The 115,343-nt window shown below is 65.0% G+C and carries 95 protein-coding genes and 1 pseudogene (1 of these 96 running past the window's edge); 39 read left to right on the top strand and 57 right to left on the bottom strand.

Annotated features, from left to right (window positions below; genetic code table 11):
- Window positions 1–754, bottom strand: partial view of an ABC transporter substrate-binding protein gene (locus P3T42_RS22175; protein WP_253190161.1) — the 5' portion only. Its footprint begins 149 nt before the window's first position; the window shows 754 of its 903 coding nt (coding positions 1–754); its start codon is at window positions 752–754; the stop codon falls past the left edge of the window.
- 408 nt (window positions 755–1,162) lie between these two features.
- Between P3T42_RS22175 and P3T42_RS22170 the strand changes: the two genes are divergently transcribed.
- The gene (locus P3T42_RS22170) at window positions 1,163–2,074 is read left to right on the top strand and encodes a LysR substrate-binding domain-containing protein (protein ID WP_429307257.1); all 912 of its coding nucleotides are present in this window, start codon (window positions 1,163–1,165) and stop codon (window positions 2,072–2,074) included.
- Between the two features lie 39 nt (window positions 2,075–2,113).
- Here P3T42_RS22170 and P3T42_RS22165 read toward each other — a convergent pair whose 3' ends face one another.
- The 4 genes from P3T42_RS22165 to P3T42_RS22150 form a co-directional block, all read right to left on the bottom strand.
- On the bottom strand, window positions 2,114–3,715 hold the full coding sequence (locus P3T42_RS22165; RefSeq protein ID WP_429307256.1) for a rhodanese-related sulfurtransferase: 1,602 nt from the start codon (window positions 3,713–3,715) through the stop codon (window positions 2,114–2,116).
- Window positions 3,712–4,320, bottom strand: a complete 609-nt coding sequence (locus tag P3T42_RS22160) for a cysteine dioxygenase (protein ID WP_429307255.1) — start codon at window positions 4,318–4,320, stop codon at window positions 3,712–3,714. The genes P3T42_RS22165 and P3T42_RS22160 overlap by 4 nt, the downstream gene beginning before the upstream one ends.
- 165 nt (window positions 4,321–4,485) lie before the next feature.
- Window positions 4,486–5,349, bottom strand: coding sequence for a class II aldolase/adducin family protein (locus P3T42_RS22155; RefSeq protein ID WP_429307254.1), 864 nt, complete (start codon window positions 5,347–5,349; stop codon window positions 4,486–4,488).
- Between the two features lie 11 nt (window positions 5,350–5,360).
- A complete protein-coding gene (locus tag P3T42_RS22150; RefSeq protein ID WP_074298024.1) occupies window positions 5,361–6,440 on the bottom strand; it encodes an LLM class flavin-dependent oxidoreductase in 1,080 nt (359 codons plus the stop codon).
- Between the two features lie 261 nt (window positions 6,441–6,701).
- On the opposite strand from P3T42_RS22150, the gene P3T42_RS22145 reads away from it, so the two are divergent.
- A complete protein-coding gene (locus P3T42_RS22145) occupies window positions 6,702–7,670 on the top strand; it encodes an ABC transporter substrate-binding protein (RefSeq protein ID WP_429307253.1) in 969 nt (322 codons plus the stop codon).
- A 5-nt stretch (window positions 7,671–7,675) separates the two neighbouring features.
- On the opposite strand, the gene P3T42_RS22140 is transcribed toward P3T42_RS22145, so the two are convergent.
- The 5 genes from P3T42_RS22140 to hpnI form a co-directional block, all read right to left on the bottom strand.
- On the bottom strand, window positions 7,676–8,419 hold the full coding sequence (locus P3T42_RS22140) for an SGNH/GDSL hydrolase family protein (RefSeq protein ID WP_429307252.1): 744 nt from the start codon (window positions 8,417–8,419) through the stop codon (window positions 7,676–7,678).
- 460 nt (window positions 8,420–8,879) lie between these two features.
- Window positions 8,880–9,938, bottom strand: a complete 1,059-nt coding sequence (locus P3T42_RS22135; RefSeq protein WP_429307251.1) for a lysylphosphatidylglycerol synthase domain-containing protein — start codon at window positions 9,936–9,938, stop codon at window positions 8,880–8,882.
- The gene (gene hpnK / locus P3T42_RS22130; protein ID WP_429307250.1) at window positions 9,935–10,798 is read right to left on the bottom strand and encodes a hopanoid biosynthesis-associated protein HpnK; all 864 of its coding nucleotides are present in this window, start codon (window positions 10,796–10,798) and stop codon (window positions 9,935–9,937) included. Before hpnK ends, P3T42_RS22135 begins: the two co-directional genes overlap by 4 nt.
- Window positions 10,798–12,219, bottom strand: coding sequence for a hopanoid biosynthesis associated radical SAM protein HpnJ (hpnJ, locus tag P3T42_RS22125; RefSeq protein ID WP_429307249.1), 1,422 nt, complete (start codon window positions 12,217–12,219; stop codon window positions 10,798–10,800). Before hpnJ ends, hpnK begins: the two co-directional genes overlap by 1 nt.
- Before the next feature lie 106 nt (window positions 12,220–12,325).
- Window positions 12,326–13,540 (bottom strand): bacteriohopanetetrol glucosamine biosynthesis glycosyltransferase HpnI, encoded by a 1,215-nt coding sequence (gene hpnI / locus P3T42_RS22120; protein ID WP_074298013.1) that lies wholly within the window; start codon window positions 13,538–13,540, stop codon window positions 12,326–12,328.
- Window positions 13,541–14,329: 789 nt separating this feature from the next.
- On the opposite strand from hpnI, the gene P3T42_RS22115 reads away from it, so the two are divergent.
- The 4 genes from P3T42_RS22115 (at window position 14,330) to P3T42_RS22100 (ending at window position 17,340) form a co-directional block, all read left to right on the top strand.
- A complete protein-coding gene (locus P3T42_RS22115; protein WP_429307248.1) occupies window positions 14,330–15,325 on the top strand; it encodes an LLM class flavin-dependent oxidoreductase in 996 nt (331 codons plus the stop codon).
- A gap of 224 nt (window positions 15,326–15,549) precedes the next feature.
- Window positions 15,550–15,999 carry a hypothetical protein gene (locus P3T42_RS22110; protein ID WP_429307247.1) on the top strand — a complete coding sequence of 150 codons (450 nt, stop codon included), beginning with the start codon at window positions 15,550–15,552 and terminating at the stop codon, window positions 15,997–15,999.
- Window positions 16,000–16,052: 53 nt separating this feature from the next.
- On the top strand, window positions 16,053–16,754 hold the full coding sequence (locus tag P3T42_RS22105; protein ID WP_429307246.1) for a hypothetical protein: 702 nt from the start codon (window positions 16,053–16,055) through the stop codon (window positions 16,752–16,754).
- 13 nt (window positions 16,755–16,767) lie between these two features.
- On the top strand, window positions 16,768–17,340 hold the full coding sequence (locus P3T42_RS22100) for a hypothetical protein (protein WP_429307245.1): 573 nt from the start codon (window positions 16,768–16,770) through the stop codon (window positions 17,338–17,340).
- 190 nt (window positions 17,341–17,530) lie between these two features.
- Here the strand turns inward: P3T42_RS22100 and P3T42_RS22095 are convergent, their stop codons facing one another.
- Window positions 17,531–18,610, bottom strand: coding sequence for an alpha/beta fold hydrolase (locus tag P3T42_RS22095; protein WP_429307244.1), 1,080 nt, complete (start codon window positions 18,608–18,610; stop codon window positions 17,531–17,533).
- A 521-nt stretch (window positions 18,611–19,131) separates the two neighbouring features.
- Here P3T42_RS22095 and glgC point away from each other — a divergent pair.
- The 3 genes from glgC (at window position 19,132) to pdxY (ending at window position 23,002) form a co-directional block, all read left to right on the top strand.
- Window positions 19,132–20,403, top strand: a complete 1,272-nt coding sequence (glgC, locus tag P3T42_RS22090; RefSeq protein ID WP_074298003.1) for a glucose-1-phosphate adenylyltransferase — start codon at window positions 19,132–19,134, stop codon at window positions 20,401–20,403.
- A 52-nt stretch (window positions 20,404–20,455) separates the two neighbouring features.
- Window positions 20,456–21,916, top strand: a complete 1,461-nt coding sequence (gene glgA, locus P3T42_RS22085) for a glycogen synthase GlgA (RefSeq protein WP_429307243.1) — start codon at window positions 20,456–20,458, stop codon at window positions 21,914–21,916.
- A 222-nt stretch (window positions 21,917–22,138) separates the two neighbouring features.
- Entirely contained in the window at window positions 22,139–23,002 is an 864-nt protein-coding gene (gene pdxY, locus P3T42_RS22080; protein ID WP_074297999.1) for a pyridoxal kinase PdxY, read from the top strand.
- An 18-nt stretch (window positions 23,003–23,020) separates the two neighbouring features.
- Here pdxY and P3T42_RS22075 read toward each other — a convergent pair whose 3' ends face one another.
- Window positions 23,021–23,215 (bottom strand): hypothetical protein, encoded by a 195-nt coding sequence (locus P3T42_RS22075; RefSeq protein ID WP_429307242.1) that lies wholly within the window; start codon window positions 23,213–23,215, stop codon window positions 23,021–23,023.
- Window positions 23,216–23,498: 283 nt separating this feature from the next.
- Between P3T42_RS22075 and P3T42_RS22070 the strand changes: the two genes are divergently transcribed.
- From P3T42_RS22070 to P3T42_RS22060, 3 genes and pseudogenes are all read left to right on the top strand, one after another.
- Window positions 23,499–23,960, top strand: coding sequence for a hypothetical protein (locus P3T42_RS22070; protein WP_074297995.1), 462 nt, complete (start codon window positions 23,499–23,501; stop codon window positions 23,958–23,960).
- A gap of 609 nt (window positions 23,961–24,569) precedes the next feature.
- Window positions 24,570–25,724, top strand: coding sequence for a branched-chain amino acid ABC transporter substrate-binding protein (locus P3T42_RS22065; protein WP_074301566.1), 1,155 nt, complete (start codon window positions 24,570–24,572; stop codon window positions 25,722–25,724).
- Between the two features lie 175 nt (window positions 25,725–25,899).
- A pseudogene (locus tag P3T42_RS22060) lies at window positions 25,900–26,373 on the top strand (undecaprenyl-diphosphatase); the annotation flags it as partial.
- Here the strand turns inward: P3T42_RS22060 and P3T42_RS22055 are convergent.
- From P3T42_RS22055 to P3T42_RS22045, 3 genes are all read right to left on the bottom strand, one after another.
- Entirely contained in the window at window positions 26,364–28,364 is a 2,001-nt protein-coding gene (locus P3T42_RS22055) for a DUF3857 domain-containing transglutaminase family protein (protein WP_429307274.1), read from the bottom strand. The pseudogene P3T42_RS22060 and the gene P3T42_RS22055 sit on opposite strands and share 10 nt — an antisense overlap.
- Window positions 28,365–28,587: 223 nt before the next feature.
- The gene (locus P3T42_RS22050; protein ID WP_429307241.1) at window positions 28,588–29,976 is read right to left on the bottom strand and encodes an MFS transporter; all 1,389 of its coding nucleotides are present in this window, start codon (window positions 29,974–29,976) and stop codon (window positions 28,588–28,590) included.
- Between the two features lie 150 nt (window positions 29,977–30,126).
- Complete coding sequence (locus P3T42_RS22045; RefSeq protein ID WP_429307240.1) at window positions 30,127–31,338, bottom strand: aminotransferase class I/II-fold pyridoxal phosphate-dependent enzyme; 1,212 nt, start codon at window positions 31,336–31,338, stop codon at window positions 30,127–30,129.
- Between the two features lie 156 nt (window positions 31,339–31,494).
- Between P3T42_RS22045 and P3T42_RS22040 the strand changes: the two genes are divergently transcribed.
- Window positions 31,495–32,349 (top strand): LysR substrate-binding domain-containing protein, encoded by an 855-nt coding sequence (locus tag P3T42_RS22040; RefSeq protein ID WP_429307239.1) that lies wholly within the window; start codon window positions 31,495–31,497, stop codon window positions 32,347–32,349.
- A gap of 294 nt (window positions 32,350–32,643) precedes the next feature.
- Window positions 32,644–33,672, top strand: coding sequence for a D-alanine--D-alanine ligase (locus P3T42_RS22035; RefSeq protein ID WP_074297985.1), 1,029 nt, complete (start codon window positions 32,644–32,646; stop codon window positions 33,670–33,672).
- Window positions 33,673–33,688: 16 nt separating this feature from the next.
- Here the strand turns inward: P3T42_RS22035 and P3T42_RS22030 are convergent, their stop codons facing one another.
- From P3T42_RS22030 to P3T42_RS21990, 9 genes are all read right to left on the bottom strand, one after another.
- Entirely contained in the window at window positions 33,689–34,354 is a 666-nt protein-coding gene (locus P3T42_RS22030) for a hypothetical protein (RefSeq protein ID WP_429307238.1), read from the bottom strand.
- Between the two features lie 528 nt (window positions 34,355–34,882).
- A complete protein-coding gene (gene hutG, locus P3T42_RS22025) occupies window positions 34,883–35,695 on the bottom strand; it encodes an N-formylglutamate deformylase (protein ID WP_429307237.1) in 813 nt (270 codons plus the stop codon).
- Window positions 35,696–35,787: 92 nt separating this feature from the next.
- The gene (locus P3T42_RS22020) at window positions 35,788–37,230 is read right to left on the bottom strand and encodes a formimidoylglutamate deiminase (RefSeq protein ID WP_429307236.1); all 1,443 of its coding nucleotides are present in this window, start codon (window positions 37,228–37,230) and stop codon (window positions 35,788–35,790) included.
- Window positions 37,231–37,308: 78 nt separating this feature from the next.
- Window positions 37,309–38,556 carry an imidazolonepropionase gene (gene hutI, locus P3T42_RS22015; protein ID WP_429307235.1) on the bottom strand — a complete coding sequence of 416 codons (1,248 nt, stop codon included), beginning with the start codon at window positions 38,554–38,556 and terminating at the stop codon, window positions 37,309–37,311.
- A 76-nt stretch (window positions 38,557–38,632) separates the two neighbouring features.
- Window positions 38,633–39,250 carry a HutD/Ves family protein gene (locus P3T42_RS22010; RefSeq protein ID WP_429307273.1) on the bottom strand — a complete coding sequence of 206 codons (618 nt, stop codon included), beginning with the start codon at window positions 39,248–39,250 and terminating at the stop codon, window positions 38,633–38,635.
- A complete protein-coding gene (hutU, locus tag P3T42_RS22005; RefSeq protein WP_429307234.1) occupies window positions 39,250–40,938 on the bottom strand; it encodes a urocanate hydratase in 1,689 nt (562 codons plus the stop codon). Before hutU ends, P3T42_RS22010 begins: the two co-directional genes overlap by 1 nt.
- A gap of 66 nt (window positions 40,939–41,004) precedes the next feature.
- Window positions 41,005–41,700 (bottom strand): histidine utilization repressor, encoded by a 696-nt coding sequence (hutC, locus tag P3T42_RS22000; protein ID WP_074297972.1) that lies wholly within the window; start codon window positions 41,698–41,700, stop codon window positions 41,005–41,007.
- 40 nt (window positions 41,701–41,740) lie between these two features.
- Window positions 41,741–43,264 (bottom strand): histidine ammonia-lyase, encoded by a 1,524-nt coding sequence (hutH, locus tag P3T42_RS21995; RefSeq protein WP_171991678.1) that lies wholly within the window; start codon window positions 43,262–43,264, stop codon window positions 41,741–41,743.
- Window positions 43,265–43,578: 314 nt separating this feature from the next.
- The gene (locus tag P3T42_RS21990) at window positions 43,579–44,466 is read right to left on the bottom strand and encodes a LysR substrate-binding domain-containing protein (protein WP_429307233.1); all 888 of its coding nucleotides are present in this window, start codon (window positions 44,464–44,466) and stop codon (window positions 43,579–43,581) included.
- Between the two features lie 126 nt (window positions 44,467–44,592).
- Here P3T42_RS21990 and P3T42_RS21985 point away from each other — a divergent pair, with 126 nt between their 5' ends.
- Window positions 44,593–45,489, top strand: coding sequence for an NAD-dependent epimerase/dehydratase family protein (locus P3T42_RS21985; RefSeq protein ID WP_429307232.1), 897 nt, complete (start codon window positions 44,593–44,595; stop codon window positions 45,487–45,489).
- A 109-nt stretch (window positions 45,490–45,598) separates the two neighbouring features.
- On the top strand, window positions 45,599–45,781 hold the full coding sequence (locus P3T42_RS21980) for a hypothetical protein (RefSeq protein WP_074297966.1): 183 nt from the start codon (window positions 45,599–45,601) through the stop codon (window positions 45,779–45,781).
- A 73-nt stretch (window positions 45,782–45,854) separates the two neighbouring features.
- Here the strand turns inward: P3T42_RS21980 and P3T42_RS21975 are convergent, their stop codons facing one another.
- Both P3T42_RS21975 and P3T42_RS21970 read right to left on the bottom strand, forming a co-directional pair.
- A complete protein-coding gene (locus tag P3T42_RS21975) occupies window positions 45,855–47,216 on the bottom strand; it encodes an APC family permease (protein WP_074297965.1) in 1,362 nt (453 codons plus the stop codon).
- Between the two features lie 191 nt (window positions 47,217–47,407).
- Window positions 47,408–48,226: a carbon-nitrogen hydrolase family protein gene (locus P3T42_RS21970; RefSeq protein WP_429307231.1), complete on the bottom strand. Its 819-nt coding sequence runs from the start codon at window positions 48,224–48,226 to the stop codon at window positions 47,408–47,410.
- A 190-nt stretch (window positions 48,227–48,416) separates the two neighbouring features.
- Here P3T42_RS21970 and P3T42_RS21965 point away from each other — a divergent pair, with 190 nt between their 5' ends.
- Complete coding sequence (locus P3T42_RS21965; protein ID WP_429307230.1) at window positions 48,417–49,274, top strand: response regulator transcription factor; 858 nt, start codon at window positions 48,417–48,419, stop codon at window positions 49,272–49,274.
- Between the two features lie 11 nt (window positions 49,275–49,285).
- Here P3T42_RS21965 and P3T42_RS21960 read toward each other — a convergent pair whose 3' ends face one another.
- Complete coding sequence (locus tag P3T42_RS21960) at window positions 49,286–50,689, bottom strand: hypothetical protein (RefSeq protein ID WP_429307229.1); 1,404 nt, start codon at window positions 50,687–50,689, stop codon at window positions 49,286–49,288.
- Window positions 50,690–50,908: 219 nt separating this feature from the next.
- Between P3T42_RS21960 and P3T42_RS21955 the strand changes: the two genes are divergently transcribed.
- Complete coding sequence (locus tag P3T42_RS21955) at window positions 50,909–51,973, top strand: glycosyltransferase family 4 protein (RefSeq protein WP_074297958.1); 1,065 nt, start codon at window positions 50,909–50,911, stop codon at window positions 51,971–51,973.
- 13 nt (window positions 51,974–51,986) lie between these two features.
- Here P3T42_RS21955 and P3T42_RS21950 read toward each other — a convergent pair whose 3' ends face one another.
- Window positions 51,987–52,721, bottom strand: coding sequence for a DUF899 domain-containing protein (locus tag P3T42_RS21950; protein ID WP_074297956.1), 735 nt, complete (start codon window positions 52,719–52,721; stop codon window positions 51,987–51,989).
- A 157-nt stretch (window positions 52,722–52,878) separates the two neighbouring features.
- Complete coding sequence (locus tag P3T42_RS21945; protein WP_074297954.1) at window positions 52,879–54,267, bottom strand: NCS2 family permease; 1,389 nt, start codon at window positions 54,265–54,267, stop codon at window positions 52,879–52,881.
- Window positions 54,268–54,855: 588 nt separating this feature from the next.
- Here P3T42_RS21945 and P3T42_RS21940 point away from each other — a divergent pair.
- Both P3T42_RS21940 and P3T42_RS21935 read left to right on the top strand, forming a co-directional pair.
- The gene (locus P3T42_RS21940; RefSeq protein ID WP_429307228.1) at window positions 54,856–55,839 is read left to right on the top strand and encodes a PRC-barrel domain-containing protein; all 984 of its coding nucleotides are present in this window, start codon (window positions 54,856–54,858) and stop codon (window positions 55,837–55,839) included.
- Complete coding sequence (locus tag P3T42_RS21935) at window positions 55,836–57,080, top strand: MFS transporter (RefSeq protein ID WP_429307227.1); 1,245 nt, start codon at window positions 55,836–55,838, stop codon at window positions 57,078–57,080. Before P3T42_RS21940 ends, P3T42_RS21935 begins: the two co-directional genes overlap by 4 nt.
- A 3-nt stretch (window positions 57,081–57,083) precedes the next feature.
- On the opposite strand, the gene P3T42_RS21930 is transcribed toward P3T42_RS21935, so the two are convergent.
- Both P3T42_RS21930 and P3T42_RS21925 read right to left on the bottom strand, forming a co-directional pair.
- The gene (locus P3T42_RS21930) at window positions 57,084–58,427 is read right to left on the bottom strand and encodes an MFS transporter (protein WP_429307226.1); all 1,344 of its coding nucleotides are present in this window, start codon (window positions 58,425–58,427) and stop codon (window positions 57,084–57,086) included.
- Between the two features lie 70 nt (window positions 58,428–58,497).
- Window positions 58,498–59,670 carry a M20 aminoacylase family protein gene (locus P3T42_RS21925; RefSeq protein ID WP_429307225.1) on the bottom strand — a complete coding sequence of 391 codons (1,173 nt, stop codon included), beginning with the start codon at window positions 59,668–59,670 and terminating at the stop codon, window positions 58,498–58,500.
- 127 nt (window positions 59,671–59,797) lie between these two features.
- On the opposite strand from P3T42_RS21925, the gene P3T42_RS21920 reads away from it, so the two are divergent.
- Window positions 59,798–60,748, top strand: a complete 951-nt coding sequence (locus P3T42_RS21920) for a LysR substrate-binding domain-containing protein (RefSeq protein WP_429307224.1) — start codon at window positions 59,798–59,800, stop codon at window positions 60,746–60,748.
- Between the two features lie 76 nt (window positions 60,749–60,824).
- Here P3T42_RS21920 and P3T42_RS21915 read toward each other — a convergent pair whose 3' ends face one another.
- Entirely contained in the window at window positions 60,825–61,085 is a 261-nt protein-coding gene (locus P3T42_RS21915; protein WP_074297941.1) for a DUF4148 domain-containing protein, read from the bottom strand.
- Window positions 61,086–61,347: 262 nt separating this feature from the next.
- Between P3T42_RS21915 and irlR the strand changes: the two genes are divergently transcribed.
- The 6 genes from irlR to P3T42_RS21885 all read left to right on the top strand — a co-directional run bounded on the left by irlR (window position 61,348) and on the right by P3T42_RS21885 (window position 69,184).
- The gene (irlR, locus tag P3T42_RS21910) at window positions 61,348–62,028 is read left to right on the top strand and encodes a heavy metal response regulator transcription factor IrlR (RefSeq protein ID WP_074297939.1); all 681 of its coding nucleotides are present in this window, start codon (window positions 61,348–61,350) and stop codon (window positions 62,026–62,028) included.
- Window positions 62,028–63,479 carry a heavy metal sensor histidine kinase gene (locus P3T42_RS21905; protein WP_074297937.1) on the top strand — a complete coding sequence of 484 codons (1,452 nt, stop codon included), beginning with the start codon at window positions 62,028–62,030 and terminating at the stop codon, window positions 63,477–63,479. Before irlR ends, P3T42_RS21905 begins: the two co-directional genes overlap by 1 nt.
- Before the next feature lie 51 nt (window positions 63,480–63,530).
- The gene (locus P3T42_RS21900; RefSeq protein ID WP_429307223.1) at window positions 63,531–63,857 is read left to right on the top strand and encodes a DUF4148 domain-containing protein; all 327 of its coding nucleotides are present in this window, start codon (window positions 63,531–63,533) and stop codon (window positions 63,855–63,857) included.
- A 74-nt stretch (window positions 63,858–63,931) separates the two neighbouring features.
- Window positions 63,932–64,564: a carbonic anhydrase gene (locus P3T42_RS21895; RefSeq protein ID WP_429307222.1), complete on the top strand. Its 633-nt coding sequence runs from the start codon at window positions 63,932–63,934 to the stop codon at window positions 64,562–64,564.
- A gap of 123 nt (window positions 64,565–64,687) precedes the next feature.
- A complete protein-coding gene (locus tag P3T42_RS21890) occupies window positions 64,688–66,184 on the top strand; it encodes a SulP family inorganic anion transporter (RefSeq protein WP_429307221.1) in 1,497 nt (498 codons plus the stop codon).
- A gap of 300 nt (window positions 66,185–66,484) precedes the next feature.
- Window positions 66,485–69,184 carry a helix-turn-helix domain-containing protein gene (locus tag P3T42_RS21885; RefSeq protein WP_429307220.1) on the top strand — a complete coding sequence of 900 codons (2,700 nt, stop codon included), beginning with the start codon at window positions 66,485–66,487 and terminating at the stop codon, window positions 69,182–69,184.
- 170 nt (window positions 69,185–69,354) lie between these two features.
- On the opposite strand, the gene P3T42_RS21880 is transcribed toward P3T42_RS21885, so the two are convergent.
- Window positions 69,355–70,248, bottom strand: a complete 894-nt coding sequence (locus tag P3T42_RS21880; protein ID WP_429307219.1) for a LysR family transcriptional regulator ArgP — start codon at window positions 70,246–70,248, stop codon at window positions 69,355–69,357.
- Window positions 70,249–70,346: 98 nt separating this feature from the next.
- Between P3T42_RS21880 and P3T42_RS21875 the strand changes: the two genes are divergently transcribed.
- From P3T42_RS21875 to P3T42_RS21860, 4 genes are all read left to right on the top strand, one after another.
- Window positions 70,347–70,994, top strand: a complete 648-nt coding sequence (locus P3T42_RS21875; protein WP_074297927.1) for a LysE/ArgO family amino acid transporter — start codon at window positions 70,347–70,349, stop codon at window positions 70,992–70,994.
- 93 nt (window positions 70,995–71,087) lie between these two features.
- Window positions 71,088–71,996, top strand: a complete 909-nt coding sequence (locus P3T42_RS21870; protein ID WP_429307218.1) for a LysR family transcriptional regulator — start codon at window positions 71,088–71,090, stop codon at window positions 71,994–71,996.
- A gap of 164 nt (window positions 71,997–72,160) precedes the next feature.
- Window positions 72,161–73,351, top strand: a complete 1,191-nt coding sequence (locus P3T42_RS21865; protein WP_429307217.1) for a CaiB/BaiF CoA transferase family protein — start codon at window positions 72,161–72,163, stop codon at window positions 73,349–73,351.
- 26 nt (window positions 73,352–73,377) lie between these two features.
- Window positions 73,378–74,334, top strand: a complete 957-nt coding sequence (locus tag P3T42_RS21860) for a hydroxymethylglutaryl-CoA lyase (protein ID WP_074297920.1) — start codon at window positions 73,378–73,380, stop codon at window positions 74,332–74,334.
- Window positions 74,335–74,421: 87 nt separating this feature from the next.
- Here the strand turns inward: P3T42_RS21860 and P3T42_RS21855 are convergent, their stop codons facing one another.
- The 8 genes from P3T42_RS21855 to P3T42_RS21820 all read right to left on the bottom strand — a co-directional run bounded on the left by P3T42_RS21855 (window position 74,422) and on the right by P3T42_RS21820 (window position 88,207).
- Complete coding sequence (locus tag P3T42_RS21855; RefSeq protein ID WP_429307216.1) at window positions 74,422–75,366, bottom strand: endo alpha-1,4 polygalactosaminidase; 945 nt, start codon at window positions 75,364–75,366, stop codon at window positions 74,422–74,424.
- A 13-nt stretch (window positions 75,367–75,379) separates the two neighbouring features.
- The gene (gene pelG, locus P3T42_RS21850; RefSeq protein WP_074297916.1) at window positions 75,380–76,753 is read right to left on the bottom strand and encodes an exopolysaccharide Pel transporter PelG; all 1,374 of its coding nucleotides are present in this window, start codon (window positions 76,751–76,753) and stop codon (window positions 75,380–75,382) included.
- A complete protein-coding gene (gene pelF / locus P3T42_RS21845; protein ID WP_074297914.1) occupies window positions 76,753–78,381 on the bottom strand; it encodes a GT4 family glycosyltransferase PelF in 1,629 nt (542 codons plus the stop codon). The genes pelG and pelF overlap by 1 nt, the downstream gene beginning before the upstream one ends.
- Complete coding sequence (locus P3T42_RS21840; protein WP_074297912.1) at window positions 78,378–79,391, bottom strand: hypothetical protein; 1,014 nt, start codon at window positions 79,389–79,391, stop codon at window positions 78,378–78,380. The genes pelF and P3T42_RS21840 overlap by 4 nt, the downstream gene beginning before the upstream one ends.
- A complete protein-coding gene (locus P3T42_RS21835; RefSeq protein ID WP_074297910.1) occupies window positions 79,384–80,808 on the bottom strand; it encodes a PelD GGDEF domain-containing protein in 1,425 nt (474 codons plus the stop codon). Before P3T42_RS21835 ends, P3T42_RS21840 begins: the two co-directional genes overlap by 8 nt.
- 111 nt (window positions 80,809–80,919) lie before the next feature.
- Window positions 80,920–81,471: a penicillin-binding protein activator LpoB gene (locus P3T42_RS21830; RefSeq protein WP_429307215.1), complete on the bottom strand. Its 552-nt coding sequence runs from the start codon at window positions 81,469–81,471 to the stop codon at window positions 80,920–80,922.
- An 84-nt stretch (window positions 81,472–81,555) separates the two neighbouring features.
- Window positions 81,556–85,527 carry a tetratricopeptide repeat protein gene (locus P3T42_RS21825; RefSeq protein ID WP_429307214.1) on the bottom strand — a complete coding sequence of 1,324 codons (3,972 nt, stop codon included), beginning with the start codon at window positions 85,525–85,527 and terminating at the stop codon, window positions 81,556–81,558.
- A complete protein-coding gene (locus tag P3T42_RS21820; protein ID WP_429307272.1) occupies window positions 85,517–88,207 on the bottom strand; it encodes a sugar ABC transporter in 2,691 nt (896 codons plus the stop codon). Before P3T42_RS21820 ends, P3T42_RS21825 begins: the two co-directional genes overlap by 11 nt.
- Before the next feature lie 1,093 nt (window positions 88,208–89,300).
- Here P3T42_RS21820 and P3T42_RS21815 point away from each other — a divergent pair.
- Entirely contained in the window at window positions 89,301–90,701 is a 1,401-nt protein-coding gene (locus tag P3T42_RS21815) for a sensor domain-containing diguanylate cyclase (RefSeq protein ID WP_074301562.1), read from the top strand.
- A 61-nt stretch (window positions 90,702–90,762) separates the two neighbouring features.
- On the opposite strand, the gene P3T42_RS21810 is transcribed toward P3T42_RS21815, so the two are convergent.
- Window positions 90,763–92,196 carry a hypothetical protein gene (locus P3T42_RS21810; RefSeq protein ID WP_429307213.1) on the bottom strand — a complete coding sequence of 478 codons (1,434 nt, stop codon included), beginning with the start codon at window positions 92,194–92,196 and terminating at the stop codon, window positions 90,763–90,765.
- Window positions 92,197–92,434: 238 nt separating this feature from the next.
- Between P3T42_RS21810 and P3T42_RS21805 the strand changes: the two genes are divergently transcribed.
- Entirely contained in the window at window positions 92,435–92,596 is a 162-nt protein-coding gene (locus tag P3T42_RS21805) for a DUF1328 family protein (RefSeq protein ID WP_074265082.1), read from the top strand.
- 90 nt (window positions 92,597–92,686) lie between these two features.
- Here the strand turns inward: P3T42_RS21805 and P3T42_RS21800 are convergent, their stop codons facing one another.
- The 3 genes from P3T42_RS21800 to P3T42_RS21790 all read right to left on the bottom strand — a co-directional run bounded on the left by P3T42_RS21800 (window position 92,687) and on the right by P3T42_RS21790 (window position 94,737).
- Window positions 92,687–92,995, bottom strand: a complete 309-nt coding sequence (locus P3T42_RS21800; RefSeq protein WP_253190159.1) for a hypothetical protein — start codon at window positions 92,993–92,995, stop codon at window positions 92,687–92,689.
- A 95-nt stretch (window positions 92,996–93,090) separates the two neighbouring features.
- Window positions 93,091–93,732: a GNAT family N-acetyltransferase gene (locus P3T42_RS21795; RefSeq protein WP_429307212.1), complete on the bottom strand. Its 642-nt coding sequence runs from the start codon at window positions 93,730–93,732 to the stop codon at window positions 93,091–93,093.
- A 99-nt stretch (window positions 93,733–93,831) separates the two neighbouring features.
- Window positions 93,832–94,737 carry a LysR substrate-binding domain-containing protein gene (locus P3T42_RS21790; protein WP_429307211.1) on the bottom strand — a complete coding sequence of 302 codons (906 nt, stop codon included), beginning with the start codon at window positions 94,735–94,737 and terminating at the stop codon, window positions 93,832–93,834.
- A gap of 94 nt (window positions 94,738–94,831) precedes the next feature.
- Here P3T42_RS21790 and P3T42_RS21785 point away from each other — a divergent pair, with 94 nt between their 5' ends.
- Window positions 94,832–95,806, top strand: coding sequence for an EamA family transporter (locus P3T42_RS21785; RefSeq protein WP_429307210.1), 975 nt, complete (start codon window positions 94,832–94,834; stop codon window positions 95,804–95,806).
- Here the strand turns inward: P3T42_RS21785 and P3T42_RS21780 are convergent.
- The 4 genes from P3T42_RS21780 to P3T42_RS21765 form a co-directional block, all read right to left on the bottom strand.
- Window positions 95,769–97,154: a dicarboxylate/amino acid:cation symporter gene (locus P3T42_RS21780; protein WP_429307209.1), complete on the bottom strand. Its 1,386-nt coding sequence runs from the start codon at window positions 97,152–97,154 to the stop codon at window positions 95,769–95,771. The two genes, P3T42_RS21785 and P3T42_RS21780, sit on opposite strands and share 38 nt — an antisense overlap.
- Window positions 97,155–97,294: 140 nt before the next feature.
- Window positions 97,295–97,915, bottom strand: coding sequence for a 3-isopropylmalate dehydratase small subunit (gene leuD / locus P3T42_RS21775; protein ID WP_429307208.1), 621 nt, complete (start codon window positions 97,913–97,915; stop codon window positions 97,295–97,297).
- Window positions 97,908–99,326 carry a 3-isopropylmalate dehydratase large subunit gene (gene leuC / locus P3T42_RS21770; protein ID WP_429307207.1) on the bottom strand — a complete coding sequence of 473 codons (1,419 nt, stop codon included), beginning with the start codon at window positions 99,324–99,326 and terminating at the stop codon, window positions 97,908–97,910. The genes leuD and leuC overlap by 8 nt, the downstream gene beginning before the upstream one ends.
- Window positions 99,327–99,370: 44 nt before the next feature.
- The gene (locus P3T42_RS21765) at window positions 99,371–100,249 is read right to left on the bottom strand and encodes an alpha/beta fold hydrolase (protein ID WP_074297895.1); all 879 of its coding nucleotides are present in this window, start codon (window positions 100,247–100,249) and stop codon (window positions 99,371–99,373) included.
- Between the two features lie 90 nt (window positions 100,250–100,339).
- On the opposite strand from P3T42_RS21765, the gene P3T42_RS21760 reads away from it, so the two are divergent.
- Complete coding sequence (locus tag P3T42_RS21760; protein ID WP_429307206.1) at window positions 100,340–101,236, top strand: LysR family transcriptional regulator; 897 nt, start codon at window positions 100,340–100,342, stop codon at window positions 101,234–101,236.
- Window positions 101,237–101,288: 52 nt separating this feature from the next.
- Here P3T42_RS21760 and rfbC read toward each other — a convergent pair whose 3' ends face one another.
- Both rfbC and P3T42_RS21750 read right to left on the bottom strand, forming a co-directional pair.
- Entirely contained in the window at window positions 101,289–101,840 is a 552-nt protein-coding gene (gene rfbC, locus P3T42_RS21755; protein ID WP_074297891.1) for a dTDP-4-dehydrorhamnose 3,5-epimerase, read from the bottom strand.
- A gap of 196 nt (window positions 101,841–102,036) precedes the next feature.
- Entirely contained in the window at window positions 102,037–103,254 is a 1,218-nt protein-coding gene (locus P3T42_RS21750; protein ID WP_429307205.1) for an oligosaccharide flippase family protein, read from the bottom strand.
- A 164-nt stretch (window positions 103,255–103,418) separates the two neighbouring features.
- Between P3T42_RS21750 and P3T42_RS21745 the strand changes: the two genes are divergently transcribed.
- Window positions 103,419–104,630, top strand: coding sequence for a glycosyltransferase (locus P3T42_RS21745; RefSeq protein WP_429307204.1), 1,212 nt, complete (start codon window positions 103,419–103,421; stop codon window positions 104,628–104,630).
- A 97-nt stretch (window positions 104,631–104,727) separates the two neighbouring features.
- On the opposite strand, the gene P3T42_RS21740 is transcribed toward P3T42_RS21745, so the two are convergent.
- Window positions 104,728–105,861 carry an acyltransferase family protein gene (locus P3T42_RS21740; protein ID WP_074297886.1) on the bottom strand — a complete coding sequence of 378 codons (1,134 nt, stop codon included), beginning with the start codon at window positions 105,859–105,861 and terminating at the stop codon, window positions 104,728–104,730.
- 285 nt (window positions 105,862–106,146) lie between these two features.
- Here P3T42_RS21740 and P3T42_RS21735 point away from each other — a divergent pair, with 285 nt between their 5' ends.
- Both P3T42_RS21735 and P3T42_RS21730 read left to right on the top strand, forming a co-directional pair.
- Window positions 106,147–107,358: an acyltransferase family protein gene (locus P3T42_RS21735; RefSeq protein ID WP_429307203.1), complete on the top strand. Its 1,212-nt coding sequence runs from the start codon at window positions 106,147–106,149 to the stop codon at window positions 107,356–107,358.
- A 67-nt stretch (window positions 107,359–107,425) separates the two neighbouring features.
- Window positions 107,426–108,118 (top strand): class I SAM-dependent methyltransferase, encoded by a 693-nt coding sequence (locus P3T42_RS21730; protein WP_429307202.1) that lies wholly within the window; start codon window positions 107,426–107,428, stop codon window positions 108,116–108,118.
- Window positions 108,119–108,210: 92 nt separating this feature from the next.
- Here P3T42_RS21730 and P3T42_RS21725 read toward each other — a convergent pair whose 3' ends face one another.
- The 4 genes from P3T42_RS21725 to P3T42_RS21710 form a co-directional block, all read right to left on the bottom strand.
- On the bottom strand, window positions 108,211–109,356 hold the full coding sequence (locus tag P3T42_RS21725) for an acyltransferase family protein (protein WP_074297882.1): 1,146 nt from the start codon (window positions 109,354–109,356) through the stop codon (window positions 108,211–108,213).
- Between the two features lie 63 nt (window positions 109,357–109,419).
- Entirely contained in the window at window positions 109,420–110,616 is a 1,197-nt protein-coding gene (locus tag P3T42_RS21720; protein ID WP_074297880.1) for a glycosyltransferase, read from the bottom strand.
- Window positions 110,617–110,621: 5 nt separating this feature from the next.
- The gene (locus tag P3T42_RS21715) at window positions 110,622–112,370 is read right to left on the bottom strand and encodes an FAD-dependent oxidoreductase (protein WP_074297878.1); all 1,749 of its coding nucleotides are present in this window, start codon (window positions 112,368–112,370) and stop codon (window positions 110,622–110,624) included.
- Between the two features lie 121 nt (window positions 112,371–112,491).
- On the bottom strand, window positions 112,492–113,109 hold the full coding sequence (locus tag P3T42_RS21710) for a DapH/DapD/GlmU-related protein (RefSeq protein WP_083640709.1): 618 nt from the start codon (window positions 113,107–113,109) through the stop codon (window positions 112,492–112,494).
- Between the two features lie 286 nt (window positions 113,110–113,395).
- Between P3T42_RS21710 and P3T42_RS21705 the strand changes: the two genes are divergently transcribed.
- Complete coding sequence (locus P3T42_RS21705; RefSeq protein WP_429307201.1) at window positions 113,396–113,806, top strand: hypothetical protein; 411 nt, start codon at window positions 113,396–113,398, stop codon at window positions 113,804–113,806.
- 43 nt (window positions 113,807–113,849) lie between these two features.
- Here the strand turns inward: P3T42_RS21705 and P3T42_RS21700 are convergent, their stop codons facing one another.
- On the bottom strand, window positions 113,850–115,280 hold the full coding sequence (locus tag P3T42_RS21700; RefSeq protein WP_429307200.1) for a glycosyltransferase WbuB: 1,431 nt from the start codon (window positions 115,278–115,280) through the stop codon (window positions 113,850–113,852).
- Window positions 115,281–115,343 lie beyond the last annotated feature (63 nt).

Genomic DNA, 115,343 nt, shown 5'->3' with positions numbered 1-115,343 from the left:
AGACCGTCTTCAGCACATCGGGCGGCAAACCCGTCACGCGCGATTGCATTGCCGCCACTTCATCCGGATGCGACAAGGCCCACTGCTGACCGAGCGCCACCCGCCGCAGAAAATCCGCCAGCACCGCGCGTTTGCCGGCGATCGCGCGATCGGTGGCGACCTGGTAGCTCAGCCCTTCCGACAAACCGACACCATTGGCGAGGATACGGTCGTGATCGCGCGATTCGCCGAGCGCCGTGTACGGATCCCATACCGACCATGCGTCCACGCTGCCGGACGCGAGTGCGGCTTTGGCGTCGGCTGGGGCGAGGAACACCCAGGTGACGTCGGAGAGCGGTATATGGGCTTTGTTCAACGCCGCCAGCGCGAGGAAGTGACCAATCGAACCACGCGTCGTGGCGATGCGCTTGCCCTTCAGGCTCGCCACGTCGGTCAAGGGCGAATGTTCGTTGACGACAATCGCCAGATCGACGGGATGCGAGCGGGTCGCGGCGACGGCGCGTACCTGGGCGCCCGCCGCCAGCGCGAACACCAATGGCGCATCGCCGAGGCCGCCCACATCCACGGCGCCGGCGTTCAGTGCTTCGCCGAGCGGCTGCGCGGCAGGGAAGTTGAACCACTCGATCTTGTACGGCAGGTCTTTCAGTTGGCCCGACGCTTCGAGAATGCCGCGCGTCTGTAGCGACTGATCGCCGACTTTGAGGACTGGCAAGTCGGCGGCGCATGCCGCGTTGCTCCATGACGCGAGGGCCACGGCAGAGAGTGCAAGTACAGCGCCGGCGAATGCTCCGACGAGTACGCGCCGGAGCCCAAACCGAGGCTGCAGACGCGACGGCACCCACGCGCCAGACGCAGGCACTGCAAAAGACACAGGGAACGCTCGCTGTGCGAAGGAGCCTCGTGAGGGAAAACGTGTCGTCGTCATATCGTTCGTTGCGGATCGGTGAGCGCTGCTGCAAGGCTTCGTCTACGTGCCTCGACGCTGCGCATGGCACGCATGAAGCCAGAACCAGCAACGACGATACGGCACACACTTGTATAAGACAAACGCATTATTCTTCTAAGCAAATATGCGGATGTTGGACGCCCAACACCATGCGCGACGCGCATTGCAGGTATCATCGAATGCACGCCTGCCTGCCCTCTTACCTCATCGCTCACCATGAAGATCGACGATATCGAAGCCTACGTCGCCGTCATCCGCGCCCAGTCGCTGCAACAGGCGGCGCAAACCCTCGGTCTCACGCAACCGGCCATCACGCGCCGGCTGCAGAATTTCGAAGAGGCGCTAGGCGTCGAACTGCTCGATCGCAATACCCGGCCGCTAAAAGCCACCGCCACAGGGCGCGTCGTCTACGAGCAATGCCGCGTAATCCAGCGCGAACTCGACGTGCTGCGCGAGCTGGTTGCCAACGACACGCCGCCGGTCGGCGCCCTGCGCCTCGGCGTCGCACAGACGATCGCCGATATCGCCTTGCCCGATGCCATGCGCGAGTTGCGCGCCGCCTATCCCGACCTGCAAGCGAGCGCATCGAGCGGCTGGGGCAGCCAGTTGCTGCAGCGGGTCGAAGCAGGCGAACTCGACGCCGCGGCGATGCTGCTGCCCGCCAACAAGACCTTCGCCGAATCGCTTGCCGCGCGCTCGCTCGGACGCGTCAAGCTGGCGGTCGTCGCGCCCAAGGGTCTGCTGAAAAAGCGCGTGCAGACGCTGGCGGAATGCCAGTCGATCGGCTGGGTGCTGAATCCGGATGGCTGCGGCTTCCGTGAGGGCTTGCAGCGTGCGCTGACCGGCCTCGGTCTCGCGTTGAAGCTGAATCTGGAGACGCTCGGCACGGAGCTGCAACTGCAGCTCGTCGCGGACGGCAACGGCCTCGGCCTCGTGCCGCTGCCCCTGCTGCAGGCAAGCCGTCACGAGGCCGAACTGGACGTGCTCACGCTCAGCGACTTCAAGCCGCTGATCGACATCTGGCTCGTGCATCCACGCGTGCTGGGCAAGCTGCAGCAGCCGGTGGAGCGCTTCGGCGCCGCGGTGGAGCGGCAGTTCAAGGCCGCGCGTTTGCAACGCGCGGCTTGAGGGCGCACAGAGCGCCCCACCCGCGGACGACAACGCCGCTCAGATCACATGAAACCCGTGTGTCCCGTCGCGCGCCAGTTGCGCCACCAGCCCGTACTCCCACTCCAGATACGCGTTCATCGCTTCGCGGGCGTTATCCGTGCCTTCATACGGGCGACGGTAGCGGTCGATGCGCGGCGAAGCAAGGTGCGTCTCGCCGCTTTCGACCGGCAGTCCCGCCGCGATCCAGGCACTGGTGCCCCCGCTCAGCACCTGCACCGGCTTACCGCTCAGCGCGGCCAGTTCCGGCGCCACGAAGCGCGCGAGCGCACTGCTCCCGCAGGTGAGCACATAGCGTTGCGCATCCGGTAGCTTGGGCAGCGCGTCGGCCAGTTGTCCGCGCAGCGCCCACCACGCGCCCGGAATATGCTGCTTCACGTAGTTGGCGCTCGCCGTGAAATCCAGCACCACCGTGCCGGACGATTGCAGCAAGGTCGCCAGCGCCGCAGGCGAAATCTCCTCGACCGCGGGCGGCGGCACCGCATTTCTCACGGCGGGCGCCGCGCCCTCTTCCGTGAAATCGGCGGGCGTCAGGCCGTCGATGACGTACACCTCGACGTTCATCTGCGCGAGCCAGGAAGCGGTCATATTGGCACGCACGCCGTCGCTGTCCGCGAGAATCACGCGGGCGCCGCGCACCGGCGCGAACATATCGGTCTCCTGAACAAGCTGACCGCCCGGTGCGCTGCGAAAACCAGGCACGTGGCTCGCCTGGTACTCCTGCGGCGAGCGCACGTCGAAACGGTAGATGGTGCGCACAGCTTCCTCGGCCCAGCGGCGCGCTTCGTCGCGCGAGGTGCGGCCCACCTCGGCGCGATCGGCCACCGCCCGCGCCGACGCCGCCGCGGCCGCCCGCACCGCATGGTCGGTAACCGGGTCGAAGCGCCGCGTGCTGCCGTGCGCCAGTTCCTGCCCGGCGAGCGTCCAGCCGATCGTGCCGTTACGTAACGCCACGACCGGGTTCGGTACACCCGCATTGATCAGCGATTGCGCGCCGATGATGCTGCGCGTGCGCCCCGCGCAATTGACGACGATCTGCGTCGACGGGTCCGGCGCCAGTTGCCGGGCGCGCAACACCAGCTCCGCGCCCGGCACGCTGACGCTGCCGGGAATGTTCATGGTCTGATACTCGTCGAAGCGGCGGGCGTCGAGCACCACCACGTTCGCCTCGCCGTCGAGCAGCGCCTGCACTTGCGGCGCTTCGAGCGACGGCGTGTGCCGCTCGCTCTCCACCAGTTCGCCGAAGGCCTTGCTCGGCGCGTTGACGTCCTGGAACAGCTCGCCGCCGGCCTCGGCCCAGCCGCGCAAACCGCCGGCGAGCAGCGTGACATCGGTGTAGCCCAGCGCGGCGAAGCGGCTCGCCGCACGCACGGCAAGCCCTTCGCCGTCGTCGAAAACCACAATCGGTACACTGCGGCGCGGCAAACGCAGCGGCGCTTCAAGTTCAAGTTTCGATAACGGCAGATTCGCCGCGAACAACGGATGGCTGCGCGCGTGCGGGTCTTCCTCGCGCACGTCGAGCAGCGCGATTTCGCGGCGCTCGAGCAGTGCACGGCGCACGTCTTCGAATGAACGGGTACGAAATTCAGTTGCAACGGTCATGAGATGGCAATCTCCTTCGATACATTCCAGATATTCGGTAACACGTCGTTCGAGTATCCGGAGATAAACGCCTTGCGGCCGCCGTGCTCGGGATAGACCGAACGCGACACCGCACCGATATTTGCACCATAAACGTGAATGCTGATCGACACACGGTCCTCGTAAGCATTGCTGACACGGTGAATGTCGCCAATGCGCGGCGATACCGCATCGACGGCACCGGTTTCGAGCCGTCTCGCCGTACCGGAAGCAATCAACGTGCCGCGTTCGTCGAGATGGTACGGTTGCGCGATTTCCGCACCGCGTAACACGCCGATCAGTCCCCAGACAGTGTGATCGTGAACCGGCGTCGCCTGCCCCGGCCCCCAGACGAAACTCACCACGGAAAAGCGCTGTCGCGAATCCGCATGCAGCAGGTACTGCTGATAGCGCTCGGGGTCGGGACGCGCCCACGCGTCGGGCAACCAGTCGTCGTGCGCGATCAGCTCGCGCAGCGAGGCGGCGCCCGCGTCGAGCAGATCGGCTTCGGGGGCGGCATCGTCCAGCAGCGCGGCGATCCGGCCGACAAAGGTGCGCAAGCGGTCATGCCGCAAGGGTTGGCTCATGAGGTCGAGAAGGAAGCAAAGGTCAGGGAAAGGCGCGGCGCGCGCGGTTGAAGCGCCCGGAGACGTTCAGGCGGCCGGTGCGGGCGTTGCGTTGCAGGTGTCTACGTTCCAGCGTGGTGCAACGTCCGCGGGCCGGCAAAAAGGCGCGTTTATCGTTTCGTGTGATTAATCGTAGACGTCGGGCTCGGCTTCAACCAGCCCCTCCAGCAGGCTCTGAAACGCAAACAAGGCGCCGCCCGGCCGCCCCACCTGTTCATGCGTCAACGACGCGATCTCATGGTTAATAGGCTGCGGCTTGCCCGCGGCCTCCGCGAGCAATTGCGCGTGGCAGGCGTTATCCAATGCGATATACCACCACGCCGCCGCTTCCACGGTTGGGCCTGCTGTGAGAATGCCGTGATTCTTCAGGATCACGCCTTTATGGTCTCCCAGTGCGGCCGCGATGCGCGCACCTTCGTCGGTGTCGAGCACGACGCCGCGGAAGTCGTCGAATAGTGTGTGGTCCTGATAGAACGCGCACGAGTCCTGGGTGAGCGGATCGAGCGTGCGGCCGAGCGTCGACCACGCCTTGCCGTACAGCGAATGCGTATGCGCGGCGGCCACCACATCGGGCCGCGCTTCGTGAATCGCGGCATGAATCGCGAAGGCCGCCTGATTCACCGGCCCCTCGCCCACCACGATCTCGCCTTGCGCATTCACCAGCAGCAGATCGGAGACGCGAATGCGGCTGAAATGCTTGCCGAACGGATTGACCCAGAAGTGATCGGGCCACTCCGGATCGCGCGCCGTAATATGGCCCGCGAGTCCTTGATCGAAGCCATAACGCGCAAACAGACGAAACGCGACCGCGAGACGCTCCTGGCGATGGCGGCGCTCGTCAGCCACGTTCTCGCGCGGCGGCACTTCGTCGAACCAGAATTTGCGCAGCGGTGCGTGGCGTTGCAACGGCGCATGCGATGGCGGTTGCGACGCCGTTTGCACCGTCGAAGCATCCGCGGGATGGGCAACCGTCAGGGAAAGATCTGTCATCGTGTCTCCGTTCAAGCTGCTGCGCGGGCGCTGAGCGCGATGCGTTCGCGCGTCGCGGGAATCAGCGTGCGGCCATAGTCGAGCGCGTCTTCGAGCGGATCGAAACCGCGAATCAGGAAGGTCGTCACGCCCAGCGCGTAGTACTCGGCCAGCGTATCCGCAACCTGTTCCGGCGTGCCTACCAGCGCGGTCGAATTCGAACGGCCGCCGATCTCCTTCGCCACCGCGGTCCACAAGCGCTCATCCGCGCGGTCCGCCGTGCCGGCCGCCGCCAGCAGCCGGCGCGCGCCTTCGCTCTGCGCCGGTCCGCCGACGCTCAGGCCCTGGGCGGCGCGCAGGCGCTTCGTCTCTTCGAGGATATGCTCGGCGCGTTCCCACGCCGCGGCTTCCGTGGCCGCCAGAATCGGCCGGAACGACACGGAGAAACGCACGGTGCGCCCGTGCCTGGCGGCTTCGGCGCGCACGCGCGTCACCTGTTCGCGCACCTGCTCCTTCGATTCGCCCCACAGCGCGTAGACGTCCGCATGACGGCCCGCGATTTCGAGCGCGGGCGCCGACGCCCCGCCGAAGTACACCGGAATATGCGGCTGCTGCAGCGGCTTTACTTCGGAGAAGCCGCGCTCGAAGCGATAGTACTTACCCTCGTGATCGAACGGCGTGTCCGAGGTCCAGATGCGGCGCAGGATCGACACGTACTCGTCGGTGCGGGCGTAGCGCTCGTCGTGCGAGAGGAAATCGCCGTCGCGGCGCTGCTCGGCGTCGTCGCCGCCCGAAATGATGTGCACCGCGAGGCGGCCGCCCGAGTAGTGATCGAGCGTAGCCAACTGGCGCGCGGCCAGGGTCGGCGCGACGAAACCCGGCCGGTGCGCGAGCATGAAGTGCACGCGCTGCGTGACGCTGGCGGCATGCGCCACGGTCAGAAGCGCATCCGGGCTCGTGGACTGGTGCGGTACGAGCACGCGGTCGAAGCCCGCTTCCTCGTGCGCCCGCGCAAACTGCTCCACGTAACCGATATCTATTGCCGGACCTTGCGGCGCGTGCGTTTCCGAAACCTTGCGGGTCTGGATCATGCCGATGAATTCGACTGCCACGTTGCGTCTCCCTGATGATCGACAGAACGCCGGGGGCACTGGGCACAAGCCGGCGGCGACACCCCGGACAGGGTGTCAAGCGAGCATCAAAGGTAGCACTGCAACATGCGTTCGTTAAATATTGATAGTCGATAAAGATATCGCAATTGCATGTTTGTGACGGCGTGGGCCGGTTGCTAACCTCGCTTCGCGACGACGGACTCCGCCGATGATGCGGAGCGTGCCGCCCGCTTCGATCCCCCTCTTCCTGGAACTACGCCGATGACCGCCTTTCGCTCCGACCGCCGCCGGATCCTGCACATCCTCGCCGCCTGCGGCATCGCGCCTGCTGCCGCGTGGCTCGGTGCGGCGGATGCGCGTGCTGCGGCGCCGGAACTCGTGTTCGGCGATCAGGCCGGCGGGCTGCGCGCGCTGGCTGAAGCGGCGCATGTGCTCGACGGCGCGCCCTATCCGTTTCGCTGGGCCAACTTCCAGGGCGCGGCGCCGCTCTTCGAAGCGCAACGTGCCAATGCCGTGGATCTTGCGCCGGCGGGCGACCTGCCTGTGCTCGCCGCGGCGATCGGCGATCCGTCGTTGAAGATCGTCGCGACCCGGGTGGGAACGCCAAGCTCGCTCGGCATCGTCGTGCAGGCGGATTCGCCGCTGCGGCATGTCGCCGATCTCAAGGGCAAAACCGTGGTGGTGTCGTCGGCACGCGGCAGCATTTCGCAGTACCAGTTGTACGGCGCGCTCGCCGAGGCGGGGCTCACGCGTGACGATGTGAATGTGCGCTTCGTGCTGCCCGTCGATGCATTTGCGGCCTTCGAGTCTCGCCAGCTCGACGTCTGGGCGACCTTCGATCCGTACTACGGCAGCGCCGTGCAACGCGGCGCACGCGTGTTGCGCGACGGCAGCGGCATCAATACCGGACTCGCCTTCATTACCGCGTCCGGTGCCGCGGCGGCGGACCTGGCGAAGCGGCCGGCGCTCATCGATGCGCTACAACGTTTTCAACGCGCCGGCGCGTGGGCAGCGGGACATCCCGAGGCATACGCGCAGGTGTATGCGACGTTGACGCGTCTGCCGATTGAGGCGGCCCGCATCATCACCGTTCGTTCGGCGCTGAAGCAACGCCCGGTGAGCGACGCGGATATCGCCACGCTGCAGCGCGTCGCGGACGAGGCGTTCGAACAGCGGATGTTGCCCGCGAAGGTGGATGTGCGGGCGATCACGTTGCAAGGGATGGGCTAGCGGCTTTATTGCTCGCCGAGAAGCCTCGCGACGATCGGCTCCAGCGACGCGAAATATTGCTGCTGCTTGAACGCATAACCGGCTGCATTCGGATGGATGCAGTCGGAAGCCATCGAGGTAGTCCGCCAGGCCGGTAACTTCAGAAACGCGTCGTATAGAGGCAATACGATCACGTCGTTACGGCTTGCCGTGGCATTTTCTGCCGAAACATATCGCCGTGAATCCGCGATCGAGATCCGAAAGCAGATCGGATTGGGCTCGGCAATCACGGGGATTTTCCCGGAGGCCTGCACGGTGCGAATCCAGCGCTTCAGGTTCGACGAGAACGTTCGCACGGTGTTTCCAGCAAGGGCGTCGTTGATCTGGCTGTTCGTGATCACGATATTCGCATTGCCTTTGGAAAGTTCGGCAGCAAGCGGCAGAGTATTGCCATATTCGGCGGAGAGGCCCGTGCCGCTCAGATCGGTCTCGAGGGTCGATCCGGGGGCGCTGTGATCGACAATCGTCACTTTGCCAGGCCCGAACTTCTCGTTCATGGCGATCTGCATGCGTTGCGCCGGGCTCTGCGGATATCGAGCAGGGGGACCGTCCGATATGACAACCGCGCCCCAAAACGTCGAGTCGCCGCGCCAATCGATCACGACTGTTTTAAGGGTGGCGGCCGCCGCAATCCCGTCATGCTGGCCGAAGCGTTCCCCGAAAGCCAGGGCTGACATCAGGACGACTGACGCAACAAGCCTCCGCTTCATTTCCCCCTCCTTTCGATTTGCCCGGGTTTCTATTAAAGAGGCTGCCGCTTACAACACATGTATCCCTCGGATTTGCTCACGCCCCAAACCATAGCGGGTGGACGACAAAGTCCCGCATATTGCGGGTCGTCAAGAACATAATTCTTCGGGAGGGGAGGCAGTTCGGACTATTGGCCTGGACAGGTTGAGAGGCGGAATCGGCACTAGCGCTCGACGCCTGTTCCGATGTAGGTTTCAGATACTGAGGAGCGCACCCGGCAATGAGCGTAGTGGAAATGCGGATGCATGCTGCGTAACCCATTTGAGCAAATCGCATTTTTTCTCTTCTTCTAAACGAAAGGCATAACGCGGACGAGACATGAAAACAGAAAATGCGCACTTTGTCATCCGCGTCCGGGACCCGCGCGCTGGACTGCCTCGTGCGAGGTAATCTGCGGGAAACGCAAATATCTCCTGTCGTTTAGTGGAGAGAAGCTCCATCTTCGCTTCGAGGATGGGGATGGCCGGGTCGTGCCGGTTGATGGCGAGCGGCGGTGACATCGCCGAACCATCCCCACCGCCTCCCAACCTCCGCTACTTGCCAGGAGAGAAGCGCAGTACACCCAAACAAAATCTCGCGCATGCGTTTGACGAGCGCCAGCGACAAGCCCACCTCCCGATCGACGCCAAACATCTGCGCGAGCAGCACAACCGCCGCATCCTGCACCCCAACCCCAGCGGGTACAAAGAAGGCCGCATGCCGCACCGCTTGCGTCAAACCTTCAATAGCCAACGCCCCAGCCAACGAAACCGGATGCCCGAGCATATCCAAAGCCCACCAGGTCTCAACCGCTCCAAGCAGATAGCCGCTCAACTGCCACACAAAAGCCCGCAACAACAGTCCGGCGCGGGACATGAGCGCATCGAGATCCGCATCGAGCTGGCGCCCATCCATTCCCTGCAGAACGGAACCAGACGGCCCTAACAACTGCCCAGCCCAACGCTCGATCGCATGAAACACCCCACCTCGCCGCACCAAAACCACTGCAATCACAGGCAACGGCAACGACAGCAGCAAAGCCACGCCAACGGTACGCAACACATCCGCCTGATGCGTCGACGCGACGATCAACACCAGACCCAGCGCGGAAAACGCATACTGCACAGCCATCGTCACCATCACTTCGACGATCACCGACGCGCTCACGCCACTCGCATCCGCCACACGCCATCGCGCGAGCCGAATCCCGACGATCTCCCCACCGATGCCCGCCACCGGCAACAGGCGGCTCACGGCCTCGCGAACCGTCGCGACCCACCAGAGAAACACGAGAGACGCGCGCTTACCGAGCAACAAGTGCCATGCATACGCATCGAGCAACAGCGGCAGCGCATGAAACGGCACCAGCCACAGCAACGCAAAACCCGCCTGGCCGATCACCTGCATCAGGTCGCCCACACCCGCGTGCAGTACCAGCCCGATCAGCAGCGCGATACCCAGCGGCAAACCCGCCCATTGCAGCCACTGCAAGCCCTTCATGACGGCTGCACCCCACGGTCATGGGCCTGGCCGAATACGTCGGCAAAGCCACCACGTGTGGCGCCGGCCGCTTCGATCGCGGCTTCCACGCGTGGCGACAACAGCGCGGCCAGTTCGTCCGCGTGCCGATAGCCGCGCATCCCCTGCGTCAACGCGCCCTCCCCCACCACGGCCGGATGGCAATAGATTTCGCCCACACCGTCCGGCAAATGCGCCAACGCCTCGAGCAACACGCCTTCCGTCATCCGCCCGGTGTTCGCAATGCCCACCACGTAATCGTTGTGAGCAATCCCCGCGCGATCGAGCCGGTCCCGCACGAGGCCAATCCACGGCTTCAACCAGAGCGGCTCGCGCGACTCGCACGGCAGACGCATCGCCCGCATGCCGTAGTCGCGGCCAATCTCGACGATCAGCCCGAGCACCGTCGGATGCAGATGGAAGTGTTTGTGGGTGTTGACGTGATCGAGCGGCAATCCGGTCTTCGCGAACGCTTCGAACTGCGCGCGGATCTCCAGCGCCAGCTGTTTGCGTACGTGCGGCAAAAAGAAAAAGCGAAAGCCGTCGCGCACCATGTTGTCGTCGAACCGGCCATCGGCGTCGACCAGCGCCGGAATCGCATCGCGCGGCAGGAACGCCGCGCCGTCAGCCAGCACCAGATGCAGGCCGACGCGCAACTCCGGCAGCCGGTGCGCACGCGCTATGGCGTCGCGTGCGGCAGGCGCCGCCACCATCAGGCTCGCCGCAGTCAGGACACCATGCAGATGCGCGCGCTCGACCGCTTCGTTGACCCGTTCGTGCAGGCCGAAATCGTCTGCCGTGAAGATCAACGTACGTTGCGCAAGCCGAGCCTCGTGCGTCATCACGCTTCGTGAGCGCGCAGGAAGCGGAAGAACTCCACGCCTTCGCGCAGACGCCGCTTCATCATGTCCCAGCTCATGAGCATCTCGCGCACGATCTCCCAGATCTTCGAGGGCCGGAAATAGAAGCGCTTGTAGAAGCTCTCGACGTGGTGATAGATCTCTTCGCGCGACAGATGCGGATAGCCGATCGCCGCCAGTTGCACGCCTTCCTTGCTCACCAGATTGATCACCTTGTTCTCCTGCAACCAGCCGTTCTCCACCGCCTGGTTGTAGAGCGTCGTGCCCGGATACGGCGCCGCCAGCGACACCTGGATCGTGTGCGGGTTGATTTCCTTGGCGTACTCGATCGTCTTTTCGATCGTCTCCTGCGTCTCGCCCGGCAGCCCCAGGATAAACGTGCCGTGAATCTTGATGTCCAGCTTGCGGCAGTCCTCGCTGAAGCGTCGGGCGATGTCCGTGCGTAGACCTTTCTTGATGTTCAGCAGGATCTGGTCGTCGCCCGACTCGTAGCCCACCAGCAGCAGGCGCAGGCCGTTTTCCTTCATGATCTTCAGCGTCGAATACGGCACGTTCGCTTTCGCGTTGCAGGACCACGTCACGCCCAGCTTGCCGAGACCGTGTGCGATTTCTTCGACGCGCGGCTTGAAGTCGGTGAAGGTGTCGTCGTCGAACATGATCTCTTTGACCTCAGGCATGTTGTCGCGGATCCACTTCACTTCTTCCAGTACATTCTCCACCGAGCGCGTGCGGTAGCGGTGCCCGCCTACCGTCTGCGGCCACAGGCAGAACGTGCACTTCGAACGGCAGCCGCGACCCGTGTAGATCGAGACATACGGATGCTTCAGGTAACCGATGAAGTAGTTTTCGATCTTCAGGTCGCGCTTGTAGACCGGTGCGACGAAGGGCAGCTCGTCCATGTTCTCGAGGATCGGGCGCGCCTCGTTGTGTTCGATCGAGCCGTCCGCTGCGCGATAGCTCAAGCCCTGGATCTGCGCGAGCGGTTTGCCCGCGGCCACTTCCTGGCAGGTGAAATCGAACTCTTCACGGCAGACGAAATCGATCGCCTCGCTCGCGGTCAGCGAGTTGTGCGGATCCACGGCGACCTTCGCACCCACCATGCCGATCATCACCGACGGCCTGCGCTGCTTGAGGTCCTGCGCAAACATCGCGTCAGTGGGAAACGACGGCGTGCTGGTGTGGATGATCACAAGCTCATACTGCTGCGCAATCTCGAGCGAAGCCTCAACGGACAAACCATCCGCCGGCGCATCGAGCACGCGGCTATCCGGCACGAGTGCCGCCGGCTGCGCGAGCCAGGTGGGATACCAGAACGAGCGGATCTCGCGCTTCGCCTGATAGCGCGAACCCGCGCCGCCATCGAAACCGTCATACGACGGGGCCTGCAAAAACAGCGTTTTCATGAATGCTCCGACCAGCTTCGTTGATTCTGATGATTGATTGATCCTGCGATCCTGCACCGACGCGCCGGATAAAACCGGGCGCCCATTGTTCGATCCGCGGACGAGCCTATCCGCGATCGGACATCTCCACAATCGACGTGCGCGGTTGCGCGACCCGGTTCACCACCGACATCCGCGCGCCGCGCCACACCACGTGCGAGCCGAATACCGCGCCCAGCCACTGCAGCGCGAGCAGCGTGTCGCGCAACGGCACCAGCGGCAGATCGCGCCAGAACGTGCGCGAAATGCGGGCGCTGCGCGCATGCAACAGCACCCGCGCGACGACACCCGCCGCCGTGCTGACCGAGAACGTCAGCGCCATCAACGGATCCGCGCCGCCCGAGCCGATGCCCCCGTTGTTCAGTCCGGCCGCCAGCAACGCGCCGACCAGCAGCCAGGGCGAGGTAAACGTAATGATGAGCGACGCGAACCCCGACGGATTCACCGAACGGATCGTGCGCAACCAGCGCATCTCGCGCAGCCACAGTGTGACGAAGGTGGGCTCGATCACGTCGGTGGCCACCATCACCGACGACAACACCGTGTTCAGCCCCAGCGTGCGCGCGTGTTCGGCCAGCCAGTAGTCGTCGGCCAGACAGTCCTTGAGCGCCTCGAAGCCGCCGATGTTCTCGAGCGTCGTGCGCCGCAACGCCAGGGTCGCGCCAAAGCCGAAGCGGCGCGAGCCGCCCGCGTGCGCGACACGTACCGACGGCGCGAACCATTCGTTGATAAACAGGGCTCCCACGCGCGGCCAGAAGCCCCCCACGCTCTGCGCGCGATACAGGCAGGTGACGACGCCCGTATCGGCGTCGGCGAGCGGCGCGGTGACCGTGTCGAGATAATCCGGCTCGACGGCAATGTCGCTGTCGGCCAGCACGATCACGTCATGACGCGCACGCTGCGCCATATTGATCAGATTGCTGACCTTCAGGTTGCTGCCATGCACGCGCGAATCGATCACCAGTTCGATGTCGCATTGCGGATACGCGGCCTGCAAACGCCGCACTACGCCAATCGCCGGGTCGACCGGAGACGACACGCCGAACAGCAACTGAAAGCGCGGGTGCGCCTGCTCGCAGAACGTCACGAGGTTTTCGTACAGACGCGGCTCGGTCCCGCACAGGGGCTTGAGCACGCTCACGGAAGTCCAGCCGAGGTGACACCCGGCGGCCCGTTTGCCGAAAAACGGCATGGCGACTGCGGCAACGCCGGCATACACCGTGGCGGCACAGCACAACCCAACCAGCAGCCACTCCAGAACAGATAGCGAATGCACCGTCATTGGCCGCCACTCCGTCTCCCGGTGGCCCGCCTCACGGTGGCAATGGCAGGACTACGCGACAAGACATGCACCCACACACTCGCTCGCACGGTCAGAACTCCTTCTGCTTGCGTCAGAACAATCGGCGTCGAATTGACGCCGCTGCTTTAAGCAAAGCGTGCAAAAGACATTCACCGTAATTTCCCGTAATATTGCGGCGGCTATATGACAGATAATCGAAAGCCAATAGACAGAGATCACCGTGCCATTGCAATGAGCGGCAAGCAGGTTGATCCGACTGCGTTTCTGCCAGTTACCGCAAGGTGCTGAAATTAAACGGTTAAGGCACCACGACCGCTACCGGAGCGGCAAGCGTGGCGCGCCTTTGAATGCCAATTGAATGCCAATCGCACGCGCATTCATGGTGCGAAAATTGTAGCAGCGCTGGCGCAGACTTGCTTGCCGCGTGCAGTCAATTGTTCTGTGAACTATTGATCCAGGCTGCATGTTTTACATTTTTATAACTCTGCGTTGTTAGTCTGACAATAATCATGGCTTTGTGACAATAATGATGTTGCCGGCGTTAATGATCTAATCAATCGGTTGAATCGCGGGGCCCGCTTGCTTGCGCATTCCGCGCAGGCGGCCTGCGGCAACACCCTGCTGCAGGTGTGGACTTGTGCAGCCCGTCAGCGGGAATGAATCCGCTTTGGCACAATCCGGTTTTGCCTTTGCTGTCGACGGCCTTACGGCGTGCGAGCACTTCGCTCCATGCGAGCTGCGCGGCGCAGGGCTTCGGATGAATTTGCCATGATCCCTTTTTCGGTTCTCGACCTCTCCCCCATCACCGCGGGCGCGAGCGCGGCGCAGGCGTTTGCCAACACGCTCGATCTCGCCCAGCACGCCGAAAAGTGGGGATATCACCGCTACTGGCTCGCCGAGCATCACAACATGACCGGCATCGCCAGCGCGGCGACCTCGGTGGTGATCGGCCATGTGGCGGGCGGCACTCGAACCATCCGCGTCGGCTCGGGCGGCGTGATGCTGCCGAATCATGCCCCGCTCGTGATCGCCGAGCAGTTCGGCACGCTTGCCTCGCTCTATCCGGGCCGCATCGATCTGGGCCTCGGCCGCGCCCCCGGCACGGACCAGACCACCGCGCGCGCCTTGCGCCGCGAGCTGCAAGGCAGTGCGGATTCGTTCCCGGACGATGTGGTCGAACTGCAGCGCTATTTCGCCGATCCGGTGCCGGGACAGCGCGTGCGCGCCGTGCCGGGCGCCGGGTTGCACGTGCCGCTGTGGCTGCTCGGCTCCTCGCTCTTCAGCGCGCAACTGGCGGCCGCGCTCGGCCTGCCGTTCGCGTTCGCCTCGCACTTCGCGCCGGACCATATGCTGACCGCGCTGCGTCTGTACCGCGCGCAGTTCCGTCCGTCGGCGGCGCTCGAGAAGCCTTATGCGATGGTCGGCGTGAACCTGTTCGCCGCCGATACCAACGAAGCGGCACGGCGTCTGTTCACGTCGTTGCAGCAGCAGTTCGTCAATCTGCGGCGCGGCACGCCGGGGCAATTGCAGCCGCCGGTGGACCGCGTCGAAGCGGCGGAGATGGAATTGAACAGCGTCGCGCAGTCGCTGGCGTGCTCGGTGGTCGGCGATGCGGAGACCGTGCGGGCTGGGCTGCTCTCCGTGATCGAGCAAACCGGCGCCGACGAGTTGATGCTGACTGCGCTGATCTACGATCACACCGCGCGGCTGCGGTCGTATGAGATTGCGGCGCAAGTGCGCGAGGCGATTGTCGGCGGAAAGTGATGGGGTGGCCGGCGGCGTTCGCGCCGGCCGATGAAGTCCAGCGCAATCTACTCGCAGAAGGCTCGCGCGCTGGCCGGGCGCCTTGCCCGCGGGAAGGCGCTATCGCCCATCTCCCAGCAGATTAGGAGTTATCCGATTCTTCCTCGAATCTCCGCCACGTTAAGGTACCACATGATTTAAACCATGTAGTTACCTAATCAGGATACGGGGCCACTGGGAGGAGAATGATTAACCGACGACGCTTTATCCAGGCTGGAACGCTTTCATCTTTAACCGCGATCTCATCGGTCACGCGGCCGGCGCCAGTAACGCCTCCAGCGAACAACACCCAGCAACACGGCTACGCATTAACGAATGCCGCGACTGCGAGGAAGCGCAAAAACGGGACATGGGTATTCTGGGTTCGTATTGTGAATTTCGACCAACCCGGTGTTGATATATCGGCGAATCTTCAGATCGCTACCGACAGGGGATTCCAGCAGATTATTGACGTCTTGCCGATAACGCTGTCTGCGCCAAAGTCGTTCATCGCGCAAATTCCATATGCTCCGCGCGCAGGCAGTACACAACTTTATTACCGGTATGTCATCGGACAGGATGCGTCAATAGCGCCTGCGGTCAGTGCGGTGGTGAATAGTATTTCGCCTTGGGACAATGAATCGAGAGCGCAATAACTATGGCTCACTCAGAATTTGCGGTTCAGGTGCTGGAAGCAGGATCAAATAACATGAACACCTATCAGACTCTGATGGACGCGGTTCATAGCGGTTCAGATTCACTTTCAATCGTACAGAATACTGTGGGTGTCATCGCAATCGTGACTAACATTGTTCCGATGCTGAAACCCGTAAGAGTTATGGCAAACGGATTGGTAGCCACGACCGCAATGGCGAAGATTGTTGCCGACTGGTCAGATCCGGCGAAACGGGTCCAACCCGGAGACGTGCTAACGCTGGTGTCAGCATCAGGCGCTGTGACAATTCAGTTGCTGGTGTGGGCAGAACTTGGCGAAGGCGTGGCGCTAACGGTGGCAGGGTTGGCGCTCGCTGCAGACGTGCAGTCAGCAGCCCAACCTTACCTGCCTTCTCTGAAAATCTGGCTTGGGAATGTTATTCAAACCATTTTGCCCATCATGGACCCAATATCCACCGACAGTTCGTCGCTTTATTGGGCAAGCATGCCAACGTACAACGGCTACTCACTGGCTACCTACGACGAGATTCTCACGCAGAAAGGCTTGTTCGTCTGTCTGAGCGATCAAGGCACGAGTGGGTTTCTTTCTGTCAATAGCACACCGGTCCCCGGTAGTCTGACCTCTGTCAACGAGGACGCGTATAAGGAAGACTACTGCCGATATTTGAGTGTTGAGCAGGGATGGAGCGATATAGTCAGCGGGATGGATTACTGCAAAAACGTCAAATACAGATAGAAGAATGCGATCGATGCTTATCCGGATCAAACTCGCGCTTTTGGTGTGGCTCATAGCCTCCACATGCGAAATTGGGATTGCCGTTGTCCTGATTCGTTCGCAGTTGCTGCCCTTACCCGGTGTAGCGGCCGTATTGGTGGCAGTCTGCATTCATCCGCTAGTACTTCTGTATTGCCTGAAACGGCGCAGATGGGCTTACGGTACCTTGGTCCTGCTTGCGCCACTGAGCCTGCTCTGGTGGCCCTTGGGTAAGCCTTTTCTCATTCAACTAGGTGGCTGGTCCTTTCTGGTCGCCGGGGGATTTATCGCTCTACGCTTCGGCGCATTGGCGCTCATCCGTGACAGGGCATCAGAAGCCTGGATCGAGTCGCATACATACGGCGCTACATTCTGGTTTGCCCGCAAGCCAACCTTCACGCCAGGTATCCGGGAAAAACTAATCCAACTTGTCGCAGCGATGCTGCTTGGACCCGCGCTAATTGGGTACGTGAGCGGCTGGAATCGGCCCGTCGTCCTTCTGTGTAGCGCAGTGGCAATGTTCCTCGTCGTCTTGTCCATCGTTCTGGCGCGCAAACGGGAATCGTAGAACGGCCACCTGAAGGGCATCGCGCCCCCACGGGCGACCGTCTTCTGTTCATGGCCCGACTACAACCTGTGCGCAAGCGGCCTCGCCCGGAAATCCGCGAAGAACCGCAAAATAGACCCGAGGCAGTCTTCGCCGCCTGGCGGTGAACCACGTAGCAGTACGGTGCCGGCACAGAAAGCCGTTTGAACGCTCACCGATTCCCCGGCCCCGCCGCCAGCCCATCCAGCAACGCCTTGTTAAACGCCTGCGGATCCTGCATCTGCGGCGCGTGGCCCATGTCCGCGAACTCCACCAGCGTCGCATGCGGAATCGTCCGTGCGGCGAGCCGCCCCAACTCCGGATAGTGACCAAGCGTGGCGCGCACCTCAGGCGGCGCGGCGTCCTTGCCGATCGCCGTCGTGTCCTTCTGGCCGATCATCAGCAGCGTCGGCATCTGCAGCTCGCCCAGTTCATAGACCACCGGCTGCGTGTAAATCATGTCGTACAGCAGCGCGGAATTCCACGCCACGATCTGCTTGCCCGGCCCGCGGTACATGCCCGCCAGCATCTGCACCCACGGCTCGTAATCCGCGCGCCACTGACCCGCGTAGTAGGTCGCCTGCTCATAGCGGCGGATGCCGTCGGCGCTCGTCTTCAGCTCTCGCTCATACCATTGATCGACGGACAGCGACGGCACCCCTTTCGCTTTCCAGTCCTCGAGGCCGATCGGATTGACGAGCACCAGTTGCTGTGTGGCTTGCGGATACATCAGCGCATAGCGGATCGCCAGCATGCCGCCGGTCGAATGCCCGATCATCGTGGCGCGGCTCACGCCCAACGATTCGAGCAGCGCATGCGTGTTGCGCGCGAGTTGCTGGAAGCTGTACTGATAGTGCTCGGGCTTGCTCGATTTGCAAAAACCGATCTGATCCGGCGCAATCACCCGATAACCCGCTTCGCTCAGACGCTGGATGGTGGGCTCCCATGTGGCGGCGCAAAAATTCTTGCCGTGCAGCAGCACGGCCGTGCGGCCGTTCGCGTGGGCCGGCTCGATGTCCATATAGGCCATGTGCAGCGCCACGCCCTGCGACGTGAAGTCGAATTGCTCGACCGGCGCCGGGTAGTCGAAACCTTGCAGTTCGGGTCCATAAGCCGGACCGTCGTTGCCCGCTTCGGCGGCGCTCGCCTCGGCGGGGCCGCTGCCGGCGGCATGCGCCGCACCGGACAAGGCAGACGCGGCCAGCGCGCAAGCGCACAACAAGGCAACCAGGGGATGACGGCTGAAATTCATAGGCGAGGGTCCGGCGGAGTCAGTTTCTGCAAGCAATCCCGGCAGGCGGGCGGACAGGCGTCCAGCGCCGACCAGGAGCGGAGCCGCCGATTCTACGTGGACCGCCGCATTCGTGCTCTGAGGCAAGCCTGCCCTCACGCGCCGGGCGCTTCGGACAACGCGAACCGCAAAGCACATCCCCGCCCCACAGGCACGCATATTGCCCTTCGACATTTGCCCAGCTATGCGCCGTGCCGCACGGACGCGCCGCCTGGCGGCTGCGATCTTGCGCAGGACACCGAAAGTTGCGATACCTCGCAATAAGATGGGCCTCCACATAATCCAGACTATTCGCGGATGCCAATTCAGTGCTAAAAATAGCAAAGGATCGTCAAGGCACCGCGACAGAAGGCAGCAACTGGACCAGAATCGACAAGAAAAACGACCAGCATAAGCATCCGGGGCACACCACCAGCAACCACGTTGCATGGGACCGGAGTTAGCACCCAACCGCCAACTCCGCTCCACATAGGAGACACAGCATGGAAACTCCGGCAAGCCTCAACGATCTGCAACGCACCACGCTCGCCATCGTCCTTGCGGGCGGACGCGGCACACGGCTCGGCCCGCTGACCAACAAGCGCGTCAAACCGGCCGTGCACTTTGGCGGCAAATACCGGATCATCGACTTCGCGCTGTCCAATTGTCTGAACTCCGGCATCCGCCGCATCGCGGTCGTCACGCAATACAAGGCGCATTCGCTGATCCGCCATGTGCAGCGCGGCTGGGGTTTCCTGCGCGGCGAGTTCAACGAGTTCATCGACCTGTGGCCCGCGCAGCAACGCGTCGAAGGGGCGCACTGGTATCGCGGCACGGCGGACGCGGTGTTCCAGAACCTCGACATCATCCGCTCCATCCGGCCGAAATACGTCGTGGTGCTGGCCGGCGACCACATCTACAAGATGGACTACACGCGCATGATCGCGGACCACGTCGAAAGCGGCGCGGACTGCACGGTCGGCTGTATCGAGGTGCCGCGCATGGACGCGGTGGCGTTCGGCGTCATGCACGTGGACGCGAGCCGCCGCGTGACCGGCTTCGTCGAAAAACCCGCCGACCCGCCGGCGATGCCGGGCCGCCCGGACATCGCGCTCGCCAGCATGGGCATCTACGTGTTCAACGCGGATTACCTGTACTCGCTGCTCGAAGAGAACATCACCACGGCCGACACCGATCACGACTTCGGCAAGGACATCCTGCCGCGCGTGGTCACGCAAGGCCATGCGATCGCCCATCCATTCAGCATGTCGTGCGTGTCGTCGGACCCGAACGTCGAGCCGTACTGGCGCGATGTCGGCACCATCGACGCCTACTGGGCCGCCAATCTGGATCTCGCCTCGACGATCCCGACGCTCGACCTGTACGCCCCCGACTGGCCGATCTGGACGCAACAGCAGCAGTTGCCCCCCGCCAAGTTCGTGCGCGACATGAACGGGCTGCAGGGCTCGGCCACCAACCTGATCGTATGCGGCGGCTGCGTCATCTCGGGCTCGCAGATTTCGCGCTCGGTGCTGTCGTCGAATGTGCTGGTGAATTCTTTCTGTAACATCAATGAGGCAGTCTTGTTGCCGCAGGTCACCATCGGCGCCAGTTGCCGGTTGCGCCGCGTCGTCATCGACCGCGGCTGCGCGATTCCGGACGGCACGGTGATCGGCGAAGATCCCGTGCAGGACGCCGAACGCTTCTACCGCACCGAAACCGGCGTCGTGCTCGTGACGCCGGAAGCGTTGCGAGGGCAGAAGGCGGACCACTAGCGCGGGGGCCTGCACACTGACACCCATAGCCGTCACCACCGGAAAACTGCCCATGACGATTCGCGCCCTGCACGTCGCAAGCGAGCTGTATCCCCTCCTGAAAACAGGCGGTCTTGCCGACGTGGCGGGCGCCCTTCCCCCCGCGCTGATCGAGCGGGGCGCGGACGTCCGGGTGCTGCTGCCGGGTTTTCCGGCAGTCCTCGGCGGCCTCTCCGACCTGCGCACGGTGGCGCGGATCGGGCGCCGGTTCGACGCACCGCATGTGACGCTGGAACAGGGCACACTGCCCGCGAGCGACCTCGTGGTCTACGTGATCCGCGCCGACAGCCTCTACGACCGCCCCGGCAATCCCTACCTCGACGCCGAGCATGTGCCGTACGGCGACAACGCCCAACGCTTCGCACTGCTCGGCTGGACGGCCGCGCAGCTCGCCCAGCAGCTCGATCCGGCGTGGGCGCCGCAGATCGTCCATGCGCACGACTGGCACGCCGGCCTCGCCCCTGCCTATCTGAAAGCGGCCGAGCGCCAGCATGGCAAGGCCTTCGCCCACAGCGTATTCACGGTGCATAACCTCGCCTACCAGGGCGTGTTCCCGGCGCATCTGTTCGGGCAACTCGGACTGCCGGCCGATTACTTCCATATGCAGGGCATCGAGTTCTACGGACAGTTGTCGTTTCTGAAAGCGGGCCTCTACTACAGCGACCGCATCACCACGGTCAGCCCAACCTACGCCCGCGAAATCCAGACGCTTGCCCAGGGCGGCGGCCTCGACGGCCTCCTGCGCAACCGCACGCACGACCTGTCGGGCATTCTGAATGGCGTCGACTACAGCGTGTGGAACCCGGCCAGCGACGCCCTGCTCCCCGAGCACTACACCGCCTCGCAACTGTCGGGCAAGCACGCCTGCAAGACCGCGCTGCAAAAACGCTTCGGCCTCGCCAGCAAAAGCGACGCCTTGCTGTTCGGCGTCGTGAGCCGCCTCACGGAACAGAAGGGCCTCGACCTGCTGCTCGCGGTGCTGCCTGAAATCATCAAACGCGGCGGCCAACTGGTCGTATTCGGCACGGGCGATGCCGCGCTGGAGAAAGGCTTGCAGCGAGTGGCGCATGCTCACCCGGAGTCGGTGGCGGTCGAACTGGGCTTCGACGAAACGCTCGCGCACGCCATCATCGCCGGCAGCGATGTGGTGGCGGTACCGTCGCGCTTCGAGCCCTGCGGTCTCACGCAGCTTTACGCCCTCGCTTATGGGTCGCTGCCGCTCGTGCATCGGGTGGGCGGCCTCGCGGATACCGTAGTGGACGCCTCGCTGGAGAATCTGGCCGACGATCTCACGACCGGTTTCGTGTTCGAGCGCTTCGAACCGGATGCACTGGGCGCTGCGATCCGCCGCGCTTTCGCGCTGTACGCCCGTCACACCGAGTGGAAAGCCACCCAACGGCGCGCGATGCACCAGGACTTCGGCTGGGGCGCCTCGGCCGAGCGCTATCTCGCGCTGTATCGCGAACTGGCCTGAGCGAGCCGGGCGGCTCGGGCTGGCCTCAGGCCGCGCGCCGCCGCCCCGCTCCGTGACCGTTCAATGATGGCTCGGCGCAACACCACGGGGACGGATCATGCCGGCCCGGCGAAACTCATGTATTGTTGATTAAACAGGTACGCCACGGGCGATTGTTCTCAATCGCCCGTGGCCATAAGCGACCCTTAACGGCGACCAACGGATAGCGCCGGCGAAGACATCATGAAAAACGTCCTGAGCATCCAGTCACATGTCGTCTTCGGGCACGCGGGCAACAGCGCCGCCGTGTTCCCGATGCGTCGCCTCGGCGTGAACGTCTGGCCGCTCAATACCGTGCAGTTCTCCAATCACACGCAATACGGCCACTGGACCGGCAGCGCCATCGACGCTTCGCAGATGCAGGACCTCGTCGAAGGCATCGGCGCCATCGGCGTGCTGCCGCGCTGCGACGCGGTGCTCTCGGGCTACCTCGGCACGCCCGACCAGGCGCAGGCGGTGATCGAGATCGTCAAGGCCGTCAAGGCGGCCAATCCGCGCGCCTGGTATTTCTGCGATCCGGTGATGGGGATGGCCACCGGCTGCAAGGTCGAACCCGGCATCCAGGAGTTTCTCGTGCGCACCATGCCCGAGGTGGCCGACGGCATGGCGCCGAATCACAGCGAATTGCAGCGGCTGGTCGGCCGTGAGATCGAAACCGTGGAAGAAGCGGTCGCCGCCTGCCGCGAGATCATCGGCCGCGGACCGAGGATCGTGCTGGTCAAGCATCTGCTCGACCGCAACAGCCCCGCCGACCACTTCAACATGCTGGTGGTCACGCCGACCGAAGCGTGGATGGGCCAACGCCCGCTCTACCCGTTCGCCCGGCAGCCGGTCGGCGTCGGCGATCTGACGAGCGCGGTGTTCGTCGCCCGCCGGCTGCTCGGGGACCCGATCCGCCACGCCTTCGAACATACGCTCGCCGCTGTGAACGGCGTGGTCAAGGCGACGTGGCAGGCCGGCCGCTACGAGCTGGAACTGGTCGCCGCGCAGGATGAAATTGCACAGCCGCGCGAGTGGTTCGACGCGTGGACGATCGATTCGATCTAGCGCCGGCGCGACGCGCTTTTACAGAGCCGTCTTTGCCCAGCCGACGGGTTGCAGCGGCTGCGCCTGCTGCACACCCAGCGCAGGATGGCCGGCGATCTCCGCCAGCACCTGGGCCTGCGTCAACCCCGCGGCCTGCGCGATCGACGGCGCCACGCTCACCACGCCCGCCGCGCTCAAGACGAGCGCAACCAGCGAAAACCAGACTCCCTTCATCGTGTTTCTCTCCATTAGTCAGACCAATATGCTGTCCGTAGCCGAAGCGGAACAGCCGGCGGCAGTTTAACGATCCGCGCGCGACAACGCATCCCCTCTGGACCGAAAACACTATTCGAGATTCCGTGGACAATCCCGCCGCCGCGCATCGACGCGGGGCGAGCGCCGTTCGCTCAGCCGCGGAGGCCGTCGACGCTCGCTTGTCAGCGGCTCGTCCTATAATGCGTGCCGCGTGGTGCACGCAATCCTTTTCAAGCACCCGCTCCAGGCAAACGAGGCACAGATGGACGGTCATATCCGCAGCGAGCGGGAAGAAATCTTCGAAGAGTTGTGCATCAGCGTCGATGCCGACGAGGCGCACGAACAGGAAGCGATCGAGTACTTCGAGAACCAGTTCGGCGAGGCGGACTTCGATCCGACGCAGTGGCTCGACATCGCGCTCTACTACTCGCCGGCGGTGGCACGCGGCATCATCGAACTCGTCACGGCGGACGACAAGGCTCGCAGCAACATCGCCGAAGTGATCGCGGACAACCTCGACATTTCCTATGGCGAAGACGAGTGCCAGCAGTTCGCGGAGACGATCCAGTTCGCGCTCGCCAACGGCGTGCCGGTGGACCTCGATCTGGTGCTGGACGGCTGCCAGCGCGCCATCGACGATCTCGAGACCTGGGCCGACGACGAGACCAAAGAACCGCTGATGCGTCTGCGCGAAGAAGTGCTGAGGCTGCAGGGCGAGCAGTAAGCGGCGCGGAAGCGGCCTGGGTGTCTCCACGCCCAGACGCTCCCGCAGCTTTCGGGCTTCACCGTCCACCGCATCTTTCCACCGCCCCAACACCGCCACCTCCCGTGTGCCGGCATCCGCACGCGCCGGCCGCCCAAGACACGCCCGCCGCCCGCCCCGTTCGGGGCCTATGCTGAAATCCTCATCCAAAGCGTCGCGAACTGCCAAGACGGCCTCAAATTGGCTTTCTATATTTCGGCCAGATCGATGGACACGTTGAAGCACGCCAAAGCGCGCACGACCGGGGACGCGCGCTTTCCAGCGACGCTTGACGCGCCGCTCACCAGGTCTTCCCCGCAGTAGCGGCGTTACCGTGTTTTCCATCATTGTTTCCGGCGTACGATCCTTCGTACCCTGAAACAGTTCGTTCGGCCCCCTCTGAAGGAGACCACACCGCACGCATCGAGCCGCAAGCCAGTTTCATCGCACAGTCTGACCGCCCGCGCCTTTGCCTTGGCGTTTGCTGCGCGCGGCGCATTGCTTCAGCGTCACAGCCGTACCCGGCCGCAGATGGCCGGCTGCACCTTGACCGATATTCATAATTTGAACCTGTCGATGGAAGGAGAGACCATGAGCTTTCGCAAGACGCTGAAACCCCTCGTCGTGATGCTGGGCGCGCTGCTCGCCGTCGCGCCGCTGTCCGGCTTCGCGGACGACCTGCCGGTGAAGATCGGCTTCGCGGCGCCGCTCACGGGCGTCAACGCCGGCTACGGCAAAGACCTTGAGAACGGCGTACTGCTCGCCATCGAGGAAGCCAACGCGCAGAAGATCAAGATCGGCAACCAGGTCGCCAACTTCCAGCTCGTCGCCGAAGACGATCAGGCCGACCCGCGCGTCGGCGTGCAGGCGGCGCAGAAACTGGTGGACTCCGGCGTATCGGTGGTGGTGGGCCACTTCAACTCGGGTACGACGATTCCCGCCTCGCAGCTCTATGAAACGGCCGGCATTCCGGTCATCGATCCCGCGGCCACCAACCCGATCATCACCGGGCGCGGCTTCGCCAACGCCTTCATGGTGATCTCCACGGACGCACAAAACGCCGGCAACGCAGGCGTCTACGCGGTCGAAGTCACCAAGGCCAAGCGCATCGCGATCCTCGACGACCGCACCGCGTTCGGCCAGGGCGAGGCCGACGAGTTCGAGAAAGCGGTGAAGGCGCACGGCGGCAATATCGTCGCGCACGAATACACCAACAACCAGGCGGTCGACTTCAGCACGCAGCTCACCGCCATCAAGGCCACCAACGCGGATCTGATCTTCTTCGGCGGCCTCGATACGCAGGCAGCCGGCGTCGCCAAACGGATGAAGCAGCTCGGCCTCACGGCGCAACTGGTCGGCGGCGGCGGCGTGATGGACGAGGACTTCATCAAGCTGGCAGGCGACGCGGCAGAAGGCGCGATGGCATGGGAATACGGCCGGCCGCTCTCGCAGTTGCCGGGCGGCAAGGACTTCTCGGCCAAGTTCAAGAAGCGCTTTGGCGTGGATATCCTGTCGTATGCGCCGTTCGGCTACGACGCGGCATGGGCGGCGATCAAGGCCATGCAGCAGGCCAAGTCGACCTCACCGGCGGTGTATCGCCCGGTGTTGAAGGCGATCAGCTTCGACGGCGTGACCGGTCCGATCGCCTTCGATCCGAACGGCTCGCTGAAGAACGCCGGCTCGACGCTGTATCAGGTGAAGAGCGGCGCGTGGGTGCCGATCGTGACCAAGGGCGGCGGCAACTAGGCGGTGCAATGGGCCGGCCGGCGCAGTACGGCCGGCTGAACCCTTCTCGAGGCAGCCGGTCTCACAGACTCGTAGTGGGTTCCGATACGGGTCTCGTGCGCGTCGACGGGACCGTCGCTGCGCACGCCGACACGTCAAGAACCGGCCGCCCTGTCTAGCCGATCGCCCGGATGCAATGGATTACGTCGAACACCTCAATACCACGCTTTTCCTCATGATCAACGCAAGTCTGCCGGCGCGTCCCGCGCTGGTGACGAGCGCGTTCTTTTTCGCCGAGTACCTGATCTGGGCGGTGCCGTGCGGGCTGGTCGCCGCGTGGCTGCTCGGACCGGGACCCTGGCGGCGCGCGGCGTTTCGCGCCGCGCTGGCCGCCATGCTGGCCTTCATCATCAGTTTCGCGATTGGCGTGGTGTGGCCGCATCCACGGCCCTTCGTGCTGGGCCTCGGCAACCAGTTGCTCGAACACGCCGCCGATTCCTCGTTTCCGAGCGACCACCTCACCCTCTGGTGGGCCATCGGCTTCAGCCTGCTCGCCCCACCCCATGGTCAACGCGCTGCGCCGCCGGTCCGGCTCACGGGCCTCCTGGTCGCGCTATTCGGACTGCCGATGGCCTGGGCACGTATCTATCTCGGCGTGCACTATCCGTTGGATATGATCGGCGCCTTGCTGGTTGCGCTGATCGGCGCCACCGGAGTCGCACTCTGCGAAGGACGCGTATTCGACACGGTGTTCGGCGCCAGCGTGCGGCTGTACCGGTTCGCGTTCGCGCCGTTGATCCGGCTCGGCTGCGCGAAGCGGTAGACCCGCGGCGTGGCCCGCACCACGACCTGCGACGAGGTATCGCGCTCGATCTTCACGAGCGACGCCTGCACTTCGTTGAACATATCGGCCGAGCAGACCTGGTGGATGAATTTCGTATGCAGGCGGCGCGTGATCTGCAGGACCCGCGTGTCCGGATCGAACACGTAGTGCGAGGCGTAATCGAAGTAGGTGTCTTCGACGCGCGCGTCGACCGGCAGATCGGTCACGCGCACCGTCGCCGGCAACGCGATCTGCGCGGTTTCGTCGAAGTCGCCGCCCACGCACACCCAGGGCTGCGTGCGTTGCGGCTCGGCCAGCCAGGTCTGCACCTGGCTCGCAATGCCGCCCGCGAAACTCGTGAGCGCGGGCAGCGCGGTGGTGCCGTCGGTCCACGTGAAGTGCTCGAGCGTGCCCTGGATCGTGGTGTCGAACGGTCCTTCGGTGGTCGAAACGTCGCTGGTGCGCAGTTGCGAGCTGCCGTGCAGACCCGTCTGCAATAGCCGGCTCGCCGCGACCTGCTGGGCGCGCTGATGGGTGGCGCGGCGGAACATGTTGCGTTCGAGTTCGGCTGTCGCGCCCGAGTCTTCCACCCGGTACGCGTACGCCGCCGCGCCGCTCTCGGTCACGTCGATCTGCAGCCGCACCGAGCGCGCGCGCGGCTGGACGGCCGGCGTGCGCGAGAGTATGCCCTCGTCGACCAGCAGGACCGGCCGGTCCATCACAACGAGCGGCAGATAGCCGAAGGCGATGCCGCCCGCGGTCGTATCGGCATAAAGCCCAAATTGAGGAATCCAGACGATCGCGTGATTGATCGCGCTGTCGCCGTAACCCGGCACGTCCGGCAACGTGTAGTAAGGCCCGAGGTTGAGCAGCACCGCTTCGCTGCGGATGCCCACCGCGGCCAGCAAGGCGCTGTAAAGCGCGACGTGATCCTTGCAGTCGCCATAGCGGTTGTGCAGGATATCGATGGCCTTGTGCGGCACCGCCGCGGTCTCGCCGAGAAAGAGCGCCACGTAGCGCACATTCAGGCGCACCCAGTCGTACAGGATGCGAGCCTTTTCGCGCGGATCGACGGTGCCGGCCGTGAGCGACTGCGCGAGCCGGACGATGGCCGGGTCGCTCATGGTGGCGTCGGTGGCCGGACCCTTGTAGCGCGCGGCGAAGGTGGCGTAGTCCGGCACCGTCGAGACCATCAGCCGGTCGCCCCACGTCTCGTACCCTACCGCGCCGGACTCGATGGGCGCGTACGGCCCATGCCTGTAGTCGAACTCATAGCGGGTACGTCCCTGCTCCGTGACCGGCGGCACTTCGACGTAACCGCGGGCGTCGGCGTAGAGCGGCACGTCGGCGGGCAGATCGAAGATCAGCCGCTGCAGTTCGACCGGGTCGCGCGTCGGTTCGACGAGGTAGGCGAAGGTGCCGGCCTGCAGCGGCTTCGTGCGCGTCTTGCGAAACGCCAGGTGCACCCGCGAGCCGGGTTCCACGCCTGGGAAGATCACGGTCCGCAACACGCCGTCTTCGAAGGTCGGCGCGCCGGCCGAGCGCGGCTCCTGCACGTCGCGGATGCCGTCCGGGCCGACGGGACGCACGGTGCCATCCGGGTCGATGGTTGCGGCGCTGAGCAACTGCACCTCCTCGATGTCCTTGTTGAACCACACATAGCGCTGCGCGATATCGTCGACGCCGCTCGTCGTGTTCGCGCGCAGGACGGTGTCGTCGCGCTCCTCGACGGAGCCGTCTTTCTGGATCACAAAGTAGTGGACATCGCTTTCGACGGTGGAAGGGGCAAGGTCGTCGTTCGTCGCCGGAGTGGACGCGGCGAATACCGCCGGCCCCATGCACAGGCCGCCGACCACCCATGCCATAGCGGCGCACCGGCGCCGTGTGGAGCGCCTCATGCTGTGCGCGCCCTCACCCGCAGGCGACGCGCATCCGCGTCGTGGGATCGCCCGAACCCGCGCTGTGCGAGCGCCTGCTGCAAGTCTGCGGCGATGTTCCCCACGATGGCACCTCGTCCCGGTCGGTAGTGTGGTTGTAGCACATCGGCGCGCGCTGCGCCTCTCACCGCGCCCGCAGTTCCGCTCCTTCGTCATGGGCGAGCTTCGTAAAGAAGAACAACGAGCAAAACGTCAACACACCGACCACCGCAAACGCGGGCGAGAAATCGCGTGCCGTCAGATGCGCCGCACTGCCGCCATGCAGATGCGCCGTCAACGCCAGCAGCGAGGCGGCGAACGCCACGCCGATGCTGATCGACAGTTGCTGCGCCATGCTCGAGAGTGCCGTGGCCCGGCTCATCATCGGCTTGGGCATATCCGAGTAACCGAGCGTGTTGAGCGTCACCATGCCGAGCGAATTGAACAGGCCGCCAAACAGCAGCACGACGAAGATCAGCAGATGCGGCGTACTCGGCCGGAACAGCCCGTAGCCCGCGTAGAAGCATCCGGTGAGCGAGGTGGCGCCGATCAGCAGCGTGCGAAAGCCGATGCGGCGGATCGCCTGCTGCATCACCGCCCGCACGCTGAGCGAGCCGACCGCCGTCGCCACGCTCAACGAACCCGATTGCAGCGGCGACAAGCCGAAGCCGAGTTGCAGCATCAGGGGCAGCAGAAACGGCGAGGCGCCGATCGCGATACGCAACGGCATGCCGCCCACCACGGCGGTCCGATACGCCTTGTAGCGCAGCAGGCCCGGATCGATGATGGCGTCGTCGTGGCGGCGGCTATAGCGCCAGTAAGCGAGGATCGACAGCAGGCCGAGTCCGGCCAGCGCGAAGGTGACCGTCTGCGGCACCAGCCCGCGGCCCGCCGTATCGAGACCGCCGACCAGCCCGACGAGCCCCGTCGAAAGCAGAATGAAACCGGCGAGATCGAAGCGCTCGTAGACGGGTTCGTGGGTATCGTCGATGAAGCTCATCGCCATCAGGACGCCCAGCACGCCGAAGGGGATGTTTAGCAGGAAGATCCAGCGCCATGAGGTGATCGTCACCACCAGGCCGCCGAGCAGCGGTCCGGCGAGCCGTCCGATGGCCCCCGGCACGGTGAACCAGACCATCGCCGCGACCATCCGCGCGGGCGGCACGCTGCGCAGCAGGATCAGCCGCCCGACCGGCACCATCATCGCGCCGCCCATACCCTGCAAGATGCGGAAGATCACCAGTTGCGGCATGGTTTGAGCGAGACCGCACAGCGCCGAGCCGAGCGAGAACAGCGCGATCGCCGTGCAAAACACCCGGCGGGCGCCGAAGCGGTCGGCCAGCCAGCCGCTCGCCGGCAGGAACACGGCGAGGCTCAGCAGATAGGAGGTGATCGCCAGGTTCAGATGCAGCGTCTGCACCTGCAGCGAGCGGGCAATCGACGGCAACGCCGTCGCCATGATCGACGTGTCGAGGTTTTGCAGGAACAGCGGACAGGCGACGATAAGGGGAATGAGTCGGGAGCGATCGGTCATGCGCTCCCTTTTACCGCAAAACGCGGCGTCCGCAAAACGCGGCGTCCGCACAACGGGAGGCCGGGGACCGGCTCGCGCTAAAGCCGTCATCCGTTGCGCGAGCTCATCCGGCGTCTGTTACCGCGCCGGTTCGTCTACTGCCTCTGCCCTTCAACCCTCCGCGAGCGCACGCCGCAGCGACAGCGCAATCCCTTGCGCGGCAAGCCGCACCTCCTCGAGCGACGGAAAGGTCGGCGCAATCCGCAGATGCCGGTCTTCCGGATCGCGCCCGTACGGATACGCCGCGCCTGCCGGCGTCAGCACAAGCCCTGCTGCTGCGGCCAGCGCCACCGTGCGCTTCGCGTACCCCGGCGGCGTGTAGAGGCTGATGAAGTAGCCGCCGGCCGGCTCGTTCCATGTCACGCCCGGCAGGTCGCCGAGCTGCTCCTTGAACACAGCAGCAACCGCGGCGAATTTCGGACTCACCACCGCCCGATGACGCTCCATCAGCTGCTCGAGCCCGGCGCGGTCGCGCAGAAAGCGCACGTGACGCAACTGGTTCAGCTTGTCCGGGCCGATCGTGCGCACCGAGACGCGCTGCTGCCACGCGTCCACGTTGCGGCGCGAGCCGGCGAGGAACGCCATCGCCCCGCCGCCGATCGTCACCTTCGAGAGCGACGCGAACACCAGCGCGCGGTCCTCGTGTCCGGCAGCAGCGCAGGCTTCGAGCACGTTGAGCGTGCTGTGCCGCTGTTCCGTCAGATGGTGGAAACGGTAAGCGTCGTCCCACATCAGCCGGAAGTCCGGCGCCGCGGCCGGCATCGCCGCCAGACGCCGCACCACCTCGTCCGAGTAGATCGTGCCGCTTGGGTTGCTGTAGAGCGGCACGCACCAGATGCCCTTGATTGCCGGATCGCGCGCCACCTGCGCTTCGACGAAATCCATGTCCGGGCCGTCGTCGTTGATCGGCACATTGATCATGCGGATGCCGAGCGCCTCACAGATCGCGAAGTGCCGGTCGTAACCGGGCACCGGGCACAGAAAGGCGATGTCGTCGCGCTTGCGCCACGGCTCGCCGCCCGGCACGCCGAACAGCATCGCGAAGGCCAGCGTGTCGTGCATCAGTTCGAGGCTCGAATTGCCGGCCGCGACCACCTGGGCCGCCGGCACGTCGAGCAGCGCCGCGCCGAGCTCGCGCGCTTCGGGCAGGCCGAGCACGTGACCGTAGTTGCGGCAGTCGATGCCGTCGCGCGACAGGAAGCCCACCGTTCCCGCCTCGTCGAGCAGTGCGCGCGAGAGGTCGAGTTGTTCGGGCGCGGGCTTGCCGCGCGACATGTCGAGGCGCATGCCCAGTTGCTTGAAGTCGTCGTAGGTCGTCGGCATCGCGATGGTCTCCGGTGTTTGAACGATGTAGGGTTTGAGAAGCGCAGAACGCAGCGATTGTGCGTGATCCGCCCAGCAACGCCGCCAGTATGCCGACCGCCCCGCATTCAGACAAACGCGTTATATTGAACGTTTCGATCAGATTTTCTGATGCCTATGAAAGCCTTGGATCTCGACGTGCTGTCGATGGTCGTCGCCATCGCCGATGCCGGCAGCTTCGTGCGCGGCGCAGCGCTGGTACACCGCTCGCAGTCCGCGCTCAGCATGCAGATCCGCGCGCTGGAAAGCGCGCTCGGCAAGCCGCTCTTCGTGCGCGGCCCGCGCAGCGTCACGCCCACCGCCGACGGCCAGGTGCTGCTCGCCTATGCACGTCGCATGCTGGCGCTGCGCGACGAAGCCTGGGCGTCGATGGTGCATCCCGAGGTCAAAGGACGAGTGGCGATCGGGGTGCCGGACGACTACGCGTCATCGCTGCTGCCCTCGGTGCTGCGCAAGTTTTCGGCGAGTTATCCGAAGGTCGAGATTCAGGTGATCGGCATGCCGAGTCATGCGCTGGCCCCGCTCGTCAAGGACAACAAGATCGACCTCGCCTGCGTGACCCGCATGAGGGGCTTGAGCGGCGACTTCATCCGTTTCGAACCGATGGTGTGGGCCGGCGCCGTGGCGAGCGGCCGCGAAATCTGGAAAGAGCGGCCGCTGCCGGTGGCGCTGTTCGGCGCGGGCAGCGTCGCGCGCGCGAATGCCATACATGCTCTGGAGCGGGCCAGGATTACCTATCGCACGTCGTACGAAAGCCCGAGTCTGATGGGCCTCTTCAGCATGGTCGAAGCCGGACTCGCCGTGGCCCCGCTCGCGCGCTGCGCGGTGCCCGGCCATTTCGTGCAACTGGGGCGGCCGCACGGCCTGCCGGTTCTGCCCGAACTGGAAATCGTGCTGGCCCGCAGCGCCCGTTCGAACCGGCCGCCCTGCGATTTCCTTGCGGAGCAGATTCTCACCGAGCTGCGGTTGTGATGAAGGGGGCCGCGCGTGCGGAGTGGTGCGTGGCAATGCGCGTCCAACCCGGTAATCTGCTGTGATGGCTTTTTTCGAAGCTGCAAACGCTCGTTAGAAATGCGGTGCCCCCTGTAGAATATTTCGCCGTACAGGCTGCGCGGACACGGCGTACATGGCGGCATCCGCTGCATGCGTGGTGAAACGCCGCTGTGAGGCCGCGTCACACCACGTCACACGACGTGCCCCCACGCGACGCGAAGCCAATACCCCGACACCCCCGGCACCAACTCCACGAATTGAAGGCCCGTTGATATGCAAACTAGTCCGCTCAAGATTGCCGTGCTGTTCGGCGGCACCAGCGAGGAACGCGAAGTCTCGATCGCCAGCGGCGCGCAGGTCGTGCTTGCATTGCGCGCGGCGGGACACGACGTGCTCGCCATCGATACGTCGCGCGGGCTGCTGGGCGGCGAAGACGAAGTGCGCTTTCTCAGCTCACGCGTCAATGAAGCGCCGCCCGCCTCCGAGGCGCTGGCGATGATCCGCGCGGGACAGTCCAACGCGCTGCAGGCGGCGACGCTCGCCGGGGTGGATGTCGTATTCGTCGCCTTGCACGGCGGCACCGGCGAAGACGGCACCATCCAGGCCATGCTCGATCTCGCGGCGTTGCCGTACACCGGCAGCGGCCATCTGGGCAGCGCGCTCGCGATGGACAAGGACATGGCCAAGCGGCTCTTCGTGAGCGCCGGCATTCCCACCGCGCGCTGGCTGATGGCGCCGGTCGAGCCCGAGGCCGCGGGCGAGCAACTGGGTTACCCGCTCGTCGTCAAACCGAATAGCCAGGGCTCGACCGTCGGACTTTCGGTGGTGCGCTCCGCGGATCAGCTCGCGGACGCCATCGCGCTCGCCGGCGCTTACGACAGCGAAGTCATGCTGGAGCAGTTCATCGCCGGCCGCGAAATCACGGTGGGCGTACTCGGCGATGAAGCGTTGGCGGTGGGAGAAATCGTCATGGATCCGAACGCGGTGTTCGATTACAAGGCGAAGTACCAACCCGGCGCGGTGCGTGAAATCTTTCCGGCGGACTTGCCGGAAGACATCGCCGAGCAGGCTCGCGCGCTGGCGCTGCGCGCGCATCGCACGCTGAAGCTGGACGGTTATAGCCGCTCCGATTTCCGGCTGGATAGCCACGGGGTGTTGTGGTGTCTGGAAGTCAATACGCTGCCGGGCATGACCGCGACCAGCCTGCTGCCGCAGTCGGCGCAGGCGCGCGGCATCGCCTTCAGCGAACTGTGCGACCGCATCTGCCGGCTGGCAATCGAGCGGCATAGCAAGCGCAAGTGAGCTGACCTTCCTCCCTTCACTCGCTCTCGCCCAGCCTCACCAGCAGCGCCTGCAGTTTCTCCACGTGCCGCATCAGCAGATGCCGGTGCTTTTCGATCTGCTCGAGCCGGCCGGTGAGATCGGCATGATCGGTGTCCTCCAGATCCGAAGCCGCGATCACGTCCTCGACCTTGGCGCGCAACGCGGCCAGTTCGACCGGCGGACTCGCCAGATGCCGCTCGAAACGGCGCACGTCCTGCACCGCCAGATCGCGAACCTTGCGAAAGTGCGCCTGACGCCGATGCGCCTCGACGTCGAAGGTCTCCTCCTCGATGCGGCGCGCGGGCCCCGGCTGACCGAAGATGGGCTCAGGCGGCCGCAGCACCGATTTCTTGCGCGCCGGATGCGCCGTGCCGCGAAAGCGCGCGAGCGGCGTTTCGTTGTCGATCGCCTCGCGGGCGTTGGCGGGAATCTCCTGCTCGTGATGCGGCGTGTTCATCCAGCCGGCCGGCAAGCCGGTGACCGCTTCGACCCCGCGCACGAACTCCTCGTTGAATTCGCGCTGACCCGACAGCATCAGTTTCAGATAGCTTGCGGAGAACGTCATCATCCGCGCGAGACGCGTTGCCGCGCCGACCTCCTGGGTCAGCACCACCAGATTTGCCCGCCAGATCGGAAGCAGGGACTCGTCGGAATCTTCCATTGCTGGGTCTTCCATCTTTTCTCGCCCGATTAGTCTGTTACGTCCGCGCGGGCTCGCTGCCCACGCGCGTCGTGTTCGTCAAAGGGTAGTCGCTTCGCCATGCCGCACGCAACCGGTATGTCCCGGAGAGTGTGACGTAACGTAACTGGCGTAACGGCGATGCAAACAGGGGCCCGTTACGCCCCCCTGGATTGACACGCCGCGGGCGGCCGCGTTCCGGCCTGGCGGCGCGGTCGCATAGCCCATGCATTGATCAGACGTATGCGGCACGAATCGTGCTGCTCAGCAGGCTCTGCCAACCCGTCCCAACAAAGGGAAAATATGATGAAGAAAGCGATCCTTGCCTGCGCCGCAGCGCTGACCACCCTCTGCGTCATGGTGCCGGCGCATGCCGACGACCATCACCATCCGGTGTGCCATAAGGTCCACGTACACGGGCACTGGGAGAAACGCTGCCATTGATGTCAATGGCCGGCCCCCGCCTTGCGCGGGGGCGTCCCTAACGACGGCGCGAGCCGCGCCGCGCCCTCAAGCCGCGGCGACGTGATCCAGTGCTGTCCGCACCAGCGTCTTCAGTAACGGTTCGACCTGTGCCGCGAGCTTTTCGTCGTACGCATACGGCATCTGCTCTTCCATATACGTAATCTGCGTCAATTCGAGCTGCACCGCGTGTACGCCCTCGGCCGGCTGGCCGTACTGACGCGTGATGTAGCCGCCCTTGAAGCGGCCATTGGCGATTGTCGAATAGCGCCCGTGCTGTTCGACCACCGCGGCCAGCGCCTCGGCCAGGCCCGGCGCAGCACTCGCGCCGTTCGACGTGCCGAAGTTGAAGTCCGTCAGCCGTCCTTCGAAGAAACGCGGCACATGCGAGCGGATCGAATGTGCCTCCCACAGCAGCACCTTGCCGTGTTTCGCCTTCAGCGCCGCCAGGTGCGCCACGAGCGCCTCGTGATACGGCTTCCAGTAGCGTTCGCGGCGGCGCGCCACTTCGGCGTCGTCGGGCAAGTGGCCGTCGAGATACAGCGGCTCCTTGTCGAACGTGTCGACGGGCAAAAGGCCTGTCGTGTCCTGGCCCGGGTAGAGATTCGCGCCGTCAGGCGGGCGGTTCAGATCGATCACATAGCGCGCATTGCTTGGCATCAGCATCGACGCGCCCAGCTCGCGTGCAAAGCCGTACAGGCGGTCGAGATGCCAGTCGCAATCTTCGGTGCGCGCGGCGGCGGGCGTCATCGTAGCGGCGATGTCCGCGGGAATATTGGTGCCCACGTGGGGAATCGAAATCAGCAGCGGCAGGCTTCCCTCGTGCAGCGAAAAGACCGGTGGGGTGTTCGAAGCAGTCATGTCAGTCCAGAATCAATGAAATCGGGGCAAGGTTGCAACAGCTTACCCGAGTCGCGCGTTGGCGTATTTCGCCTGATGCATCGCTTGATGGATCACTTGAGCAGCTCGGCGAGCGCAACCCGGTACTGCGCGTACGCGCGCTCTTCATCGCGATGCCGGCGATTCTCGACGACCTTCTCGCCGCCGGCATACACGTCGCGAATCGGCGTCTCGCCATGCTCGCAGAATACAACGCCGGAAAGCCAGGCGTCGGGGGCATGCTCGGCGATGCTGGCATGGTCGCTGTCCAGCGCGAGAAAATCGGCGCGCTGCCCTGCCCGCAAACCGTTGACGGCGCGACCCGTGGCATGCGCACCGCCATCGAGCGCGGCGGCAAAGAGGCGATCGGCGACAAACGGCGCCTCGGCCGAGGCCAGCACGTTGCGCTGCCGGCGCGACAAGCGCTGGCCGTATTCCAGCAGCCGCAGTTCCGCACGCCAGTCCACGCCGATATGGCTATCCGAACCGATGCCGAAGCGCCCCTTCTCTTCCAGATACGCGTGCGCCGGGAAAATGCCGTCGCCGAGATTGGCTTCGGTCGTCAGGCACAGCCCCGCCACCGCGCCGCTTGTGGCCAGCGCGCGCGTTTCGTTCGCATCGACGTGGGTCGCATGCACGAGACACCAACGGGAATCGACATGGAAACGTTCGAGCAGCCATTGCACCGGACGCGCGCCTTCGGTCTCGAGACAGGCGTCGACTTCCGCGGTCTGCTCGGCGATATGGATATGCACCGGCGCACCCGGCAGGTCCGTGTCGAGACCGTCGAGCAGACTGCGCAGCGATTGCTCCGAGACCGCCCGCAACGAATGCGGCGCCACGCCGTAGCGCAGCGCCGCGCTTTCGGGGCGCGCCGCACGCAGCTTGGCCAGCAGATCGAGCAGGCTCTCGGGCGTATTGATAAAACGCTGCTGATCGGCCCGCGGGGCGCGCGCGCCGAAGCCGCTGTACTGGTAGAGCACCGGCAGCATCGTCATGCCGATGCCGCTCGTCTGCGCCGCATCCACCACCCGCTCGGCGAGTTCGGCCGCGTTGACGTAACGGCTGCCCTCCGGCGTGTGATGCACGTAATGGAACTCGCACACCGAGGTATAGCCCGCCTTCAGCATCTCGATGTACAGCCACTGCGCGACAGCGGCCAGTCCTTGCGGCGAGATCTTCGCGGCGAAGCGGTACATCAGGTCGCGCCAGCTCCAGAAGTTGTCGGTGGCGTTTGCACGGTATTCCGTGAGACCCGCCATCGCACGCTGGAACGCATGCGAATGCAGGTTCGGCATGCCGGGCAAGACGGGACCGGCAGCGCGAGCGACGCCGACGGGCGGCGCGCCCGTATCCGGCGTAACGTGGGTGAGCGTGCCGCCCGCGTCCCACTCGAGCAGCACGTTGCGACGCCAGCCGTCCGGCAGATACGCGTGGTCGGCGAACAGCGCGTGACGGGTTGCTTGAGTCGACGCCTCGGTCGATGTAGGTGCCGGCGCTCGATTCGAATCAGTCATCTTCAGACCTTGAGGGGGTTCGACTTGGGGTTCGACTTGGGTTTGGCACGGCGGTTAGCGCCGGCGTTGACACCGCGTTCAGCGCGCAACAGGCGCCGTCACGGCCGCCGTCGCGGGCCGCGTATAGACCGTCTCGCCGGCCCGCACCACACGCGCGCACAGCGGACGCCCGATCCAGTACGCCAGCTCAGCGAGCGTATCGACGGACCACACGGCGAAATCCGCCGCGCGTCCGACCGCCAGCGCGCCGTGCCGATCCGCGGCTCCAAGCGCGCGCGCCGCGTGTTGCGTCACGCCTTGCAGCACTTCGGGCACGGTCATGCGAAACAGCGTGGTCGCCATGTTCATCATCAGCAGCAGCGAGGTGGTGGGCGACGTGCCGGGGTTGCTGTCGGTGGAGATCGCGATGGGCACTTCGTAGCGGCGCAGCAGATCGAGCGGCGGCAACTGCGTCTCGCGGATGAAGTAGTACGCGCCGGGCAGCAGCACGGCGACCGTGCCGCTCGCTTTCACCGCGGCCACGCCTGCTTCGTCGAGAAACTCCAGATGATCCGCGGACAACGCGCGATGACGCGCCGCGAGCGCCGTTCCACCGCTATTGGACAACTGCTCGGCATGCATCTTCACCGGCAGCTTGTAGCGCTCGGCTGCGGCGAAGACACGCTCGCTTTGCGCAAGCGAAAAGCCGATGCGCTCGCAGAACACATCGACCGCATCGACGAGACCCTCGTCGGCCAGCGCAGGCAGCATGCGCTCGCAGACTTCGGCGATGTAGTCGTCGGCTCGCCCGGCGAACTCCGGCGGCAACGCATGCGCGCCGAGAAAGGTCGTGTAGACCGACACCGGATACTGCTCGCCGAGACGGCGCGCGACACGCAGCATCTTGCGCTCGCTCGCCAGGTCGAGGCCATAGCCGGATTTGATCTCGACAGCGGTCACGCCTTCGGCGAGCAGCGGTTCGAGCCGCGCGGCGGACGCGCGGAACAGGCTGGCTTCATCGGCGGCGCGGGTCGCGCGCACCGTCGAAACAATCCCGCCGCCCTGCCGCGCGATCTCTTCGTAGCTCACGCCCGCGAGCCGCTGGGCGAACTCGTCGGCGCGCTGGCCGCCGTACACCAGATGGGTATGGCAATCGACGAGGCCCGGCGTCACCCACGCGCCACCGAGGTCTTCGCGCGGCCACGCGGCGTAGTCAGCCGGCAAATCGCTCGCTGCGCCGAGCCAGGCAATCCGGCCGTCGTGCACGGCGATGGCCGCGTCGGCCAACGTGTGATGAGGATCGCCCTGCGGGCAAAGCTTCAGGTGATGCCAGACGGTTTGCTTCATCGCGTGCTCGTTTGCAGCTAGTTGCGGTTCCGTGAATGCGAGGTCCGATGCGGGACCGGACTCGCCGTATGGGTGTTCACGCGTAATGCAGGCGGATCGCGAGCAACGCACCCTCGCCGCTCAGTTTGCACGCGAGGGCCTCGGGTGCGTCGATCTGCAGCGTGTCGTCCGTCACCAGCGTCAGCGGAGCGGCGTCGCCCAGCGTTACTTCGAGCGAGCCGGCCGCGCAAAACAGCAGCACGACATCAGCGGACAGATGGCGCGTCGATGCGGCGCTCGCGCGATGCTCACCCTCGCCTCGCCATACCTCGACCTCGCCGGTTGCCGCGCCACGCCGCACCATCAGGTTGAAATCGCGCGTGGCCCCGTCGACGAGACGCGCGTCGATCGCGGCCTCGCCGGCAAAACGGGCGATGTCGAGCGCTTGCGTCAGCGCATGGGTCGGCCCTTGCGCTTCATCGAGCAGCATACCCGCGCCCGACAACAACACCAGCGTGCGGTCGATGCCGTCAAAACGCGAGAACGGCCCGGCCTGCGCGACGTCCGCGATGCTCACGCGCCAGACGAACGCGTCGAGCCCCGCACCTGCGGGAAACGCGGCCACCTCACGCGTGACCCCGCCGCCGTTTTTCCAAGGCGCGGCCACGAGATCCACGCCACGCAGCAGCGTCGCAGCAACACGGCGCGTCACGATCAACGGCCCAGCATCGGCAGGTTCAATCCCACCTCGCGCGCCGTCTCCTGCGCGAGTTCGTAGCCGGCATCCGCATGACGCATCACGCCCGTGGCCGGATCGTTGAACAGCACGCGGCCGAGGCGCCTGGCCGCTTCATCCGTGCCGTCGGCCACGATCACCACCCCCGAGTGCTGGCTAAAACCCATGCCCACGCCACCACCGTGATGCAGCGACACCCACGTCGCGCCACCTGCCGTATTCAGCAACGCGTTGAGCAGCGGCCAGTCGCTGACGGCATCCGAGCCGTCCTTCATCGATTCGGTTTCGCGGTTCGGGCTCGCCACCGAACCGGTATCCAGATGGTCGCGCCCGATCACGACCGGCGCCTTCAACTCGCCGTTCTTCACCATCTCGTTGAACGCTTGCCCGAGGCGATAACGATCCTTCACGCCGACCCAGCAGATTCGCGCCGGCAGACCCTGGAACGCAATGCGTTCGCGCGCCATGTCGAGCCAGTTGTGCAGATGCGCGTCGTCGGGAATCAGTTCCTTGACCTTGGCATCGGTCTTGTAGATGTCCTCAGGATCGCCCGACAGCGCGACCCAGCGGAACGGGCCCTTGCCCTCGCAGAACAGCGGGCGGATATACGCCGGCACGAAGCCCGGGAAATCGAAGGCGTTGTCGACGCCCATTTCCAGCGCCATCTGGCGGATGTTGTTGCCGTAGTCGAGCGTGGCGGCGCCGCGTTCCTGCAGCGTCAGCATCGCCTTGACCTGCTCGGCCATCGATTGCCTGGCGGGCTTGACGATGCTGTCCGGCGCCGTCTTCTGACGCTCGCGCCAGTCTTCCACGCTCCAGCCTTGCGGCAGGTAGCCGTTGATCGGATCGTGCGCGCTGGTCTGGTCCGTCACGCAGTCCGGCGTGATGCCGCGTGTGACGCATTCGGCGAACACGTCCGCCGCATTGCCGAGCAAGCCGACCGAAACCGGCTTGCCGGTTTGCTTCGCCTCTTCGACGATCGCCAAGGCTTCGTCAAGCGTCTTCGCCTTGCGGTCCACGTAACGGGTCTTCAGACGGAAGTCGATGCGCGTCTCGTCGCATTCCACCGCGATCATCGAGAAGCCGGCCATGGTCGCCGCGAGCGGCTGCGCGCCGCCCATGCCGCCGAGACCGCCGGTCAGGATCCAGCGGCCCTTCGGATCGCCGTTGAAATGCTGGTTCGCCACCGAGAAGAAAGTCTCGTAGGTGCCCTGAACGATCCCCTGGCTGCCGATGTAGATCCAGCTGCCCGCCGTCATCTGGCCGTACATCATCAGGCCCTTGCGGTCGAGTTCGTGGAAGTGTTCCCACGTCGCCCAGTGCGGCACGAGGTTCGAATTCGCCAGCAGCACGCGCGGCGCGTCGGCATGCGTCCTGAACACGCCGACCGGCTTGCCCGATTGAATCAGCAGCGTCTCGTCGTCGTTGAGGTCCTTCAGCGTGGCGAGAATCTGATCGTAGCAATCCCAGTTACGCGCCGCGCGGCCAATGCCGCCGTACACCACGAGCGCATGCGGATGCTCGGCGACTTCGGCGTCCAGATTGTTCTGGATCATCCGGTAGGCGGCTTCCGTGAGCCAGCTCTTGCAGGTCTTGTCCGCACCGCGCGGGGCGCGGATGCTGCGGGTGGGGTCGAGACGCGGGTCGATGTGCTTGGGGTTGTTCATGGTGGCCCTCGGAGGCTGGAAAGTACTCGGGAATCAGGTCAAAAAACGCAGAGCGGATAAGCGAAATCAGAAGTGTCCGGTGAAGCGGTAACGGCTGCCGGGATGCCAGAGATTGGCCACCGAAGCGACCAGGCTCTGCGACCACGTGCGACGATGCAGCACGAGGCACGGTTCGAGTTCGTCCATGGTCAGCAGTTGCCGGGTATCGGCATCCGCCACGGACGCTTCAATGCGGTATTCGACGCGCTGCAGCGGCGCGACGCGCACCAGGTACTGGTTCGGCGTGGTGTTGGTGAAGTCCTGCAACGCGTACTCGGGCGCGACCGCCGGGTTGACCCAGCGTTCTTCGAGCTGCACCGGCTCGTCGTTTTCGAAATGCAGCACACGCGAGTGAAACACCGGGCTGCCGGCACTCACCTGCATCTCGTCGGCGAGCGCCTCGTCGGCAATCGCCGCGCCGATATGCAGCACCTTCGCCTGATAACGATGACCGCGCGCGACGATCTCGTCGGAAATGCTGCGGATCGCCACCAGCGTCGATTCGTACTTCGGCCGCGCCACGAAGGTGCCCGAACCCTGCACGCGCGTGAGCACCTGCTCGGAGGTGAGCTCGCGCAGCGCGCGGTTGACCGTCATGCGCGCCACGTTGAACTCGCGAGCGAGCTCGTTTTCCGAAGGGACCTGGTCGCCCTCACCCCATTCGCCCGCGTGAATGCGGGCGAGGATGAAGTCCTTGATCCCCTGATAGGCCGGTGCGTTCATGCTCGATGTGCCGTGAGTGCGATGCGTGCCGTTAGCCTGCTTACTGTTCCGACGGGAACGCGAACGGGCTGTGCGCGGCGATCGTGCCGTTCTGCACGAGACGCGTGACCGCGGCGATATCCGGCGCGAAGTAGTGATCGAGTTCGTAATGCGCGACTTCGTGGCGCACCGTGTTCATCACATGCTGCAGGCTCGGACTGGTCTGGTGCGGCGCGCGCAGGTCGACGCCCTGCGCGGCGGCGAGCAGTTCGATCGAGAGAATGTTGGCGGTGTTCTCGGCGATATCGCCGAGCTTGCGCGCCGCAAACGTCGCCATCGACACGTGGTCTTCCTGGTTCGCGGAGGTAGGCAGCGAGTCGACCGAAGCCGGATGCGCGAGCGTCTTGTTCTCCGAGGCGAGCGCCGCCGCCGTGACGTGCGCGATCATGAAGCCGGAGTTCACGCCGCCATCGCGGACGAGAAACGGCGGCAGACCGGACAGCGTCGAATCGATCAGGAGTGCGATGCGGCGTTCGGCGAGCGCGCCGATTTCGGCCGCGGCCAGCGCGAGATTGTCGGCGGCGAACGCTACCGGCTCGGCGTGGAAGTTGCCGCCCGACAGCACTTCGCCGGTATCCGGGAAAATCAGCGGGTTGTCCGACACGGCGTTGGCTTCGATCAGCAGCACGTCGGACGAATGGCGCATCTGGTCGAGGCACGCGCCCATCACCTGCGGCTGGCAGCGCAGGCTGTACGGGTCTTGCACCTTGCCGCAATCGCGGTGCGACAGGTTGATGCCCGAGCCGTCGAGCAGCGACCGGTAGGCCGCCGCCGCTTCGATCTGGCCTTGATGACCGCGCAGGTCGTGGATGCGATGGTCGAACGGCGCGACCGAACCGGCCGCCGCGTCCACCGACAGCGCGCCCGCCACGAGGGCGGTGCGGTACAGGTCTTCGATCGCGAACATGTTGTACAGCGCGAGCGCGGTCGAGGCTTGCGTGCCGTTCAGCAGCGCGAGGCCTTCCTTGGCTTGCAGCGTGAGCGGCTTGAGGCCGGCGAGGCGCAGGCCTTCGGTAGCGGCGATGCGCTCGCCCTTGGCGATCACATCGCCGACGCCCAGCAGCGCGGCCGACATATGCGCGAGCGGCGCGAGGTCGCCCGAGGCGCCCACCGAACCCTTGACCGGAATCACCGGCAGCACGTCGGCGTTGAACAGCGTGATCAGCGCGTCCATCACTTCGCGGCGGATGCCCGAGTGGCCGCGGCCGAGGCTCGACAGCTTGAGCGCGATCAGGAGACGCACGACCGGACGCGACATCGGCTCACCCACGCCGACCGCATGCGAGAGCACCAGATTGCGTTGCAGCAGCTCGAGCTGCTCATGCGGGATGTGCGTGCTGGCGAGACGCCCGAAACCCGTGTTGATGCCGTAAGCGGGCTCACCCTTCGCGGCGATGTCGGCGACGGCCTGCGCGCAGGCGTCGATGGCGGCAAAGCTGGCGGGATCGAGTTGCAGCGTGACCTGTTCACGGGCGATCTGGCGCAGTTGCGGGAGAGTCAGGTGGCCGGGCTTGAGAATCATCATGGAAGAGTCCTGTCTATACAATTTGAGAGAAGTCTAGCGGCGTCAGCTTGTATATACAACTTATTTTTAATGCTCTGGTGTTAGGGGTTTCCCGAGGGGTTCATTGGGTCCCTTCGTGGCTGCTGGCATGGTTTTCGCAGAGATTCCCGGGGGCGGTGCATGACGATGCGCCAAGGGTGGGCATCTGCCCTAAGTCCATCATTTTGCGATGGCTTGTATATACACGTTTGAGGGGATGGGTGGCAAGCGGACAAAAAGAGGGGAACGGGCCCGAGGCGTTGCGCCTCGGCCTGGTGTTCGCCGCGTGGCCCCTGTTAAAGCTGCAACCGCTCCCCGATGAAATCCAGAAACGCCTGCACCCGCCCCGCCAGCGACGCGCTCTGATAAAACACCGCACTGATCGGTTGCCGGTCGTCAACCAGCATGTCTTCGAGAATCCGCACGAGCCGCCCGTCGCGCACGTCCGCGAGCGTCATGAAATCGGACAGGCAGGCGATGCCGCTATCGGCCAGCGCCAACTGGCGGATCGTCTCGCCGCTCGACGCCGTCATGGACGGCGCAATCTTCAGCGCCGCACGCTCGCCATCGCGCAGCGGCCAGCGGTTCAAGTGGTCGGGCGCGGTAAAGCCGATCAGACGATGCGCACGCAACGCCTCGACGGCATCCGGCTCGCCCCACTCCGCCAGATAACCCGGACTCGCCACGATGCGCCGCTTGCTGCTGCCGAGCGAGCGCGCATGCAGCGTCGAATCCTGCAGCACGCCAATCCGGATCGCGATGTCCACCGTCTGCTCGAGCAGGTCGACCACCCGCTCGTTGCTGGTCAGCTCCAGCTGGATCTCCGGATACAGCGCCGAAAACGCCTTCATATGCGGCGCAATGCAATGGAGCATGAAGGGTGACGCCGCATCCACCCGCAGACGTCCGCTCGGCCGCTCGCGCCGCCGGGCGACGGATTGCTCGGCCTCTTCCATCGCATCGAGAATCGTGCGCGCCCGGCCAAGGAACAACACGCCCTCTTCCGTGAGCTGCAGCCGGCGCGTCGTGCGGCGGATCAAGGCGGTATCGAGCTTCTTCTCAAGCCGCGTCAGCGCGCGGCTCACGCCCGACACCGTCTGCTGCAGCTTTTCGGCGGCGGCCGTGATCGAGCCGCTGTCGATCACGGTGACGAAGACCAGCAATTCGTCGGTGGACGTTTTCATTGTTGATTTCAAGTCAAGATTGATTTGAGACTAACACGCTTTTTGCCAGAATCAAGACGGCGGATACTGGCTCCATTGCAGCGGGATCCCAACCGGTCCCGTCCTCTCAGTTACCAGGAGAACCTCTTGAATATTTTCATCACCGGCGCCAGCGGTTTTATCGGCGGCTCGATTGCCGCCGGCTTCGTGCGCGCCGGACACCACGTGCGTGGCCTGATCCGCAACCCTGAACACGCAGCCGAACTCAAGCGCCTCGGCATCGAACCGGTCGTCGGCACGCTCGACGACCGCGCGCTGCTGATCGCCGAAGCCCGCGCCGCGGATGCTGTCGTCAATGCAGCCAGCAGCGATCATCGCGCGGCCGTGGAGGCGCTGATCGAAGGACTCGCCGGCTCCGGCAAGCCGTTTCTGCATACGAGCGGCTCGAGCATCGTCGGCGATGCGTCGGGCGGCGAAGCCGGCGCGGCCGCGATCTTTCATGAGGATGCCTTGCCCGAACCGACCGCCGATAAGGCCGCCCGTGTCGGCATCGACCGTCTGGTGCTCGAAGCGGCGCAGCAGAACATTCGCTCTGCAGTGCTATGCAACACGCTGATCTACGGCCACGGTGCCGTGGCCGGCAGCGCCAGCGTGCAACTGCCGCGTCTCGTGCGCCAGGCGCAGAAAAGCGGTGTCGTGCGGCACGTGGGGAGCGGCGGCAATATCTGGTCGAACGTACATATCGACGATGTGGTCGATCTGTATCGCCTCGCGCTGGAGAAAACGCCCGCCGGCACGTTCTACTTTGTCGAGAGCGGCGAGGCGTCGTTTCGCGACATGAGCGCCGCCGTCGCCCGTGCGATGAAACTCGGCCCGGCGCAAGACTGGCCGCTCGCCGACGCCGAGCAGGAATGGGGTTACGAAATGGCTAACTACGGGCTCGGCTCGAATAGCCGGGTGCGCGGCGAACGTGCGCGCAAGTTGCTGGGATGGCAACCGCGGCGCACCTCGGTGGAGGAATGGATCGAGCGGGAGATGATGTAATCCGTGTAAGCGATTCTGTTGCGAATCCGTAAGCTCAACTCGCTAGAATCCCGCGCAATGAATGGACCGATTCGTCAATGCGAGTCGGTCGCTGAGCCCGGATTCCCCGATGAGCCTCGCGCTAAATTTCGATTGGCTGACCAACCTGCTGGCGATCCTGTTCGTCGTAGCGTGCCTCTATGATGCGCGCTACGACGAGTACGGCACCTTGACGCTGTCGGCGGCGGCGATGGGACTTGTCGTCATGGCAATCGAACTGTTCCTCCGGCCTGCCTTCGAAATGTCCCTGTAGCGCACAGGACGGCGCCGCCCATTCACCCGGGCAGCGCCGCCGGGACCGCCGGCATGCCGGCTTGCCCCGCCCCTCACAAAACCGCGGCCACTTCCGGCGGCGCCCGGCGGAAGCCCCGCGTGAGCCAGCCGAGATAGACCAGTCCCAGCACGAACCAGATCGCGCCCAGCACCAGCGCCGTTTTCTCCAGGCTCACCAGCAACCACAGATCGGCCAGCGCACCCAGCACCGGGAACAACAGGCCGCCGAACACACCGATGGCCCGCGCACCACCTCTCGCGAGAAAGTACTGGCGCACCACGCACAGGTTGACCGCGGTGAACGCGAGAAACGCGCCGAAGTTGATGAACGACGTGGAGGTCGCGACGTCGAGCTTCAGGGCAATCAGGCCAACAGCACCGGCAATCGCGATGTTGATCGCCGGCGTCTTGAACTTCGGATGCACGAAACCGAAGATGCGCCTCGGCAGCACTTCATCGCGACCCATCGCATACAGCAGACGCCCCACGCTCGCCTGAGCCGAAATCCCCGAAGCGAATTGCGCGAGAATCAGCCCGGCCAGGAATACCGTCACGAAGATATCGCCGCCCACTTTGCGCGCCACTTCGAAGGCCGCGGAATCGGGATCCTTGAACACCGCGCCCGGATGCGCAAGCTGCACCGTATAGGCCGCAATCACGAAGATCGCCCCGCCGATCAGCGCAATCAGTACGATCGCACGCGGCATGGTCTTCTCGGGTTCAATGGTTTCTTCGGTCAGCGTCGAGACCGCATCGAAGCCGAGGTACGAATACGCGGCGATCGCGGCGCCGGCCATCGTCGCGGAGAACGGCACGTGCGGCTTGAAGAACGGCTCGGCGGAGATCAGGCCACCCGGTCCCATTGCCGCCGTCACATAGTGGCAGCACAGCACCACGAACAGTGCGACGATCGCCAGTTGCACCACCATCAGCACGATGTTGAAGCGGTTCGCCAGTTCGATACCGAGGATGTTCAGCACGCTCGTCAACACGATGAAGGCCACGATCCAGATCCAGCTCGGCACCTGCGGAAAAGCCGCGTTCAGATAGGCGGCGCCGATCAGCCAGATCACCATCGGCAGGAAGAAATAATCGAGCAGCGTCGCCCAGCCGATCATGAAGCCCAGATGCGCGCTGAAGGTCTTGCGCGTGTACGTGTAGGCCGATCCCGCTACCGGGAAGAGCCGCGCCAGCTTGCCGTAGCTCAACGCAGTGAACACGATGGCGATCAAGGCAATCAGATAAGCGAGCGCCGCCGTGTCGTCGCTCGCGCTGGCGAGCACGCCGTAGGTGCCGTAGACGATCAGCGGCGCCATATAGGCAAGACCGAACAGCAACACCGACGGCAGGCCGAGCGTGCGCTTGAGATGGGTGGTTTGCGTGCCCGCGCGTTCGGCGGGGGATGTAGTGCTCATGCAGTGTCTCCTTCATGATATTCGCCGGCCAGACTGGCCAGACGAACGGCCTGTATTGCGCGTGATAGGGTGTGATACGGACGTGCCGCATCACCCGGTTGGTGAAACAGGTTGAGTGCTGCAACTTCAGGTATTGAAACGCCGCGTCTGACGACAGCGGCTTGCACAAGCGCCGGGTCGGCGCCTGCGCCCTAACGGATCACGCGGGCACGCCGGCCGTCGTCGCCCTCGAGCGTCTTGAGATCCAGTGCGATGCGCGCGTCATGCAGGTAGCGATAATGTTCGCGCGCTCCTTCGAGCCGCGCCGGATCGAGCGTCGCCGGCAGCACCGTCTCCGCGGCACCCGCTTCGCAGACGACGTCGCCGAACGGATCGATCAGTGCCGACTCGCCGGGGAAGACCAGGTTGTCGTCCCCGCTTCCCGTGCGATTGACGAGCGCGGCGAACATCTGGTTTTCCATCGCCCGCGCCACGATCGCGCGGCGATGCACCGGGCCGAACGGATCCATATTGCCGTTGGTCACGAGCAGCAGGTCGGCGTCGAGCGAGGCGAGCGCTCGCGCGGTCTCGGGAAATTCAATGTCGTAGCAGATCAGCATGCCCACCGTCATGCCCTTGAAGCGGCACACTTCGTAGCGGTCGCCCGGTTCGAACACGCCGACATCCGACGCCCACAGGTGCGTCTTGCGATAGCGCAGCGCCAGCTCGCCTCGCTCGTCGATGAGTACTGTCGTGTTGTAGAAGCGGCTGCCGTCGCGCTCCGCGAGCCCTACCGCGACGGCCACACCCGCCGCACGCGCAGCGTTGCGCACGCGGGTCAGGGCGGCGCCGTCGAGCGGCTGCGCGATATCGGCGACCGTGTCGCGAGTCGGGAAGCCCGATAGGGTCGTTTCGGGAAAAACGATCAGATCCGTACCGGCCGCGCGCTTCGCGATCACGTCGAGCACGCGTTGTACATTGGGAGCGATCGCGCCATCCTGAATCGGAATCTGCGCCAGTTCGAGCTGCATTGATGTCTCCTGTGTCGACCCGGGTTAGCGCTTTGGCGTTGACTCGGATCCCATGCGAATTGTTGCGCCTTGCCAGTCCGCTTCATGGACGACGGCAGATTGTTTCGGCCGCCTGTGAAGCTTCGGGCTATTATCACCAGACATATTTATCGGGGAATCACCCGGCTGGGTTACCCTCAACGGAGCAGGCATGGAACTCGAATGGCGCGACCTCGCCTTTCACCGCGAAATTGGCGCAGTCATCGAGGCGCTCGACAGCACGCAGTTCTGGACCCGGCTCACCCGCGCGCTGGAACGCTACGTGCCCTTCGATAATTGGGTGGCACTGCGTTTCGCGCCGGATGAAGCGCCGCTCGTGTGCGCCGAATCGCCCACGCCCGACGGCACCGTCGACGCGATGTTCCAGGACTATCTCGCGGCGCTCTATCAGCTCGATCCGTTTTATATCGACGCCTGCGAGCGGCCCGCATCGGGCTTCGTCACACTCGCCGACGTCGCGCCCGACAACTTCACGATGACCTCGTATTACCAGCGCTACTTCAGGAAGAATATCGTCGGCGACGAGGTGCACTTCAACTATGCGATCGATGCGCGGCACACGCTGGCGTTTTCGCTGGGCGCGACACACCGCTATGGCGAGCGCGATCTCGCCGTGCTGGCGCTGTGCGCACCGTGGGTGATTGCGCTGATGCGCCAGCGTCTGCCGCACGAGACGTTCGAGGCGTCGCATGCGCCGGGTATCGACGATGCCGGCGAGACGATCGAAGGCGGCGCGCCAGGCGCCAGGGCCGGCGTCGATGCGCCGACCTACGCGGAACGCTTTGCGCAGGTGGCACAAGCCGGTGGGCACACGCCGCTGACGGCGCGTGAAGTAGAGGTGGCGATGCTGACGTTGAGCGGCTTCTCGACGCGGGCGATTGCCGAAAAACTATCGATCTCGTTCGAAACCGTGCGCGCCCACAAGAAGCACATCTATACGAAGCTCAACATCAATTCACAGTCCGAACTATTTGCGCTGTTCTACGAGGCGGGACCTCGCGGCGCGTAGCATCGCGCGGCTCAACTAAACCGCCCATCCGTGAGCCGCGGATCCGGACGACGCCCGAACGGCGACGGCAAATCCGCCGCCCTCCCCACCTCGACCACGTGCGCGGCCGGCGCCACGCCAGCGTAGCGCGCCCGCCGGCGGGCCGGCGCCGCCTGCGACAGACGGGCATAGCAGGCCACCAGCAGTCCCAGCCCGAAACCGAACACCAGGCCGGAAAAGCGAGGTCCCAGCGGATTGCCGCCAATCGACATCGCCAGCAGGCTCATGACCATCATCAGCGCGCGGCCCATCACCGGCAGGAACGGCATGTCGGGCGCGACGCGCCGCCAACGCCGATACGCCAGGCTGCCGCGAAACGCCGCATACAGGATCGCCGCGGGCAAGCCGAGGCCGAACAACAGGCCGCCGCTATACAACTGGTAGACCCAGAAGTTATGCCCCGCACCCCAGTCGCGAATCGCGTAGAAATCGGATGCGGTCATCTGGCCGGCCAGCGCCCAGAGATAGGTGGGCGAGTAACGATACCAATGTCCATAGCCCATGCCGACCAGCAGGGAACCAGGCGAGGCCGTGACCTGATCGTACTGGTCGCGCATTTCAGCGAGGCGTGTGACCGTCGTCGGGTCCATGCCGGTCTCCGACGTCTTCGCGGCGTAGACGCGTTGCGTCCAGTGTGCGGCGACCTCTGGAACCAGCGACGCCGCGCCGATCGCGGTGGCCGCGATAATCGCGGCGACCACCGTCGCGCGCATGGCCGAGGTGAACAGACGCCAGGTCGACGACGCGCCCAGCCAGGTCGCATAGATGAACAACAACACGGTGCCGATCGCCAGACTGCGCGTGACGCTGAACAATTCCACCAGCACGGTGCCCGCGAAGACCAGCAGCGCGATTTTGCCGAAGCGCCGCGAAATCACGAACTCGTGCATCAGCATCGCCTGCAGGGCAAGCAGCGTCGGCGACACAATGCGAAAGCGCACTTCCGCGAGATTGGCGCTTTCCATCATGCCGTTGACGAAGCTGAACACCAGCGAGACCGACATGGCGTAGAACAGGATGCGCTCGAACTGGGCGATGCGTTTCGCGTCCCACGCGTGGCAGGCGACCACGTAGCCGAGGTAGAACAGCGCGAACGGCAGCAGCACACGCAGGTAATTGCCGATTTCGTTTTGCTGGAAGAGTTGCGTAATGGCGCTGCCGGCCAGCGTCAGGCACAGCCCCGCGCCGACCAGCTTGCGAAGCCGCGAGTGGCCCGCTATCCGCGGGCCGGTCAGGATCAGCGCGAAGCCGGCCGCGATCGCCGGCGCGGCGAGCAGGATCTGCGCCAGATGGCTGCCGGCTTCGTCGCCCTTGTAGTCGACCGAGAGTGGGCATAGGAACAGCCAGACCCACACAATCAGGAAACGGTTGCGCATGCAATCCCCTTTCTTCTTCACGGCAACGTTCAAACCGGCGCCGGTGGCCGCGTCTGCCTGAATGCAGCGCACGCCGATCCAACGCCTCGCCGGCGTCATGCGGTCAAGGTAACGAAAAACGTTGTCGCGGTGCCGCATAGGGCCGAATTCGGCTAGGAGATGGCGGCCCTGGCATAAGTAGCCGCGCTACCGTCTCGTTACATATGCAAGGAGAAGCGAATGCGTATTCTTCATCTGGTCCTGGCGCCCAGGCTCTCGGGCGCGGAAGTGCTGGCCAAGGATCTCGCCATCCATCAGAAATCGTGTGGCGAAACGGTGGCGATGGCTTCGCTGTTGCCGCAGCACGCCGACTTCGTGGCCCTGCATGGCGATCTGGAAGCGCGCGAGGTGACCTGCATGTTTCCGGAGCGGTCTTACGGACGGCTCGGCAGGCTCTGGTGGCTGCATAGCGTCGTGCGCCGCTTCAAGCCCGATGTGCTGCTCGCCCACTCGACGATCCCCGCGTTTTACGCCCGCGTGTTGCCGCTCGGCGTGCCCGTCATCTACGTGATGCACTCGGCGACGAACGACTTCGTCCATGCGAAGGTGCGCGGCATCGAGCGAATGCTGTCCCGACGCGCGCGCGCTGTGATCGGCGTATCCGAAAACAACGTCAGGGAATACATCGAGGCAATCGGGCGGCATCGGATGATGCAGGTGATTCCGAACGGCGTCGATACCTCGCGCTATTTCTACCCAACCGGCACCGAAGACAGCGGCAGGCCGCCGCAGATCCTGCAGGTCGGCCGCTACAATCCGATCAAGAGCCACCTGCAGACGGTACGCGCCTTCGCCCAGATCTGCCACGCAGTGCCCGATTTGCGGCTAAAGCTGGTCGGCGTGCTCGAAGTTCCATCCTACTTCGCGGCGGTGCAGGATCTGGTGCGGCAGCTCGGACTCGAGCAACGCGTGACGGTAGACGGTCCGCGCTCCAACATTTCGCAGTTGCTGGCCGAAGCGACGGTGTACGCCATGCCGTCGCTGTCCGAAGCGCACAGCATCGCCCTGCTCGAAGCGTTGGCAACCGGCATTCCGGTGGTCGCCAACACCATCTCGGGGTTTGCGTACGCACGCAATTTTCCCTGCGTACAACTGATCGATACGAACGACACCGACGCCTACGCGAAGGCGCTTCTCACCGCATTGCGGCAACCGCGCACCGTGCGTCAACTGGCTGGTCTCACGCTGGGCGACGCCGCCGAGCAGTACCTGGCCATTTCGCGCAAGGTTGCGTTCGCCGCCTGAGGCGGCTAACGGCTCACTTGCCCGCGCACGACGGACACGCTTTCGGCGCGTCCTCGTAGCGGTCGTGATGCTTCACCCATTCGCCGAGGTTCCGGACTTCGTTGCGGCCTTTCGGGGCGATATCCAGGTGCGTGTAAGTGCCGATAAACGGCTCGCCGCCACGCGCATAGCTCGAATAGGTATGGAAAATATCGCCGGCCTCGTCCTTGTAAAACACGCTGTGGCCGGGCGCCTCATCGCCGAAGATTTCCTGCATTTCGAAGTTGTAGAAGCCCGTGCCGCTCGCGACCTCCTCCGGCGTAAACGACACGTGGTAGTCGAAGTTGAAATCGCTGTCATGCGACGACACCCAGCGAAAGCGCCAACCCATGCGCTTTTTGAACGCCTCGATCTTCGTGAGCGGCGCACGCGAAACGGCCATGTAGGAGACGTCGTGATGCTCGAGGTGCGGCAGCAGGCCATCGACACTGTCCGACAGGAACGAGCAGCCGGGACAGCCCTCCTTCCACTCCGGGCCCAGCATGAAGTGATAGACGATCAACTGGCTGCGTCCGTCGAACAGCTCGGCGAGCGTCTTGCGGCCTTGCGGCGTATCGAACGTGTAGGTCTTGTCGACCTTGACCCACGGCAGCGCCAGACGCTTGCGGTTGAGTGCGTCGCGCGCATGCGTGAAGGCCTTTTCTTCCGCCAGCAGCGCACGGCGCGCCGCCAGCCATTCTTCTCGTGAGACAGTGCTATGCGGTTCCATCTGCGTCTCCTTCCTCTGTGGTCAGGTGAAGTGGCGTTCGGGCGTGTCGCTGAACGCTGAATCATGAGTTTAAGCCTGACGACGCAAAAAAATACGCGGCGCATCGCAGATAAAGAAACTGCGACACGCCGCGTCAAGGTTGGAGAATCAATCCCAATCAGATCGCCCAGCCGCCGAGATAAAACGCGGCCAGCACAATGGCGATCGCCACGGTCCCGACGTTCAGCTTGCGATACTCGCCGCTCACAACGCGGCCGATCACCAGCGTGCTGAAACCCAGCATGATGCCCGTCACGATGTTGGCGGTCAGCACGATGAACACCGCGCAGACCAGGCCCGACATCGCGTCGACCATGTCGTTCATATCCAGCTTGCTCACGCTCGAGAGCATCAGCAGGCCGACGTACATCAGCGCCGGCGCCGTCGCATACGAAGGCACCAGACCGGCGAGCGGCGAGAAGAACATCACCACGAGGAACAGCAGACCGACCACGGCCGCCGCCATGCCCGTCTTTGCGCCGGCCGCCACGCCGACGGTCGATTCGATGTACGCCGCCGCCGGCGCGCCGCCGAGGAAGCCCGAGAAAATCGAGCTCAGCGAATCCGCGGTCAGCGCACGGCCGCCGTTGATGATGCGGCCGTTGGCATCGAGTTGACCGGCCTGCCCTGCCACCGCGCGGATCGTGCCGGTCGCGTCGAACACGGCCGTCATCACCAGCGCCAGCACGCTAGGCAGCACCGCCAGCGACAAGGCACCCTTGATGTCCATGGCGCCGATCAGCGACGCATGACCGGGCGCGCTCAGCGACGGCAGCGCGAACACCCCGTGATAGGTCACGGCCGGATCGATCAGCAGGCCGAGCGCCGAAATCGCGACGATCACGATCAGGATCGAACCCGGCACGCGACGGCGCACCAGCCCGAAGATCGCCGCCAGCCCCACCACCGACATCAGCGCCGGCAGCGCCGTGATATTGCCGAGCGAAACCGGCAGGCCGGCACCCGGGTTCTTGACCACGAGGCCCACGTCGTTGGCCGCGATCAGCAGCAGGAACAGGCCAATGCCGATCCCCGTGCCGTGCGCCACACCCGAGGGCAGATTGCGCAGGATCCACGAGCGCACGCCCGTCACCGAAATGCCGGTGAAGACGATCCCCATCAGGAACACGGCGCCAAGCGCCACCGTCGGATGCAGGCCCTTGCCCAGCACGAGGCCAAAAGCGGTGAAGGCGGTCAGCGAAATCGCGCAGCCGATTGCGATCGGCAGCCTGGCCCAGATGCCCATCAGCAGCGAGCCGAAGGCAGTGGTCAGGCACACGGCGACGAAAACCGCGCTGGTGTCGAAGCCCGCCTTGCCGAACATGCCCGGCACGACGAACACCGAATAGACCATCGCCAGAAAGGTGGTGACGCCGGCAATGATTTCCTGGCGCTGCGAACTGCCGCGCGAGGAGATCTCAAAGTAGCGGTCGAGAAAGCCCTTGGAGTCGAAAGTGTCGACGCCGACTTCAACGTCGGAAATCGGCTGGGCGTGGGGTTCCATCATGATGAGTGCCTCCTTTATCAGCATGCTGAAACAGCCGGGGCACCGGCTGTCATCAGGTTCGTCTCGTTGCGTTTATGTAGTGTGGTAGGGCAAGGTTTGAACGTTCGTCCCGGCGGACAGTCTGTGTTTCAGGCCGGCCCGCTATCGTCCGAAGATTCCCGACATCCCTTACAATCGGGCACCTACGTGTCGGGTCAAAACCTGTGGGGACAACCCGCGTTAGCACCGTTCGTCATTTGCTGTCCCGAAATGTAGGCCAATACAAATATGTCTCCCATCGCATGAATGGCATGCCGGTCATGTCTCGATGCTTATATCGTTTAAGCCACGGTGGCATACGGGTTCGGCCCGCGTGTTTACACCTACGGTCTGTCACGCGGCTGTCGCATGCCTGTTGTTCATCCAGGCGTGCGGCGTGCAGAGGCGCATGCCGCGCACGCGAACCCGGTCTGCGGTTTTCATGCCTGGCCGCGCCGGAACGCAGGGCGCCGCGGGTTAAACTCTGACGCATACGCCGTTTCAATTGCTGCAGCGGCGGGATGGCAGGCCATGCGCCGCCTCCCGCTCTCGCCCATGGAGTCCTTCTTGATGAGTGGCGGTTTTCCACGTCCAGCTTTCCGTTATCCGATCCTTCTCGTCCTTGCGGCCATGGCCCTGTCGGGTTGCAGCCTGCTGCGCGGACCGCAGCAGGCGCCGATCACCGAGGCCGTGCCGGTACTGGTCTCGCCGGACGGCTCCACGCTCGTCGCCGGGCCGCCCGAGACGACCGTGCAGACGGAAGCGGCCAAACCCGAAGCGCCGCCCAAACCCAAACGCCCCGTTGCTCCGCCCCGCAAGCCCGAGGAGCCGCCTGCGCCGCCGGTGGCCGCGCCCACGCCACCGCCCGCGCCTGCGCCGCTGATCGTGACGCGGTTGATCGACCGCAACCAGGCGCATGGGCTGCTCGACAGCGAAGTGCAGAAGCCCGACGGCAAGGTCGTGGGGCGCGCCGTCGATCTCGTGACCGACGCGAGCGGCAAGCCGATCGAAATGGTCGTCAACCTGCAGGGCTTCCTCGGCGTCGGCGACCGCAAGGTCAACTTCCCGTGGAACGTGTTCCGCTTCACGCCGAACGCGAAGGCCGCCACCATCACGCTCAACCTGGCGCCGGGCCAGGCGCCGCCCGCCGACCGTTCGAAGGCGGCCGCGGCGGCGGCCGGTGTCGCCACCGCCACGCGCTTGCCGCTGCTCGACGCCACCGTCGAGCGGCCCAACGGCGGCAAAGTGGGCCGCGTGGTCGACGTGCTGATCGACGGCAATGCGCAGCCGCAAGCCGTGGTGCTCGACGTCAGCGGCATGGTCAGCGCCGACCGCCGCACGATTGCGGCGAACTGGTCCGCGCTGCACTTCGGCACCAAAGACAAGGCGCTCTATCCGCTGATGGATCTCAGCGACGCGGCAATCGCCGCTTCGCCGGCATACGACGCCGGCCAGCCGATCCGCGCCGTCTCGCCGGCGCCGCCCCCTGCGCCCGCCCCCGCCGCGCCATCGTCGTCTACAGCGGCGGCTTCGACCGCACGGGCGTCCCGATGACAGGCCGGCTTATGGTTAATGCACGCAGCCTGCGCGCGCTCGACTGGATGAACTTCTTCGTCGCCAACGTGCAGACCGGCTTCGGGCCGTTCATCGCGTCCTACCTGGCGTCGCACAAGTGGACCCAGGGGGAGATCGGCATGGCGCTGTCCGTCGGCACGATCAGCGCCATGGTGAGCCAGGTGCCCGCCGGCGCCGCCGTCGACGCCATGCGCAACAAGAAAGGCGCCGCCGCCTGGGCAATCTTCGCGATCATCCTCTCCGCGGTGCTGCTCGCCAGCAGCCCGACGGTGTTGCCGGTGATCGCCGCCGAAGTCTTTCACGGCTTTGCGAGCTGCATGCTGGTGCCGGCCATGGCGGCGATCTCGTTCGCGCTGGTGGGACGCCAGAATCTCGGCGACCGGCTCGGCCGCAACGCGCGCTGGGCCTCGATCGGCAGCGCGGTGGCGGCCGGGCTGATGGGGCTGTTCGGCGAGTACTTCTCGTCGCGCGCGGTGTTCTGGCTGACCGCGGCGCTCGCCATGCCCGCGCTGGTGGCGCTGAGCATGGTGCAGGACACCGGCACGGTCGACCCGCTGCCGCAAGTCAGGCCCGCGCCGGACGCCGACGAAAAGCGCGAAAGCCTGCGCGAGTTGCTGCGCGACAAACGCATGCTGATCTTCGCGGCCTGCATCGTGCTGTTCCACTTGTCGAACGCCGCGATGCTCAACCTCGCCGCCGGTGAAGTGACGGCGGGCATGGGCGATAACGTGCAGCTCGTGATCGCGGCCTGCATCATCGTGCCGCAAGCGATTGTCGCGATGATGTCGCCGTGGGTGGGACGCTCCGCGCAACGCTGGGGCCGCCGGCCGATCCTGCTGTTCGGCTTTGCCGCGTTGCCGCTGCGCGCGCTGCTGTTCGCCGGGATCAGCAGTCCCTATCTGCTGGTGCCGGTGCAGATGCTCGACGGGTTGAGCGCCGCGGTGTTCGGGGTCATGCTGCCGCTGATCGCCGCGGATGTGGCCGGCGGCAAGGGGCGCTACAACCTGTGTATCGGTCTGTTCGGTCTCGCGGCCGGCATCGGCGCAACGCTGAGTACGGCGGCGGCGGGCTTCATCGCGGATCGCTTCAGCAATACGGTCAGCTTCTTCGGTCTCGCGGCGGCGGGTGCGCTCGCTGTGCTGCTGGTATGGGCCGCGATGCCGGAGACCCGCGAGAGCGAGACCGCGCCACAGGCGGAAGGGGTGCCCGAAGCGCGCTAACCTTTAGTCAATTGGCTGCCCTGCCGTTTCGCGCATGAACGGCAGCGGCAACAACGACACCAGCCCGCAGCCGATCAGATACCACGCCGGCGCCAGCGTGCTGCCCGACAACTGGATCAGCCACGTCGCGAAGAATTGCGCGAAGCCGCCGAAGATCGACACGCCCAGGCAGTACACGATGGACATGCCGGTCGCACGGATTTCGCGCGGAAACATCTCCGGCAACATGACGATGTTCGGCACGGCCGTGAACGCCACCAGCACAGCAAGCACCGCGACGACCGACAGCAACACGGTGACCGTCGGCGTGGCATTGATCAGCATGAACGCCGGATAGACGGCGGCAATCAGCAGGACGCGCGAGATCCACAGCACACGCTTGCGGCCCACGCGGTCGGACAACGCACCGGCGAACGGCGAGAGAATCACGGTGACGAATGCCGCGGTCCATGAGGCCCACAGTGCGAGCGACATCGGCAGATGCAGGATGCGGATCGCGTACGTGGAGAGATAGAACAGCACGATGTAGTTTGCCGCCGTGCCGCCGATGGTCGTCACGACGCCCGTTGCAATCACGCCGAGGTGGCCGCGAAAAATTTCGCGCACCGGCTGCCCGCGATCCACTGCGTCCTTGCTCTGCACGGCACTGGGCAAGGTTTCGTCGAGATGGCTGCGAATATAAATGCCGATCGGACCCATCGCCATGCCGATCACGAACGGCACGCGCCAGCCCCAGCTTTCCAGCGCGTGCGTCGACAGGCCGGCCGCCAGCGCGACGCCGAGCAGCGACCCGCAGACGGTATTCAGGCCCTGGCTCACGAACTGCCAGCTACCGTAGAAACCGCGCGTCCTGTCGCTGCCGTATTCCATCAGCAGCGAGGTGGAGGCGCCGATCTCGCCGCCCAGCGCAAAGCCTTGAATCAGGCGCGCGAGAATCACCAGCAACGGCGCCGCCACACCGATGGCCGCGTAGGTGGGCGCAAACGCGATGATCGCCGAGCCGAGCGTCATCATCCACAGCGTGAGGCTCATCGCCGCCTTGCGGCCGGCACGGTCCGCATAGGCGCCGAGTACGACGCCGCCGACCGGTCGCATGATAAAGCCCACACCGAACGTCCCCACTGCCAGCATCAGTTGCGCGAGTTGGCCTTCGACCGGGAAATACAGCTTGCCGATGATCGTGGCGAAAAAACTGTAGATCGTGAAGTCGAAAAACTCGAGACCGTTGCCGAGCGTGATCGCGGCGATCGCTTTCGCGTGGCCCAGGCGTCCACGGGATAACGCGGGTGCGTCGTGCGCCTGATCTTGCGCGACCGATGGCGAATGCGGTGCGGCGGAATAGTCCATTGTGTGTCTCTCCCTGATGTCCTGCTGCTGCGTGGCCGGCGTGGCCGGCCTCACCACCCTCACCACACCGTCACGCGAGAAACGACTCCGTCAGGCGCACCCAATAGGCAGCACCGGTGGCGAGGCAATCGTCGTTGAAGTCGTAGCCGGGGTTGTGGACCATGCACCCCCCCTCGCCGTCGCCATTGCCGATGATCAGATAGCTGCCCGCGCAACGTTCGAGCAGGAAGGCAAAGTCCTCGCTGCCGGTAAGCGGTTGCATGTTGGGAATCAGGCCCGCCTCGCCGAGCCAGTCGAGCGCGACCTGCTGCGCAAAGCCGGTCATGGCGGCGTCATTGACGAGTACCGGATAGCGGCGCTGATAGTCCACCTCGGCACGCGCGCCGTACACCGCGGCCTGCGCCTCCACAACCTCGGTGATGCGCGTTTGCAGATAGTCGCGAACCTCGGGCCTGAGCGCGCGCACCGACAGGCGCATTTCCGCACTTTCGGGAATCACGTTCGGCGCTTCGCCGGCGTGAATCGCGCCGACGGTGATGATCGCCATGTCGAGCGGCGCGATGTTGCGCGAGACGATGGTCTGCAGCGCGAGCACGATCTGCGCGCACACCACCACCGGATCGACCGCCTTGTGCGGCACCGCGCCATGGCCGCCGCGTCCGGTCACCTTGACGATCACCGTGTCCGACGACGCCATGAACGAGCCCGGCAAAAAGCCGAATTTGCCGGTCGGAAAACCAGGCATGTTGTGCATGGCGAACACCGCGTCGCACGGGAACGTCTCGAAGAGACCGTGTTCGAGCATCTTCTTCGCGCCGGCCAGGCCTTCTTCGGCCGGCTGGAAAATCAGATTCAGCGTGCCGTCGAACGACTTCGCCTGAGCGAGGTGCTTCGCGGCGGCGAGCAGCATGGCGGTATGGCCGTCGTGACCGCAGGCGTGCATCTTGCCGGGGATCGTGCTGGCATACGGCAGGCCGGTCTGTTCGTGGATCGGCAAGGCGTCCATGTCGGCGCGCAGCCCGAGGCGCTTCGTGCCGCTGCCCACTTTCAACTGGCCGACCACGCCGGTTTGCCCGAGCCCCCGCGTCACCGTGTAGCCCCATTCCTGCAGACGTTCGGCCACCAGGTCGGCCGTGGCGAATTCTTCGTACGCCAGTTCCGGGTGGGCGTGGATGCGGCGGCGCAGCGCGATCATTTCGTCTTCGAGATCGGCGATGCCCGCCGGGATGGCCATGGTGTTCACGTTGCTGTCTCCCTCAGTGAATCGGTGAATGCATGAGGCCAGCATAGCCAACGTGATTTTTGACGGGCAGGCGTAGAATCGTCACGACGGCAACCATGGGTTGCCACCCTCCGCTCGCTTAGATCCGATGAAACTCCATCAACTCAATACCTTGGCGGCAATCGCGGATACCGGCAGTATCCGGGCGGCAGCGCGCACGATGGGGCTTTCGCCCGCCGCGGTGACCAAGGCCGTGCGCGAACTGGAGGCGGACTTACAGGCGCCGCTGGTAATCCGCAGCGCGAGCGGTGTCGCGTTTACGGAGTTCGGCCGCGCGCTCGTCGTCCATGCGCGGCTCGTGCTCGGGCAACTGCAACGGGCCGAGGCGGAAATCGAAGCGCTGCGCGGCGCGGCGGCGGGGAAACTGTCGATCGGCGTCACGCCGTGGATCGCGCTGACGTTTTTGCCGCAGACCGTACAGCGTTTTCGTCGGCGCATGCCGGAAGTGCAACTGGAGTTCTTCGAAGGGTTGCTGGCGGTCGTCCAGCCGCGCTTGCGCGACGGCAGCCTGGACTTTTCGATCGGCCGGCCGCCGCCCGCATCGCCACAATCGGAGTTTCATAACGTGCCGCTGTTTTCCACGCATTCGGCGGTGGTGGCGCGGCGCGATCATCCGAAGGCCGGCTGCCGGACCTTGCTCGAACTGGAGGATGCGGAGTGGGTGCTCAACTGGGATCCGGCGAGCCGCGAATCGATTGCGGACAATCTGTTCCGGCAACGCGGCATGAAGGTCCCGCACACGATTCACCTCGCGCATTCGCTGGCGATCGTGCTGGGTCTGCTGGCGCATACGGACATGCTGAGCATCTTTCCGTGGCCGCTGGTTGAAGTCAGCAGTGCGAAGGAGAATCTGTGGGCCCTGCCGCTCAGAGAGACGGTGGATGAGACCATCGTCAGCATTACCTCACGGCGCGGCGCGCCGACGAGTCCCGCAGCCGCGTGTTTTCTCGATTGCCTGCGCGAAGTGATCGACGAAGGCGCGCGTTCGAAAGACCCCGAACACCGCAGGTTGTTTCACTCTATTGAGTTACTGCTGTAGTCCGGCCGGCAAGTTCCGGCGAAACCCGGCGGCCCCCGGCGCTAGCTGCGCGCCTTCGCCGCCGTCCGCTCGTGTCTCACTCGACCATACCTTGCCCGCCCGCCGGAACAGGACACGGCTGCGGATACTGGTTATCCGGCCCGTCGATGCAACCGGAGGCGCGTGCCACTTCCAGTTCTCGCATGACCTGCGCACGCGTTTTACCCTGCGACTTCGGCGCGTAAAACTCGTGCGGCCCTGGTGTCGGCTTGCTCAACGGCACCGTATCCACCGCCAGTGCGAGCGGAACGCACGCGACAGTCATCACCAGTCCCGCCAATAATTTCGTTGTCCACATGATCTATCTCCTATCAATGAGTCTTTATCCTAACCGCGTTCTGAAACGCCAGGATGATCGGAACATGATGGTTCCGTCATCTTCATTTCGGCACGGGGAACAAACGGGACACGCTTGTGTCCGACCTGATAGCGCCCCTCTCGAAAGAAGCGCTATCGCGACTTATATTAAAAATAAGATGTATTGAGGACAACGTTCCATTTTCATTCCACGGCAGCGCCCTGTTGCGATGCCGGGAAGCGCGCTCTCCAGGAAATAAGACATGCGAATTCTGGTTGTCGAAGACGAGTCAAAAACGGGCATGTATCTGCAGAAAGGCTTGAATGAAGCAGGTTTTGTGGTCGACTGGGTCAAAGACGGCATCACCGGTCAGCACCTCGCGCTGACCGAAGACTACGACCTGCTGATTCTCGATATCATGCTGCCCGGCCAGGACGGCTGGGCGATTCTGAAGAACGTGCGCCGCGAGCGGTCCACGCCGGTCCTGCTGCTCACTGCGCGCGACGAGGTCGGCGACAAGGTGAGAGGCCTCGAAATGGGTGGCGACGACTATCTCGTCAAGCCCTTCGAATTTGTGGAGCTGGTGGCGCGAGTGCGTTCGATTCTGCGCCGCGGACAAGGCCGCGAATCGACCTCTCTGCAGGTATCCAATCTGGCGCTCGATCTCACGCGCCGCAAAGCCACGCGTCAGGGCGACACGATACTCCTGACCGCGCGTGAATTCGCCTTGCTGTGGCTGCTGATGCGCCGGCGTGGCGAGATCCTGCCGCGCTCGACCATCGCCTCGCAGTTGTGGGACATGAACTTCGACAGCGACACCAACGTGGTCGACGCCGCCATCCGCCGGGTACGCGCCAAAGTCGACGACAACTACACGCCCAAACTGATCCACACGGTACGCGGCATGGGCTACGTGCTGGAAGAGCGGGAGCCGTCGGCCTGATGATGAGACACGTTTTGCCACGCACGCTGCGGGCGCGCCTGACCATCCTGTTCGCCGTCTCCACGTCCCTCCTGCTCGTCTTGAGCGGCCTGCTGCTTTATCAAGTGCTGAGGACAAGGCTTGAAGCCAATTCGGCGCGCGAGATGACCTCCATCCTGACGGCCCTGCAACTGGAACTGCAGGAGATTCCGGCGATTGCCGACATCGGCGCCAACCGCGAGACCTGGTACGACCGCCTGCACGGCCATCAGAGCATGGATGTCGCGATCTTCGACGTGGACGGCTCGCCGCTCGCCCGAACCAATGGCTACTGGCCGAATGCCGCCGTGTTGTCGGCGAGCGTCTCGCGCGCGCCGGTCCGTCTCGAGGCGCCGGGCTCGCCCATCCGGTTTCTGGTGGCCATGGTTCCCGTCGGGCGACCGGCTTCTGCGATGGTGCGGGTGGTCGTGCAATACGACGCTACCGCTGACCGGAGTTTGCTGCGAGCCTACGCGCTCAACATTCTGTCTGTCATCGTCATCGGCACGCTGGTGGGCGCCGTGCTCACCTGGTCGATGACGCGCTTCGGCCTGCGTCCACTGAGCCGGTTGACCGCACGAGCCGAGCAGGTGTCCAGCAGCCGCCTCGCGCATCCGCTGCCGGAGACCGAAATGGCGGGTGAACTGAAGGAGCTGAGTCACGCGTTCAACCGCATGCTCGCCCGGCTCGACGAATCGTTCACACGCCTTGCCCAGTTTTCCTCCGACCTGGCCCACGACATGCGAACGCCGCTCACCAACATGCTGGCCGAAGCCCAGGTCGCGCTCTCGCAACCACGCCCGGCCGACGAGTATCGTGCGGTGATCGAATCGGGCGTCGAAGAACTCCAGCGCCTGTCGCGCATGATCGACAACATGCTGTTTCTGGCGCGCGCAGACAGCGCTCAACGCAAGTTAGCGCTGCAACGCGTGGATGCCCGCCACGAGGCGCAACGGATGGCCGCCTACTACGAGATCATGACGGACGAGGCCGGCGTCAATCTCTCCGTCACCGGCCAGGCCAGCTTCGACGGCGAGCTGCTGCTGGTACAACGCGCCTTGAGCAACCTGCTGTCCAACGCCATCGCACATGCGCCGCGCGGCAGCACCGTGGAGCTGCACTGCGCCGAGATCATGGGCTGGGCCGAAGTGTCCGTCACCGATTCGGGACCCGGCATCACCAGCCCGCATACGGAGCACATCTTCGACCGCTTCTATCGCGTCGACCCCGCGCGTCATAATTCTGCGTCGGGCACCGGCCTGGGTCTCGCCATCGTGAAGTCCATCATGGAAGAACACGGCGGCAATTGCACAGTAGCAAGCGAGCCTCACGTGCGTACGACCTTTCTGCTGCGCTTTCCGCGCAACACGGCGTCGATGACGAAAATATCATCTTCGCATCACCGTCCACGCGTACCTCCCTCCGCAGAATAGGAACTGTCCGGAAGCAATCCTCTCCGGGCTCACCATCACTTCGGAGGACTTATGAAAACAGCCATCGTCATTGCCGCGCTCGCCATCACGGCCACCGCGCCCGCCGCCATGGCGTCCCGTGGCCAAGCCTACCCCTCGCCCGACGGCGCCAACCTGGCCACCGCCCAGCCGGTCCAGGTGCAAGCAGCCAGTCCGGCCGACCGGCAACCTCAGCCGATCGGCAAGAGCCGCGCACAGGTCCGCCAGGAACTGATCGAAGCGCTCCGCGCGGGCACGATACCGGCCACCAAAACCGACTATCCGCCGAGCCCCGCCACCATCGAGCTCAATCGGACCCGCTACGCCATTGCGGAGCGCTACTGGAGCACGACCGACTAGCGCGGCCGGATGAGCGGACACACGACCACCCGCCCGGCGCGCTCCGGGCACTCGACATTCGAAGGAACGACACCATGACCTATCCGCAGCGCATGCTCCTCGAAAATCTCGCCTGGGCGGAAGAGATCTTTCGTCAGGATGCCCACTATTTCTATCGGCTCACGCAAACGCAACAGCCCAAGGTGCTCTGGATCGGCTGTTCCGACAGCCGCGTGCCCGTCGAAAACATCACCGGTGCGCGGCCCGGTGAAATCTTCGTTCATCGCAACATCGCCAACCTGGTGGCGGCAGAGGACGAGAATCTCGCCAGCGTGCTCGAATACGCGATCGTCGTGCTGCGGGTGCAACACATCATCGTCTGCGGCCATCATTGTTGCGGCGGCGTCGGTGCGGCTTTGCGACCGCCCGTCGCCGGCATTCCGCGCGTCAATCGCCGCATCGAAAAAATCCGCACGCTCTCGCGCGCGCATGCGTGGGAACTCGCGGGCCTCGCGGACCTCGACGCCCGCACGGACCGCCTCGCCGAACTCAGCGTCGCCGCGCAGGTTCGGCACCTGCAGGAGATGCCGCTGGTGCGCGACGCCCCCACACCCATACAACTGCACGGCTGGATCTTTTCGATGGGACGCGGCCGCCTCGAACCCGTGACACCGTCCGTCTGGTCCAACGACGCGCAGCGCGCCGACGCGCTCTGTGCCGTGGCCTGAACCGCGCACTGAAGCGCGGCCCGCAACGTCAAGCAGGGCTCCCTGCGTGGCTTGCGCCCGATCGACCACGCCCTTCGCGCCGGCGCTTGCCGCGCCGGCCGTCTCTACCTGAAACGGATCACCATGACGAGACTCCCCTCCCTCTCACCTGACAAGCCAGCGCCACAGCGCGCGCATGCATTCACGTTTCAGCGCGGCGACGTTCTGGCCGGCATCACAGTTTTTCTGATCGCCTTACCTCTGTGCCTCGGCATCGCGACCGCATCGGGCGTCGAACCCTTTGCGGGGATTCTGTCCGGCATCATCGCCGGCCTGGTGGTCGCCCTGCTGAGCGGCTCGCGCCTCAGCGTGAGCGGGCCCGCTGCCGGTCTGGTGGTGATCGTCGCACAGGCGCTGGCGACGCTCGGCAGCTTCTCGGCTTTTCTCTGTGCGTTACTGATCGCGGGCGCAATCCAGATTGGACTCGGCGCGATACGGGCCGGCAAGCTGGCGAGCTACGTGCCGACGCCGGTGATTCACGGCATGCTCGCCTCGATCGGCATCCTGTTGATCGTGAGTCAGTTGCCGCTCACGCTCGGCCTGTCGAACGGCGCCCCTTCCTGGGTGGTGATGGGCCTGGCGCTGGCTTCGTTCGCGATTCTGCTCGTGTGGGACACGCGGGCGCTGCGCCGGTTTGCGTGGGTACGGGCGGTGCCTGCACCGCTTGCCGTCGTGGCCATGGGCATCGGCGCAACGGCGCTGCTGGGCGCATTCGCGCCGGATGGGTCGCTGCCGCAGGCGCAACGCGTCGACTTGCCGGCCATTGGTTCGTTCGGAATGCTCAGCGCCGTGCTCGACGCGCCGGATCTCACGCAGATTTTCAACCCGGCCGTCTGGCGCGTCGCCGTGGTGCTCGCGATTGTCGCGAGTCTCGAAACGCTTCTGAGTATCGAGGCCCTCGAAAAAATCGATCCCGCCCACCAGAAAGTGCCGCCCGATCGCGAGCTGAAAGCGCAGGGCGTCGGCAATATGCTGGCGGCACTGGTGGGCGCCCTGCCGATTACGGCGGTGGTGGTGCGCAGCGCGGCGAACGTGCAGGCCGGCGGCCGCAGCCGCCTGTCGTGCGTGGTGCACGCGCTGGCGCTAGTGGTCAGCGTCGTGGCTTTCACGCAGATCATCAACATGATCCCGTTGGCGTGCCTCGCAGCCATCCTGGTCCATACCGGCTACAAGCTGGCGAAACCGCAACTGTTCATCTCGATGGGACGCGCGGGATGCTCGCAATGGCTGCCGTTCATCGCGACCGTCGCCGGCGTGCTCGCCACCGATCTGCTGATCGGCATTCTGATCGGCTTCGGCGTGAGCGTCGTGCTGGTGGTCAAACGCAATATCGGCCGCGTGCTGACCTTGACGCGCGACGGCGACCACTATCTGCTGACCGTGCGCAAAAGCGCCACTTTCTTCTGCATGCCCCGCCTGAAGGACTATCTCGGCCAGATCCCGACAGGCGCCACCCTGATTTTCGATGCGACGCATGCCGACCATATCGACCATGATGTACGGGAAGTCGTGGCCAGCTATACCGCGGCGGCCACGGCCAACGGGATTCGGGTCGATTTCAAGCATTGGCCTGCGCATTAGCCGACGAGGACTGCGCAGGCCGGTTGTGGTTCGGGCCGGCCTGCGCCAAATAATCTGCCCTGTATATGCCGGTAATACATGGGGCAAAGCGGCTGGCGGTACTTTGGCGATCAGGGTGTTCCTGTGGTTTTTGCTCCCCGGTATTTCATCAGGATTCCTATGTCACTGGACATGGGTACGCCTCAGGAAATTCACCGGAAGACCACACCCTGACGTGTTCACGCCGGCCAGTGCGCGATGCAGCGGCGCCTCGCCAGGCGTGAGCCTTTCGCCATTGCTGTCACCCGCAAGGAAGACATCATGACTGTCTCTTCAACCAGCAACCCCAATGCAGCCGTATCGACCGATCCTTACGTCGCAACCGGCCCGAAGCCGCAACCCGTACAGGCACCACCGCGCAACCCGCCGGACAAGGGCAAGACAGCCCTGCACGAGTACCTTCGCCCGTTTTCAACCGCGTCGCTAGCCGGCGATGGGCACGCTTCCGATGCCGCCGCTGGTGCTTCCGCCGCCCATCCGGATGCCGGTCGCTCCAGCACCACGACGGTTGCCCCGCCCAGCGACACACATGACACCGGACAAACGGACGCGAGCGACCTCGAAACGACCCAGTTGCTCAACCAGTACGAACCGCAGACGAACAACGCCACGAATGTCCGGAAACTGGAGCACCTGCAATTGCTCCGGCAACGCGGCATGCCGCCCGGCGCGGCGCAGTTCGAAGCCCGCCAGGAAGGCGTCAGTGCCAAGATCGCCGATCTTCCGCCCCGGCAGCAGGACTATTACCGTGGCGCACAGGCCGCCTTCCTCAACCGGTACGAAACCGCCACCACGAAAGAACAGCGCGATGACGTCGTGCGCAAATTCGGCTCGTTCATGCACACGCTCGATCGCACGCATCGAAAATACATGAGCGATCCGGACTGGCGCGCACAGCGCTTTTTCGATCCGCCTGATGAAAGCCCGTTTCTGGATAAAAATGGGCAGTCCATAGCGAGCGGACTGGCGCGCTATCGCCACGACTTCGATGCAGCAACGACCTTCGGCGAGCGCGAGGCGGCGATCAGGGGCGCGGCGGCGTTAAAGCACGGACTGCAGCAGCAGATCGGCCATGCGATCGGGCATGCCGTCGCGCAGGTGAGCGCCGCCCAGAAACAGGCCGACGAGACCATCCTTGGTGCGATCAAGGACGCAGCGGGAATGACGGACAATGGCGATGCCAACACCACTCTGCCGTTCAACCGGCTGGCCTACTTCGCCAACAAGGTCTTCACGTCCGCCGCCAACGCACAGGAGTTCAGGGCGCTGCAGCAGGCGCATCCCGAACTGCTGGCAAAGCTCGGTGACTGGGCTCGCGAGGCCGGGGAGAAAACCGCGTGGGCACGCCAGACCATCGCGGGCAATCCGCTGCAGCGCCAGCCCACGCTTCCGGATGTCCCCAAAGGGTTTCTGGATGCCGACGAAAACCCGCTCCCCCTGGCCCACTACGGCGAGCGCTTGTTGAGCGCCTACCAGAACAGGCTCATTGACGTCTCCAACGCCAGCGAGCTCTATCACGCCGCGTCCCAGCACGGCCCCATCAGACAGCAATACCTTCAGGAGCACACGCCGCCCAAGCCCGAGTGGCAGCAGGAGCTGGAGGAGGTATTTGGCCGTCTCGTGCTGGGCATGATTCCGGGGGTGAACCTGTTCGTCAACCAGCTCGTCCCGCGCAGTCACCTGTCTGCGGACGCGAGGACAGCGGTGGATATCGTCAGCGGAATATTCGGTGCAGGCGTGTCGGGCGTGGCCTCGAAAGCCGGCATGGCATTCCCGGCGTTGTCAGAAGGCCTCGAAGACCTCAAGGGCAAGCTCAGAACGCCCGACAAAACGGGCACGGGTGGCGCGCAGTTCGGTGTACCCGAAACGTACGCCCGGAAACCGCAGGGCTCCCTGCACGCGGATCCGGACAGTTCCGGTGTCTTCAGGGACGAAACGGGCCAGGCCTACATCAGGTCAGGCGAGCAGATGTACCCGGTCAGATACGACAAGGACAATGGTACGTGGCGCGTCTATGTCCCGGAGAATCAGGCGAAGTACCAGTATCCGGTCAAGCTCGACGAACACGGCAACTGGCAGGCGCATGGCGACGTTGGGCTTCACGGAGGAACACCTGCGATATCGCCGGAAACACGGCAGCGCGCTGTCGAGCTACTGCGGGAAGGCCTGTCGCGACGTGAGGTCGGACGCCGTCTAGGTATATCTAAGACGACTGTAAACACAATCGCTCGGGAGGAAGGCATCCTCTCCTACTCTCATATACCGGAAGAAACAAGGCGGCGCGCTGTCGAGCTACTGCGGGAAGGACACTTGTCGCATGTAGAGATCGGCCGCCGCCTAGGTATATCTGCATCGACTGTAGACAATATCGCTCGGCAGGAAGGCATCCTTGCCACCCACGCAGGCAGGAGATCAGCCCAGCGTCCTGGGTCTCCGCAACCCGGCACTTCCACGGGAGGCTACACGCATCCAGGTGCGGCGCAAACCCAGCAGCGCGGGTCTCCCCAGCCAGGCACTTCCACGGGAGGCTATACGCATCCAGGTGCTGCGCAAACCCAGCAGCACGGGTCTCCGCAACCCGGCACTTCCACGGGAGGCTATACGCATCCAGGTGCTGCGCAAACCCAGCAGCGCGGGTCTCCTCAGCCAGGCACTTCCACAGCACCTCCGCCGCCTGAATCCCCTCCCTACATATTTCAGGCGATACCTCTGGTTTCCTATACCCCGCCTGGCTCGCCAGGGGTACACCCACCCGCATCGCCGGCCGGCAACCCGGGAGCTTTGCAGACGCCCCCTCCAGGCTCACCTCCTCCGGGCTCGCCTTCGCAAACATTCGGAACCGTGAATCTAAGTCCCTATTCGTTGCCCGGTTCACCCCAGCAAGACCCGCCCGGATCGCCGGGTAACGGACGCGGATCCCTGCAGACGCCCCCTCCTCCGGGTTCGCCCGCGGGACACTAACCCCGCTAGCCGTAGCATGGATGGCGGCTCGCGCGAAGCGCTCGAGTCAGCCACCGACGCCCCGGCGCCAGCAAATCCGATGATCAGGCTGGAGGCCGTCACAAGCCTTCGGCCTGATCGCTCCAGCTATCGCGCTGGACTAACCGTCAAGCGCAAACTGAAAACATTCCTCAATCCAGCAACTCCGCCGCCCGCTTGCGCAACACGCTGCCGAAGTCATCCAGCCACCCAATCGACAGACGCCAGCTCTGCCAGTACAGATCCACATCGACCGGCTTACCCGGCGCCATGTCCACCAACTCGCCGCTCTCGAGATGCGGCGCGATCATCCGCTCCGGGCACAGACCCCACCCCATCCCCGTGACGCACGCCCGCAAAAAGCCGGCAACATGCGGAATCCAGTGCAACGGCGGATCCATTTCCGCGCGGGTAATCCGGCGCATGAAACGCTTCTGCAACTGATCCTTCGGATTGAAGTCGACGCAAGGCGTGCGCCGCAACGTCTCGCGCGTGACGCCATCGGCAAAGTAGCGTTCATGGAAATCCGGCGCGCACACCGCCAGATAACGCATCCGTCCCAGCCGCACCGAACGGCAACCCTGCACCGGCTCGGCCTGCGTGGTCACCGCGCCCTGCACGCTGCCGTCGCGAATCCGCTGGGCGGTGTGGTCCTGATCGTCGATCACGAGATCGAGCAGCATCTCCCGCTCGACGCAAAAACCGGCGACCGCATCGATAAACCACGTGCCCACGCTGTCGTCGTTGACCGCCACCCGCAAGGTCGGCCACGACTCGACCCACGCCCCCGGCACGGCGGGCAAGCGCCCCGTCAACTCCGATTCGAGCAATTGCACCCGCTCCGTATGCCGGCACAGCAGCGCACCGGAGGTGGTCGCCACACACGGCTGCCCACGTTTGACGAGCACGCTGCCCACCCGCTCCTCTAGCAGCTTCACGCGCTGCGACACCGCTGACGGCGTCACATTCAGCGCGCTCGCCGCGCGGTCGAACGAGCCGTGGCGCACCACGGCAGCGAGCGCATCCAGCAAGGCGTAGTCGAGCATTAGCGTTCCTTAATCGGCATTACGTAAATTAGCTTCGCTTATTCTAAACAAAGCCGCAGACTAGCGCCTTTCCGCCTCACCCGTCTACTGGATCTCTTATGGATTGGCTCGCTTTCTCCCACGGAGCGGCGCTGTGCGCGTCGCTGATCGTGACCATCGGCGCCCAGAACGCCTTCGTGCTGCGGCAAGGCATCATGCGCTCGCACATCGGCAAGATCGTGCTGCTCTGCACCGTGTCGGATTTCATCCTGATTGCCGCGGGCGTGGGCGGCGCCTCGGTGCTGGTGGAGCGTTATCCGGTGTTCGTCCATGCCATGCTGTACGTCGGGCTTGCCTACCTCGCATGGTTCGGCGTCAACGCGCTGCGCCGCGCGGTGCGGCCCGGCCATGCGGTGCTGGCGGTCGACGCCCCGGCTGATCCGGCTTCGGGGCATTCCGCGCCCGCCGCTCAGTCCACCCAGCGCGCCATGCCGATCGTCCTGATGACGCTCGCCTTCACATGGCTCAACCCGCATGTGTATCTGGACACCTTTCTGCTGATCGGCACCGCCGGCGCCCGTGAAGCGCTGGGCGGCCGGGTGGCGTTCGCGCTCGGCGCGATGGCGGTCAGCGCCGTGTGGTTCGTCGGACTCGGCTACGGCGCCCGGGCGCTCGCCCCGCTGTTTCGCCGCGCTACCGCGTGGCGCGTGCTGGATGGCGCGATCGGCAGCATGGTCTTGCTGCTCGCTGTCACGCAGTTGCGTTAGAAAACAACCCAAGGGACCACCGGCGGGGCCATAAGGCGGACGGGAAGCCGTAAAATCAGACTCCCGTCCCGCTTTCTCCAGGCCCCCGCCCTCATGGTCAATCCGACGCATTTCGACCTGCACTCCCTGCGCGTCTTTCTGACGGTCGCCGAAACCGGCAGCCTGACCCGTGCGGCCGAACGCAGCCACATGACGCTCTCCGCGATCAGCAAACGCATCGCCGACCTCGAGCGGGCCACCGACTGCGCGCTGCTGGTGCGTCATCCGCGCGGCGTCGAACTCACGCCGGCGGGACACGGCCTCCTCACCCACGCGCTGCAGGTACTCGACCAGGTCAACCGGATGGCGAGCGAGATGAGCGACTTCGCGGTGGGCGTGCGCGGCCACGTGCGGATCTGGGCCAACACCTCGGCCATCGTGCAGTTCCTCCCCACCGACCTGCAGCGCTTCCTTGCCGACAACCCCAGCGTCAAGGTCACGCTCGAAGAACGCCTGAGCGGCGAAGTGATCGAAGCACTCGGCGCGGGCCGCGCGGATCTCGGCATCTTCGCGGACAACGTGCCCGCGCCGCTGGTCGACAAACGCCTCTACCGGCGCGACCGGCTGGTGCTGCTGGTCCCCGCCGGCCATGCGCTCGCCGACGTCGCGCAGATCGCCTTCGCCGATACGCTCGAATACGACTACGTCGCCCTGAACAGCGGCAGTTCGCTGCTGCTGCGCATGATGGACGCCGCTCTCGCCGCCGAGCGCCCGCTGCGGCTGCGCATCCAGATGCGCAGCTTCGACGGCATCTGCCGGATGATCGAAGCGGGCCTCGGCATCGGCATGCTGCCCGCGGCGGCGGTGCGCCCGGAGATCCTCGCAGCCGGCCTGCGCGCCGTGCGGTTGACGGACGCCTGGGCCGAACGCACGCTATGGATCGGCGCGAAAGACGCCGAAGCGCTTACGCCCGAAGCGGCCAGGCTGTTCGAGTTCCTGGCGGGCGTGCCGGCGGCCGGCTGAGCGTCGCCGGACTGCAGCACCCGGACGCCCCGTCAACCCCTGCACTCCCGCACTCCCGCGCCCTTTCCCCCCGGGAAAGGGTCCGTGAACATTCCGACATTCCCAAGTCCGCCGCGCGGCGTCACTATCCTGTGCAACGGAACACACTGGATGGAGACGACAGCATGGCTCGCCCGCTCGACGGAATCCGCGTCCTCGAACTCGGACAACTGATTGCCGGCCCGTTCGCGAGCCGGCTGCTCGCCGAATTCGGCGCCGACGTCATCAAGGTCGAACCGCCCGGCACGGGCGATCCGCTGCGCAAATGGCGCATGCTGCACGACGGCACGTCGGTGTGGTGGGCCTCGCAGTCGCGCAACAAACGCTCGGTGACGCTCGATCTGCGCGACCCCGAAGGCCAGGACATCGCGCGGCGTCTCGCCGCCGAGGCGGATGTCGTGATCGAAAACTTCCGCCCGGGCGCGCTCGAAGGCTGGGGGCTCGGCTGGGACACCCTGCATGAACTGAATCCCAGGCTCGTGATGTTGCGCGTGTCGGGCTACGGCCAGACCGGCCCGTATCGCGACCTGCCCGGCTTTGGCGTGATCGGCGAGGCCATGGGCGGGTTGCGCCATCTGAGCGGCGAGCCGGGCCGCACGCCCGTACGAGTGGGCGTGTCGATCGGCGATTCGCTCGCGGCCCTGCATGGCGTGATCGGCATTCTGCTCGCGCTGCGCCATCGCGACCAGCAAGGCGGCCAAGGCCAGATGATCGACGTCGCGCTCTACGAGTCGGTCTTCAATATGATGGAAAGCCTGTTGCCCGAATACTCGGTGTTCGGCGCGGTCCGGCAAGCGGCCGGCAGCAGTCTGCCGGGCATCGCGCCCTCCAACGCGTATCGTTGCCGGGACGGCAAGTTCGCCCTGATCGCGGGCAACGGCGACAGCATCTTCCGGCGCCTGATGGAAGTGATCGAACGCCCCGACCTCGCCGCCGACCCGGCGCTCGCGCAAAACGACGGCCGCGTGGCGAACGTCGAACGGCTCGACGCCGCCATCGGCGCCTGGACCGCGCAGCACTCGCTCGAGGAGGTGCTGGACCATCTGAACGAAGCGCGGATTCCAGCCGGCAAGATCTACGACGTCGCCGACATCGCCACCGACCCGCATTACCGCGCCCGCGAGATGATCCTCGACAGCACGCTCGACGACGGCACGCCGGTGCAACTGCCGGGCGTGCTGCCCAAACTCGATGCCACGCCCGGTACGGTGCGCAGCCGCGCGCCGACGCTCGGTCAACACACCGACGAGGTGCTCGCCTCGCTCGGCCTCGACGACGCCCAACGCGCGGCCCTGCGCGAACGCGGCGTCATCTGACGCATCCCATCCTTCCGGAGCCACACATGAGCGCCATCCGCCCTCGCCTCTACATCCAGGAGGTCGCCACCCGCGACGGCTTCCAGAACGAAGCGCGCTTTATCGAAACCGACGACAAGGTCGCCCTGATCGACCGTTTAAGCGCCTGCGGCTTCGCCAAGATCGAAGTGACCTCGTTCACCTCGCCGCGCGCGATTCCGGCGCTGCGCGACGCCGAAGCGGTGATGCATCGCATCGTGCGTGCGCCGGGTGTCGTCTACACCGTGCTGGTGCCCAATGTCCGCGGCGCGGAACGGGCGCTCTCGTGCGACGTCGACGAGGTCAACCTCGTCATGTCGGTCAGCGAAAGCCACAACCGCGCCAACCTGCGCATGGGTCGGGAAGAGTCGTTCGCACAACTGCGCGATGTGATCGAGGTGGTCAGCAAGACGCGTGTGGCGATCAACGTGTCGTTGTCGACCGCATTCGGTTGCCCGATGGAGGGTGATGTGCCCGAAGACGACGTACTCGGCTGGGTAGCGCGTTTCGCCGAACTCGGCGTGCACGGCGTCACGCTGTGCGATACGACAGGCATGGCCTATCCGAACCAGGTGCGGCAACTGGCGCAACGCACGCGCGCCCAGTTCGCCCAGCTTGAAACCACCCTGCATTTTCACAACACGCGCGGCATGGCGCTCGCCAATACGATGGCCGCGCTGGACGCGGGTATCGACCGCTTCGACGCCTCGCTCGGCGGCCTCGGTGGCTGTCCCTACGCACCGGGCGCGACGGGTAACGTCTGCACGGAAGAGCTCGTGCATATGCTGGAATTGAACGGCTACGACACGGGGGTCGATTTGACCCAGGCGCTGGAAGCCTCCGCACACTTGCCGGGACTGATCGGTCACGATGTCCCGAGCCAATTGCTCAAGGCCGGACGGCGGCTCGATCTGCATCCCGCTCCCGAAGCGAGCGAGCAGCGTCCGCCCGCTTCTGCACATTGAGACGCCTTTCCGAACCAGGCGGTCGCCGCGTACGCACGTCAGGCGAATGTACCGGCGTCAAACACGCGCGGCTGCCTCTCGTTCGCCTTAAGGCTGGGTGGCCGCCGGTGTGTCCTCGCAGATCCCCACGCGCCCTACCCCGACCGTCTGCAACGCGCCGTCCGTCACGTACGGCACGAGCCCGTCCTTGCAAATCTTCTGCACCGTGTCGCGGGCGCACTGCTCATCGCCGGGGGCACAGTAGTCGATCGAGATCACCGGCAAGCGGTATTGTTCGCGGATGACCTTGGCCTGCCCCAGCAGCCAGTCGCGATCCGCCGGCGGCACTTGCGTATAGCGCTGCTTCGCCTGATCCCAGCCGCTGTAGAGCGATTCGAACGCCACTGCGTACGCCAGATCGTGCACCTGCGGCAGGATCTCGAAGCCGCGGTTGAACATCAGTAACGCTCGCGGGTAGCGCGCCTTGATCGCGCGGATCACCGCCACCAGTCCCGCTTGCTGGCGCCGGCGGGCCTCGTCGGTTTTGGCGATCAACTGATACGAATCGAGCGTGTCGAGAAAGAAGCCGCGATAGCCTTTGCGCCATAGCGGCGCAATCACCTGCTTTACGTAAAACGCCGGCCAGCCGGGTGCATCCTGATCCACCACGTTCGAGGCCCACGCGGCGTTATGACCCGCCAGCCAGGCCTTCGGCATGGCCGCGTAATACGCCCGCTGCGGCGTGACTTCGCCGACGCTGACATAGGCAAACCACGCCGTGCATCCCGCGGGCTGAGCCGCCGGATCGAAACCGCTATCCGGCTCCACCACGACCGCATCGAATCGCGAGAGCGGTTCGACGGGCACCGGTTCGCCATAAAAGAACGCCACCGACGGCAGCGCGGCGCCGTTAGCCACATTCGCGGCGCTGCAGCCGGCACCAACCGGCGCGAGGGTCTGGGCCTGTGCCGCGGGTGTTAGGCCCGCAGCCGTGCCGAAGCAGGCCACCCAGGCAGCAAAACGGCACAACGTGCGCACCATGAACATCCGCATCTCGCGTGATCGGTTAGTTATGCAGCATGTAGGTTTCGTATTCGAGCTTGGCGAATTTGCGGTCCAGCGTCAGCACGGCGGCCACCACCAGAATCAGCAACGCCAGCGCGAAGCCGTAGCCATAGGCATTCGGACTCATCTGCAACGTAAGCCACGTCAGCGCGCCGTTGAGGACCACAAACGCGACGCACAGTTTCAACACCGTACGCCGCGCATCCAGATAGAAGAACACGTTCAGGAGACCCAGCAGCACCACCTGCAGGCTGGCCGAAATCACGTCGATGGTCAAGAGCGGCATATACAGCGGCGAGATATGCAACGCCTGCAGCACGTTCTGTCCGAAAGCGAAAATCAGCAGCAGCACCACCGCCTGAATCTTGATGATTTCATACAGCCCCGCGCGCACGCTACCCACCATCATGTCGCGCATGTCGTTGATGTGGCGCAGCGTCGCGCCGCTGCGCACGGCGTCGTAGAAGGCGTCGTAGTACTCGACGAAATCCGCCTCGATGCGCACCAGAAACGTCGCCATGCCGGGCATCACACACACATAGGCGATAAACACGGGGATATCGTAGATCACCGAAGCGTGCAGCGGCCCGATGACCGGCGCGCCGGTGCCGGGCGCGTACCAGAACATGAACTTGTCGAGCCACACGCCGAGATTGAAAAACAGCCCCACCAGCGCGAGCGTCGGATAGGCGAAACGCTTGTCGAACACCTCGAAGGAAATCAGCCGGCCGCTGCGGTAGTTGCGGTAGATCAGTCCGGACAGCCCGCCCAGCAACACCAGATGCCCCGCCACGAAGCCGCCCAGCAGTCCGGCCAACCCATGCCGGTTGAGCATCAGCGCGAACGCCACGGTGCAGCCGTAGCCGATCAGAAACACAAACAGGATCTGCCGGTACTGCTTGACGCTGGACAGGAAAATCACGGCGATCCAGATATTGCTGACCACCACGAAACCCGCCACCATGAGCACGCGATACGCCAAAGGCTCGCTCCTGAAGCCCAGCAGCATCGCCACCACGCCGACCAGTCCGGCGGCAATCGTGCTGACCAGTACGACGCCGTTGTAGTTCGACAGCACCAGATCGTCGCGCTTTTCGAACAGCCGGTCGGAGATGAAGCGCGTGAACGACAGTTGCAGCGGCCCGGTCAGGATCAGGCTCAGCGAGATCAGATAGGTGACCGACACCTGAAACTGCACGATCGCGTACTTGGGTATGACGAACGCGAGGCTCATCACGCCAATGATCAGGATACCGAAGATCGACAGGATCAGCGGCCCCGAGCTGATCAGGCCGGCATATGCGTAAGCCCGGGCGACGCCGAACAGCGTCTCGTGCTTGAGGATCTTGCGCAGTTCGAAACCAATCCCGGCCATTAGCGTGTCTCCCCGCTTTGAGCGGCGCGCGTCCCGCCCGGCGCGCCGTGATGCACCGGGCAGCCGCCGGCCGCAGCGCCGTGCTTGCGACGCTCGACGTCGGGCGTGGCTGCGAGCTGGTCATACAGGGTCCGGTAGCTGCCGGTCATCTGCGCCTTCGTATAGTAGCGGCGTACCCGCGCGAGCCCGGCCTGCTGCGCCGACTGCCAGCGCGCATCGTCGTTCAGCAGCGCCACCACGGCCTGCGCGAAAGCGGCCGGATTGGCGATCTGCACGACCGCGCCCGCGCTGCCCAGCGCGCGGTCCTCGTCGCTCAGGCCTTCGATCATCTGCCGACACGCGCCCACATCCGTCGTAATGGACGGAATGCCGGCCGCGAAGCCCTCCAGCACGACGAGCGGCAGCGCCTCGCTGATCGAGGTCAGCGCAATCACGTCGATCTTCGGCAGCACCGCGTCGATGCGCTGAAAGCCGAGGAACTTCACGTTATCGGCGAGCCCGAGGCTTTCCACCAGCGCGCGGCACTCGAGCGCGTAGGCCGGATCTTCTTCCTCCGGTCCGATGATCCAGCCTTCGATGTCGGGCATGCTGCGCGACGCCACAAACATGGCGCGGATAAACGTCTTGATGTCCTTGATCGGCACCACCCGGCCAATTAGCGCCACCACCCGGTGACGCCCCGCGCCCCGTTGCTCGACGAGCGGCGCGAGACCCTCCACGTCGACGCCGTTCGGAATGCTGCGGGTGCGCTCGGCGGCGGCGCCGTCGGCGACCTGGCGCAGGCGGTTGGTCTCGTACAGGGCCACGATCTCGTCGGCGGCGTCATACGCAAGCTTGCCGATCGCTTCGAAAAAGCGTACCCAGAGCTCGCGGAAATAGCTGATCTGCGAAATGTCGCGCTCGAACGCGCCGCGGTTGTCGTGGATCCACTGGCTTTGCAGCAGGTCGATCTTGCGTTCCTTGGTGTAGATGCCGTGCTCGGAAATCAGCAGCGGGCGCCCCGTGCGGTAGTGCAGCAGCGCACCCAGAAAACCCGCATACCCCGTCGACACCGTGTGATAGACGCGCGCCGGGATCAGTTTTTCAGCGACGTTCGCCAACTGCCACAGCGGCTTGTGCATGATGCGCACGGTCCAGAAGTAGTCGGTAAACGATGGGTCGGTACAGTACTTTTCGTACTGCTCGACAATGAAATTCCACGATTGACGACTAGCGAGAAACTGCGCCTCGTTGAGCGTGCCGTGCTCGCCGAGCGTCGGCACCATCTCGGCCATCAGCGCGCCGACATCCGCGCCGCGCACGTCGCGCAACGCGGCATGCAGTTCCGCCGACTTCGCAAACGCCGCCACGTCGCCTTCGATCTCGCGCGGCCGACGTGCATCGGCCTGCGCGGCCTCGTACAGGTAATGCGTCTCGAAGTGCACGACGTTGTCGGGCAGCGCATAGGCCGCGCCGTGATAGTCCTGCTCGCGGCTGCCGATAAAGACGATCGCAAAGCGGGTCTGCGGATAAGCCCGCAGCATTTCGTTGACCCAGCTCGACACCCCGCCGCGCACAAACGGGAAGGTGCCTTCCAGCAGCAGGCAGACATCGGCATCGGCGGCGCGCCGCATCAGGGACTCTTTCATGATGACCAGTAAGTCACAGTGGGTTTGAGCGTCGGCAGCGCCGCGGCATTGCCGAGCGTCGCGAGCCATTGGCCGGTTTGAGCGTAGTCGCCGCGCAGGAACGCCACTTCGGCGAGCCACGGAATCAGCCGTTCGCGCGGGAAACCCAGTTCAAGGGCGCGTTCCATATACTGCCCCGCTTCATCGGGGCGGCCTTCGGCCAGCGCGAGGCGGCCGCGGATCAGCCACAACGCCGCGTCTTTCTCGTCGATTGCGAGCGCGGCGCGTGCGTAGCGGTCGGCCTGCTCGAGCGTATGGCGATACACCGCGCCCTGCACGAGGTTCTGATACACCAGTTCGAAATACAGCTCGGCGAGGCGCCGGTTGATCGCATGGCGCTCGCTGTCGTCCTTGGCCTGCTCCAACGCCTTGCCGGTCGTGAAGATCTTTTGCATGATCTCGTTCTCGGCCTGGTCGAGCGTGCCATAGGCGATCAGGCGCACGTCCTCGATCGGATCGGCCAGCAGGTCGCGCAACAGCGTGCCCGTGGTGCGAGTCGGCATGCTCTGGATCGCGACGAGTGCGGTGAGCCGGTCGGTGGACGATACCTGCGTATTGATCAGACGCGCCTGCAAACGCGCTCCGCCGCCGTGCGAGACCCGCGAGACCAGGTAGGTGACGAACTCGGGACGCGGCACGTCGGCCAGTTGATCGCTTTCCCGTGTGCCTGGAAACCACGCGGCCCAGAGACAGCTCGTCAGCAGAACGAAGCCTGCGCCCAGCGGCACGAAGGTGCACAGCACCCACAGCAGCAGGAGCGTCCAGAAGCGCGGCTCGCGGTAACGGGTCGGCAGCATCCAGCGCAGCAGCAGCGCCTGCACGAATGCGACCAGCGCCTGGGCGACAATGCCGGCCAGCAGCGGATCGATGCCGGCCGGAGCATGCAGGAATCCCTGGTACGCGAGCGCCTCCACCAGCACATAGCCGGCGAACAGCAGCACGTTGACGAGGGCAGACATGAGCTTAGACATCGAGGCCGCTTCGCTTCAGTAGACGCTGCAGCGCCGGGCCCGGCTCCATGTCGCCCAGATGCAGCGTATGCACGCCGACGCGCGCGCTTTCCAGATCCAGGTTGAACTGCGCCGAGAGGCTGGTCTCGATGCGGGCCAGGTAACCGTCGATGCCGGTCGTGTCGGTGGCCGGCATCAGATTCACCAGCACCGACTGCGACGCCGTTTGCACCGGCCACATCAGGTCGAGCGCGCGGCGGCGGCGGATCACGTGTTCGAACAGCGAGTCGCCCGCTTCGTCGCGCGGGAACGCCAGCGCCACCATCGACGACGCGATGCCGGCCTCGCGCTGCAAACGCGTGAGACGGCCGAGGTCGAGCGCGAAGTCGTACGGGCAGCCTGGCACCGCGGCGAGGATGCCCTGCACGAGGCTCGCATGCTCCACGCCGTCCGCGTAGTAGCCGAGCAGCACCAGCAGCAGTTGCAGGTTGTCGAAGTTCAGCGACAGGAACGGCATGCGCTTGATCACCAGCATCGCCAGCAACTGGCCGTCGGCGCTCACCAGCGGCGCGCACACCAGGTACTGCGACTGGGCCGCGGGAATGTCCTCGCTCTTCAGGTGCGCGACGCTCATCGTGCCGATGGCATGGGTGACGAGGATGTCGTCGGGCGCCAACTCGAAGTCGTCGCCGACGCGCGCCGCGGCCTCGCTGCCAACCCGGCCGTTGCGCACCGGAAAGAGCGCCGCGACTTCGATCTGGCACACCTGCGCGACGAACTCCAGCAGGCCATGTGCCCCCGGCAAGGCGCGCAACGGCGCGGCAATGGCTGCCTGCGTCGTATCCGCCGCGCCGCTCCCCTCTTCCGTGATGGACAGGCGGCGCAACTCGGTGATCGAATCGCGCAGCGTGGTCGGCTTCGACAGCAGGTCCTTCTCGAGCCGCTCGTGCGACAGGCGCATCAGATAGTGGCTGTTGGTGATCGCCACCAGCCGGTCGTTCAGGTAACCGTTGATGGTCGAGGCACGCGCGGCGCGATGGCCCCAGGTGTCGCCGAAGTGACCGGCGATCACCGTCTGCAGCAAGCCGCCGACGAACACCATCACCGGCCAGGCATCGCTCGCGGGATACAGCAGTTTCCACGCCGCCAGCAGCAGCGCGCCGGCCAGCAGGCCGGGCAAGGTGCCGTAGCGCAGCGCCACGATCAACGGCGCGAACCACAGCCACGGGAAGCCCGCATGCAACAGCAAGGGATCCTGATGATTGAACGACCAGCTCACGCCGACGACGATAGCAATGAACACGACCGTCTCGACAACCGCAAACGGCCGCGTGACGGCCGGCAGCACGAAACGACGCACGCGCCCCAGGTTGCCGAACGGATTGGAGGTGCGCGTCTTCGAGGCGGCTGAAGCGGATTGCGTGGCGGCGGTATTCACGGCCGTTTCCTTATGACGTGTCGGAATGCAAATGATCGGCTCTGGGCAGGCAAATGCCTCTGCACCGGAGCCTTCGGCGGGACGATCGCCTGAGCGATCCAGCCCGCGCGCTTAGTGGCTCGCGGCAAGCGGCGCCAGCACATGGCCGATCAGCGAAGTCGCCACGCTCGCCAGGCTCGAACGGCTCCAGCCGCTGCGCGCGCCCGTCGCGCTCCAGACCACGCGGCCCGACTGCACGTCGATCAGTTCGAGTGTGAGACCGACCACCGGTTCGCCGTCGACGCCCGTCTTGTAGCGCCACTCTTCCACCGCCCCTGTCAGGATGTACCTGACCTGCTGCGACTGCGCCCATTCGAGCTTCTGGTCCGCGCCTTCGCTCTGCGCGGTGTCGAACAGCGCGTTGGAACCCGCCTCGGCCGGGGCAAAGCGCACGTCCTTCAGACCGTTGGCGCGCAGCACGCTCGCCGCGATCGCCTCCGCGCTGCGGCCGGCCGACGGCGTTTCCGTGTAGTTCGCAATCGATGCGATCGCAACCGAATCGCCCGCGCCGAGTGTGGGCGCCGCAGTTTGCTTGAGCGTACCGCAGCCCGCAAACAGCAACGACGACGCCACCGCGGCGACACACCACGACGCCAGACGCATACCGCTCTTGAATCCGTTCATTGAAACCTCTCCTCAAATAACGTCGATATTCGTTCCGGCCGCCCTGCGGTGCGCATGCCGCGCCCGGTCAGCCGCTTGATCCGTTCAGTAGAACCAGCTATAACGCGCGCCGATCACGGTGATGGGCGTCGAGCCGACCTGCGATACGCTTTCATGCTCCAGGTACAACGCGGCATGGTCGCCGCCGAACACACTGCCGGCCACGCCCACGCTGACTTGCGGCCCCCATCCCTGCAACGAGTTGTGCACGATCCCGACATCGAGGAACGGCCGCCAGCGATGCGTGTACTGGTCGAGCAGGTCGTTGCCGAAGCCGAAGAACATGCCGTACTGCGCATAGGTCAGCGGCATGAAGGTAGCGGCGCTGGTCGGGCCCGCACTCGCCGGCGCAAGCCGCGAGATCAGCGCGTCGGCCTCGCCGCTCGCGCCGTATTCGCCGCGAATGCCCACGAGGCGCACGGTGAAGTCCGGATAATCGGTGCGGATCTTGTAGCCGAGTTCGCCCGTCGAGAGCACGCCGCTGCCCAGGTAGTCGCGCGCCTGGCTATAGAAGCGGTCTGCTTCGACCGTACCCGACGCGTAGATATGCGACGTCATGCGCCAGGTGAAGCCGCCGATCAGGTTGTCCTTCATACCGCCCACCAGCAGCGCCTGCGATTCCGTCGCGGTCTGGTCGCGGCCCGCGCTGCCCGTCAGCGTGAACGTCGAATTGCGGCCGAGTTCGCCCGCGACATCGAGCGTATAGAAGCTGTCCAGCCCTTCGCGCCGGCCGCCTGTCACCTGCCAGTCGGTATCCTGGGTCTGGCGGCGCAGGAACAGGTCGAGCGCGCGATCCACGCCGGGCACGTTAACCAGTTGCGTCTGATCGACGGACCACTGATAGCGCTGCGTGCCGGTGACGCCGACCATATAGAGGTCCGCGATCTTCATGGTGCCGGCCAGCGTCTGCTCGACGTAATCGAGCGGATGTTCGACGTAGTTCTCCACCGTGGTGCCGAGGTATTGCGGCCAGCCGAGCGCCGTGTCGACAAGACGCGTATGCAGTTCGGTATCTTCCGGCGCGCCGGCAAGACCGATGAACGACAGTTGCTCCGCCTGGCCCGGACGATCGAGCGCGATCGTCGCATCGATGCGGCCGTAAAGCGGCAGACGTGCCCCTTCCTTGTCGACGAGACGCTCCATCGACGCCACGTCGCCCTCGGCGAGCGCCAGCGCAAGTTGCGAATCGGCCGGTTGCGCGAGACGGTTGACGTACTGCTCGGCGAGCCAACGTTTTGCGAGCGGATTCGCTTCGTGCGACAACGCCCACGCCACGGCCACATCCTTCGCCACCGCTGACTTGAGCCGCCCATCGTCCTTCGCCTTGCTGGCCGACACCCGCGGCGCCGGCGGCAAGCCGGGCGCATCCCCGAGCAACGTGCGGCGCGCCGCCGTGGTGTCGTCGCGGCCGCCGTCGTGCTTCAGCAGATCGCCAAGCAGTCCTGTGGACACGTCGGCGTCGGCAAAGATCTCCGCCAGCGACACCCGCCGGCCGCGCAACTGCTCGCGCGCTTCCGCATCCTGCGAGGCGCGCCGCTTGAGCGCTGCCTGCGCGCTAGTGCCGCCGGTCGTCACGGCCCGCTCGTCCTGCTCGATCTGCAGCCAAACCTTGCGGCGGATCGACCATGCGAGGTCCGGGCGCCCCGCCATCTCCTGGGCGTCCGCCAGCGTCAGCAGCCAGAGCGGATCGCGGGACATCAGCGCGGCCTGCAAACGCAGATACTGCAGGGCGGCGACCGGCTGGTTCAGACGCAGCCCGGCAGCAGCGAACGGCCCCCACAGCAGGCTGTTTTGCGCCGCATCGTCGCGCCAGCGCACCAGCACCTTGCGCAACTCGGCGTCGCTGCCGTAGTCGACCAGGGTCCAGAGCAGCGCCGCGCGGACTTCCGGGGTCGCGTCGGGCAGATCCACCGCGCGCTCCAGATCGTGCAGCGCGTCGAGCGGCCGGTCGGTCTGCCGGTAGTATTCGGCGCGCACGCCAAGGAAGCTGGCCGACTTCTCGGCGGCGGCGCGCTGCTCGGGCGTGAGGCTATCGAGCAAGGCGGCGATGCGGTCCATCGCCTGAGCGTCGGTGTAGTAATAGAGGGCTTCCTGCAACGCACGAGGCGTGTGGTCGCGTTGATACTGCAGCTCCGCGGTGCGGCCCGCATCGAGCGGATACGCGTCGTAGAAGTAGGTCATCGCGCTCAGGTCTTCGGGCGCCTCGGCGCCGCTCGCGAGCAGATGCTTGTACGCGTTGTTCGCCACCGTGTCCTGTTGCATGAGGCGCGCGAGCTGCGCGTCGTTGCGCCAGAACAGCACGTCGTCGTCGCGTGCGCCGGCGCGCGCCGACTCGAGCGCCGCCAGCGCCTCGGCATACTTGCCCTGGCGATACAGGATGCTTGCCGCGTGCAAGGCGTACGCGGTATTGCCGGGTTCGCTCGTGTGCAGGTTGCGCCAGATCGCGAGGGCCTGTTCGTCATGGCCGGCACGCTCGGCCAGAATCGCCATGCGCTCGTCGATTGCGTGACTGCCCGCGGTGCGCGCATGCGCCTGCAAAAACGCGAGGCCGTCGTCCGGGCGGCCAAGCCGCTCATAGGTGGCAATCACCGAGTCGACCAGTTTCAGGTCCGCCGGCGCCGCGTTCGATGCATGCACCAGCGCGGCCAGATAGGCGGAGTCGTCGTTGAGCATCGGCGCTAAACGCAGCACGTTGGCCCAGCCGGCCGGATCGTTCGACGCCTGCGCATAGCCAAGCCACGATTGCAGCGCGAGCGGCGCGGCGCGGTTCCACTCGGCCACCTGCGCGAGGCGCTTGAGCCAGAGCGCCGAATGCGGGTCTCTGGCGACCTGCGCGGCCGCGACCTTCTGCGCGTTGTCGAGATCGTTCGATTCGAGAAACGATTGATAGACGAGGCCGGCGACGTCGACGTCGGTTGCTGCAGACGTGGACGCTGAGGTTGCCGCAGATGCGGAGGCGGAGGCGGAGGCAGATGCGGAGGCAACCGCTCCAGCACTAGCCGCCGCCTTCAACACCCGCACCGGCGCCCAGTCACGCATACTGTTGCTCCCTTGCGGGCCATCCATATACGCATAAGCCGCCGGCGCGTCTTCATGCGCACGCCCTGCCCTCACCGCCAGCATCGCGAGTTCGAACCCGCCATGCGGCTCGTCGGGCCGCACGTTCGTGTTTGAGTTCGTGTACTTGACCAGTGCCTTCGCATAACGGTCAACCAGATCCGGCCGCTGCGCCGCCCGCGCCAGATTGAGCAACACGATCAAGGTATCGCGATCGTCGGCGAGTGTGCCGACATGCTCGTCGGCGGCCTTCAGCGCCTCGTCGAGCAGATTGCCCGACTGCAGCGCACGGATACCGGCGATGAAGCAACGGCGCTGTTCGTCGCGCGTCGTCGCATCGGCCTGCTGGCGGAACCATGCATCGGCCGCGCGGCGATACTGGCCGACCCACAGGCCATACTTCGCCACCTCGGCGTTCCAGCGCTGGCGGCCATGCGGATCCTGAACAGCAAGGCGCGTGTACAACTGCACCGCGAGTTCCGGCGCGTCGATGGCCGCTGCACGCGCCGCGAGAATCTCGAGCTCGCCGTTGTCCCATGTGAGACCGGCGACGGCGGCAAACTGCTCGCGCAGTTTCGCCAGCGCCACCGCGCGGCGCGGATCGTTCGCGGGAATCGCAAACGCCTGCTGCTCCGCTACCGTCAGGCGCAGCATGACGGCCGCGCGATGCAGCGCATCCGTATGCTGCTCGTCCATACGCTGCGCGATGCGTTCGGCGTCGCCGCCGCGGCCAAGTTGGGCGTACTGCGTGCCCAGCGTGGTAAGCAGTTCGGCGTTGTCAGGCTGCACGCGCAACCATGCCTCCAGATAGGCCGCGCTCAGGTCGCTCGGCTCGGCCGCCGCCGTCATCCGTTCGCGCAACCCGCCATGCGGATACGTCGCATAGAACGTCAGCACGACTACGGCCGCCAGCAGCAGCACGAGCCACGTGGAAGCGATGCGCGGGCGGCTAGCGAGCACAGGCCACCTCGACGCGTTGATAGGCGACTTGCGTGGCGGCCACACCGGCGGTGTCGAAGCGCAGCAGCGCACCGTCGCGCCGTGTGGGAACCGGTTTGCCGTCGACGCTCACGCTGCAGCTCTGGGCATTCGCCAGCGAAACAAACGGCTGATAATAGCCGCCGAACTCGAAGCTCAGGCCGCCTGCGGTGGGGTGAAAGTTGCGCACGAAACCATTCGCCTCGGCGATGTACGGCACGTTACGCGCCGCAGCATTCCCGCCATTCGCGCCGAAGGCAAACCGCGCGGCGCCGCCGTCGATATGGATATACGTCCCGTCCGGACCCGCCGAGAAACCGGTGACACCCGAGGCTCCCTCAAGCGTCGGCGTGGTGGTGTTGGGCCAATGCAGCTCGCGCACTTCGCCGTTGCCGCGCACCAGCCAGCCGTCGCGGCTGCCCACCTGACGCGCCACCGCAAACGAGCGCCAGTCGAGCACCTTGCGGATGTAATCGGTGACATGCACCGGCAATACCGGTTGCGCCAGCACGGTCGAGAAGATCTGGTCCAGCGCACGCAGCGACGCCACCTTGGTGCCGCTGTACATGTGGTAGTAAATATCGATCGGCTTGAAGCGGCGCGGCCGGTCGGTCATGTCGAAGGTTTCGAGCACCCGCGTGAAGCCGTAGAACGGCCCTTGCCAGTCGTTCGTATAAACGTTCTCGTCCTGGTTCGGCGCGTACACCTGATACGCGCCCGGCCCCTTGTCGACGCCGATCGGCGCGATGTTGGTCCAGCTCGGCGCCGACTTCGTGATGACGGTGTCGCCACCGTTGAAGTTGTAGACGCCTGCTTCGTAGACCTTACGGACGACGATCCCCGGCGGCTGGCAATCGCCCGACCACTGCAGCACGACGGTCCGCTTGCCGGCAGGTGCGAGGCGCGAGTTGATGTAGTCGATCGAACCGCTCACCTCGCGGTCTATATTGAACTTGTAGCCCGGAATATTCAGCGAGAACGCCGCATCGCCGCCGCCGCGGTCCACCTTCGCGCCGGTGCTGCTGTCCACGTCTTCCCACTGGAACGGATGCGAATAGGTATGCGTGCCGATCTCCACATACGGCAGCGCAAACATCTTGCGGGCGATCTCTTCGAGACGCGGCGAGATCTTCGGATACAGCCCCGCCGGCCCCACTTCGCCTTCGATGACCGAAAGCGTCATCGGGATCTTGTAGCGCGTGAAAATCTGCTCGTACAGCGCTTCGCCCGAATAGTCGGGGCCGGGGAATTCGGCCCGCGAGGCGAAGCCGTCGCCGTCGACGTGCGTCATCAGCAAACGCCGGCCGTTTTCGGTGGTCACGCTCGGCGACGGCATGGCTTGCAGACGCAACGCCGCGGTGAGGAACTTGAGCGGCTCGATGGCCCAACGCTCCTGGCCGATGCTGTCGAGCGAAACTGAGGTGTACGGATTAAGCGCATAGCCGCCCCACGGGGTCAGCGCGACCGGATCGATCAGCGCGCCGTTAGCCGAGACGCGCAGCAGCGAGTGGCTCTTGACCCCGACGCGCACGCCCAGCAGATCGCGCGGATCGGGGCGTGGATCGATTTCGAAGCCGACCATCGGATCACGGGCAATCACATTGACCGGCGCGGCCATGGTGCCGGGCACGGCCTGCAGATCGAGTGCATCGCCGATCGCGCCGGTCGCATCGAAACCGAACTGGCCCAGGAACGCCACCGGCACATGATCGACAATGCGCGCGGCGACCCAGCGTTGCCACGCCTGCGGGTCGGGCAGCGCATTGCCCTGCAGCCACGCCACCACACCCGCATAGCGGTCCGGCGTGATGCCGGTGGGCAAGGGCTTCGAGAAGTCGACGTATTCGACGTCGTAACCGAGGTAATTGAGCGGCGTGGCGAGATCGCGCACGCCGACGCTCAGATCGAGCGGCTCTTTGATATCGCGGTCCTGCACGACCAGAATCTTGCGCGGCAGGACTTCGATCGCCCCCACGCCGACAATATCGCGAGCCACGCTCGTCACATACGGCACCACGCCGTTCGCCATCACCTGCGCCGCCGTCGTGCGGGCGCATTCGCGATCGGTGCGCGGGCAGTATTCGAGCGAGACCACCGGCACGCCGGTCTGCTGCATGAAGCTGCGCGCCGCGGCGAGGCGGCTCGCGCGCAGCGCGTCCGGTACGTCGGCGGGCAGCGTGGCGGTGTCGTTGAGACCGCGCACGAGCGAGTCGCTCACCACCGCATACAGCGCTTTCGCATGTGGCAGTGCCGCCTGCAGCGCATCGGCGCCGGCAACCACGAGGCGTGCATCGGGATGCGCCACGCGAATCGCCTCGGCAGCCGCAATCGCCGCCGGCGTGTCGAGCAGGAAGCCGCGGTAACCGTGCTGCCACAGCGGCCCGAGACTTTGCGCGACAGCCTCCGGCGTTGCGCCCGAGTCGGCCGGATGCGTGCGGGCAAGCCATACGGTATGCGGCAAGGGATGCGCGGCCGGATCGAAGCCACGCGCGGGATCGACCACCACGGCATCGAACGCTTGCAGCAGTTCGACCGGTGGATTCGCGCCGTAGAAGAACGCCAGATTCGGCTGCGCAGGACGGCCGGCCGCGCCCGTGGGTGCATCGCCGGCGTGCGCGGCTTGCCACGGCGCAAGGCTCGCCGCCAGCACCAGCAGCGCCATGAGCGCCGTCAGCACGACCGGCACGGCCGCGCGCCCACGCACCGCACGCGACGGCCGCGTGCGGATAGCCAGTGGCGTTATCGAATCTCGTGGCGTTTTGGCCGGGCCCAATATCCGGGTAATCCCCCATGCCAAACACTCGATAATCGCGCGCCCGTTAATCTGCTTAATGAGCGGCGCCACCCCCGGGGCCTCCACTCGAACGCCGAATACCGGCGCAATCCTCGTTAGCATCTGATTTCTTATGATCGCTTTGGATGTTTTATTGGCAACCGGCGATGCACGGCCCATCCAGCCAGGCCAAATTTACCGATTCGATTCAAAAATTCTGCCGTTAATGACCGACAGCATTCCAGATACGGAAAAAGCAAATGGCCGGATTCACGCTGTTGCAAACAGGATGGATCAAGGTGCGCGAGACACAGGCCGAAACGATGATTCGGCGCGCATTCTAGCGCGTCCTCCGCACAAGAAAAGCGGTATTTTTGCAACACGTTGCCTCCCAACACGAGTCAGATCAACGAGTTATCGGCCATTTACGAGATGAAGCGGGACAAATCAGGCAGCGCAAACGTTTTACATCCGTCAAATTTGAAGCTATGCGCGCTTCATATTTAACTATCTTTGACATTTGAAACCGAGTGTACGGTAACGCACAGTGGTTCGATTTAATTGATGACGGGGATCTGGCGCAAACGTTATCCCATGACTTCGCAAAGCGCAAATCATTCCTTTATGGCCGGAATATCCAGCCGGGAATGGCGGACTTCTCTGCGCTTTTTCCGCACGCTTTTCGGCCCGCTTTCCAACCCCATATCCACCTCATTCCCGCTTCACTGCGCCGTCATTCGAAAATTGCCAATTGGCGCTATTGCACGGACCACTCCCCGTGCCGCGTCTTTTTAAGCGGAGAGGCCCCGGCGCCGCAGCGAATCCCCAACAATCCGCCGCAATATTCGCCGCGCCCGCCGGCCGGCAGCGCCCAAACCCCAAACCTGTCGCTAGAATGCGCGATGGACAAACGCGACCCTACACTTCGACGCCGCTTCAGCCGGCCTTCTCCGGCCATCTCACCATTCCAGTCAAGCCTCGCATGAAGAGCAGCATCATGAGTCTGGCGGTCACCCGCCAACATCGCGTAGCGGCGTACGCCGTGGCGGGCTTCATTCTGTGCGTGGTGCTGGCGACCCTGCCGGTAGCCGGCGTCGCCGAGCCGCATATCGCGGCCTTCCTGCCGCTGTTCGCAATGGCCGTGTTCACCACCGAGGGCCTCACCGCCTATCTGCTGTGGACGCAATTCATGATCACCCGTGGGCCCTTCCTCGCGGCACTGGCGGGTGCGTATGCGTACACCTCGGTCACCGTGGCGATCCAGTTGCTGGTGTTTCCCGGCGTGTTCTCGCCGACCGGCCTGCTCGGCACCGGCGCGCAAGGCGCCGTGTGGATCTGGGCGTTCTGGCATTGCGGCTCGCCGTTGCTGATCTTCGCCGCCCTGCTGGTGCGCCGCCGCTTTCCTGCGCCGCTGCCGCGTGCGCAGACGCGCCTCGCCGGCCTCGTGCTGGTGGGCGGCCCGGTTTGCCTGTCGGTGGCCCTTTGCTCGCTCGCCATTCGCGGGGAAGCGTGGCTGCCGAAGCTGATCGACGGGCACGCCTATCAGCGGCTGGCGCATAGTCCGTCGGGCATCGGCATCGCCATCGTCGGCGCCGCTACGCTGCTCTATCTGATTGTCACGACACGGCTGCGCAGCCTGCTCGAACTGTGGCTCGCCGTCGCGCTCTTCGCCGGACTCGGCGACGTGCTGGTGACGCTGGTGGCGAACGCCCGCTACAGCATGGGCTGGTATGTGGCGCGGCTCGAATCGGTGCTGGCTTCGAGCACGGTGCTGGGCGTGCTGATCTGGGAGATCAGTCATCTGTACCGCGAGCTGCACGCGGCCAATGCGCGCCTGAGCGAATATGTCTCGCGCGACGGCCTGACCGGTATCTTCAACCGGCGCTACTTCGAGGAGCGCTACCCCGCCGCGCTGGCCGAGGCCAACGCGGAGCGCCGCGCGCTGTCGATCCTGATGGTGGACATCGATCACTTCAAACGCTTTAACGACACGCTCGGCCATCTGCGCGGCGACGAGTGCCTCGTTGCGGTGGCCGGCGCCTTGCAGGCGAGTCTGCGGCGCAGCGCCGATTTTGTGGCGCGCTTCGGTGGCGAAGAGTTCGTCGTCGTGCTGCCGGACTGCGAGCGCGAGATGGCCGCTCGCCTCGCCGAGAACCTGCATGCGGCGGTCGCGCGCCTCGCCGTCGCGGCGCCCTTCACCGAGGCCGGCTGTGTGAGCGTCTCGATCGGGGTCGCCACCGCTCGCCCCGACGAGCCGATCCAGGCCGCCGAACTGCTCGCCCACGCCGACGCCGCGCTATATCGCGCCAAGGAAGCTGGGCGCAACCGCGTCGCGGCATGGCAAGGCGTGCCGCTCACGCTGCGCTCAGTGCACGCTCATTAGCGGCACGGCGGCAGGTCGAGATTGAAGGGACGGCGCACCTTGTGGCTCTTCGTCGTTTGCTTTACTCCGAGACCGTCACGCTCTTGATCTCGAAGCGACGCTCCCCATCGTTGCGCACTCCGGTCATGAGGGTAATACCGTAGTCGGGCAACCAGATGGACTTGATGGACGAACCGGCGCCGTGTTCTGCGACGTGCGTACAGGTCACGTCGACCGCGTCGCCCTTCAGGGTTGGAAAAATCGACGCGGCAGGCTGCGTCTTTCCCATCAGACAGCGCGTGCTCTGAACACCGTCGTCGGACGGTTGCGCAACCGGAAACTCGACCTGCTCACCCTCGGCGGGTACCCGGCTGCCGAGGGCGACTGTCGAGCTGTCCAGCACTTGCGCCACCGGCGCCCAATCCGTGCCGAACCCCACCCTCTGCTTGCGCAAGGCAACCAGACCGTAGTTCGTGGTGAAGTAGGCCGGCCCCTCGACTGTCTGGCCCGAATCGGCGAGCCGCTCGGCCACCTCGGCCACCACGCCGTTATCGTGCAGGTTGGCGTAGACATAGCGGCACGGATGCGGACTGCCCGGCTTCTTCGTATCGACCCAGTTGCCTTCAACGGTCAGACGCCTGAACGGCAGGGGCCGCGACCCGTCTGCGGGAAGGCGCTCATGCAAGGAGGCAGGCAACGCACGGTCGTCGAACATGTCCGCGAGGTACGGATAGGGGTCGTCGAGCACGCCACGCGTAATCGCTCCGTACGAGCGGCCATCCCCGTTCGCGCCGGGAAGGAGCGCCCAGGACGCACGGGTTCGCAACGGTTCGGGCAGATCGACGATCAAACCGGCGAAGAAAGCAACATCCTGCCCGTTGAGCGCGCCGCCTTTGCCATCGAGAGCGGCGATCTTATGGTTCGCCGATGCAGTCTCCGCGACCGTGTCGAAGCGGTTTTCCAGTTCAAGCAACTCGGCCGTGCTGTAGTGCTCGGCAGGATCCATCGTATCGTGCTGCTTCACCATCACATCGAGCAGGTTCTCGAACGCCGCCACGCCCCCGGGCGGCAGAGCATTGAGGAATTTGCCGAAGTCAGCCGCATCGAGCCTGGCGCCGCCGAACACCCCGGCAGGCATGTAGGGCGCGAGAACACTGAAATCCTTCAGTACCTGCAGACGTGCGGCCGGTGCAAGCGAGAGCGTCTTGAGATTGAATGCGTTGGCACCCGGGCCATTGCGCCGGGTCAAAAGCGCAGACCAGTCCGGATCGCTCATCAGGCCACCCGCCCACACCAGAAGTGACTTGCCGTTCGCGCCATCCGGATCGATGCCCATGCGGACCAGCAGCAGCCGGATGCGCCCGACAAACGCTGCTGAAGCGGCGCCAGGCGCCGGAGGCTGCGAATCGGACGCTGCCGCTGCGGGCTCGTCGGCATGCATGCCGACCGCGAAGGCCGTCGTTGCAGTCAGCGAAAGTGTGAATGTGAGTACTGCGACAGGTTTGCGAAAAAGCATAAGCCGATGTCCGGATGGGTACTTAACGGATATCGGCGCTCACGCCTGTTTCTTTAGCCGGTCCGGCGGCGGCGAACCGGTCTTCCAGCCGCGCCGCCGGCCTCGTTGGGCACAGGAGTTGCTCTTTCAGGAAACGGCGGCACGCACGCGCTGAACCTGCGTCGACGGAGACACAGGCGCATGCGGCTAACGAAGACCCGCCGTTTCACTCATTCCAGCAATCCTTCGAGGAGGGGCCATGCTTCGCTACGCTGCTATTTTCTTCATCATCGCCATCATCGCCGCGGTGTTCGGCTTCGGTGGCATCGCCGCCGGCGCGGCCGAGATCGCCAAGGTCCTGTTCTTTATCTTTATCGTGATCTTCCTCGTGACCTTGCTGATGGGCGTGGTCAGACGCTGAGCGCCGGCTCGGCTCGTTGCAATAGTTGCTGCCTGCTCTTGCAATAGTTGCGCTGCGGTTGCGCTCCGGCTCACGCTAGGCGAGCCCGCTTCAAGGTGTGACGGCTGCCGGATTCAGTTCGATATGCAGCACCACCAGCCAGCGCCGCGGACAATCGGCCGCGATCCGCGGACCCGGTTGTCCGTCGCGCGCGGCGGCGACAAAGCCCTTCTCTTTCGCAAAACCGAAAGCGCGGCGCGCATCGGCCTGCAGCCACATCGACACCAGACCGCAGGTCACGAAGCCGAACACGGAAATGATCTGCGGCGACAGGCCCGCATCGATCTGCCGCGCAAGCACGGTGAAGGCGGTGGTCAGGATCTGGCTCGCCGCAATCGCAATCAATACGACCTTGAGCATGCCTCGGAACATCATCCCTGGTCTTGGGCGCACCATCGGTTTCTTCAGTCCTTCTACACGTTTGTTTAAGGGGTCGCGCATGGATCGCCGGGCGCTTACGCTGCGCGGGCAATCTGCCGGCGCGGCAGTTCGAGCCGCTGCGACCATGTCGCGAGCGTCCGTGCGGCCACGGCGGGCTTGCTGAGAATCGCGCTGTCGTAGCGTTTGCCGTCAAAGCGCATGAAGTCGACGATGCGGAAGCCATGACCGCGATAGAACGCAATCAGATGGGCAGCGGGTTGCGGGGTGTCGAGGGCGAGTTCCGCGTAGCCGCGCGTGGCGGCCCAGTGGTCTGCGAACGCCAGCAGCAAGGTGCCGATGCCGCGTGCCTGCCAGGCCGGTTCGACGCCGAACTGGCGCATGCTGGCAATTTCGCCGCGGCGGTACAGTTCGCAGGGCGAGTCGCGATCAGGCGCATACAGCGTCATCGTGCCGACGATGCGGCCGTCGCACACCGCCACGTAGCAATCGCCGCGCGTGGCCCGCGAACGGGTGACGGCGGCGCTCTGGTTGACGCAGGTGCAGTTGAGCCCCATCGCCCCTAACCGCGCAAAGGCCCGGTGCAACATGGTTGTGAGCGCATCGAACGAATCGCGTGCCGGGTCGAAGCGCCGCAGTTCGATGCGGCCGGGACCGCGCCGGACATAATCGATCCGTTTGGGCTGCTGCGTGGCTGCGCGTTTGTTCACCTTGACCATCCAAGTTCATCAGGTTGATCGAAGTGTAGGTTTGGCCGGGGATCGCCCGCAAGAAAAAATCTCGTAAAAACTGCATGCGTGGCAGGCGAAGCGCGCTGCCTAAAGCCCTGCAAGACCGATATTCAATTCCTCGCAGAGGAAGGTTTGCAGGGTCTGCACGGCCGCGGCCTGGGTGCCGGGTAGCGCGGGCGACGTGGAGGGCGCGGATGCCGCCCGCGTGAACAGCCCGAAGTCGGCCACCGGCGCCTGCGGCAAGCCGTCGCTCTCACCCAGCACGCGCATGGCGTCGTGACGGATATTGCCGTCGAGCAGCACCGACACCCCGAGGCCCGCCTCGACCGCCGACTGCACCGCCGGCAGACTCGTGCTGGTGCAGACGATGCGCCACGTGAGCCCAGCGCGCCGCAGCGCCGTCAGCACCTGCTGCTGCCACAGACAGCCGGCGCCGAACGCGACGATCGACAAGGGTTCATCGGCCGCGCGGCTGAAACCGCGCGCGCCGACCCAGAAGAGCGGCTGGCTCCATGCGATCAACGGCGCCGCATCCACTAGCGCCGGATCGCCCACGACGACATCGAGACTGCCCTCGCCCAGGCGGGCCGACAACGCCTCGCTGTTATCGACGACGATCTCCAGCGCGACCTGCGGATACGCGCTCGAAAAGCGCCGCAACGCATGCGGCAGACGCCCGACCGCAATATCCTCGAGCATGCCGAGGCGCACCGTGCCGGACACCTGCTCCGCGCTCAGTGCACGCCGTGCGTCGGCTCCGGCGCCGAGGATCGTATGCGCATACGGCAGCAGCCGATGGCCCGCCTCGGTCAGACGCACGCCGCGCGGCGAGCGGTCCAGCAAACGCTGGCCGACTTCTTCCTCGAGCCGCCGCAACTGCATGCTGACGGCCGCCTGGGTGCGCGCCAGCCGCGTGGCCGCGGCACTGACCGCGCCGGTCTCAGCGACCGTCACAAAAGCGCGCAGCAGGCTGCTATCGAGATCTCGCATCATTATTAACGCTCGTGATACCGGCATAAGGAATATCAGCTTATCTTAACGTCGCGAGCATGGTTATGATGGGCGCACTTCTTTCGATGAGCTCGACATGCAGGACAACACTGCGCCTGGCCCCACACCTCGCTCCGCGGATCCGGTTACACCCATTGCCGCCGGCGGCGCGGCGGGACAGGGTTCCACGATCTCCCCTGCCTTGCCCGGGACCGTCCCCCTCACAGGATCGTCGTCGAAGCGCGCCGCCGGCGCGGCAGCGTTGCTCGCGCTGCTGTCGATGTCCAGCGTGCAGTTCGGCGCTGCGCTCTCGGCGCCCGCCATGACGGCCTATGGCTCGTTCAGCACCACCTGGCTGCGCCTGTGCTGGGCCGCCGTCGCGCTCGCCGCGATCGTGCGGCCGCCCCTGCGCAGCTACCCGCCGTCAAGGTGGCTGGCCGCCGGCACGCTCGGCGTCGCCATGGCCGGCATGACCCTGTGCTTCTTCGCCGCGATCCAGCGCATTCCGCTGGGTCTCGCGGTTGCGATCGATTTTCTCGGACCGCTCGCGGTCGCCACCTTCGGCGTGCGGCGCATCCGCGCGCTGGTATGGCCCGCGCTCGCCATCGCGGGTGTGCTGATGCTCGCGCACGATCGCGGCGGCTGGGTCGGCAATCCGCCCGGCGTGCTGCTCGCGCTCGGCGCGGCGCTCGGCTGGGGCAGCTACATCGTGTTGATGAAGAAGACCGGCGCCGTCTTCGCGGGCCTCGAAGGGCTTTCCGTGTCGCTGCTTGCCGCGGCCGTAGTGGCCACGCCGTTCGGTCTCGTCGAAAGTGGCGGACATGTCCCGCTCGCGCAGCTTGGCGCCACAGCGGGACTCGCCGTGCTGGTGCCCTTGCTGCCCTATGCGCTGGAGATGATCGCGCTGCGTCATATGCGCGCCTCTTCGTTCGGCATCCTGATGAGCATCGAGCCGGCCATCGGCGCGCTAGCCGGTTTTGTCGTGCTGCGTCAGCCGATGAGCGCGCTGCAACTGGCCGGCACGCTGCTGGTCGTCAGCGCAAGTTTGGGGGTGGTGCTGGCGGGGCCGTGAAGGCGGCGCCGCGGTTCGCGTTGAGGTTCGCGTTGGGGTTGGCTTCAAGCGCAGCGGCATCCGCGCTGTCGCCGCTGCCCGCTCGCAGGCGTCTGCTCCCCAACGCCAGGCGCAACCGCTCGCGATCGAGCTCGTGTTCCCACGCAGCGACCACGATCGCCGCCACGCCGTTGCCGATGATATTGGTCAACGCCCGGCATTCCGACATAAAGCGGTCGATGCCGAGAATCAGCACCATCGCCGTCACCGGCACGGTGGGCACCACGGAGAGGCTCGCCGCCAGCGTGATGAAGCCGGCCCCGGTGACGCCCGTCGAGCCCTTCGAGGTCAGCATCGTCACGGCCAGCAAGGTCGCTTCCTGGGTCATGCTCAAGTGCGTATTCGTTGCCTGGGCGAGAAACAGCACCGCCAGCGTCATGTAGAGATTGGTGCCGTCGAGATTGAACGAATAGCCGGTGGGCACGACGAGCCCGACAATCGCCCGCGGGCAGCCGAGCCGCTCGAGCTTTTCCATCAACTGCGGCAGCGCCGCTTCTGAAGTGGACGTGCCCAGCACGATCAGCAGTTCGTCCTTGATGAAGCCGAGAAAACGCCAGATGCTAAAGCCGCATAGACGCGTCACGACGCCAAGCACGCCGATCACGAAGACGAACGCCGTCAGATAGAACGCGCCGATCAGCTTCATCATCGGCAACAGCGAGGCGATGCCGTATCGGCCAATAGTGAACGCCATCGCGCCGAATGCGCCGAGCGGCGCCAGACGGGTGATCAGATGCACGATCCGGAAGAAAGTTTTCGACAGCGCTTCGATCAGCTCGGCCACCGGCTTGCCTGCCTCGCCCAGCAACGCCAACGCCGCGCCGAACAGCATGGCGATCAGCAGCACCGGCAGGATATCGCCCTGCACGAAGGCGCCGACGAAAGTCTCGGGAACGATATGCATCAGGAAACCTGCGACGCCCTCGCCATGCGCCGCCTGGCTCACGTAGCCCGACACCATGCTGCCGTCGAGCGTGGCCGGGTCGACGTTGAAACCTTTGCCGGGCGCGAGCACATGCGCCGCCAGCAGACCGATGAAGAGCGCGAGAGTCGACACCAGTTCGAAATACAGCAGAGCCTTGCCGCCCACCCGGCCGACCTTCTTCATGTCGCGCATGCTGGCAATGCCCGTAACCACGGTGCAGAAGATCACCGGCCCGATGATCATGCGAATCAGCTTGATGAAGATATCGCCGAGCGGCTTCAGCGCGATGGCGTCGGCGGGCGCCAGATGTCCGGCGAGAATGCCGGCGCCGATCGCAACGAGTACCTGCACATAAAGAATCTTGTAGAACGGCTTGCGTTTCATGTCTCCTCCGTTTTTTGGGCAAAGCTGCGCCCTTCCCGCTCAGGGGAATACCCAGGCGGTAGTGGGGCAATGCGGCGTTGAGGTACGACGAGGGGGCGTGACTTGCGCGGGCGCTGACGGCGCCGCGCAAGCCGCGGTGCTTACATCACGGCCGCCCACGGATGGCGGCTGAAATGCGTCCGCTCGAATGCTTCGATCTCCGGCAAGGACGCGAGCGTCAGGTCGATCGTATCCATGCCGTCCATCACCATGCGCTTGTGGCGCGCCCCGAGCGGAAACGAAAACGCACGGCCGGCCGCGGTGATCACCTTCTGCTGTTCGACGTCGATGCGCAGCCACGCGTCGGCGCGCTCCGGCGCTTCGCTCAACGACAGCAGTTCGTTGACCTCGCTGCGCTCGAGCTGCACCAGCAGCAAGCGGTTGTTCATCGCGTTGGAATAGAAGATCTCCGCAAAGCTTGGCGCGATCACTGCGGCGAAACCGTACTGCTGCAGCCCCCACACCGCATGCTCGCGGCTCGAGCCGCAGCCGAAATTCGCGCCGCCGATCAGCACGCTCGCGCCGCGGTAACGCGACTGGTTGAGCACGCAATCGTCGCGCGGCACGCCGTTGGCATCGAAACGCAGGTCGTACAGCAAGCCGTCGCTCAAACCGGCCTTGTCGATGATGCGCAGAAACTGCTTCGGCATGATCTGGTCGGTGTCGAGATTTTCGATCGGCAGCGGCGCGGCGCGGCCTTCGATCAGGGCGAGCTTAGTCATGGTGCGGTTCCAGAGTGCGGACATCGGTAATGCAGCCGGTCAGTGCGGCGGCGGCGGCCATCGCGGGACTCATCAGATGCGTGCGTCCGCCTCGACCCTGGCGGCCTTCGAAATTGCGATTGGTGGTCGAAGCGCAGCGCTCGCCGTCCGACAGCACGTCGTCGTTCATCGCAAGACACATCGAGCAGCCCGGTTCGCGCCATTCGAAGCCGGCCTCGGTCAGGATCGCTGCGAGTCCTTCGGCTTCGGCCTGACGGCGCACGCTGCCGGACCCGGGCACCACCATCGCCCGCACCTGCGGGGCGACGTGATGGCCACGCACGAGCCCCGCCACGATGCGCAGATCTTCGATGCGGCCATTGGTGCACGAGCCGATGAAGACCCGGTCGATCGGCGTCCCCGCGATGGCCTGATGCGCCGAGAGACCCATGTAGCCGAGCGCACGGCGCAGCGCCGCAGCCGCTTCGGGTGTTGCCTGGCCGGCCTCGTCGGGCACCTGGGCGTCGACCGCCATCGCCTGATCGGGGCTTGTGCCCCAGGTGACGAACGGGGCGACCTCATGCGCGTCAAAGCGGAATTCGGCGTCGAACACGGCGCCTTCGTCGGAGATCAACTCGCGCCAGTCAACCAGCGCGTTGCGCCAGGCCGTCTCGTCAAGGGATAGCGCATGCCGGCGCACGTACTCGAACGTCGTGGCGTCCGGCGCGATCAACGCGGCGCGCGCGCCCGCTTCGACGGTCATGTTGCACAGGGTCATGCGCGCTTCGGCCGACAGCGCGCCGATGGCCGAGCCGGCGAACTCGACCGCATAGCCGCGCGCGCCTTGCGCACCGATGCGGCTGATGATCCACAGAATCAGGTCTTTCGAGGCTGTGCCATAAGGCAAGACCCCGTCGACCACGATGCGCATCGTGCGCGCCAGGCGGTAGACCAGCGTCTGCGTCGCCAGCACGTGCTCCACTTCCGAGGTGCCGATACCAAAGCCCAATGCGCCCAATGCGCCATAGGTGGTGGTGTGGCTATCGCCGCACAGCACCACCATGCCGGGGCGAATCAGGCCGAGTTCGGGCGCGACGATATGCTCGATGCCCTGCAACGGATCGTTGGCCGCCAGCAGCCGGATCCCTTCCCGTTCGCAGTTGCGCGCCAGGTTATTGGCCTGCAGCAGCGACGCGACATCGCGAATCACCCGCGGCGTCTCCGCGTGGGTCGGGATGATATGGCTCACCACCGCGAGTTGCTGGCGTGGCCGGCGCACTGCACGGCGCTTCGCTTCGAGCGCGGCAAAGGCCTGCGGGCTGGTGTACTCGTTCATCAGATGCAGGTCGGCGTACAGCAGCACGTTCTGTTCGTCGATGGACGTTACGGTATGCGAATCAACCAGTTTCTGGTAAAGCGTTCGGTTCGACATGATGGAATGCGTGGATTGGGCTTCTCGAACGGTTGGCGCTGCGATCAGGCGCGCAGAAACGGCAAGGCTTGCGCGAGCAGTAACTCGGGCGCCTCCTCCGCGATATAGTGACCGCACGGCAAGGCCCCGCCCTGCACCTGCGGCGCCCACGGGCGCCACTCGGCGAGCGCGTCGAAGCACTTCTCGATCACGCCCTCGGCACCCCACAAGGCAAGAAACTCGCAGGCGATCTTGCGACCCGCGGCGAGATCCTCGCGATCGTGTTCGAGGTCGATCGTCACGCTCGCACGGTAGTCCTCGCAGATGCCGTGCGCCGTCGCCGGGTCGCTCAGGCAGCGCAGGTACTCCGCGTAGGCCTCCGGCGTGAACGGCTTGAGCCCGGCACTGCGCGCCCCGATGGTCTGCTTCAGATACAGATCCGGGTCGGCGCGAATCAATGTCTCCGGAAACGGCGCGGGCCGCACCAGAAAGAACCAGTGCCAGTAGGCACGCGCAAACTCGAACGAGGTGTTCTCGTACATGGCCAGCGTCGGCGCCACGTCGAGCGTGACGAGCCGCGTCACCACAGCCGGATGATCGAGCGCCATGCGTGCGGCGACGCGGCCGCCGCGATCGTGCGCCAGCACCGCGAACTGCGTGAAGCCGAGCGAATGCATCAACTCCACCTGATCGAGCGCCATGCGCCGCTTCGAATAGTTGCTGTGGTCCGCACTGCCCGCCGGCTTGCCGCTGTCGCCATAGCCGCGCAGGTCCGCCGCGATCACCGTGAAGTGTTGCGCCAGCACCGGCGCCACCTTGTGCCAGATCGCGGAGGTCTGCGGATGGCCGTGCAACAGCAGCAGCGCGGGTCCGGCGCCGCCGCGGAGCGCATGAATCTTCACGCCGTCGATGACCGTGCTCACATCGCTGAAATCCTCAAACATCGCAATCTCCCGTGATTTCAGGTAGTTTAATTGCTGCTTGGTGCGATAGGGTGTCGACCAAAGCAATCTATCCTTAACTGTGAGGCAACAATGGACAGCCTTTCCGATCTCGGCTTTTTTGCGCTGGTGGCGCGCCAGCAGAGCCTCACGGCGGCCGCGCGCGAACTCGGCGTGACCACGCCGTCGGTGAGCAAACGGCTTGCTCAGGTCGAGCGGCGTCTCGGTGTGCGGCTCCTGAACCGCACTACCCGGCGCGTGAGCCTGACGAGCGAGGGCGAACTGTATCTGGGCAACGGCTCGCGCATTCTCTCGGAGCTGGCCGAGCTCGAGCAGCTCGTCACCAAGAGCCGCGCGGAGCCGACCGGCCTGTTGCGCGTGAACGCCTCGTTCGGTTTCGGACGCGCGCAGATCTCGCCGGCAATCTCGGCGTTCATCGAACGCTATCCGGGGATGGAGATTCAGCTACATCTGACGGACCGGCCGGTGAGCCTGCAGGACCAGGGCTTCGACCTGGGGATCCGCTTCGGCGAGGTGCCGGATGCGCGCATCAACGCGCGGCTGTTGCTGAAAAACCGGCGCCTCGTGTGCGCCTCGCCGGCGTATCTGAAGCGGCGCACCGTGCCGCTCGCGCCGCACGACCTGACCCAGCACGACTGCATCGTGCTGCGGGAGAACGAATCGGCCTACGGCGCGTGGCATTTCTCGCGCGGCAAGAAGGACGAGACGGTGAAGGTGAGCGGTCCGTTGAGCAGCAACGACGGCAGCACGGTGCTGAACTGGGCGCTCGACGGCCGCGGCATCGTGGTGCGTTCGCAGTGGGAGATCGGCGAGTATCTGAAGCGCGGCAAGCTGGTGCCGCTGCTCGAAGACTGGGCGCTGCCGAACGCCGACATCTACGCGGTGTATCTGGAGCGACACCGGCTGTCGGCGAAGCTGCGCACCTTTATCGAATTCGTCGGTGAGCGGCTGCGGGCCACGGGGTTATGAAAACGCACGCTCTTCAAGCGGAGCCTTCAGGCGGAGTCTCCAAGCGGCGTCTCTAAGCGTAATACTCCGCCTCATACAACCGCTTACCCGCTTCGTCCTTCGCGGCGAGGATCGGCGCAAACTCGATGGGCCAGTCGACACCGATATCCGGGTCGCTCCACAACAGACTGCGTTCGTGTTCGGGAAACCAGTAGTCCGTCGCCTTGCACAGGCACTCGGCCATATCCGACATCACCACGAAGCCGTGCGCGAAGCCGGGCGGCACCCACATCTGCCGGCGGTTGGCCGAGCTCAGATGCACGCCGATCCACTTGCCGAAGTTATGCGAGCTGAGGCGGATGTCCACGGCGACATCGAACACGTCCCCCGCCACCACCCGCACGAGTTTGCCCTGCGGATGCTGGATCTGATAGTGCAGCCCGCGTAGCACGCCGCGCCGCGAGCGGGAATGATCGTCCTGCACGAACTCGACGTCCGCCGCGACGCGGCTCGCGAACTCGTCGGCGTTGAAGGTTTCGAACGCGCTGCCCAGTTCGTCGTAACAGACGTCCGACTCGACGATCACGACCTCCGGCAATGCCGTCCGTATCACCTTGATACCCATACCGCTCGATCCATGAAGAGGTGCTACCGTGTCGTAACCCAGGCTCGCGCCCCGATGGGCCAGCCGTTCGCAGCCACGCCTCGCGGCATGCACTGCGACCGTCCTGCCCGCATGAAGACAGCGTGCGCTCATGTCGCCGCGCGAGCGATGGCACGCGCGCCCTCCGGCAAGCGCTGCGTCCGATGAACAGTTTGCATCAGGGCCTCTTCACGGTTCGGTACAGCATCCAGCCCGCACTCGCCGCGAGACCGGCGGTCATGGCCCACGCCACGCCCGTGACACCCCACCAGTGCGTCGCCGGCGGCACGATCGCGACCAGCATGATCACCTGCAGCACCGAGGCCTGGGTGGCCGCCTTGGGCGCGCCTATGGCCCGCAGATACGCCACCAGAATCGCGATCACCGCGCCGATCGCCATGTTGATGACGAAGATCCGGAACAGCGGCACCGCCGACATCCACGCCGGCCCCAGCACGAACATGAAGAGCGGCCCGGCGGTCATCCTCAGCACCAGCACGATCGCCACCAGCCCGACCGTGATCAGCGCGAGGCAGCGTATAAAGAGCCTCGCCGCCGAGCCGTCTTCGCGCCGGTAGTGCGCGGAGAAGGTCGGAAACAGATACTGTCCCAGCGCGATCGCCGCATCCGCGAGCAGCATCTGCGCGAGTTTCGACGACATCTGATAGGCACCGAGCGCCACCGGTCCCAGCAGTTTCGCCACCAGCACCTTGTCGAACTGGTTCAGCAGCAGATTGACGACGCTGCCCGCCCAGATCCAGCGGCTGAAATTCACGTAATGGCCGATGCCGTGCCACGCAAGACGCACCGGCGGCCGCGGCGTCATGGTGGTCCAGGTGAGTCCGGTCTTCAGGCTCTCGCCGACCATCATGCCGAGCAATACCGCATACGCACCCGCGCCGCCCCATGCGCAGGCGAGTCCAATGGCGCAATCGGCGAACGCCGCCGAGATTTCGACGCCGGCCAGTTGCTGGAAACGCCGCTCGCGCTGCACCACGTAATAGGCGGGCGAAGCCAGACCGCGCAGCAACGGCAATGCCGCGGCCAGTTGCAGCAGCGCGAGCGAGCCGCCCAGATGGAATTGCGCGTTCATCAACGGCGCCAGCGCGATGAGCAGCAGCGCGATCAGCGCGCCCCGTGTGGTGAGCGTGGTCCAAACCGCACCGAGTTCGGTGCGCGTAGGCGTGGTCTTTGCCTGCACCACCGCCTGCGCGAGCCCGGTATCGCTCAACGATTCGGCAATCGCCACCGAGAGCAGCGCAACGCTCACGCTGCCGATAGCCGCCGGCCCGAGCATGCGGCCGATCGCAAGGAATTTCAGCGCCACCAGGCCGCGTACGAGCACCTGCTGGATCAGGACCCAGGTCGCCGCACTGCCGCCGAAGGCAGGCCTCATCGAGACAAGCGGAACCCTTATCGATCGCACTGAAGCCTCCCCTGCTTGCATGAGCCAACCATTGCCTGACACGGTAACGCGGCTGTTTATGCGGGGACCGCCATCTCATAGCCGATATCGGCCCCGCGCGGGCCTGCGGCCATGTTTTTCGCTACCGTGGGGAGATGACAAACGACACCGTCCTGGTTATCGAACCCGAGTTCTCCGGACATCGCTGGCGCTACGCCGAATGGGCCGCGGCTGCGTGCATCGAAGCCGGCTACCGCTGCGTGATCGTGACCGCCTCGGCGAATGCGACGCACCCGCTAGCGCAACGGCTCGCCGCGGCCGACGACGCCAGCCTGCGGATCGCCTTTGTCGATCCGCCCGCGCAGGCGAGTCATGGCCGCCTCGGCTCGGTGAGCTACGTGCGCTTTCTGCGCGATTTCCAGCACCTGTACCGCAGCGTCAGCCGCGAGTACGGCGTAGCGCTCGTGATCGTCCCCTACGTCGATTACTTCTTCTACGCGCTGCCCTTTTTCGGCTCGCCGTTCGGCGCGACCCCGTGGATCGGCATCACCATGCGGGCGTCGTTTCATCACAGTCAGGTCGGCGTGCGCGCTCCGCGCCGGCCGCTCGTCAATACGCTCAAGGCGGCCCTGTTTCGCCGCGCGCTGCGCGCCTCCGGCATGAAGACGCTGCTGTCCATCGACCCGACCTTGCGCGACTGGTACACCGGCGCCGCGGAACAGCGTGGCGCGGCGCTCGGCGGCGCGGCCGTGCTGTATCTCGCCGATCCGTTTCCCGACACCCTCGCGAGCGACCCCGCCGAAGCGCGCCGGCGCCTGCAGCTCGAAAGCGGCCGCTATCTGCTGGTGTATGGCGCCATCACCGGACGCAAGGGGATTCACGAACTGATCGACGCGCTGGCCGAACGGCAGGACCCGGTGCGCCTCCTCATTGCCGGCGAGCAGGACGCCGACACGCGCGCCTACCTGCACAGCGTCACAAGCGCGTTGACGCAACCTCCCGTGATTCTGGACCGCTTCATTCCCGACGATCTCGAACGCGACCTGTTTTCCGCCTGCGACGCGGTATGGCTCGGCTACAAGGGACACTACGGCATGAGCGGCGTGCTGGTGCAGGCTTACCGCTTCAACAAGCCCGTCATTGCGACTTCGGATGGCCTGATCGGCTGGTTCTGCCGCAACGGCGAGCTGGGTCCGGTGCTCGACGAGCTGTCGGCTACCGCCATCAACGCGGCGCTCGATCAACTGTTCCCGGACGGCACCCAGGGCGCCACCGTGCACGCGTTGCCGGGCGCGCCCGCCGGTCATATGCTGGCGCAAAACACGCTCAGCCAGTTCAAGAAAACGCTGCAGCTTGCGATCTCCTAGCTTGCGGAGTGCATGACTGGTTCCGGCTAACCATCCCACGCAAAAATAAGTAGCCCCAAACGCCGTGCCTGACGCATGCGTGACGAAGTGCCCGCCATCAGGTAGACGACACAACGAGCTTGCTGCGCTTTGAAGTGAGCGCCTTGCCGAGCGCCATGAAGGGCCGTTCGATCAGACGGAAGCTCAGCAGCGACACCAGCACCGCGAGGCTCAGGCCAATCAGCATCACGACGGCGAGCGGCAACGACGACGCTCCCAGCAGCTTGATGGTGGCGATCAGGACAGGCACGTGCCACAGATACAGGCTGTACGAGATATCGCCGAAGAAGCGCGCCACACTGTGTTTGAGCACGCGGCCGGTGCGCGCCGAGCTGATCGCGACCAGCATCAGCAGCGTGGCGGCAGCCCCCTGGAAGTACTCGAGGATGCTGCTGATCCACATCGGCGTCGCTTCGTTGGTGCGCACGTAGTATATGAGCAGGAAGGCGGCCACCGCGGAGCCGATCCTGAACAGGCCGGACTTCGCGAGAAACCATGCGGAACAGGCCGGCAGATGCATCGCCAGCAGAATGCCGAACATGAACACCGGGACGTATTCGAGCGTCGCCCCGAAGCTCGCCGACAGGAACTGCAGCGCGATCGACAGCGGCACGGCCAGCGCCGTCACGAGCAGCACGAATTTCGGTGGACGGCGCGCCGCGAACATCGCCAGAAACGGGAAGATGATGGAGATGCGCATCTCGTGCACCAGCGACCAGACCACCGGATTGACCCGTTCGGTGTCGAACTGTCCGATCAATAACAGGTGGCCCAGCACGACGTCGAGCGTGGGCAGCGGCTGATTCGCGACACCGCGATACCAGTCGCTCAGTCTGGCGTCGCTATAGCCCGGCACGATGCTCGCGAGCGCGCATGCCGCGAGGATCGCAATCCAGTAGGCCGGCATGATGCGCAGGACGCGCCGGATCAGATAGGTCCCGTAGGACACCTTCTTACCGCCCAGAAACGCCTGCGCGAGGACAAATCCGCTCAACGCGAAGAACAGGACCACGGAGCCGTGGCCGCCGAGCAGGAAGTGGAACGGCGTGTATTTCAGGAGTACCGAAAGCCAGCCGCTGTGCAAAGTGACGCCGCTATAGAACTGCGGCAGGATGATCAGGAAATGGGTGCTGACAACGATCAGCGCGGCGATGCCGCGGAGCGAATGCAATTCGGCGTAGTTGGTTTTCACAGCGCCCCCTGTTCGTATGGACCGATAGTACCGGCTGCATTTCAATGGGGTTCGTACGCGGCGTGTACAGCCTAGTGTTCGTCGGTAAGAAACTGAGCCTTCTGCAAGCAATCTGTCGGAAAAACGTGCCGCTATGGCGGAAAAGCAATAAAGGGCGCGGGTACTGTGGAGCCAAGGGTTCCGGGTGGACCGACAGCAGGCGTCAGGGGCGGCAAGCTGCTTCGCGCCAGATGCTGGCGTCCCAGCGCGGAGTGCCCCAAAAAAGCAGTTCTCTGGAGGGAGTCGATGAGCGCCAGTCAGCGATTTGCGATCCTCGACGTGGGTCGCGCTTTGGCCATTACCGGCGTCATCGCAATACATCTGGCGTTGTTCCTGCCGAACCTGCCTGCCACGCTGCAACACGTAACGGAGTACGGCCAATACGGCGTGCAACTGTTCTTCGTCATCAGCGCGATCACGATCTGCAAGACGCTCGAAGATGCCGGGCAGCAGACGGCCAGCACGCGCGAAGCCGTGCGCATGTTTTACATCAAGCGTTTCTTTCGCATTGCGCCGCTCTACTACATCGGCGTCGCCGTGTACGGCATCCTCGACCTGCTGGGGACACGCTTCGCTCATGCCCAGGTGCTCGCCCCTCATCACCTGACGGATGTCGTGGCGAACCTGCTGTTCATCCATGCGTGGGTGCCGTCCGCCGTCAACAGCGTCGTGCCGGGCGGCTGGTCGATCGGCATCGAAATGTTCTTCTATGCGCTCGCGCCGCTGCTGTTCTTCGCCGCGAAAACACGCTCAGGATTGTGGGTCATCACCGTCGGCACGGCGCTCCTCTGTAGCGTCTTCCTCTACGCCGGAGCGTGCCTCGGCCACGCGGGCTGCACAGTGCCGAACAATACCTTTCTCTACTACTGGCCGCCCACCCAGTTGCCGTGCTTCATCGTCGGCTTCTGGCTCTGGCATCTTTACAAGCCGCTGCTGTCGGGGGCTCAACGGGCGTCGCGCCTGACAACCGTCGCGGCGGCAGCCGCCCTCGCCGGCTTCGGTGCGCTGCTGGTCGCCGCCATCGGCATGGAGGCGTTTGCCGCCGTGCCGGTGCTTGTGGCGTTCGCGTCCGCCGCGCTGCTGGTCGCCCTGTGCGGCGTGCCGGCCCGCATGCTGCTGGCGCCGGTCGTGCTGCGTATCGGCCAGAACAGCTATGGCATCTACATCTGGCACTTTCTGGCGATCTTTGCCGTGCGCATGGCGTTGAAGACGCCGTTGTCGGATGTCGCGCGACACTACCCGGTCGCCACGTTTGCGCTCGGTGCGGTCGTCGTCCTGCTGCTCGCGCATGCGGCCGCGCTCGTCACGGCGCGCGAAATCGAGCAGCCCGCTTCGCGCTGGGCACGGCGGCGACTGATCGGGCGCCGGCAAGCCGCACGCCCTCTTCCCGCTTCTCTTCCCGTCTCCCCTCCACCGGCAGCCGCGAGCCACCGGGCGCAGTCAGCGACGGAGTACTAAGCACCTAAAACGTCCGCCGCAGCCCCAATTACCAAACCAAACCAGAACAGAGAACAATCGGGAGATCATGATGAGAAATATCTCTTATGCCAGCCAGACCGTCGAATCGGCCAACCCGCTGGCACGCTACGCACACCGGGCCCGCATCGCCCTCGCCTTGAAACTGGTTGAACGCTTTTGCGCTCCCGATGCGACCGTGGTCGATTTCGGCTCGGGTCCCGGACTCTTCCTGCATACGTTGGGGCAGATTCGCCCCGACCTGCGCCTGATCGGCCTCGATCCGTATATGCAGCCGGCCTATCCCGAGATCCGCTACGAGGTACGCCTCGAGGACCTGGAGCCGGGCTCCGTCGACATCCTGACGGTGCTGGAAGTCTGCGAGCACCTCTACCCGAACGAACTCGACACGCTGCTGAATAACGCCGCGCAGATCCTCCACGAAGACGGCGTGCTGATCATCTCCGTGCCGATCATGTACGGCGCCTCGGTCATTCCGAAGCTCGTGAACTGGGCGATCCGCGGCCGGGATATCCGCGTCGGCTATTCGGCGGGTGAAGTACTGCGCTCCGTTGCAGGGCTCAGGATCTCGCGGCCCGAGAATCCCCGCATCACGCACAAGGGCTTCGATTTCCGGGAGTTGCGCTCGCTCGTCAGCACACAGTTCATGGTCGAGCAGGTGTTTCGCAGCCCGCTTGACTGGTTGCCATGGTGGATGAGTTCGCAGTACTTCATGATCTGCCAGCGGCGTGCGCTGCCGTAGTGCGTGCGGGTGTGTGGGTGTGGGGCTGCATGGCTGCATGGCCGTGGGCCCGGCCCGCAAAGCGGTCCGTCAGCAGGCCGCAAACGCCGTAATCATGCGGTAATAGCAGGACTGGGCGCGGCGCTCGCGCGTTGCCCGTAACGCCGCAGGATCGCCGTCCGCATGGGCCGCTCGATGGCGAAGAAGAGAATCACGCTCAAGCCCACCATGCCGGCCAGCAGTGCAAGCGCGCCGCGCGGGCCGATGCCGGCGAGTTCGGCCAGATGAATCAGCGGGACGTGGATGAGGTAAAGCGAGAAACTCGCCTCGCCCAGCACGACCATCGGCCGCAGGCCCAGCAGCCCCCAGGCGGGCCGTTTCTGCATGGCAATACCGCCCACCAGCAGCGCAAAACACGGCGACAGCAGATAGTAGGCCGGCGCAAGCGGACGCCACACCGACAGCACGCCGATCCCCAACACCGCCAGCAGCGACGCCCGCAGCGCCTCGCGATCGTACCGCCGCCCACCACGCTGCAACTCGCGGCAATAGCACTGCGCGGCAATACCCAGCACGAACTCGAACAGATGAGTAGGCGGAAACTGCGAGGTCAGAAAGCCGCTGCGCGAAGGCGGCAGCAAATGCGGCAGCGCGGCGATCCACAACCCTTGGGCGCAGAACCCGGCAAGCAGCAGCAGGCCGCGTTGAGCCGGCGTGATCCGTTTGACGAAGGCCACCAGCAGCGGAAACGCCAGGTAGAAAAAGGCCTCGCACGAAATGCTCCAGGTCGGCCCATCCCAGGGCTGATTGAGCGCGGCAAACGGCAGCCAGGCGGTCAGGCACAGCAGTTGCGCCAGCAGGCTGGCAATCAGCGGCAGAGCAGGATTGCCAGGCAGCCCGTACCATTCGAACAGGTGCGCGTGGTCGTCCGAGATCAGCAGGATGGCGGTCACCGGTGCCGCCAGCAACAGCGAGAACACCAGCATCGGATAGATCCGCGCGAAGCGCGCCACGTAAAAGCGCCGCATCCCCTCGCCATCGAGGCCGTCGCCGTAGTTGTGCGCGAGGATGAAGCCCGACAGCACGAAGAAGAACGTCACCGCCGGGCGGCTGTCGCCCGCCACCCAGCGCACCGGCGCCGAGAAATTCACGTAGCCCATCACCGCCAGATGCGACACCACCACCCACAACGCCGCGAAAAAGCGGATGCTGGTGAGCGCGGGTAAGGCGCTGCGCGGCTCGCGTGAGGTCGATCTCATGCCTGCAGCCCCGGCCGATGGAACGTGTGGTTCATGCGGTGCCTCGTGTCCCGTTGCTCATCGTTACGCCCGGCGCGCAGCGGAAGTGTCGAGCCCTGCTGGCAGCGCGAAGGCTTCGCCTTCCAGCACGTTCAACAGATCGCGCGCCATGGCTTCGACGGTGAAGCGCGCCTTGAACAGCGCCCGCGCCCGCGCGCCCATGTGGGCCCGCGCGCCGGCATCGAGCGCAAGCCAGCGCCGCAAATTCTGCTCGGTGCCTTCGACCGTATCCGGCGCCACGAAGCCGGCGCCGTCGGCGGCGATCTCGCGCCAGATGTTCACCTTGTCCGAGATCAGCGCGGGCACGCCGCACGCCAGCGCCTCGGCCACCGCAACGCCGAAATTCTCCTGATGCGACGGCAGCGCGAAAGCCTCGCTCGCATAGAAGGCGCCCCACTTGAGCGGTCCCTGCAGCATGCCGGTCCAGGTGACGCGCGCGGCCAGACCCAGTTGTTCCGTTTGCTCGCGCAAGGCCGCAAGCCAACCGTTGCTATCGGGGCCGGCCATGACGAGATGAACCTCGGCGTCGAGCGCCGCCACCTTCGCAAAGGCCCGGATCAGCAGATCGCAGCCCTTCTTTTCGTGGACCCGGCCGAGAAACAGGATCACGCGCTTGCCGCGCAAGTGCGGGTACGCCGACAGAAATGCTTCACGCAGTTCGTCGTCGTTGCGCGGCGGCGCACTCGTGCCATATGTCGAGACGGCTTCGGTCGCGCGGTAGAGCCAGAACGACTCATGCGCCGCGAGACGTTCGTCCTCGGTGGTGTACAGCACGGCGCGGGCATCGCGCAGCACGCGATAGTCCGCCCACGGCCAGTACAGCCATTTCTTCAGATGCTTCAACGCATAGGTCCGTTTGAACCACGGGTCGAGCATGCCGTGCACGTACACGTAGTACGGCACCTCGAGATTGCGCAGCGCGCGCCAGGTGCCGAAGCTGTGGTACTGCCAGAGTCCGTTGACGATCACCGCGTCGAACTCCGGCGCGTGCTGCCGCAGCCAGGGCACGAGTTGCGCAGAATAGGCGTACGTGCTGCGCGTCGGCCCCAACACATGCAACGGCAATGGAAAGTCCTGCAGGAACGGCGCGTCGGCGCCGTCCAACGTCAGCACCTCGACCTGATGCCCCATGGCCCGCAACATCGCGCCGCCCTGCCGCACGCCTTCCGCGGGGCCGCCGGCGCGCGGATCGAGCGAAGCAAGTAAATGAAGAATTTTCATTGCCGTCATTGCTTGCCGAGTGATAGCAGACCATTCCCCGGCGCAGGCGCGATCGAGGCGGCCCACGCCAGTTCGCTCGGAGCAGGCGCGGCCACCTCGCTGGGGGGATCGTCGAGGCCGGGCTGGCTCACGAGCATCGCTTGCGGCGTACTCAGTTCGACGGCGATGTGGCCTGCCAGGCGCAGCGTCAACGCGACGATGGTAATGGTCGGAAAATTGGCGCCCACCGTCGGAAACACCGAGCTGCCGGCAATGAACAGATTGGTCATGCCATGCACCTTGCAATTTCGGTCCACCACCCCTTCGCCCGGCGAATCGTGCATGCGTGTGGTGCCCATATGATGCCAGGTGCCCTCCAGGCCGACGGGCCAGAGCTGCCCCTCGATCGGCGCATCGAGCTTCACTGCGGCCACGCCGCTGCGCTGCAACTCTTCCGCGATCAGCGCGAAGGTGCGGTCGAACGTCCGCTGCACGTTCGAGGTCAGTTGCCAGGCGACGCGCACCCGGTTCATGCCCAACTGGTCCTTCTGCTCCGAAAGCGTCACACGGCTATCGGGATTCGGCTCCGCTTCGACGATGGCCTGCAACTTGACACTCCTGATCAATGCGCGCGGATGCAGGATGCGCGTCAGCGCAAAGCCCGCCGTATCGGTTGGGTGCGAGGCCATGGTGACGAGATCGCGCCCCAGCTTCCAGCCTGGCTGGTCCTTGTGCAACAACCCCTGCTTGCAGCGGATCAGCGCTTCGGCCGCCTTGCTGCCTTCGCCGGCGAACCTCGAGAAGAACCACACGCGCGCGTTCAGCAAGCGCTCGCGCTGCAGCAGCTCCGCGGTCAGCGCGAACTGCGAGGCAATGCGGGTGCCGTGCGCCGATACGGCAGCATTCTGGTAGTGGTACTTGATGTCGTAGAGCTTGTTGCGCGACCACGCGCGGCTAAACTGGATCTCCGCCGACATCAGCCGCGGATGATCCATGTAGAAGCGGCCGACGAGGTCATGACCGTTGCCGAGGCCGGCCGGGCGGATCCGGTTCGAGGCGAGCAGCAGGCGCGCGTTCTCGATGCCGCCGGTTGCCAACACGAACAGTTTCGCGCGCACGCTGATGTGACGTCCGCTTAGCGTCGCGACGTCGACCTTCGTTACGGTACGCGCCGCGCTATCGGTGTCGATATTGAGCACATTGGCATACAGGTACACGCTGATGCGCCGCGAGCTCTCCAGTTCCTTGCGGTACAGCCTGCCGAAGCGCGCCGGCGGGCTGAATTGCGACACCGTATCGCGGACGTTGCCGGTTACGAGCGGCAAACGGCGCACGTCGGGCCGGCCGATCGCCGTTTCCCAGAACTGCGGGTCGAAATTGTTCGGGCCGAGTTTGAGCACGGCGTGCGTGCGCGCATAGAACGGCATGAGTTCGTCGAGACCGAACGGCCAGCCGCTATGCGCGACCCAGTCGCGCTTTTCGAAATCCAGCGGGTCGAGCGGGCGGCACCAGCCGCCCCAGCAATTGCTGCTGCCGCCCAGATAGCGGCTGCGGCTGCCGTCGGCGAACTGATAGGGCAGCCCGGCGTTTTCGCCGCGGTACAGATCGCGTGTCTGTTCATCGGGCTTGAAGCCGCCGCTTTCGAGCACGCAGGTATCGATGCCGAGCCGTTCCATTTCGAGCGCCAGCGTAATCCCCGCGGCGCCCGCACCGATGATGCAGACCGTGGTCCCTACGCACGTTCCTTCCTCGACACTACGGGTATCGATAAACATCCCGTAACCTCCCCGTTTTAGTACTACTGCTCATTCACCGACGCTCATCTATCATCGGTCACGCTACAAGATGCGGCACGACAAGAACGCAGCGCGGCCCGCCAGGCCGTGCTGCCGTTCCTCAGGAACTGAATCGCTGGCGAATGAAACGGCAAGGATTACCGCCATAGATGCCCGCCGCCGGCAGTGAACGGTGCACCACCGAAAGCGGCGTCACGACCGCGGAACGTCCGATCGTCACGCCCTTCTGAACCACGCACTTCGAACTGATCCACACGCCGTCCTCGATCACGATGGGCGCGACCTGCAAATCCATATTGCCGGCCGCGTCATGCGACCCCGAGGTGAGAAAGACCCCTTGCGAGATGCACACGTTGCTGCCGATCCGGATCGGCGCCTGGTTATAGATCCACGAGTCCACGCCGAACCAGCAATTCGCGCCCACCTCGAGATTCCAGGGCGCCTTCACACGTAGCGGATGCACGAAACGGCAACCGCTGCCGATCTGCGCGCCGAACGCGCGCAATAGCGCGACCCGCAGCGCGGAAAACGGCACCAGCCGGTTGTTGATCACGCACGCCTCGACCACGAACCAGACCGCCTCCACCAGCCGGCTCTTGCGGCGCACGTAATTACCCTTGCCGGCAAGGCTCAGGTCGATCACGCGTGGCGGGGCCAACGGCGTCCCAACGCTGTCCGGGTCCCACTCCAGCGGGCCGTCGAGCTCGTCACGCTTCATCCGCATACCCCGCTTCAGTGGAATGCCGTCGCTCACCCGCATACGGAGGGCACGTTGGTCACCGGTGCGTCGCGCGGGCAGACCGCCGCGTCGCGTAAGGAACGGTGATAAGTAGGAAATTTTGCACATGCCGCTGCGAGTTGGATTTCCGCTCCAGGCGATTGGCTCCATCTGCACGGGCTTTGTCGTCTTTGCACTAGCATCGCGTTCAAAGCGTGTCGCGATAGCCACTACCATAGCGATATCGCGCCCCATAACAGGCATGGCAACGAGCGAAGGAACCGACATGATCGACATCGTTCGACGCACTGCACTCACCGCATCCTTTGCACTGACGTGCGCGCTTTTTCCGACCCAGGCCGCACGCGCCGATGGCGCCGCCGCCGTGACGCCCTACGATGCGAACGAAGCGCAACTGAGGGGCGGCCCGCAAGCGTATGACGATATCTACCAGTCGCAGACGGCCGGCGTCGTGCAACCGGGCACGACGCCCGGCATGCCGGGAGGCCAGGCCGCCACGCCGGAAGAGCACATGCTCGCGGCGCCCGGCATGCCGCAGGCCGGCGGCGGGATTGCCGCGCCGGCTGCGCGCAAGGCGAAGGCCGCGCCCGGCGATCCCTACGCGCTGGGCGGCGCCGGGCCGCAACCTTATGGCCTTGGCGCCGAGACACGCCCGGTCTACAAGCTGCCCTACTAGATCGCACGCTCTGCTGACGCGGGCTATACAAGGCCCGCTCGATTCACTCGACCTGGGTTGGCTCAAGCCGTCCCGCACCCACTTGCTCTTCCGCAGCATCGCCTGACGCATTGGCCGATACGCCGCCCGATACCGCGCCTGTCAAACCGCTCGCCAGGCCCGCTGTGAGGCTGCCGGCGATGCCGCCCGGCACGCCATCCACGGCGGTGGAGTTAGACAGATCCACGCTGCCCACCGTCACGTCGTCCTGCCCGGCGAGCGCGCGCAGCCGCGCATTCAAGCCGCCCAACACCCGCGCGCTCGACAAGGTGCGCTCGGCATAGTCGCGTGCCGCGAGACCGAGTGCGATCCGTCGTGCGGGATCGGCGGCCAGCGCCTCGATCGCGGCAACCAGCGCCGTCACGTCCTCCGGCGGCACCACCACGCCGCGCGGCGCGACCACGTCGAACAGTTCCGTGCCGGGGCAGGCCATCGCCACGATCGCGCGGCCGCTCGCAAGCATGCCGCCGAGCTTGGACGGCATCACCAGATCCGCAGCGCCGCCGCGCTGCGGCAGCACGTGAATGTCGGCGAGGTTCAGCAGTTCGTTCAGGCGCTGCGCCGGTTGCAGCGGCATGAAGTGACAGTTGGGCGCACCCGCACAACGCTGTTCGAGTTGCGCCTGCGCAGGCCCGTTGCCGCAAAACACAAAATGGATATCGTGGCGCCGCGCGAGCGCCTGCGCCGCCTCGGCGAGAATGTCGAGGCCCTGCTTCGCGCCCATATTCCCCGCATACAGCACGACGGTTTGCCGAACCGGCAGATCGAGCCCAAGCAATTGCCGGTACGAACTCACATGCGGCAGCGGCGCGATCACGCGCGTATCGACCCAGTTGATAAGACCGCACGTCTTGAGCGGATCCACGCCCTTCAGGACGGCCCGCTCCACCATCTTTTCGGAGAGACTCGAGACGACGTCGAAACGGGCCAGCAGCGTGCGTTCGATCGCGAGTGCGAAGCGTCGTGCTCGCGTACCATGAATCACGCCCAGTTCGAACGCGGCGTCAACCTCGTAGTCCTGAATATGCAGCCATGTTTTGGCGCCGCTCGCGCGCGCCAGCAACAACGCACCCGGCGCACTCATCAGGCTCGGCGCAATGCTCATCACCACGTGCGGACGCCACCGCAGTTGCGCGGCCAGAACCGGCAAGGCGGCGAGCGCAAAGCTCGCCAGGTGCAGCAGGCGCTTCACGCCCGTGGGAACGCGCGGCACCCATAACGGCACACGCAGCACCCGCACGCCGAGCCTCTGTTCGGAGCGATAGCGCCACGCGCGATAGCCGTCCGCGACCTGCCACTGCGGATAATAGGGTTGGCCGCAAATCACGCGCACCTCATGCCCCTGGGCGACCAGCGCCTCCGCCATCTCGGCGGTATATTTGCCGGTTCCCGTCAGCTCGGGGGCATAGTTAAGCCCTACGATCAGAAGCCTCATACAAGATCCCCCTTCGGCGTCCACCCCGCCACGCGCCCAACGGCGCGTTGCAGCGGCGCAAAC

Source organism: Paraburkholderia sp. GAS38 (assembly GCF_050434965.1).
GTDB lineage: Bacteria > Pseudomonadota > Gammaproteobacteria > Burkholderiales > Burkholderiaceae > Paraburkholderia > Paraburkholderia phenazinium_A.
This window is presented reverse-complemented; position numbering and strand designations above follow the sequence as displayed.

Excerpts from the sequence above, each read along its gene's own strand:
- P3T42_RS22170 (WP_429307257.1), top strand. The coding sequence starts at position 1,163 with ATGAAGATCGACGATATCGAAGCCTACGTCGCCGTCATCCGCGCCCAG.
- P3T42_RS22165 (WP_429307256.1), bottom strand. The coding sequence starts at position 3,715 with ATGACCGTTGCAACTGAATTTCGTACCCGTTCATTCGAAGACGTGCGC.
- P3T42_RS22160 (WP_429307255.1), bottom strand. The coding sequence starts at position 4,320 with ATGAGCCAACCCTTGCGGCATGACCGCTTGCGCACCTTTGTCGGCCGG.
- P3T42_RS22155 (WP_429307254.1), bottom strand. The coding sequence starts at position 5,349 with ATGACAGATCTTTCCCTGACGGTTGCCCATCCCGCGGATGCTTCGACG.
- P3T42_RS22145 (WP_429307253.1), top strand. The coding sequence starts at position 6,702 with ATGACCGCCTTTCGCTCCGACCGCCGCCGGATCCTGCACATCCTCGCC.
- P3T42_RS22140 (WP_429307252.1), bottom strand. The coding sequence starts at position 8,419 with ATGAAGCGGAGGCTTGTTGCGTCAGTCGTCCTGATGTCAGCCCTGGCT.
- P3T42_RS22135 (WP_429307251.1), bottom strand. The coding sequence starts at position 9,938 with ATGAAGGGCTTGCAGTGGCTGCAATGGGCGGGTTTGCCGCTGGGTATC.
- hpnK (WP_429307250.1), bottom strand. The coding sequence starts at position 10,798 with ATGACGCACGAGGCTCGGCTTGCGCAACGTACGTTGATCTTCACGGCA.
- hpnJ (WP_429307249.1), bottom strand. The coding sequence starts at position 12,219 with ATGAAAACGCTGTTTTTGCAGGCCCCGTCGTATGACGGTTTCGATGGC.
- hpnI (WP_074298013.1), bottom strand. The coding sequence starts at position 13,540 with ATGACGGTGCATTCGCTATCTGTTCTGGAGTGGCTGCTGGTTGGGTTG.
- P3T42_RS22115 (WP_429307248.1), top strand. The coding sequence starts at position 14,330 with ATGATCCCTTTTTCGGTTCTCGACCTCTCCCCCATCACCGCGGGCGCG.
- P3T42_RS22110 (WP_429307247.1), top strand. The coding sequence starts at position 15,550 with ATGATTAACCGACGACGCTTTATCCAGGCTGGAACGCTTTCATCTTTA.
- P3T42_RS22105 (WP_429307246.1), top strand. The coding sequence starts at position 16,053 with ATGAACACCTATCAGACTCTGATGGACGCGGTTCATAGCGGTTCAGAT.
- P3T42_RS22100 (WP_429307245.1), top strand. The coding sequence starts at position 16,768 with ATGCTTATCCGGATCAAACTCGCGCTTTTGGTGTGGCTCATAGCCTCC.
- P3T42_RS22095 (WP_429307244.1), bottom strand. The coding sequence starts at position 18,610 with ATGAATTTCAGCCGTCATCCCCTGGTTGCCTTGTTGTGCGCTTGCGCG.
- glgC (WP_074298003.1), top strand. The coding sequence starts at position 19,132 with ATGGAAACTCCGGCAAGCCTCAACGATCTGCAACGCACCACGCTCGCC.
- glgA (WP_429307243.1), top strand. The coding sequence starts at position 20,456 with ATGACGATTCGCGCCCTGCACGTCGCAAGCGAGCTGTATCCCCTCCTG.
- pdxY (WP_074297999.1), top strand. The coding sequence starts at position 22,139 with ATGAAAAACGTCCTGAGCATCCAGTCACATGTCGTCTTCGGGCACGCG.
- P3T42_RS22075 (WP_429307242.1), bottom strand. The coding sequence starts at position 23,215 with ATGAAGGGAGTCTGGTTTTCGCTGGTTGCGCTCGTCTTGAGCGCGGCG.
- P3T42_RS22070 (WP_074297995.1), top strand. The coding sequence starts at position 23,499 with ATGGACGGTCATATCCGCAGCGAGCGGGAAGAAATCTTCGAAGAGTTG.
- P3T42_RS22065 (WP_074301566.1), top strand. The coding sequence starts at position 24,570 with ATGAGCTTTCGCAAGACGCTGAAACCCCTCGTCGTGATGCTGGGCGCG.
- P3T42_RS22055 (WP_429307274.1), bottom strand. The coding sequence starts at position 28,364 with ATGGGGCCGGCGGTATTCGCCGCGTCCACTCCGGCGACGAACGACGAC.
- P3T42_RS22050 (WP_429307241.1), bottom strand. The coding sequence starts at position 29,976 with ATGACCGATCGCTCCCGACTCATTCCCCTTATCGTCGCCTGTCCGCTG.
- P3T42_RS22045 (WP_429307240.1), bottom strand. The coding sequence starts at position 31,338 with ATGCCGACGACCTACGACGACTTCAAGCAACTGGGCATGCGCCTCGAC.
- P3T42_RS22040 (WP_429307239.1), top strand. The coding sequence starts at position 31,495 with ATGAAAGCCTTGGATCTCGACGTGCTGTCGATGGTCGTCGCCATCGCC.
- P3T42_RS22035 (WP_074297985.1), top strand. The coding sequence starts at position 32,644 with ATGCAAACTAGTCCGCTCAAGATTGCCGTGCTGTTCGGCGGCACCAGC.
- P3T42_RS22030 (WP_429307238.1), bottom strand. The coding sequence starts at position 34,354 with ATGGAAGATTCCGACGAGTCCCTGCTTCCGATCTGGCGGGCAAATCTG.
- hutG (WP_429307237.1), bottom strand. The coding sequence starts at position 35,695 with ATGACTGCTTCGAACACCCCACCGGTCTTTTCGCTGCACGAGGGAAGC.
- P3T42_RS22020 (WP_429307236.1), bottom strand. The coding sequence starts at position 37,230 with ATGACTGATTCGAATCGAGCGCCGGCACCTACATCGACCGAGGCGTCG.
- hutI (WP_429307235.1), bottom strand. The coding sequence starts at position 38,556 with ATGAAGCAAACCGTCTGGCATCACCTGAAGCTTTGCCCGCAGGGCGAT.
- hutU (WP_429307234.1), bottom strand. The coding sequence starts at position 40,938 with ATGAACAACCCCAAGCACATCGACCCGCGTCTCGACCCCACCCGCAGC.
- hutC (WP_074297972.1), bottom strand. The coding sequence starts at position 41,700 with ATGAACGCACCGGCCTATCAGGGGATCAAGGACTTCATCCTCGCCCGC.
- hutH (WP_171991678.1), bottom strand. The coding sequence starts at position 43,264 with ATGATGATTCTCAAGCCCGGCCACCTGACTCTCCCGCAACTGCGCCAG.
- P3T42_RS21990 (WP_429307233.1), bottom strand. The coding sequence starts at position 44,466 with ATGAAAACGTCCACCGACGAATTGCTGGTCTTCGTCACCGTGATCGAC.
- P3T42_RS21980 (WP_074297966.1), top strand. The coding sequence starts at position 45,599 with ATGAGCCTCGCGCTAAATTTCGATTGGCTGACCAACCTGCTGGCGATC.
- P3T42_RS21975 (WP_074297965.1), bottom strand. The coding sequence starts at position 47,216 with ATGAGCACTACATCCCCCGCCGAACGCGCGGGCACGCAAACCACCCAT.
- P3T42_RS21970 (WP_429307231.1), bottom strand. The coding sequence starts at position 48,226 with ATGCAGCTCGAACTGGCGCAGATTCCGATTCAGGATGGCGCGATCGCT.
- P3T42_RS21965 (WP_429307230.1), top strand. The coding sequence starts at position 48,417 with ATGGAACTCGAATGGCGCGACCTCGCCTTTCACCGCGAAATTGGCGCA.
- P3T42_RS21960 (WP_429307229.1), bottom strand. The coding sequence starts at position 50,689 with ATGCGCAACCGTTTCCTGATTGTGTGGGTCTGGCTGTTCCTATGCCCA.
- P3T42_RS21955 (WP_074297958.1), top strand. The coding sequence starts at position 50,909 with ATGCGTATTCTTCATCTGGTCCTGGCGCCCAGGCTCTCGGGCGCGGAA.
- P3T42_RS21950 (WP_074297956.1), bottom strand. The coding sequence starts at position 52,721 with ATGGAACCGCATAGCACTGTCTCACGAGAAGAATGGCTGGCGGCGCGC.
- P3T42_RS21945 (WP_074297954.1), bottom strand. The coding sequence starts at position 54,267 with ATGATGGAACCCCACGCCCAGCCGATTTCCGACGTTGAAGTCGGCGTC.
- P3T42_RS21940 (WP_429307228.1), top strand. The coding sequence starts at position 54,856 with ATGAGTGGCGGTTTTCCACGTCCAGCTTTCCGTTATCCGATCCTTCTC.
- P3T42_RS21935 (WP_429307227.1), top strand. The coding sequence starts at position 55,836 with ATGACAGGCCGGCTTATGGTTAATGCACGCAGCCTGCGCGCGCTCGAC.
- P3T42_RS21930 (WP_429307226.1), bottom strand. The coding sequence starts at position 58,427 with ATGGACTATTCCGCCGCACCGCATTCGCCATCGGTCGCGCAAGATCAG.
- P3T42_RS21920 (WP_429307224.1), top strand. The coding sequence starts at position 59,798 with ATGAAACTCCATCAACTCAATACCTTGGCGGCAATCGCGGATACCGGC.
- P3T42_RS21915 (WP_074297941.1), bottom strand. The coding sequence starts at position 61,085 with ATGTGGACAACGAAATTATTGGCGGGACTGGTGATGACTGTCGCGTGC.
- irlR (WP_074297939.1), top strand. The coding sequence starts at position 61,348 with ATGCGAATTCTGGTTGTCGAAGACGAGTCAAAAACGGGCATGTATCTG.
- P3T42_RS21905 (WP_074297937.1), top strand. The coding sequence starts at position 62,028 with ATGATGAGACACGTTTTGCCACGCACGCTGCGGGCGCGCCTGACCATC.
- P3T42_RS21900 (WP_429307223.1), top strand. The coding sequence starts at position 63,531 with ATGAAAACAGCCATCGTCATTGCCGCGCTCGCCATCACGGCCACCGCG.
- P3T42_RS21895 (WP_429307222.1), top strand. The coding sequence starts at position 63,932 with ATGACCTATCCGCAGCGCATGCTCCTCGAAAATCTCGCCTGGGCGGAA.
- P3T42_RS21890 (WP_429307221.1), top strand. The coding sequence starts at position 64,688 with ATGACGAGACTCCCCTCCCTCTCACCTGACAAGCCAGCGCCACAGCGC.
- P3T42_RS21885 (WP_429307220.1), top strand. The coding sequence starts at position 66,485 with ATGACTGTCTCTTCAACCAGCAACCCCAATGCAGCCGTATCGACCGAT.
- P3T42_RS21880 (WP_429307219.1), bottom strand. The coding sequence starts at position 70,248 with ATGCTCGACTACGCCTTGCTGGATGCGCTCGCTGCCGTGGTGCGCCAC.
- P3T42_RS21875 (WP_074297927.1), top strand. The coding sequence starts at position 70,347 with ATGGATTGGCTCGCTTTCTCCCACGGAGCGGCGCTGTGCGCGTCGCTG.
- P3T42_RS21870 (WP_429307218.1), top strand. The coding sequence starts at position 71,088 with ATGGTCAATCCGACGCATTTCGACCTGCACTCCCTGCGCGTCTTTCTG.
- P3T42_RS21865 (WP_429307217.1), top strand. The coding sequence starts at position 72,161 with ATGGCTCGCCCGCTCGACGGAATCCGCGTCCTCGAACTCGGACAACTG.
- P3T42_RS21860 (WP_074297920.1), top strand. The coding sequence starts at position 73,378 with ATGAGCGCCATCCGCCCTCGCCTCTACATCCAGGAGGTCGCCACCCGC.
- P3T42_RS21855 (WP_429307216.1), bottom strand. The coding sequence starts at position 75,366 with ATGCGGATGTTCATGGTGCGCACGTTGTGCCGTTTTGCTGCCTGGGTG.
- pelG (WP_074297916.1), bottom strand. The coding sequence starts at position 76,753 with ATGGCCGGGATTGGTTTCGAACTGCGCAAGATCCTCAAGCACGAGACG.
- pelF (WP_074297914.1), bottom strand. The coding sequence starts at position 78,381 with ATGAAAGAGTCCCTGATGCGGCGCGCCGCCGATGCCGATGTCTGCCTG.
- P3T42_RS21840 (WP_074297912.1), bottom strand. The coding sequence starts at position 79,391 with ATGTCTAAGCTCATGTCTGCCCTCGTCAACGTGCTGCTGTTCGCCGGC.
- P3T42_RS21830 (WP_429307215.1), bottom strand. The coding sequence starts at position 81,471 with ATGAACGGATTCAAGAGCGGTATGCGTCTGGCGTCGTGGTGTGTCGCC.
- P3T42_RS21820 (WP_429307272.1), bottom strand. The coding sequence starts at position 88,207 with ATGGCGCTGCTGGTGCTGGCGGCGAGCCTTGCGCCGTGGCAAGCCGCG.
- P3T42_RS21815 (WP_074301562.1), top strand. The coding sequence starts at position 89,301 with ATGAAGAGCAGCATCATGAGTCTGGCGGTCACCCGCCAACATCGCGTA.
- P3T42_RS21810 (WP_429307213.1), bottom strand. The coding sequence starts at position 92,196 with ATGCTTTTTCGCAAACCTGTCGCAGTACTCACATTCACACTTTCGCTG.
- P3T42_RS21805 (WP_074265082.1), top strand. The coding sequence starts at position 92,435 with ATGCTTCGCTACGCTGCTATTTTCTTCATCATCGCCATCATCGCCGCG.
- P3T42_RS21800 (WP_253190159.1), bottom strand. The coding sequence starts at position 92,995 with ATGCTCAAGGTCGTATTGATTGCGATTGCGGCGAGCCAGATCCTGACC.
- P3T42_RS21795 (WP_429307212.1), bottom strand. The coding sequence starts at position 93,732 with ATGGTCAAGGTGAACAAACGCGCAGCCACGCAGCAGCCCAAACGGATC.
- P3T42_RS21790 (WP_429307211.1), bottom strand. The coding sequence starts at position 94,737 with ATGATGCGAGATCTCGATAGCAGCCTGCTGCGCGCTTTTGTGACGGTC.
- P3T42_RS21785 (WP_429307210.1), top strand. The coding sequence starts at position 94,832 with ATGCAGGACAACACTGCGCCTGGCCCCACACCTCGCTCCGCGGATCCG.
- P3T42_RS21780 (WP_429307209.1), bottom strand. The coding sequence starts at position 97,154 with ATGAAACGCAAGCCGTTCTACAAGATTCTTTATGTGCAGGTACTCGTT.
- leuD (WP_429307208.1), bottom strand. The coding sequence starts at position 97,915 with ATGACTAAGCTCGCCCTGATCGAAGGCCGCGCCGCGCCGCTGCCGATC.
- leuC (WP_429307207.1), bottom strand. The coding sequence starts at position 99,326 with ATGTCGAACCGAACGCTTTACCAGAAACTGGTTGATTCGCATACCGTA.
- P3T42_RS21765 (WP_074297895.1), bottom strand. The coding sequence starts at position 100,249 with ATGTTTGAGGATTTCAGCGATGTGAGCACGGTCATCGACGGCGTGAAG.
- P3T42_RS21760 (WP_429307206.1), top strand. The coding sequence starts at position 100,340 with ATGGACAGCCTTTCCGATCTCGGCTTTTTTGCGCTGGTGGCGCGCCAG.
- rfbC (WP_074297891.1), bottom strand. The coding sequence starts at position 101,840 with ATGGGTATCAAGGTGATACGGACGGCATTGCCGGAGGTCGTGATCGTC.
- P3T42_RS21750 (WP_429307205.1), bottom strand. The coding sequence starts at position 103,254 with ATGAGGCCTGCCTTCGGCGGCAGTGCGGCGACCTGGGTCCTGATCCAG.
- P3T42_RS21745 (WP_429307204.1), top strand. The coding sequence starts at position 103,419 with ATGACAAACGACACCGTCCTGGTTATCGAACCCGAGTTCTCCGGACAT.
- P3T42_RS21735 (WP_429307203.1), top strand. The coding sequence starts at position 106,147 with ATGAGCGCCAGTCAGCGATTTGCGATCCTCGACGTGGGTCGCGCTTTG.
- P3T42_RS21730 (WP_429307202.1), top strand. The coding sequence starts at position 107,426 with ATGATGAGAAATATCTCTTATGCCAGCCAGACCGTCGAATCGGCCAAC.
- P3T42_RS21725 (WP_074297882.1), bottom strand. The coding sequence starts at position 109,356 with ATGAGATCGACCTCACGCGAGCCGCGCAGCGCCTTACCCGCGCTCACC.
- P3T42_RS21720 (WP_074297880.1), bottom strand. The coding sequence starts at position 110,616 with ATGAAAATTCTTCATTTACTTGCTTCGCTCGATCCGCGCGCCGGCGGC.
- P3T42_RS21715 (WP_074297878.1), bottom strand. The coding sequence starts at position 112,370 with ATGTTTATCGATACCCGTAGTGTCGAGGAAGGAACGTGCGTAGGGACC.
- P3T42_RS21710 (WP_083640709.1), bottom strand. The coding sequence starts at position 113,109 with ATGAAGCGTGACGAGCTCGACGGCCCGCTGGAGTGGGACCCGGACAGC.
- P3T42_RS21705 (WP_429307201.1), top strand. The coding sequence starts at position 113,396 with ATGATCGACATCGTTCGACGCACTGCACTCACCGCATCCTTTGCACTG.
- P3T42_RS21700 (WP_429307200.1), bottom strand. The coding sequence starts at position 115,280 with ATGAGGCTTCTGATCGTAGGGCTTAACTATGCCCCCGAGCTGACGGGA.